Raw genomic sequence first — 85,802 nt, 5'->3', positions numbered from 1 at the left:
ACCTCCGGCCCGGAGAGCGAGGTCGTCAAGCTGCTCCCGGCACTGACCATCTCGCCCGAGGAGCTGGACGAGGGCCTGCGGATCCTGGCCCGCGCGGTCACCGAGACCCTCTGAGGGGCCCCGGTCCGGCGGTGTGCGCGGCCCGTGTTCCGCCGAGCACCGCCTCTCCCACCTCCCGCCTCCCCGCTCTTCCCGCCGAGCCCCGACGGAGTCCCACCGGGACTCGGCGGAGGGGACGGGCCTTCCTCCACGAGGGCGGACCACACCGATTCGCCCCACCGGTAATCCACCGATCCCACGGGTGCCGCGCGGCACCCACCGGAAGTCGGCCACGGGACGGTCCACGTCCCGGCCGACGACGAACGGAGTTCGACCATGCGTATTCGACACCATGTCTCCATCGCCGTGGCGGCGCTGACCGCCGTGGGCGCCTCCGTCGCCCCGGCCGTCGCGGTCGAGCAGATCGGCGAGCAGGACAGCACCTTCCTGAAGGCCGCCCACCAGGGCAACCTCGCGGAGATCGCCGCCGGGCAGGACGCGCTGCGCAACGCCCGCACCGCCTGCGTGCGGAACGTGGGCTCCATCCTGATCCGTGACCACACGCGGCTGGACGCGCAGGGCAAGGCACAGGCGGACAAGTTCGGCGTCTCCCTGCCGACCGCCCCCGACCCCGAGCAACAGCGGCAGTTGGCGGACGTCCGTGCCAAGGCCGGCACGGACGCATACGACAGGGCCTGGCTGCGGGTGCAGGCCGCCTCCCACGAGAAGACCCTGGCCCTGATCGACCAGGAGATCCGGGCCGGGCAGAACCCCGAGGTCAAGGCGGTCGCCCGAGCCGCCCGGCCGGTCGTCGCCATGCACCTGGAGATGGTGCGCGGGGGTACCTGCCGCGAACACGCCACCACCACCTCCGTCCCCGCCGGCGACGGAGGCCAGGCGGCCCGGGCCCAGGCACCGGCCCCGCGCGGAACCGCCCAAGCGGTCGCCCTGGGCGGTGGGTTCCTCCTCACCGCGGCCGGTGCCGTGTGGATCGTCCACGCCCGCCGTGCCTCGGCAGACCGCTGACCGCCCCTCCACCGTGCGCGGCCGGCCGCGACGGTGGCGCGGCCCGGGGCCGGTCACGGCCGGCCCCGGGTTCGCGGTCGTCCTCGCGGGGTTGACGGTGGCCGTCGCCGGCGTCCTGCTGCCGGTCGCTCCCGCCCCGCCGGCGGGGAACGCCGGAACCGTGCCCGGAACCGGCCGCGCGGCGGTGCCGGCCGCTTCTCCGCCGGCCTCGACGGCACCGGCGACCCCGACGGCACCGCCGTTGGCCCTCACCGTTCCCGGTCGTTTCACCGCTCCGGTGGAGGCCGTGGCGGCCGACGCCGACGGGGCTCTCCGCCTTCCCGAGTCACCGCACCGGCTGGGCTGGTGGGCGCTCGGGGGCACGCCCGGTTCCGGGCGGGGCACCGTACTGGTGGCCGGGCACGTCGACCTCCGGCACAAGGGCCCGGGGGTGTTCGCCGCCCTGCGCGAGGTGCCCCTCGGCGCGCGCGTCGAGCTCGTGACGGCGGACGGCGAACGTCACCGCTACCTGATCACAGCGCGCCGCGTCCACCGCAAGGAGGCGCTGCCCCGGGACCTCTTCGACGCCGAGGGCGCCGCCAGGCTGGCCCTGGTCACCTGTACGGGCCGCTGGCGACCGGAGGCGGGAGGCTACGAGGAGAACCTCGTGCTGTACGGCGTTCCGGTCGCGTCCCGCGCGGAGCCGGACCGGCTCCGGTCCGGCTCCGCCCGGTAGGCGCGGCAGCGGTTGTGGTCAGCGCAGGAGGCCCAGGGGGACGGCGTTCGCCATCGCCTCGGCTCCGGCGTCGTTGGGGTGCAGGTGGTCGCCGCTGTCGTAGCGGGGGTTCAGCCGCCCCGGGTCGGCGGGGTCGCGCAGGGCCTTGTCGAAGTCGATCACCCCGTCGAACTCTCCGCTGGTGCGGATCCAGCGGTTGACGGCCTGGCGCGCGGCCTCGTTCTCCTCGCTGTGGAAGCCGAGGGTGTCGTTCTCGAACGGCAGGATGGTGCCGCCGTGGATTTTCAGTCCGCGCTCGTGGGCGCGGGCGATGAGCTGTCGGTGGGCGTCGATGATGTCCCGGGCGGTGACCTTCTCGGACGCGGGGGCGGTGGTGCCCGGGTGCCCCAGGTCGTTGACGCCGAGCAGGACGATGACGTGTTCGACGCCGGGCTGGGCCGACACGTCGCGGTCGAAGCGGCGCAGCGCGCTCGGTCCGAAGTAGGCCGCGTACGCCTCGGCGTCGGAGCCGGCCGGCGGGTTGGGGTCGTGCAGGAGGCGGTTGCCGCTGACGCCCTGGTTGAGCACCCCTTGGGCGTGGGGGCCGGGGGCGGAGCGCAGGCGCCGGGCGAGGAAGTCGGGCCAGCGGTGGTTGGCGTTCACCTCGGTGTCGGAGCCGTCGGTGATGGAGTCGCCGAGGACGACGACGGCCGAGGTCGGGGCCTTCGAGGGACGGTCGGCGCTCACGCTCACGCCGGTCAGGAAGTACCAGCGGTCGAAGGTGGCGGTCGGTTCGATGTCCGTCTCGGCGGTGACGTTGCCGGCGGCGACGTGGTTGTGCTGGAAGGCGAAGGCGTGGACGGTCGAGCCCGGGGTGCGCTCGGGCAGGTGGATGCTGATCACCAGGTCGGATCCCGCGGGCACCTTCAGGGAGACGGGGTCGCTGAGCACGGGCGCGCCCGCGGGGACGGTGACGGAGGCGCGTCCGCCGAAGGTGAGGGCGCGGTCGGTGCGGGGGTCGACGCGGGTGGTCGACGTGCCGTGGGCCCGGCGGGCGACGCGGGCCTCGCCGATGACCAGGGGCCGGTCGCCGAACTCGTTCGACAGTCGGATGCGGACCTTGTCCCCGCCGACGCTGGTGTGGACGGTCTGGCGGATGGTCTGGTTCTCGAAGACGGTGGTGTCCGAGGCGGGGACGGCCGTGGGCGTGGTGGCCCAGGTGCCGACCCAGGCGCGGCCGGGGTTCTTGCCGGGCGCCGTGGACCTCGCGGGCGCGGCGGTCGGACCGGGCACGGCGGGGGTGGCCTGGACCGTGGTCAGGAGCAGGGCGCCGGTGAGCAGGGCCACGGCCCAGCCCCGGGCGCGCCCGGCGCGGCGGGTGCGCCGGGCGGTGGTGAAGCGTGTGGTGTGCGGTCTCACGTGGGGTCTCCTCCGGGCGTCGGGTCGGGGTCAGCCGCGGCGGGCGGGCCGGTCGAAGCGCCAGCCGTCGGCCCGCAGCAGCGGGACGATCCGGTCGACGGCCTCGACGGTCTGGCTCCGGTCGCCGCCGCCGTCGTGCATCAGCACCACGGCGCCGGGCGTCACGCCCTCCACGACACGGCGGACCAACTCGTCGGTGCCCGGGGGCTCCCAGTCGCCGATGGCCAGTCGCCAACCCAGCGGCTGCATCCCCATTTCGGCCGCGACCTCGGGGGTGGCGCCCCAACTGCCGTAGGGGGCGCGGAAGTAGCGGATCGGCACGCCGGGGACGACCTTGCGGATCTCGGCGTTGGTCGCCTCCAGGTCCGCGCGGATGTCCTCGGGCGACCAAGTGCTCATGTCGTCGTGGCGCATGGTGTGGTTGCACAGGGTGTGGCCGCCCTTGACGATGGCGCGCACGAGTTCGGGGTGCCGTCTGACGTGGTCGCCCCACAGGCAGAAGACCGCCTTGACGCGGTGCTCGCGCAGCACCTTCAGCAGGCGCGGGGTGTCGGTGGGGTTGGGGCCGTCGTCGAAGGTGAGGGCGAGGGTGCGGCCACCGTGCCGGGTGGAGTCGACGACGGTGGCGTTCGGCTGTCCCGCCTGTGCCGGTCCCGCCGCGGTCAGGGCACTCAGGCACAGTCCGGTGGTGAGCAGCAGGGGCATCGCGAGGCGGCGCAGCCTGCTCGGGCGTCGGGTGCGCGTTCCGGTCCGGGCCGCCCGTCCGGTGGTCCCGGTGGTCTTTCCTGCGGTGTCTGTGATGCCTGTGGTGCTTGTGGTCTCGGTCAACGATGGTCCCTTCCGGTGCGTCGTCGGGCCGGCGCTCCACCGGGGCGCTTCCGCGTGTCCGTACGGGCCGAACGACAGGGGCCGAAACCTTTCGGAAAACTTCCGGTCGAGCGGGGAGACCATAGAGAGGCCCCGAAGCGGCGTCAAGAGCGGTCCGCTTTCCGCTCGTGACCGCGTTTTCGCAGCTCAGGGTGGGTTTCAAGCCCGTTCCGGGGGCGTTCGCGCCGGGAAACGCCCCCAAGACCGCACGGGTGTCGGACCGGGACCGCCATTGTCCCGACACCCGTCTGATGACCTGGGAGGATTCCCGATGTCACCGTCTCACCACGGCGTCCCCGATGTCGCCGACATCCCTGACGTCCCCGCACGTCCCGTCACCCCCCACACCGACGACCGCGACCGGAGGACGGACATGCGCCACCGGTTCGACCCCGAACTGGCCGCGGCGCTCCCGCTGATGCCCGAGGTCGACATCACCGACGTCGAGGCGGCACGGATCTCGCAGGCGGGGCAACTGGCCGCGCGGGTCGCCGCGGCGGACACCACGGGGGTGGACGTCACCGAGGTCCGCGTGCCCGGACCGGAGGGCGCCCCCGACGTCCCGCTGCGGCTCTACCGGCCGCTTCGGGCCAAGGGGCCGCTGCCGGCCGTCTACGGCATCCACGGCGGCGGCTTCGTGCTGGGTTCGCCGGACGTCGACCACGACTGGAACCTGATGCTGTGCCGGGAGCTGGAGGCGCTGGTGGTCTCGGTCGACTACCGCCTGGCGCCCGAGCACCCCTTCCCCGCGCCCTTGGAGGACTGTTACGCCGGGCTGTGCCGGCTGGCGGGGAACGCCGCCGAGTGGGGCGTCCGGCCCGACCGGATCGCCGTGTGGGGCGACAGCGCCGGGGGCGCTCTGGCCACCGGGACCGCCCTGCTCGCCCGCGATCGGGGCGGACCCGCGATCCGCTTCCAGCACCTGTGCAGCCCGGCGCTCGACGACCGGCTCCGCACCCCCAGCGCACGGCTGTTCACCGACACCCCCGTGTGGAACCGGCGCAACGCCCGGCTGAGTTGGGATGCCTACCTGGGACGCGGGGTGCGAGGCACCGCCGGGGTCTCCCCGTACGCCGCCCCCGCCCGCGCCGGGGTCCTCGAACTGTCGGGGCTGCCGCCCGCCTACGTCTCGGTGATGGAGTTCGACCCGCTGCGGGACGAGGGCGTCGCCTACGCCCACGCCCTGCGGGCCGCGGGCGTGCCCGTCGAGCTGCGCCTGTTCCCCGGCACCTTCCACGGCGCCTGGGCGGTGGAGCACGCCTCCGTCATACGGCGCGCGACGGCCGAGGCCGTCGCGGTGCTGCGCGGGGCGCTGGGACGGTGAGGGGGGCGCGACGGTGAACGCTCAGTCGACGTCGGGCTTGCCGGCCAGCCGCAGGGCGTACAGCGCCAGTTGGGCGCGGAACCGGTCCCGCGGGTCGCGCAGGCGCCACCCCAGTTCCCTCTCGACGTGCGTCAGGCGCGCGGCCACCGAGCTGTGGTGCAGGTGGAGTTCGGCGGCGGCCTGCCGGAGCGAGCCCGTGCGGCAGAACGCGGCCAGGGCGGCCAGCGGGTCCGTGCCCTGCCCGCCCCGCTCGCGGTCGGCCAGTTCCGCCAGTCGCCGCACGTCCGCCTGCTCGCGCAGCCGTTCCACCGGGATGTCCGCCAGCAGCGCGACGGGGCCGAGTTCGTCGTGGTCGGCGACCGCCTCCTCCGGGGCGCCGGGCACCGTGAACCGCAGGGCCGCGCGGGCCTGTTCCCAGGAGGTCCGGGCGTCCAGGGGGTCGGCGGCGCCGCCGACCCCGACCCGTATCCCGCGCGCCGGAGCACGGTCCGCGCTCCGGTCGCGGGCCCGGTCGCGGACGGCCGCCCGCAGCTCCGCGGCCGGCGAGCCGGTGCCGCCGTGCGGGCCGCCGGGGCGCTGCACCAGCACCGCCCCCAGGGAGCCGACCCGCGCGACCCGCACGGAGCCCGGCAGCGCCCCGCGTCCCAGCAGCGCCACCGCCTCCACGCCCACGTCCGTCTCCCGGCCGCCGGCCACCGCGACCACCCGCAGCGGCGTCTCGGGGGCCAGGCCCAGCAGGCGCAGCGCGCGGGCGCGGTCGGGGGCGTCCTCGCGCCCGGAGAGCACCAGCTCGACCAGCGCCGGGTCGGCGGCGCGGGGCGGACGGGTCTGCCGGGGACGGCCGGCCAGCACCCGCGCGGCGATGGCCATCCACTCCAGGACCAGTTCGTCGAAGGGGCCCGGTGCGCCGGGCCGCTCCAACCAGACCCGCCCGGCCGGTTCCAGCTCCACCCGGCCGGAGACGTGTCCGGGCGCGCCCGCGAGGGCGACGCCGCCCGGTCCGTACCGCGCGGCGCGGCCGTCGGGCAGTTCGAGGCCGGCCGGGCACCCGGCGAGTCCGGCGGTGGACCGGGCCAGGGTGGCCGGGTCGAGGCCGCCGCCGAGCAGCGCCTCGAAGTGGGCGATCACGCGCACGGCGGTGGCCGCGTCCGGGTCCAGCTCCGACAGCCGCAGCAGCAGTCCCTTCACAGTCCGCAGTCTAGGAAGGACCACACCACGACCGACAGGTCCGCGCAGCCGACGGAGTCCGCGGGGAGGAGGCGAGCGGGATCCCGCCTGGCGGCGCTCCTGCGGCCGGACGCCCCCTGACGGGGACACCTTCGGGCGTGCGTGGGGATTCATGGCTCGGGCCGCCTTCGGGAGCGGCGCTCCCGGAGGACTTCCACCCTCGGCACCATCCGGGTTCCAACCCGCCCGGACAACCACCACCTTCGCGCTGTTCTCGTCCCGTGGTGTCACGGTTCCGCACCCGGTGCAGGTGTATTCGCGGGCGTACCGCACTCCTGCTTCTCCACCACCGACGGTTCCGGTCGGAACAGCTCCCGCGCCAACGGGACCCGGAACCACGCGCAGCGGCAGTGGGGCGACACGGTCGGAGCGCGTACCCGGGGTACAGCGGCCCCCGGCCGCGCATCCGGATCCGGCACGGCACCGACGACGACACCATCCGCTGCCCGAACTTCACCGAGCAGATCGAGCGGTGGACCGATGTCCACGGCCTGAGCCGGACGCCCTCGGCCACCGACTCCCCGCAGCCGGGCTGGACCCGCTCCCGCCACGGCGGCACCGGCGACCGGGCCCCGACCCCGTCCCGGGAGCCTGCCGGGTCGCCTACACCGCCAACGCCTGGAACACCGGGCCGACCGCGACCGTCACCATCACCAACACCGGGAAGCCCGCCTCCTTCACCCTGAACGGGAGCGCCCCCTCCACCGCCTGACGGGATTCCGGTTCCGGCACGGCCCGGCACGACACGGCACGGTCCGGCCCCGGCGGGGAGCTTCCCGCCGGGGCCGGACCGTCCTCGGCTTCCGGACGGCCTCCGGATCAGCGGACGGCCGGCTGGTCGAACGTGTAGCCCTGGGACCTGAGCTGGGGGATGGTCTGGTCGACGGCCGAGACCGTCTGGCTCCGGTCGCCGCCGCCGTCGTGCATCAGCACCACGGCGCCGGGCGTCACGCCCTGCGTGATCCGGCGGACCAGCTCGCTCGTGCCCGGGGGCTGCCAGTCGTTGATCGCCAGCCGCCAGCCCAGCGGCTGCATGCCCATCGACGCCGCCACCTGCGGGCTCTGTCCCCAACTGCCGTACGGGGCGCGGAAGTAGGTGATCTGCGCGCCGGGCGCGGCCTGGCGGATCAGGGCGTTGGTCTGCTCCAGGTTCTGGCGGATCTGCTGCTGTGACCAGCTCCCCAGGTCCTGGTGGGACATGGTGTGGTTGCACAGTCGGTGACCGTCGGCGGCGATCTGCCGCACCAGGTGGGGGTACTGCCGCACGTGGTCGCCCCACAGGCAGAAGGTCGCCTTGACGCCGTGCCTGCGCAGCACCTCCAGCAGACGCGGGGTGTGGGTGGGGTCCGGGCCGTCGTCGAAGGTGAACGAGACGGTCCGGCCGCCGCTCTGGGTGGAGGTGACCACGGTGCCGTCGACGGCCTGGGCCGATCCCGTCGCGGTCAGGGCGCCCAGGCACAGTCCGACGGAGAGCAGCGCGGACATCGCCAGGCGGCGCGGGCGGCGGGAGGAGCGCGAGCGGCTCCGGAGGGGTCCGTCGGTGGTCCTCGATGTCATGATCAACTCTGGTTCCTTTCCGGTGCGGCGTCGGTCCGGCGCTCCTCGCCTCGGAGCGCGCCGACCCGATCCGCGCCGATGGGGGGTGAAAGTTTTCGGAACCTTTCCGGTCGAGCGGGGAGACAGTAGGAAGCCCCCGCTGTGGCGTCAAGCCTGGGGGCTCGGAGCCTTCGACGTGACGTTTCCGCTGGTCGGAGCGGTATTGGTGGAGCCGCCACGGCTCGTCGGCGGCCCGAAGAGCGAGCGGTTGTCGGTCCCCGGACGCCGTCCCTCCGCCAGTCGTCTGGCACCTCCGGCCCACTCGCGTGGCACCGCCACCGATTCTATAAATTGCAAAATTTTGCAATTCGGCAGATGCTGTAGTGGAGAAGCCGTCCCGCCAGGACGGCCCCCAAGGGCCCGCCACAGGGCCGCGAGAGCGCAAGAGACCGAGGATTTCCGTGCCGGTTCCGCTGTACCAGGCCAAGGCCGACTTCTTCCGCATGCTGGGACATCCGGTCCGCATCCGCGTGCTGGAACTGCTCCAGGACGGGCCGATGCCGGTGCGCGACCTCCTCACCGCGCTCGAGATCGAGCCACCCAGCCTCTCCCAGCAACTGGCGGTGCTGCGCCGCTCGGGCATCGTCACCGCCACCCGCGAGGGCTCCACCGTGGTGTACGAACTCGCCGGCGGGGACGTCGCCGATCTGATGCGGGCCGCCCGCCGCATCCTGACCGAGATGCTCGCCGGGCAGAAGGAACTCCTTGAGGAGCTGCGCGCGTCCGCGGGGGCCGAACCGGCGGAGGACCGGACGGCGGAAGCCGGGGTGACGGCGGAAGCCGAGGTCGTCGCGGAGTGAACACCGTCCTCGACCGGGTGTGGGCCCCGGTGCGTTCCCTGCTGCCCACCCGTGCCGACCTGGCCGCGATGGTCGCCCGTCCGCGCCAGGACCTCCTGGCCGGTCTGACCGTGGCGATCGTGGCGCTGCCCCTCGCCCTGGGCTTCGGCGTCTCCTCCGGGCTCGGCGCGGAGGCCGGGCTGGCCACCGCGGTGGTCGCGGGCGCCCTGGCCGCCCTCTTCGGCGGCTCCAACCTCCAGGTCTCCGGCCCCACCGGCGCGATGACCGTCGTGCTGGTCCCGATCGTCGCCGCCCACGGCCCTTCCGGGGTGCTGACCGTGGGTCTGCTCGCGGGCCTGATGCTGGTCGCGCTCGCCTTCGCGCGCGCGGGCCGCTGGATGCGGTACGTCCCCGCGCCCGTGGTCGAGGGCTTCACCCTCGGCATCGCCTGCGTGATAGCCCTCCAACAGGTGCCCAACGCCCTGGGCGTGCCCGTCCCGGAGGGCGATCGGGTCCTGGTCGTCGCCTGGCGGGCCGTGGAAGAGTTCGCCCACCGGCCGAACTGGACGGCCGTGGCGCTGGCGCTCGGCGTCGCCGCCGTGATGCTGCTGGGCGCCCGGTGGCGTCCGACCGTCCCGTTCTCCATCCTCGCGGTGATCGCCGCGACGGTGGTCGTCGAGGTCCTCCGCCCGGACGGCGCCACCCCGATCGGCGACCTGCCCTCCGGCCTGCCCGCGCCCTCCTTGGGCTTCCTCGACCTCTCGGAGCTGTCCTCGCTGCTCGCCCCGGCGGTGGCGGTGGCGGCGCTGGCCGCCCTGGAGTCGCTGCTGTCGGCGTCGGTGGCGGACGGCATGACGGTCGGCCAGCGGCACGATCCCGACCGGGAGCTGTTCGGACAGGGGCTGGCGAACATCGCCTCCCCGCTGTTCGGCGGCGTCCCCGCCACCGGCGCCATAGCCCGCACCGCCGTCAACGTCCGCACCGGCGCCCGCTCCCGGCTGGCGTCGCTCTCGCACGCCGCCGTCCTCGCCGTCGTCGTCTTCGCCGCCGCGCCGCTGGTCTCCCGCATCCCGCTGGCCGCGCTGGCCGGTGTGCTGCTGGCCACCGCCGTGCGCATGGTGGAGGTCGGCTCGCTGCGCGCGATGGTCCGCGCCACCCGCTCCGACGCGATCGTCCTGGTGTTGACGGCCGTGACGACCCTGGTGCTGGACCTGGTGTACGCGGTGATCGCCGGCCTGGTCGTCGCGGGCACGCTCGCCCTGCGGGCGGTGGCCCGGCAGGCCCGCCTGGACCAGGTGGACGTCACCCCGGACCTGCCCGGCGAGCACGGCGACGAGGAACGCGCCCTGCTGTCCGAGCACATCGTCGCCTACCGGATCGACGGACCGCTGTTCTTCGCCGCCGCCCACCGCTTCCTGCTGGAGCTGTCCGAGGTCGCCGACGTGCGCGTGGTGATCCTGCGCATGTCGCGCGTGACGACGGTGGACGCCACCGGCGCGCTCGTCCTCAAGGACGCGATCGAGAAGCTGAGCGGGCGCGGCATCACCGTGCTGGTCTCCGGCGTACGGCCCGGCCAGCGGCACGTCCTGGAGTCCGTCGGCGCGCTGGACGCCGTGCGCCCGGAGGACCGCGCGTACGCCGACACACCCGAGGCGATCCGGGGCGCCCGCGCGTACCTGCGCGGCGCCGGGATCCTGCCCGGCCCCGTCGGGGAGCCCGCGCCGGCCCACGCCGTCTCCGGCCCCGCCTCCACCCCTGCCACAGCCTCCGCCGAGGAGTCCGTCCCATGAGCAACACCCCCACACGGCTGGTCGCGATCTCCGGTGAGGAGGCCCTGTACCTCCTCTCCGGAGCCCCCGCGGGGCGCCTGGTGTACCGGTGGCGGCAGGGCACCGCCGTACGGCCCGCGACCCACGTCCTGGAGTACGGACGGCTGGTCGTCCGCGCCCCGGTCCCGGACACCGTCCTGACCGGAGGGGACGCGCTCGCCTACCACGCCGACGCGATCGACGCGGCCTCCCACACCGGCTGGTCGGTGACCGTCGAGGGCCCGGTCTCTGCCGTCACCGACCCGGACGAGGCCGCCCACCACCTCCGCACCCTGCCCGGTCGGCCGCACGGCCGGCACGACCTGCTGTTCCACCTCGACCCCCGGTCCGTCCACGGCCACCGCCTCGTCCCGGCCGATCCCTCGGCGCGGCCAAGGCCGGCACGGCTACCGTGAGCCCATGGAGATCTGGATCAATCCCGCCTGCTCGAAGTGCCGCAGCGCGGTGAACCTGCTGGACGCCGAGGGCGCCGAGTACACCGTCCGCCGCTATCTGGAGGACCCGCCGAGCGAGCGGGAGCTGCGGGAGGTGCTGGAGCGGCTCGGGCTGGAGCCGTGGGACATCACCCGGACGCAGGAGGCCGAGGCCAAGGAGCTGGGCCTGAAGTCCTGGCCGAGGGAGCCCGCCGAGCGGGACCGGTGGATCGAGGCGCTGGCGAGGCACCCGCGGCTGATCCAGCGGCCGATCATCACCGCCGACGACGGCTCGGCCGTCGTGGCGCGCTCCGAGGACGCCGTGCGCGACGCGCTGTCCCGCTAGGGCCCCACCCGCACGGTGCGGTGGGCGCGCGGTTCACCCCGTGGGGTGCTGGCGCCCCGGTCCGGCCGCGTCCCCCGGTCGCACCAGGCGCCGCCACCGGCGGGGCGGCCTCTGGCGGGGCGCCGGCGCCGTGTCGCCCGCCGACGCCGGCGCCGCACCGGCCGCCGTCGCTCCCGCCGCCGTCACGCCCGTCGCCGTCACCGTGTCCGACCGCGGGGCGGGCGGGGGCGCGAACGGGTTGCGGGCGTGGCGCGGGGTGAAACGGACGGGCAGGGCGTCCAGGCGGCGGGACCAGGAGGTGGCGGTCCAGGTCAACTCGTCCTCGGGGACGGCCAGTCGCAGGTCCGGCAGCCTGGCGAGCAGGGTCTCGATGCCGGAGCCGGTGACGGCCCGCCCGATGTCCTGCCCCGGGCACTCGTGCGGCCCGCTGTTGAACGCCAGGTGCGAACGGTTGCCGTACATCTCCTCGCCGGCCGTCCGGCCGATCGCCGGGTCGACGTTCCCGGCGGCCACACAGAGCAGCAGCAGGTCCCCCTCGCGGACCTCCCGTCCGGCGATCTCCATGTCGTGGGTGGGGAACCGTCCCGGAAGCACCATCAGCGGCGGCTCGTCCCACAGGATCTGCTCGACGGCGGCCTGGAGCGTCATCCGGCCGCCGTCGAGAGTGCCGCGGAAGCGCGGGTCGGTGAGGACCATCCGCAGCGTGTTGACCATCAGGTTGGTGGTGGTCTCGTTGGCCAGGACCAGAACCAGCCGCAGGTGCTGTCGGACCTCCTCGTCGTCGAGGTTCGCCTCGTGCGCGATCAGCCAGGAGGCGAGGTCGGGCCCGGGCGCGCGGTGCTTCTCCACCACCAACCGGCCCAGGATCTCGTGGATGTGGCGGTCGGCCTCCAGCGCCTTCTCGGTGCCCTTGACGAGCTGTCGGCTGGCTTCGACCAGCCGGGCCCCCTCGTCGTCGGGGAGGCCGAAGAGGTCGGTCAGCACCATCATCGGCAGCAGCTCGGCGAACCGGCCGACCAACTCGACGTGTCCGGCCCCGGCGAACCCGTCGACGAGTTGGTGGGAGCGTCGGTGGACGTGGCGGCGGATGGCGCGGCGGTCGAAGCTCTCCAGGCTGTCCTTGACCGCGCCGCGCAGCCGCTTGTGCTCGTGCCCGTCCTGGGAGATGCAGTCGGGTCGCCAGGCCAGCACCGGCATCAGCGGGGAGTCGTCGGGGACCCTCCCCTCCGCCCGGTCGCGCCAGTGCCGGGTGTCGCGGGCGAAACGGCGCGGGTTGCGGGCGATCCGGAGGATCTCGTCGTAGCCGAGGACGAGCCAGGCGGGGACGTCGCCCTCCAGCAGGACGGGGCGATGGCGCCGTGTTCGGCGCGCAGCCGTTCGTAGACCCCCATGGGGTCGGCCGTGGCGGTGGGTCCGTACAGCCGGACGACGCCGCCGGGCCCCCGGTCCGGGTCGGAGGGCGCTCGGGAGGAAGCGTGGGCGGGGGCGTGGGCGGGGCAGCCCGGCGGGGGCGCCGCGGCACCGAAGAGGGGTCCGGTGTGCGCCCCGGTCGGTGCGGAGTCGGGGGATGGCGTGGTCACGGGGCCTCCGAGGTGGCGGTGGCGGAGTCGTAGAGGTGGCGCATCAGCGTCAGCAGGACGTCGCGGCCGGAGTCGAGCCTGCGGGCGTCGCAGTCGACCAGGGGGACGTGGTCGGGCAGGTCGAGCGCCGCTCTCAGGTCCGACGCCGGGTACACCGGGGCATCGGGGAAGTTGTTGACGGCGACGACGAAGGGGACACCGCCCTGTTCCAGGCGGTCCATGGCCGGGAAGCCGTCCTCCAGACGGCGGGTGTCCACCAGCACCACCGCGCCGAGCGCGCCCGCGATCACGCCGTTCCACAGGAACCAGAAGCGCTGCTGGCCAGGGGTGCCGAACAGGTAGAGGACGAGCCGGTCGTCGAGCGTGATCCGTCCGAAGTCCATGGCCACGGTCGTCTCGGTCTTGCGCTCCACCCCGAAGAGGTCGTCCACGCCGACACCGGCCTGGGTCATCGTCTCCTCGGTGGTCAGGGGACGGATCTCGCTGACCGAGCGCACCATGGTCGTCTTGCCCACGCCGAAGCCCCCGACCACCACCACCTTGACCGACCTCTCGGTCGAGGTCGGCAGCAGATCCTCGCGCCGCGGTCCCAGGGGGAGTTCAGAGTCGTTGTAATCCATCGATCAGCGCTTTCAGGATCTCGACGTCGGGTTCCACGGCGGCCGTGACGTGTGCCGTGCGGGTCTGCCGCGCCTCCACCAGGGACTCGGCGAGCAGGTCCGCCAGCAGCACGTGGACGGCGCTGAACGGCAGGTCCAGGTACGCCGACACCTCGGCCACGGAGAGCGGGTTGGCGCACATGCGCAGGATGGAGACGTGTTCGGGGCGCATGCCGGGTCGCGGTTCGGAGCGGGCCACGATCAGGGTGACCAGGTCCAGCACCTGTGCGTCCTCGGCCTCGGTGCGCCCGCCGGTGACGACGTACAGGGGAACGGGGGTGCCCTCCTCCCAGTCCCGTTCCCCCTTCCGGTCGCCCCCGCTCACCGCGCCTGCTCGGGGGCGCGGGGCGGGCTGGCGAGGTGGTCGCCGATGCGGATCACCAAGTCCCTCATGCGCCGGCTCATCAGTCCGGCGTCCACGCCCTCGTCGGCGGTCACCGCGAGGTAGGAGTTGGCGGCGGCGGCCATGAGGTAGAAGAAGCCGCCGTCGACCTCCAGGACGACCATGCGCACCTCGCCCTCGCCGTGCGGGAGCTCCGCGGCCACCGACTGCGCCAGGCTCTTGAGTCCGGAGGACGCGGCGGCCAGCCGGTCGGCGGTGTCCTTGTCGGCGCCGAACCGGGCCATGCACAGCCCGTCGGCGGACAGCAGCACGATGTGCCGGGTGTGGGGGACGGTGGCGGCCAGGTCCTTGAGCATCCAGTCCATGTTCTTGAGCCGCTGCCGCGTCACGTGCTACTCACCTGATTCCACTACTGGGTCCGCGACTCGTCGCCGGTCGCCGGGGTTGTTCGGGGTCTGGGGGGTGCGGGGGATGCGGGGGGCGTTCGGGGAGCGGTGCCCCTCCCGTCGCCCGCGTCCCTCTCGTCGGGCCCGGCGAAGAAGGCGCCCATCCACAGTCCCGTGTCGGGGTGGACCTCCAGGGGCGGTCGGCCGTCCGCCCGCCGCGCGGCGGGGACGGCGGACGGGGCTCCCGGCGCCCCGCCCGTGGCCCGGACGGCGTGCCGGCGGCGGCGCTGGGGCAGCCCGTTGGCGTTCCGTTCGACGGCGACCGTCTCCTCCACCGCGTCCGGGCGCGGGTCGGTCGCCCTCGGCCGTCGGGGCACGGGGCCGGGGGGACGGCCGCCGACGCGGAGCAGGCCGTCCTTGGGCAGTGCGGTGAGCAGGGAGTGCGGGACGAAGACGACCGCGCGGACACCGTCGCAGGTGGAGGGGCGCAGGGAGATCCGCAGGTTGAGCCGGCCCGCCATGATGCCCGCGACGCGCAGGCCCATGCGGGCCGTCTCGCCGAGGTCCTCCAGGTCCAGGCCGTCGGCCGCCTGGGTGAGCAGGAACTCGGCGTGTTCGCGAGTCTCCTCGGTGAGGCCGACGCCCTTGTCCTCGATGGAGACCTCGATCCCGGAGGCCACCTCCTCGGTGTTGACGATCACCTTGGTGCTGGGCGGGGAGTAGCGGGTGGCGTTGTCCATCAGTTCGCTGAAGACCAGGCTCAGCGGCTCGACGACCGGGCCGTGCACCGCGACCTCGGCGACGCGGTGGAGTTCGATGCGCAGGTACTCGGCGATGGGGGCGCTGCCCGCGCGCAGCACGTCGTAGAGCGAGACCGGCTTCTGCCACTGGCGCGCCGGGCTGCCGCCGCCGAGGACGGCCAGGCTGGTGGCGACGCGGCCGGCGACGTTGACGCCGTGCTCCAGGTGCATCAGATCGCCCAGGATCTCCGGGCCGGGGTGTTTGAACTGCATCCTGCGCAGGTCGGCCTGGAGGCGGTGGATCTCGGCCTGGATGCGGCAGGCGATGTTGACGATCGCGCGGCGGGCGGAGTCGCGCTGGTACTCGCGGTCCTGGACCGCCTGCACCACCACGCGGGTCAACTCCCGGTGGGCGGCGACCAGTCGCGGGTCGGAGTCGGCCGGGTGCAGGGAGGCGGGCACCACGTCGGCGGGCGCCTCGCCGCGCTGGACGGCCGCGACGATGGGGGGCATGACCTTGTGGCAGTACCGTTCGAGGTCCGCGAGTTGACGTTCGGCGCGCTGTTCCAGGGCGGTGATCGCGCGTCCTCGGCGCACCGCCTCGTAGGCGGCCACGGCGACCGCGAGCACCGCCGCGGCCCCGCACCAGGCGACCGCGGCCCGGGCCTCGTCGGCGACGGCGAACAGGGCTGCGACCGCGCAGGCGGTGACCAGTACAGGGGGGACGAGCCACACGCCCCCGCGGGCGGGGCGTCGGCCTCCCGTCGACGAGCCGGCAGGCTCCATGGGCATCCTCGGACTTCGGGGTGGACGGTGGACGGGGGAACGGGTCGGAGGGTGGACGGGACGGTGGTGCGGGGCGGCGGGTGCGGTGGGGAGGCGGCACGTCGGGGAATGCGCCGGTGGCACGGACCCCTGGCATACGCCCGCCCCAGGGGAGGCCCTCGGAGGCGGACTGCTCCCCTGGGCGTCCCCGCTGTCGGGGCGTGCGGGCGTCAGGACATCACGCACGGCGACGACAAGCCGTGACGGGGACGACTCGCTGCGTGACAGGGAGCATAGGGGGATCCGGCGGGCCGTCGCAGAGACTTGACAAATACGATCCGAATATGCGGTCACGCGGACGGTTCGCGGGCGAGCGTCAGCACCCGGTACAGCGCGTTCGTCCCTCTTTGCCGGGGTTTACGCTCCGGAAATGCATGGCCAAAGCCGGACACATGTTCCATCACTCGAACGGGTGACATCCCGCTCCCGTCCCGTTCCCCGGGGACCTCGGGAGGCGTGGCGTGTTCCCGCCGCCACGAACTCCGCGCACCCCGTCGCCGGGTGGCGGCCGGCGGACGCGGCGGCGGACGTGCGTCCCGTCGGGGTCAGCCGGCGAGCCGGGCCTCCGCCGCCGCCAGGATCTCCGTCACCCGCACCCCGAACCGTATGTCGCACGGGTGCGGTTCACCGGTGCGGGCCGAGGCGAGCAGCGCGTCCACGGCGTGCCCCAGGGCGGCGACCGCGTCCGTCTCCCCCTCGGGCAGCGTCACCGCGCCCGAGGCGCCGCGCAGTTCCACCCGGGTCACGGACGCCGCCGGGGCCACGGCGAGACCGAGCGCGCAGGTGCTGGAGGCGCCCGAGGCGTGCCGCAGGGCGAGCTGGACGACCTCCCCGGCGCCGGAGACGGCGGCCACCGAACCGTCCAGGTCGGCCACGTCGCCGAGCACCGGCAGCAGCACGGACAGGGCGTGCGGGCCGACGTCCCACAGCCCGCCCTTCTCCCGCCGCCAGGGCGAGGCCGCGAACGGGCTGTGCTCGGCGCCCTCGCCGAAGATCCCTCCGAGCCAGTCGGCGCGGCCGAGCTGCCAACCCCCCGTCTCCCGCTGCTCCTCGATCCACGCCGCCGTCTCGGGGCGGAACCGCAGGGTGAAGAAGACGACCGAGGCCACGCCCGCCGCCTCCACCGCGTCGGCGATCTCGCGGGCGCCGGCCACGGTGGTGGCCGGCGGCTTGTCCAGCAGCAGATGGCGCCCGGCCTTGGCCGCCCGTACGGCCAGGGGCGCCTGTATGTCCGGCGGCAGCGCCACCGCGACCGCGTCACAGTCGGCGATCAGGGCGTCCACGTCGTCGTAGGGCCGGCCGCCGAAGCGTTCGGCGATGTCCGCCGCCGCTTCCGGGCGACGACCCCACACCCCCGCCAACTCGACATCGGGATGGGCTCGCAGTGCGGGACCGTGGGCGAGTTCCGCCCAGGGGCCGGTACCGAGCAGGCCGAATCTCATGTCGCGGCGCCTCCTTGGCCGTACCGGTCAAGACGGGTGGGGCGTCGCCCACTATGCCGGACGCCCACCGGGCCGCGACATCCCCCTCCCCGTCGGTCGGGGGCGGGGTCCGGGGCGGGTTCGGGACCGGCCGGGGACGAGTACGGGCTCGCCGGTGAGGAGACTCGCCCATCCGAAGGGGCCGCGCCCGCTCCGGGCGGTGCATCGCGGAAAAGCGGGTACGCGCCCGGCATGGCTGTGCGACACGTATGGGTGAACAGGAAGCCCGACAGGGTGTGGAGCGTGCTCGGCGACGCCGACCAGTACCAGAAGTGGGTCGTGGGCACCCGCGAGACCCACGAGTCCGAGGGCCACTGGCCCGAGGTCGGCACCACCCTGCGCTACGCGATCGGCAGGGGACCGCTGACCGTGCAGGGCCACACCATCGTCCGCGTCCACGAGCCGCCCGAGCGGCTGGAGTTGGAGGCGTCGGCGGGACGACTGGGCACCGCCCGCATCGCCATCCGCGTCACCCCCTGGGGCGAGGGCACGCTGATCACCATGGACGAGCACCCCCTGCGCGGCGCCGTCGCCCGACTCCACACCGCTCCCCTGGACGTGGCGCTGCAACTGCGGCACCGACTGATGCTGTCGCGGCTGAGGAGCGTGGTGGAGGAAGGCCGCTCGCGACAGGACAAGGAAGCGGGACAGCACGTATGACGCACACCGACGACCGACCCGCCGGGGACCGCCCCGACCGGGCCCACCGCCGGCCACCGGGTGTGGACGACGCCACCGTCGAGGCCGTCGGCAAGGTCTCCGAGGCCCTGGAGGCCACCGAACGGGCCCGTGGACACCTGTACTCCTTCCACCAGACGACCGGCCGGGCCGACCTGCTGCTGGGCGAGGCCGTGGAGCTGCTCCGCGCCGCCGGGCACGGCCGGGAGGCGGACCTGCTGGAGACCGAGATCCTCGGCCGCAACGTGATTCCCGGCCACTGGACGTTCCAGATCGTCGAGGGCTACGACGACCACTACTACCGGCCGTTCGTCGCCGCCGAGGAGCGGGTGCGCGATCTGGTGGGGGGCCTGCGCCACCTGTACGAGGCGGAGATGAAGGAGGCCCGGCGCACCCACGGCCACGCCGCCCACACCGCCCACCCCGACACCCCCCGCGCCTGACCCGGCCCCGACCGGTCCGTCCCGCCACACCACTTCCCGTCCCGTCCGCAGGAACCACCAGGAGTCACCGATGACCGACGCGCCCGACGCCGTCGTGGTGGGAGCCGGCCCCAACGGGCTGGTCGCCGCGAACATGCTGGCGGACGCCGGTTGGCGGGTGCTGGTCCTGGAGGCCCAGCCCGAACCCGGCGGCGCCGTCCGCAGCGACCGCGGCGTCCACCCCGACTACGTCAACGACCTGTTCAGCTCCTTCTATCCGCTGGCCGCCGCCTCCCCCACCATCCGCGCCCTGGAGCTGGAGCGCTGGGGCCTGACGTGGAGCCACGCGCCGGCCGTCGTCGCCAACCCCTTCCCCGACGGGAGTTGCGCCGTCCTGCACCGGAACAGGGAGGACACCGCCCGCAACCTGGAGACCTTCGCGCCCGGCGACGGGGACGCCTATCTGCGGCTGACGGATCTGTGGGACCGGCTCGGCCCCGACCTGCTGCGGGCGTTCCTCACCCCCTTCCCCCCGGTGCGTCCCGCGCTCTCCATGGCGGCCAAGCTGCGGGCGGCCGGCGGACTGCGGCTGCTGCGCATGCTGATGCTGCCCGTACGGCGCCTGGGCGAGGAGGAGTTCGACGGGCCCGGCGCCCCGACGCTGCTGGCCGGGTGCGCGCTGCACGCGGACATCTTCCCCGAGTCCACGGCCGGGACGATCTACGGCTGGCTGCTGGCGATGATGGGCCAGGAGGTCGGCTGGCCGGTGCCGACCGGCGGCGCGGGCATGCTCACCGCGGCCCTGGTCCGCCGTCTGGAATCGCTCGGCGGGACGGTCCGCTGCCAGGCCCGCGTGTCGAAGGTGGTCGTCGCGGACGGGCGCGCGCTCGGCGTGGTCACCGACGACGGGGACGCCGTGCGCGCCCGCCGCGCGGTCCTGGCGGACGTCTCCGCCCCCGCCCTGTACGGCGGGCTGGTCGACGGGGAGCACCTTCCGGCCCGGTTGCGGGACGACATCCGCCGCTTCCAGTGGGACGCCTCGACGTTCAAGGTGGACTGGGCGCTGTCCGGGCCCATCCCCTGGACCGCCCCCGAGGCGGCCGGGGCCGGCACCGTCCACCTGGCCGACGGCATGGACCACCTCACCCGCCACAGTGCCCAGTTGGCCACCGGCGCCGTCCCGGACCGGCCGTTCTGCCTGCTCGGCCAGATGACCGTCTCCGACCCGACCCGCTCCCCCGCCGGCACCGAGTCGGCCTGGGCCTACACCCACCTGCCGCAACGCGTCCGCGAGGACGCGGGCGACGGGAGCGTCACGGGCGCCTGGGGACCGGGCGAGCGGGAGGCCATGGCCGACCGGGTGGAGGCGGAGGTCGAACGCCGCGCTCCGGGCTTCCGCGACCGCGTCGTCGCCCGTCGGATCCTGGCCCCGCCGGATCTGAACGCCCTCGACGAGAACCTGGTCGGCGGCGCCCTCAACGGCGGCACCGCCGCCGTCCACCAGCAGCTCTTCTTCCGTCCCGTCCCCGGCGCGGGCCGGGCCACCACTCCCGTCCGGGACCTCTACCTCGCCTCGTCCTCCGCCCATCCGGGCGGCGGCGTCCACGGCGCCTGCGGCGCCAACGCGGCCCGCGCGGCCCTCGCCGCCGAACGCCCCCTCGACCACTACCTGCTGGCCCCGGCCCGGGACGCGATCCACCGCGCGACGACGGCGGGGCGCCGGTCGCGGTAGGCGCCGCCCCGGACCGCCCGCCACCAGCTCACGGCGTGCGCGGCGCGCGGGACGGACGGTGCGCGGCCGGGCGCAGGAACCGGCGGTCGGGCGGAGAGACCCGCTCCCGTGGACCCGCCGCGCGCGGGACGACGTCGAGGACGACCGCGCCGGGCGGAGGGACCGGCGTCTCCCACGGGTGCCGTTCCTCCCTTCGACCGCTTTGACGGACGGTCGCCGTGGCGGTCCCCGTCGTGTCGGGGACGTCAGTTCCGGTGTGCGCGGTGGAGGTCGCGGAGGAGGGCGATCTCGGCGCCGTGGTGGAGCAGTTCCTGGTTGACCCACCAGACGATGTCGATCATGGGATCGTCCGGGTCGCTGCCGTGCGGGTAGGTGCAGTGGCCCACGGTGTCGAGCGCGGTGTCGTCGAGGCCGAGCAGCGCCTCCCGCCACGCCGCGGCGGCGGCGTCGAAGGCCGTGACGGCCTCGGCCGCGCTCGCGGCGGCGCGGTGGTCGTCGCGGGTGAGCGTGTGGGTTCCCGCCGTGTGGTCGGCGCGGAGGGTCATCATCTCGGTGAGGTGGTCCAGGCGCCAGGCGATGGTGGTGAACGGCGGCGGCTCGGGGTGCGGGGAGAGGGCGAAGTCGCGTCCCCACTCGCCCGTGCCGACCAGGAGGGTCGCCCGAGGGCCCGGTCCGGCCGTGCGGCGGCGGACGGACCAGCAGTCGGGCACCGGTTCCCAGAAGTACTCCTCGTCGGTCATCGGGCCGACCCGCACATCCGTGCCGTTGCCGCTGTCCACGGTCGGGCCCGCCATGCGGTCGACGAGGCGCCGGTGCGCGAAGTCGAACTGCTCCGGCAACGGGGTCGAACGCGGGGATGACGCCATCGGGTTCTCCTGCCGAACGGGTGGGCCGGTGTGGGGTGGTCTCGCCCTGCCGGTCCGCACCCTGTCACAGCCGCGGCGGTCTCGCGTTTCGTTTTCCCGAGCGGATCGCCCGGCGACCGACCGGAGTCCGGGCGGAGCCCCGTGTCCGGGGCACCCGGTCCGTGCTCGGGTTCCCTGTCGGACCTTCTCCGCCTTCACCGGCCGTCCGGCCGGCGACCTTTCCGGGCGGCCGACGGCCGAGGCGAACACGGTCCCCCTGTTCGCCTCGACCCGAGGCCGTTCGAGCCACGCCGCCAGGGCCGCGTCGACGGCGCGCCTGTGTTCGTGCGGCGGGTGTCAGTCCGCCTTCTCCCACAGCAGCGTGATGTCGTTGCGCGCGATCCGCCAACCGGCGGGGGTGCGCGCGGCGGTGAGGGTGTGGCGGAGACCGGCGGTGCGGTGGGGCGGCTTGCCGGGGCGGAAGAAGTACACCAGTTGGTTGGCGGTGACGCGGGCCCGATCGCCGTCGAGGTCGACCAGGACGTCGGTGTCGAAGTGCTGGGCGTGTTCGTCGCCGGGGTCGGCTCGGCGTACGCGCTCCACGATCGCGTCGATGCCGCGCACGGTGCCGCGCGGACTGTGGACGACGGCGTCCTCGGTGTAGACGGCGCGCAGGTCCCTTCCGTCGGGTGACGGATCGTCCAGGCAACGGGTCAGGCGTGCCACCAGGTCGGTCACCTCGGCGCGGTCCGGCCGGGTCGTCGGTTGCCGCATCGCTCCTCCATGCATGTTGGTTGGGCCAATATTGGATGCGCCAACATTAACAGGATCCATTGGGCGCGCCAACGTTTTTCCGAATCGATTCCGGGGACGGACGAGGCGCCCTCGACGGAGGAGCCGTACGCCGACCGTTCCCCTTCCCGTCGCGTCCACACCCTCCCCGGCGTACCTCAACTCCCCTACGGTGAACGGGTTTTGACCCCCCACACCGAAGGCGGCGCAGATGGGACAGCGGAAGAGAACAGTGGTGTCGACGGTGGCGTCCGGCGTGGGCCTGGCGCTGTTGACCATGGCGGCGGGCGCGCCACCGGCCGGCGCGGCGGACCCCGGGTCGCTGCCGTACTCGGCCACCACCGGCGTGGGCGTGCACAACGCCTACGAGAAGAGCAGGTACACCCACTTCGCCGACGCCCTGGACTCCGGCGCCGCGCTGCTGGAGCTGGACGTGTGGACGAACTTCTCCGGCAGCACCTGGCGCGTGGCGCACAACAACCCGCTCGGCAACGACAACAACTGCGTCAACGCCTCCACCGCCGCCGAGCTGCGCTCCAAGCCCCGCAACCAGAGCCTGGCCGGGTGCCTGGCCGACCTGCGGGCCTGGCACGACGCCAACCCCGGGCACCGGCCGATCCTGATCAAGATCGAGATGAAGGACGGGTTCGCGGCCAACCTCGGGCGCGGACCGGCGCAGTTCGACGCGTTGGTCGCCGACAAGCTCGGCGACGCCCTCTACCGACCCGGTGAACTGGCCGCCGGGTACGCCACGCTGGACGAGGCCGTACGGGCGAGGGGCTGGCCGACGCGGGACGCGCTGGCGGGGAGGTTCCTGATCCACCTCATCCCCGGCACGGTCGAGGAGTCCAACCCCTTCGACTCGCTGTGGACCGACCGCGAGTACGCGACCCACCTGCGCGACCTGGCCGCCTCCGGGCGGCTGGGCAACGCCGTCGCCTTCCCGGCCGTGCACCGGGCCGAGGCCGGCGACCCGCGCACCACCCGCTACGCGGACGCCTCGATCCGGCCGTGGTTCGTCGTCTTCGACGGCGACGCCTCGGCGTACGTGTCCGGCGGCATCGACACCGACTGGTACGCCGCGCGGAACTACCTGCTGGTGATGACCGACGCCCACAACGTGGCGCCCGCCATCAGCGCGACCCGCCCCACCGAGAGGAAGGCGCTCGATCGGGTGGCCCTGTTGGCGGCCGAACGGGCGAGCGTCCTCACCTCCGACTGGTCCTCGCTGCCGTCGGTGCTCTCCACGGTCGTTCCACGGGGCTGACACGGGCCGACACGGGTCGACACAGACCGACAAGCGGCCGAAAAGGCGGGGTTGACGGGCCGTCGGCGATCCGATGGTGTGGACGGCGGTCCTCCGTCCGGGCGCCGCCCGACCGACCCCGGGGAGCCTCCGTGCGTGTTGTTCCGGCCGAGGACCTGTTTCCGCCGCGAGACGGCCTGGTACGGCTGCTGGAGGCGTACGACTTCGAGATCGCGGCGGCCGTGGAGAGCGGGCCGGAGCCGAACCGGGCCCCCGGCCGAGAACGGCCCGGTCCGTCGGCGCCGGTTCTCTCCCCACACGTCGAGCAGCTCCACGCGCGTGAGCTGCTCGCCGACGGGACCGGCGGAGTCGGCCACCCGCCCGAGGACCGGGGCTGCGACGCGGAGCGCGTCGCAGCCGTGTGCCGGGTCGCCGCGGGCGGCACGGCCATGGGTCCGCGGGTGATCCGACAACTGTTGACACGGCGCGAGACGGACCGGCCGGTGGGTCGGCCGGCTCCGCGTGAGAGGGAGGTCATGGAACTGATGGCTCAGGGCAGGTCGAACGCGGCCGTCGCGGCGCGGCTCGTGGTCACCGAGCGGGCGGTCGCCCAGCACACCTCCGACGTCTTCTCCGACATCTTCGCCGACATCCCCGCCGAGTTCGGGCCGCCACCGCCCGACGACGGCCTCCGCCGGGTCCCGACCGTCCTCGCCCACCTGGACCGGGGATGAGCCGCCGGGTGTCCCTCCCCTCCCCCACGCCGGAGGGGACGGGGGGCAGAGGCCCGTCCCGGCGCACCGTGCTCGGCGCCGGAACGGTGGCGGCGGGTCTGGTCGCCGCGATCGGCCCCGGCCCGGTGGTGGGCGGGGGGAGCGCCGCCGCGGCCCCGCGCCCCTTCGGGACCGAGCCCGCCCGGGCGGCGCTGGGGCGTCTGCTGCCGGACCACGTCGACCAGTTCCACCTGACGCCGCTGAGCGCGACGGACGGCGCGGAGCGTTTCCGGGTGACGGGCACGGCGGGCCGGATCGAGGTGGCCGGGACCAGTCCGGCCGTGCTGCTCACCGGTGTCCACTGGTACCTGAAGGAGGTCTGCTCCGCGCACATCTCCTGGGCGGGGAGCCAACTGAACCTGCCCACGACCCTGCCCGCACCCGCGCGCCCCCTGGAGCGTTCCACCACCCTGCCCAACCGGTTCGCGCTCAACGACACCAACGACGGCTACACCAACCCGTACGCCGACTGGGCGTACTGGGAGCGCCTGATCGACGTGTTGGCCCTCAACGGCTGCAACCAGGTGTTGGTCATCGCCGGGCACGAGGCCGTCTACCAGCGGGTGCTGCGGGAGTTCGGCTACTCGGACGCCGAGGCGCGCCGCTGGTTGCCCGCGCCGTCCCACCAGCCGTGGTGGCTGTTGCAGAACCTCAGCGACTACGGCGGGCCGCTCGGTCAGGCGCTGATCGACAAGCGGGTGGAGCTGGGGCGGCGGATCACCGCCCGGCTGCGGGAGTTGGGCATGCACCCGGTGCTGCCCGGCTACTACGGGACGGTGCCCAGGGACTTCGCCACGCGCAACCCCGGGGCCCACACCGTCCCCCAGGGCACCTGGCACGGCTTCGCCCGGCCCGACTGGCTGGACCCGCGCACCGCCGTCTTCCACGGTGTCGCCGCCTCCTTCTACCGGCACCAGAAGGAGCTGTTCGGCGACGCCGGGCACTTCAAGATGGACCTGCTCCACGAGGGCGGCAGCGCCGGGGACGTGCCGGTGGCGGACGCCGCGCGGGGCGTGGAGACGGCCCTGCGGAAGGCCCATCCGGACGCGGTCTGGGTGATCCTGGGCTGGCAGGAGAACCCGCGGCGCGAGCTGGTGGACGCCGTGGACAAGCGGCGGATGCTCATCGTCGACGGCATCTCCGAGCGGACCGAGACCGTCTTCGACCGCGAGGCCGACTGGAACGGCACCCCCTACTGCTTCGGTTCCATCCCCAACTTCGGCGGGCGCACCCTGCTGGGCGCCAAGACCCATGTGTGGAACGAGCGGTTCCACGCCTGGCGCGACAAGCCCGGCAGCGCCCTGGTGGGCACCGCGTACCTGCCGGAGGCCGCCGACCGCGATCCGGCCGCGTTCGACTTCTTCTCCGAGCTGGCCTGGCGCACCGAGCCGGTGGACCTGCCGGCGTGGTTCGAGCGGTTCGCCGGGTACCGCTACGGCGGCGCCGACTCCGCCGCGAAGGACGCCTGGCTGGCACTGCACGACACCGCCTACCGGCACTCCGCGAAGCTGTACGGCTTCACCCACGACAGCCTCTTCGCCGCCCGTCCCGATCTGAACGCCACCCGGGCCGGGCAGTACGGTCCCACCGAGCTCTCCTACGATCCGGCGCGGTTCGACGCCGCGTTGGACGGGCTGCTGGCGGTCGGCGCGGCCCTGCGCGGCAGTGACGCCTACCGGCACGACCTGGTGGACGTCGCCCGGCAGGCCCTGGCCAACCGCAGCCGGCAGTTCCTGCCCCGGCTCCGCGACGCCTACACGCGCGGCGACCGGAGCGCCTTCCGGGAGCTGTCGACGCTGTGGCTGCGGCTGATGGCGCTGACCGACGAGGTGGCCGGCACCCACCGGCTGTTCCTGCTGGGACCGTGGACGGACGCGGCCCGCCGCATGGCGACCTCCCCCGCGGAGGCGGCGGAGCTGGAACGCACCGCCCGCGTGTTGCTGACGGTGTGGGACGGGCGTGCCGCCTCCGAGGGGGGCAGGCTGCACGACTACGCCAACCGCGACTGGCACGGGCTGATGGGCGACTTCTACCTGTCGCGCTGGCGGAGGTGGTTGGACGAGTTGGACGCCGCCCTGGCCGCCGGGCGGGCGCCGGAGCCGGTCGACTGGTACGCGGTCGAGGAGTCCTGGACCAGGGAGCGGAAGGAGTATCCGCTGCGTCCGGTGGGCGACCCGTACGCCACCGCCCGCAAGGTCCGCGACGCGCTGGCCCGCGCGCCCTGGCAGGGCGGGGTGGAGACGGCCCTGGAGCCGGAGGCGCTGGCGCCGGGCGGGCGCGGGCTGCTGACCGCGACCTTCGTCAACACCAACGGGCTGCGGGCCGCGGGTCCGGTGGAGCTGGCCCTGTCCGGCCCGTCCGGTGTCGCCGCCGAACCGCTGGACCCCACCACCGTGGCGCGCGTCCCGGCCGGTGGCCGGGCGCGGGTCCGCTGGCGGGTGACCGCGCCCGACCGGCCCCTGACCGATCCGCTGCGGCGGCTGCCCTACACCGTGACGGCGCGGTACGGGCCCGAGGGCGGCGACCGGGTGCGGGCGGTGCACGACGGCGGGCTGTTCCTGGCCGGGCCGCTGCCGGCGGAGTGGCGCACGGTCAACGGCAACGGGGCGGTCTTCGGCCGGTTGGGCGAGCGGTACGCGATCGACGGCGGGGGCGCGGACCTGTGGAGGGCCACCGCGGAATTCGGCGCCCTGTACCGGCCGGGCGCCCTGGGCGAGCGGGGCACGGTGACCGTGCGGGTGGACTCCCAGGCGGCGACCGGGCCGTGGGCGCGGGCGGGGATCTTCGTCCGTGACGACCTGGCGGAGGAGGGCGCGCCCGGCTTCCTCAACCTGTCGGTGACCCCGGCCAACGGCGTGGTGCTGTCGTACGACTCCGACGGCGACGGGCAGTTGGACACCTACCGGCGGATCACCGGGGTGAAGGCGCCGGTGCTGCTGCGGCTGCGGCGGGCCGGCCGGGACCACACCGGCGAGCTGTCCACGGACGGCGGGACGACCTGGCGGACGGTGGCGACCGTGCGGCTGCCGGCCGCGGCGGCGCGGCAGGACGTCGGGCTGGGGATGACGGCGGCGAGCGGCACCGCGCGCGGCACGGTGGAGTTCTCCGGGTGGCGCCTGGGGTGATCGGCCGCCCGGCGCGCGCCGGGGGCGCCCGCCGGCGGGCGGGAGGTGACCAACGGGGGTTCCACTCGTTCAGCTCGACGTGGCCCTGAAGGACGTGACCTCCCCCCGCCGGACGCCCCGCCCCTCCCCGCCCGGCTCCGTCGACGCCGAGCAGGCCGAGGCCGCTCTCGTCGAGCACTATCCGCGCCTGGTGCGTCTGGCGTACCTGGTGCTGCCGACTTTCGCGGGGCGGCACCGTCGGGTGCTCGCGGCGCACGCCGTGGCGCAGCGCTCGCTGCCGAGAGGGCGCGGGACACGGAGCGCTCCCGTGTCGGGGGGCGCGCCTGATCCGGCGTACGCCCTGTTGCGGCTGCGGGTGCTGCGGGCCGCGTTGGCGGCGGGCCGGCCGCGGGGGCGTCTGTCGAGGTTCGTGCGTCCGGTCGTTCCCGCGCCGCTGCCGTTGGTGCTGGGTCTGCGGCTGTTCCCCCGGCCCGCCGGCGTCGACGCCCCCGCCCTGGAGCGGTCCCTGTCCGAGGTGTCGGCGCCGGCGCGGGCGGCGTACGCCCTGCGCCGTCTGGAGGGACTGGCGGACGGTGACGCGGCGCGGCTGCTGACGGAGGCGGGGGTGGCGGACCCGGGGGCGGCGCTGGCGGAGGCGGACGGAGTGCGGGCCCCGGCCGGGAGCCGGGACCGCGCGCTGCCGGCGTCGGCGGAGTTCGACCCGTGTTCGCTGCGGGCCCGCCCCACCGATCTGGTGCGGCGCCGGCAGAACGCGCGGGCCGCGGCCGTGGCCGGGTGCGCGGTGGCGGTGTGCGGGCTGCTGTTGGGAGTGCCGGGCGACGGCTGGGGTCCGGACGGCGCGGCGGCCCCGGTGTACGCCCGCAATCCGGCGGCGGAGCGGGCCCTGGAGCCGGAGCGGTTGACGAGGACGAGCGCGGAGCGGTGGCGGCGGGCGGCGCGCACCGACTTCTCGGTCTGGCCCGCCCGGGGCGGGCTCGTCGACGACACCGGGCTGCTGCGGCGGGCGTTGGCGGTGTGGGCGCGGCCGGGGCGGACCGTGCGGGTCACCGCGACGCCCGGCACCCCGTCCGGTCCGGCCCCGGGTCCCGCGCGGCTGTTGTACGCGGACGAGGTGGACGGCTCCTCGGTGGTGGTGCTGTACGACGGGCTGCGGGTGGTGCGCTACGCCGAGCCGGCGGGTGGACGGCAGGGGCCGGTCGCGCTGGACTTCGCGCGGGTGGACGGCGCGGACGCGGCGTCCGCCGCGGCGCTGGTGGTCACCCGTGGCGCCGGCGGCGCCCGTTACCTGCTGGCTCCGTGGATCACGGACGCCTCGGTCGTCGACCTGCTCGATCCCGCCGACGAGGGGCGGCCGGTGGGGCGTTCCCCGGACGGGCTGACCGCCACGGTGGCCGGACCGCCGTTGGACGGCGCCTCGTGCGGCGTCTGGCCCGCGCTGCGGCTGACGGCGGACGGCGACACCGGCGGGCGCGGCGGCTCCCCGGGCGTCGGCCCGTACCTGATGACCGACCTCGGTGAGCTGAACCCCGTGCGGTTGACGTTCGGCGCGCCGGGCGGGGCCGTGGACGCCGGGGTCGCCGGGACCGCGGCGCGCACCGTGCTGGCCCGTACCGCCTGTCGGCTGCCGGTGTCGGCGGGACGGGGCGTGCGGACGGTGAACGTCTGGCCGTTCGCCGTGCAGCGGTTGCCGGAGGGCGCGGGTCGGGCCCGGTGGGTGTGCGTCCGGGCGGACACCTGGCGGGGCACGGGGTCGCGGGTGCTGGCCCAGTTCCTGCCTCCGGCCGGGGAGCCTCACGCGCCGGGGGCGGTGGCGGCGCGGGCCGAGGACGGTCCGGCGTGCGGGGTGCGGGAGGAGCGGGTGTTGAGCGGGGTGCTGTGGAAGGCGCCGTCCGACACCTGGTACCTGCTCGCCGCGGGCAGCGACGAGGTGGCGTCGATCTCCGTGACCGGCGGGGTGACGCACGACGCGGTGGGCCGCACCCTCGCCGTGGCGGTGGAGAGGGGCGTCCGGGCCGAGCTCTCCGCCTCCCTGGTGGACGGCGGGCGACTGGCGGCCCTCCACTGAGCCTCTCCCCCGGCACCGGGCCCGGTGCCGTGTCCGGGGCCGGGTCGGCTCCGTCCCGGCACCGGGCCCGGGGCCGGGTCGGCCGCGCGCGGCGCGTTCACGCCGTCCGGCGGGCCCCGGCTCTCGATAGGGTGTTCCCATGACCACCGGGGTACGCCGCAGGATGGGTGTCGAGGAACGTCGACAGCAACTGATCGACGTGGCACTGAAGTTGTTCAGCGACCGTTCTCCCCAGGACGTGTCGATCGACGACATCGCCACGGCGGCCGGGATATCCAGGCCGCTGGTCTACCACTACTTCCCCGGCAAGCACAGTCTCTACGAGGCGGCCGTGCGGCGGGCCGCCGACGAGCTCTCCGCCCGTTTCGTCGTCCCGCCCGAGGGGCCGTTCAGTTCGCGTCTGTTACTGGTGATGGGCCGTTACTTCGACTTCGTCGAGGAGCACGCCCCCGGTTTCTCGGCCCTGCTGCGCGGCGGTTCGGCCGCCGGTTCGGCGCGGACCGACGCCGTGATCGACGAGGTGCGCCGGGCCGCCTACGAGCAGCTCCTGATCCATCTGGGACACCCCGATCCCGGGCCGCGGCTGGCCCTGGTGATCCGGTCCTGGGTGGGCGTCGCCGAGACGACGGCGCTGAACTGGCTGGAGGAGCGTTCGATACCGCGGGAGGAGTTGGAGCTCCGACTCGTCCACGACCTGCTGGCCCTGGCGGCGGTGACGGCCGCGTTCGACGAGGAGACGGCACGGGTGTTCCTCCGCGTCGTCGAACGGGAGCCCGCCGACGGCCCGTTCGCGGAGTTGGCGGGGCGGCTGAGGGTGTTGGTTCCCGGTGTGTTCGACGCCCCGGACGGGGGTACTGACGGGGACGTCGAATCCGACGGCGCCGTCGAAGGCGCCCCGTAGCGTCGAAGGAGCCGATGGCCGAAGTCCGGGGACTGCGCTCGCTGGTGGGTTCGGCGGATCTGCCGCCGGGCACGCTGATCGATCGCACGGTGCTCGGCGTCCGGTCCGAACCGCTGTTGTGGCGTGCCGACTTCCCCGCCGGGCCGGACGGTTGGCGGCGGATGCTGCCGGTGCGGGACGCTACCGGGTTGTGGCCCGTGCTGCTGGGCCGGCACGGACGCGGCACGGCCGTGGAGGACGACCTGTTGCCGGTGCCCGGTGGCGGGCTCAACGGCGGGATCGACGCCGGCGACACGCTGGCCCGCTGGTGGGAGGAGCACGCCGCACGGGAGCCGGACGCACGGGCCCTGCGGCCGTACGGCAGGCGGTGGCCCGGACTCGCGCCGCCCGTCGCGGCGGTGGGCGACCCCGACGGGGCGGCGGCCGAGGTGGCCCGTTCGCTGGTGGCCAACGGCATCCTGCTCGATCCGCGGATCGCCCTGGTCCCGGTCCGTCGCGGCGCCGACGTGCCCGAGGCGATCGGCTGGACGGGCACGCTGGCGTCCGGTGAGGGCGCGGCGCCGTTCGGGGCCGTCCTGCGTTCCTGGGAGGAGCGGTTCGGGGCGCGGGTGGTGGCGTTGGAGCCGGAGGTGCTGCACCTGTCGGTGGCGTCGCCGCCGGGGACGGTCTCGGAGGCGCTCGCGGTGGCGGCCGAGCACTTCGCGTTCTGCCCCGCCGTGATCGGTCAGGGGGCGGGGAGTCTGGTGCGCTACGCGGAGAAGTGGCTCGTCCCCGGCGCCCACGGCGGTGGGAGGCACTGGTCGTTCTGGTGGGACTGACGGTCCCCCGTGGAGGGCGGGACCCGACGAGGGACCCGAGGGTCCGAGGCGCCCGGTGAAAGGACCACGGGGCGGTACCGGTCGCCCGGTACCGCCCCGCCCCCCGTCAGGGTTCCCACTCCGCCCCTACCGTGCGGTGAACACCGCCACCGTGCGCGGCGGGACGGTGAAGGTGCCCGTCGCGGCGTCGAAGGAGGAGGTCTTCACGACCTCGTCGGCGCCGGACGCCTGCACCGGGTGCAGGGTGTGGGAGCCGCCCTTGAGCGCTTCCACGGTCTGCGTCCGCCGCTCGGGCGTGGCGTTGAAGACGACCACGAGGTCGTCCCCGCCGTCCGTCAGCCGCATGGTGATCACGCCCGGGGTCTCGTCCCTGCCCGACAGCGGGAAGGACAGGGCCCGTTGGACGTCGGCCGCCGTGGCCTGGTCGAAGACCCGCTCGGTGGAGCGGATCGTCAGCAGGTCCCGGTAGGCGGCGGACGTCCCCTCGATCTCCCGGCAGGACGGGGTGAGGGTGGCGGAGGTCAGCAGCGGCTTGGCGTAGGACCACTTGTCCTGGTTGTCCCAGGACGGGGGCAGACCGCGGCCGAAGCCGTTGCCGTTCCGGCAGTCCCAGTGGATGGCGTTGTACCAGTCGCCGGAGTCGTAGGAGTTGCGGTCCAGCGACTTCGAGCGCAGCAGGTCGGTGCCCGCCTGGCTGAGGGACGGCCCCTGGGAGAGGGCGGCGGTGGCCATGGCGACGACCTGCGTCCGGGCGCGGTCGGCGGCCGGGGTGTCCTTCGGCAGCTTGAACGCCAGGGCGTCGTAGAGGGTCTCGTTGTCGTGGGCGTCGACGTAGGCGAGCGCGTCGTCGGGCGCCTCCGCGTAGCCGGCCGGCGAGCCGTTGTAGTCGACCTGCGAGCCCTTGACCCGCTTCCCGGAGCTGTCGGTGAAGGTGTAGTCGGCGAGGTTGCCGGACAACCCGACCTTGATCAGGTCCTGGTGGCGCAGCAGTCGCTCGCGCTGCTCCTCGCGGCTGCCGTTGGCGGGCGAGGAGTTGGGGTCGGTGTACAGGCCGCTGGCGAATCCCTGGACGCCGGGGTCGGCGTCGAAGGGTCCGCCGCCGCGGACCGCGTCGCGGGCCCGGTCGGAGAAGGTGGCGATGCCGGTGCCGGCCATGTTCTTCTGCGTGGCCTGGACGAAGCGGGCGTCGTCGGCGACCTCGCCGAAGTTCCAGCCCTCGCCGTAGAGGACGATGCTCTTCCCGTCGACGCCGTCCTTCTCCACCGTGAGGGAGTCCAGCGCCTTCCGGACGGCCAGGATGTTCTCCTTGGGGTGGTGGCCCATCAGGTCGAAGCGGAAGCCGTCCACCTTGTACTGCTTGGCCCAGGTGACGATGGAGTCCACCGTGAGCTTGCCCATCATGGTGTTCTCGGGCGCGGTGTTGGCGCAGCAGGTGGAGGTGGCGACGGTGCCGTCCTCGGTCAGCCGGTGGTAGTAGCCGGGCACGATCCTGTCCAGGACGGACTTCTCGTCCTGTCCGGCGGCCATGGTGTGGTTGTAGACCACGTCGAGGACGACCCGCAGTCCGGCCGCGTTGAGGCTCTGGACCATCTTCCGGTACTCGACGGTGCGGGTGGTGCCGTCGGGGTCGGTGGCGTACGAGCCTTCGGGCACGGTGTAGTGCAGCGGGTCGTATCCCCAGTTGTAGGCGTCCTTGTCGCGGACCTTGCCGACGCACTCCTGCTGCTTGTCGGAGTCGGCGGGCAGGGCCGCCAGGTCGCAGTCGGGCTCGGCGCGGTCGGCGGCGCGTTCGGGGATGGAGGCGATGTCGAAGGAGGGCAGCAGGTGGACGTGGGTGGTGCCCGCGTCCGCCAGCTTCCTCAGGTGCTCCATGCCCTTCGAGGAGTTCTCGGTGAAGGCCAGGTAGCCGCCGCGGTGCTTCTCGCTCACCGTGGGGTCGGCGACGGAGAAGTCACGGATGTGCAGCTCCTGGATGCGGGCGTCGCGCAGCGGCACCGCCGCCGGCTTCTCCAGGGCCTTCCAGCCCTTGGGGGCGAGCCGGGGGTCGTCCAGGTCCACCACCAGGCTCTGCTTCGAGTCGGCGGTCAGGGCGGTGGAGTAGGGGTCGGTGACCTTGTTGACGACCGGCTTCCGCACCGAGGGCGCCCAGACGGTGACCTGGTAGCGGTAGGGCTTGCCCGTCCAGCTCCGGTTGCCCCTGACGCTCCAGACGCCGGTGGCCGTATCGCGGCGCATCGCCACGGTGCGGCCGTCGAGTTCGAGGGCGACGTTCCGCGCGGTGGGCGCCCAGACCGAGAGGGTGGGACGGCCCTGGCGGTCGAAGACCGGGCCGAGGTCGGCCTTGGCGGCCTCGGCGCCGTAGAGGTCGTCGAGGACGCCGGCGATCTGGACGCCGGTCGCCGCCGTCAGGGCCCCTTCGCCGTTGCGCTGGGTGGCGAGGAGTTGGCCGCGCAGGGCGGTGCGGACCCGGTCGCGGTCGCGCGGGTCGACGGTGAAGGCGGCGTACTCGCTCAGGTGCGGGAACCTCTTCCGCTGCTCCTCGGTGAGCCCGCCGGGGACGGGGGTCAGCCGCAGCCAGTGGCCCTCGTGGGACAGGGCGCCGTCCTCGACGGCGATGGTGCCCTCGGGGTCGTACACGAGCTGCTCGCTGCCGGCGTTCGCGGCCTTGATCCTCCAGGCGACGGTGTTCCGGTCGATCCACTGCGCCTCGGCCTTGGTCGGGTCGAGGTCGGGGGCGCTGCCGGTGGTGGGCAGCAGGAAGCCGGGCGTGCCCGACAGCTTCCACACCTCGCGGCCGTGGGTGGCGAAGTCCAGCGACTGGTCGGCGTTCTCGTCCTTGGTGTCACCCTTGTGGATGATGTAGCTCAGTGACGTGGCGCCCTCGGCCAGCGGCACCTCGAAGGTGACGCCGAAGGAGTCCCTGCCGGTGGGCATCAGCGGCCTGGACCAGTCGGTGGGCTCGGCGGCGCCGGTCCAGGTGTGGAGGCCCCAGCCGTCGTAGTCGCCGTCCGCGCGGTGGTAGTGGAGGACGACCTTCTTCTCGTCCTGCGGCGGGTAGACGCCGTCGGGCCGCTCGTCCAGGACCTCGTCCTCGCCCTGCTCGATCCACACCTCGCCGGTCCTCGCCAGGTCGATGGTGCGCTCGGGGCCGTCCGCGGTCCCGTTCCTGGTGACGGTGAACGTCAGCCCGGACTGTCCGTCGGCGACCTTCACCCAGGCGAAGGCGCCGTAGGCGTCGCGGCCGGTGAAGGCGGCGGTCTGCTCGCCGGAGGTCAGCGTCCAGCCGTCGTAGTCGCCGTCCGCGCGGTGGTAGTGGACGACGGCCCAGTCCCTCTCGACCGCCGAGGGCTTCCGCTCCGGCGGGGCCTGGCCGGCGGTGGAGGTCGCCCGGTCGCTCGCGGTGCGTCCCGTGCCGTCGACCACGACGGCCTTGTAGCGCAGCGGCGTGCCGGCCTTCACGTCCTCGCCCAGGTACTGGGTGACCTTGTAGGGGGCGTGGTCGGCGGTGCCGAGGGTGTGCCACTTCCCGTCGCCGGTCTGGGCGGCGAAGACGACGCGGTTCAGGCCGTCCCCGCCCGTGACGTCGGCGGTGATCTCGACGGTGCCGGTGGCGCCCGCGGCGGGGGCCTTCAGGGCGACGGTGGGCTTGGCGTCCGGTGCGGGAAGCGGCTTGCCCGCCCTGAGGACGACGGTGGACAGGGCGGGGACGGTGACGGTCAGCGTGGTGTCGCCGCCGGTGCGGATCGTGCCGTCGGCGCCGGGGTCGCCGTGGAGGGCGCGGAAGGCGGTGTTCGGCGAGCCGGTGGGGATCTTCACCGTGCGGGCCTTCTCGCTGTTGTTGGCGGCGACGAGGTACTCGGTGCGCCGCTTGGCGTCGATGCGGGAGAAGGCGTACACGCCCGGGCCGTCGCCGGTCGCCCCCGCCTTTTCGACGTACCGCTCGATCTGGGCGCCGTCGCGCAGGGCGGGGTGTTCGCGGGTCAGCTTCGACAGCGCGGCGATGGACCGGTAGAGGGGGTGGTCGGTGTCGTAGGCGTCCTGGGCGTGGGTGCGGTCGGTGCCGATCCGGTCGTTCTTCTCCGCGTCGAGGTAGGCGGCGGTCTTGGACGCGAAGAGGGGCTGGCGGGCGTCCTGGTCGCCGCCGGCGCCGGTGAAGCCCTGCTCGTCGCCGTAGTAGATCACCGGGTTGCCGCGGGTGAGGAACATCAGCTCGTTGGCGAGTTCCGCTCGGCGCAGCAGTTCGGCGTCGTCGGCGTCGGGGTTGTCCTGGCGGAGGAAGGCGCCGATGCGTCCCATGTCGTGGTTGCCGGTGAAGGTGACCTGTTCGTAGGCGTTGGACCGGCCGGTGGTGTAGCGGTGGTCCTGGGCGAACAGGTCGGAGAGCTTGGCGGCCGGTCCGCTCTGGGAGGCGTAGGAGCGGGCCGCTTCCTGGAAGCCGAAGTCGAGGGTGGCGTCGAGGTTGCCCCGGGTGACGTAGGGGGCCATCTGGGCGGGGTCGGAGCTGTAGACCTCGCCGAACATGAAGAAGTCGTCGCGGCCCCGCTTCGCGGCGTACTCGTCCAGCGCCGCGGCCCACTGGGTCCAGAACTCCAGGTTGACGTGCTTGACCGTGTCGATGCGGAAGCCGTCGATCCGGAAGTCCTTCACCCACCGCTGGTAGATCTTCTTCATGCCCTCGACGACCTCGGGACGCTCGGTCCACAGGTCGTCCAGGCCGTGGAAGTCGCCGTTGAGCGAGCTCTCGCCGGCGAAGGTGGAGTCGCCGCGGTTGTGGTACATCGTCGGGTCGTTGAGCCAGGACGGGACCTTGACGTCCTTCTCGTCCTCGGCGACCACGGGGGTGCGGGGGAAGGAGGTCCGGTCGACCGCGGGGAACTTCTTCCCGGCGGCACGGTCGGCGTAGTCGGTGTCGTCGAAGGGCTTCCCGTCCTTGGTGAGGTAGGGGAAGGCGCCCTCGGAGAGGTAGGAGGAGGACTTCTCCTCGTAGCCCACCACGTCGGCGGTGTGGTTGGTGATGACGTCGAAGAAGACCTTCATGCCCTTGCCGTGGGCCTTGTCAATCAGCTCGCGCAGTTCGGCGTTGGTGCCGAAGTGCGGGTCGACGCGGGTGAAGTCGGTGATCCAGTAGCCGTGGTATCCGGCCGAGGCGTTCTCGCCCTCGCCCTGGACGGGCTTGTTCTTGAAGATGGGCGCCATCCAGATGGCGGTGGTGCCCAGGCCCTTGATGTAGTCGAGCCTCTCGATCAGGCCCCGGAGGTCGCCGCCGTGGTAGAAGCCCTTGTGGGTGGGGTCGTGGCCGGTCGTCAGGCGGTCGCCCTTCAGGCCACCGCGGTCGTTGGAGGGGTCGCCGTTGGCGAAACGATCCGGCAGGACGAAGTAGAACTGCTCCCGCGTCAGGTCGTGCCGGGTGGGCTCGGCCGCCAGTTTCGCGTCGGACGGTGGCGCGGGCGGTGCGGCCTGGGCGGGCGCCGCCGCGGTGATGAGCGTCGCCAGGAGTGCGGCCGCGATGCTCGCGGCCCCTCCTCTGCGCGCCAGGGGACCTGTCACGGGTCGCTCTCCTCGGGTGCGGTGATCGGTGCGGATGCGTGGGGGGTGACCTGTGGGGGTGGCCGGTGAGGGTGGTCTGCGGGGGGGCTGTGGGGAGGGGAGTGCGGTCGGGGCCTTGGGGCCGCCCGGCCCGGCGGGGAAGTGGGTGGGGGCCGGGCGGCCCGGTTCGAGGGGCCGGTTCGAGGGGCTGGTTCGAGGTTTTGGTTCGAGGTTTTGGAGTCAGGAGCGCCAGGTGTCGTTCAGGACGACCTTGCCGTCGGCCGGGACGGTGGCGGTGCGGTTGCCGCCGCTTTCCCAGGTGACGTTGCCGCCGCCGTCCTTGCGGAGGTACTTGTACTCGAAGGTGGTGCCGGGGGGCAGGGAGACGTCCAGCTTCCACACCGGGTAGGCCGACGGGTCCAGCTTGAGCGCCCGGCCGGTGTTCCAGCCGCCCAGCTCGGCGCGGTCGCCGGTGACGTATATGTTCTCGCCCATCACCGTGCCGGCGGTGACGTTGAACGAGGCGCCGCCGACCGTGTCGCCCGATCCGCCGTTCCCGCTCCCGGAGCAGGTGCGGGCTCCGGTGTGGAGGGCCAGGGCGGTGTTGGCGCCGAGGGTGGCGGTGAACCGGCCGGAGCCGTCCACGGTCACCCTCCTCCCGCTCTGCACGTCGCAGTAGTCGCCGGCCGGCAGGGAGGTGGTGAAGGTGCGGTTCAGCGACGAGGACTCGTGGTTGATCACGACGTACGCCTTGGAGCCGCGGCCGAAGGCGATGGCGTCGCCTCCGTTGTCCCACCAGTCGGTGACGGCCTGCCCGCGGGCGGTGTTGCGGAAGGCGACCATGGAGGAGATCTCGGGCCAGGCGTGCTGGCACTTCCAGCCGTCGCGGTAACAGGCGTTCACCGTGCCGCCGTTGGGGGGACCGGCGTCCTTGTCGGTCCACTCGTAGCCGGAGTGGACGTCCGGGGCGCCGTAGGGCCAGGCCAGCATGAAGACGCTCGCCAGGGTGTACTCGGCGCCGTCCTTGTAGCTGAGGGTGTCGCCGCCGCGCTCGGTGTCGTGGTTGTCGACGAAGACCCCGGACTGGCCGGAGGGCATGTGGCCCCAGCCCTCGCCGAAGTTCTTCAGGTAGGCGAGCTTCTCGCTCTTGAAGACCCGCTTGAGGTCGCGGGCGTAGCGGAACTCCTGGACGTCGCCGTTGCCGAGGTACTCGCTGGGCGAGACGGCCTCGCCGGCGCCGTGAATGGCCTCCTGCTTCCAGTAGGCGTTCGGGTTGGTCAGCCGGGACTTGATGGCCGCCAGGTCGGCCGCGGGCATGTGCTTGGCCGCGTCGATCCGGAAGCCGTCCACGCCGAGGGAGAGCAGGTCGTTCATGTACGCCGCGATCCGGTCGCGCACGTAGGGCTCGCCGGTGTCGAGGTCGGCGAGGCCGACCAGCTCGCAGTTCTGGACGTTGGCCCGGTTCCGGTAGTCGGTGATCTCGGACCGGCAGTCGTCCATGTCCTGGCCCTGGTAGATGCCGGGGTAGTCGTACTTGGTGTACGCCGATCCGCCGGTTCCGGTCCCGCTGCCGGCGGACATGTGGTTGATCACCGTGTCCACGACGACCTTGACGCCCGCCGCGTGGCAGGTGTTCACCATGTTCCGGAACTGATCCCGGTTGCCGAGGCGTCCGGCGATCTTGTAGCTGACGGGCTGGTACGAGGTCCACCACTGACTGCCCTGGATGTGCTCCTGGGGCGGGGAGACCTGGACGTAGCCGTAGCCGGCCGGACCGAGCCGGTCGACGCACTCCCGCGCGATCGAGTCGAACTTCCACTCGAACAGGACGGCGGTGACGTCCTTGGTTCCGGGCGGGGCGGCCTGGGCCTGCCCCGGAACGGCGACGAGCGAGCCTGCCATGCCCGCGACAAGCGCGAGCGCGGCGGCCGTGGATCTTCTGGCCACGTTTCCTCCTGTGGGGGAAGCAGATGCGAGTACCTGCCTGGGGGCAACGCGCCGCGCCCTTAAGGCCGTGGAGACGAAGGACCTTTCTGCAAGAAGACTGAAAGGAGGTGAAAACCTTCGCGCAGGAGACCGTAGGTCGGTCCCCGATGACCGTCAAGACCTTGGGACACTTCCCCGAAACATCGCCGTTTCTTCTGCGCAACCTCTTTCGCAAGAAGTTGCACGGTGCTACGTTCGACCACCATCCCGGTCCGGTCGGTCGGGGGTTCCTTGTGATGGACCCCACGCGCCCGACCGGCCGGGCCGGGCCCCGGGAACGCCTCCGGAACGGCTCGCGGGACGGCTCTCGCGACGTCTCGCGAAAACGGCCTACCGCGTGTTCGACGGCGGAGCCGTCGAGCCCCGCACCACCAGCTCCGGCTGGAAGACGAACTCCGTGTGCTGGACCGGGTTCCCCCCGATCTCCTCCAACAGCGCGTTCACCGCCGCGTTCGCCATGGCCTTGACCGGCTGCCGCACGGTCGTCAACGGCGGGTCGGTGAAGGCGATCAGCTCGGAGTCGTCGTAGCCGACCACCGACAGCTCGCCGGGCACGTCCAGCCCGCGCTGACGGGCCGCCCGGACCACGCCGAGCGCCATCATGTCGCTGCCGCAGACCACGCCCGTGCAGCCCTCGTCGATCAGGCCGCCCGCGGCGGCGTGGCCGCCCTCCAGCGTGAACAGCGTGTGCCGGACCAGCCTCCGCACCTCGGTGTCGGACACGCCCCGCTCGGCCAGCGCCGCCGCGAAGCCCTCCACCTTCCGCCGCACGGGGACGTACCGGATGGGTCCGACCGCCAGGCCGATGCGCCGCGGGTCGTGCCCGAGATCCGTCAGATGGCGGACGGCCATCCGTGCCGCGGCACGGTCGTCGGGCGAGACGAAGGCCGCGCCGATGCGCTCGTTGAACCCGTTGACGAGCACGAACGGCACGCCGCGGCCGGCGAGCCGGGCGTAGCGGTCGGTGTCGGCGGTGGTGTCGGCGTGCAGCCCGGAGAGGAAGACGATCCCGTTGACGCCGCGCTCGACGAGCTGGTCGACCAGCTCGTCCTCGGTGGCGCCGCCGGGCATCTGGGTGCACAGCACGGGGGTGTAGCCGTGCCCGGCCAGGGCCTGCTCGATGACCTGGGCGAACGCCGGGAAGATCGGGTTGGTCAACTCGGGGATGACCAACCCGATCAGCCCGGCGCTGCGCTGCCGCAGCCGCACGGGACGCTCGTACCCCAGGACGTCCAGCGCGGCCAGCACCCTCTGCCGGGTGCCGGCCGCCACGCCCGCCTTGCCGTTGAGCACCCTGCTGACCGTGGCCTCGCTGACCCGTGCCTGGGCCGCTATGTCGGCGAGACGGGCGGTGCCCGGGGCGGTTCCCCCGACGGCGCCGCCGACCGGGGGAACCGTGCCCGTCTCCGTCATGCCTCCCACCAGACGGTGGTGTCCGCCGGGAGGGCCCCGCCGTCGTACTCGCCGCTGGCCAGCAGCACCCGGCCGGGGACGGTGGGCAGCTCCACGGGGGTGCCGGTGGTGTTGACCGTGCAGACGAAGTCCCGGCCGGAGCCGTCGGCGGCGCGGCGGCGGAAGGCGAGCACCCCGGCGGGGAAGTCGTCCAGCCACTCCACGGCGTCGCCCGCGCCGAGCGCCGGGTGCTCACGGCGCACGGCGAGCGCGCTGCGGTACATCTCCAGCGTGGAGGTGGGGTCGCCGGTCTGCTCCTCGACCGACAGCTTCGCCCACTCCTCCGGCTGGGGCAGCCAGCTCCCGCCGGAGCCGAAGCCGTAGCTGGGGCCGGTGGACGTCCACGGGATGGGGACGCGGCAGCCGTCGCGCAGGCCGTCCTGGCCGTTGTCGCGGAAGAACGACGGGTCCTGGCGTACCTCGTCCGGCAGGTCCGTGACCTCCGGCAGGCCCAACTCCTCGCCCTGGTAGACGTACGCCGAGCCGGGCAGCGCCAGCATCAGCAGCGAGGCCGCGCGGGCGCGGCCCAGGCCGCCGCCGAGCCGGGTGCGGTGGCGCACCACGTCGTGGTTGGACAGCACCCAGGTGGTGGGGGCGCCGACCGGACGCATGGAGTCCAGCGACTCGTCGATGACGGCGCGCAGCGCCTCGGCGTTCCACCCGGTGTCCAGGTAGTGGAAGTTGAACGCCTGGTGCAGCTCGTCGGGCCGCAGGTAGAGGGCGGTGCGCTCGGGGCTGGGCGTCCACGCCTCGGCGACGCCGATGCGCTCGCCGGGGTACTCGTCGAGGATGCGCCGCCAGGAGCGGTAGATCTCGTGGACGCCGTCCTGGTCGAAGAACGGCAGCGCCTGGTTGCCCAGCAGCTTGAGCTGTTCGGTCCGTCCCATGTCGGGCAGGCCGGGGGCCTTGACCAGGCCGTGGGCGACGTCGATGCGGAAACCGTCCACGCCCATGTCGAGCCAGAAGCGCAGCACCGAGCGGAACTCGTCCCGCACGGCCTCGTTCTCCCAGTTGAAGTCGGGCTGTTCGGGGGCGAACAGGTGCAGGTACCACTCCCCCGGGGTGCCGTCGGGGTTCTTGGTGCGGGTCCAGGCCGGGCCGCCGAAGATGGACTCCCAGTCGTTCGGCGGCTCCTCCCCGTTCCGGCCGCGGCCGGGCCGGAAGTGGTAGCGGTCGCGCAGGGGCGAGCCGGGGCCCTCGCGCAGGGCCCGCTGGAACCACTCGTGCCGGTCGGAGGAGTGGTTGGGCACCACGTCCACGATGACGCGCAGGCCCAGTTCGTGGGCGTCGCGGATCAGGGCGTCGGCGTCGTGCAGGTCGCCGAACATCGGGTCGATGGCGCGGTAGTCCGCGACGTCGTACCCGGCGTCGGCCTGCGGGGAGGCGTAGAAGGGGCTGAGCCAGACGGCGTCGACGCCCAGGTCTGCCAGGTAGGGCAGCCGCGCGCGGATGCCCGGCAGGTCGCCCATGCCGTCGCCGTTGCCGTCGGCGAAGGAGCGGGGGTAGACCTGGTAGATCACCGCTTCGCGCCACCAGCCGGTGGGCTCGCCCGTGGCGTCCGTACGGATGGCCGGAGCCGTATCGGTGGCGGGGGCTGAGGAGTGCTGGGTCATGTCATCCCTGGTGGTCGTGAGTGGGGGGACGCGAGGTGCCGCCCGGACGGGGCGCCGTCCGGACGGGGATCGGATCAGGACTTGACGGCTCCGGAGGTCAGTCCGGCGACGAGGTGGCGCTGGGCGAATCCGAAGACGATCGCGGCCGGCACGGCGATGATCACCGCGGCGGCGGTCATGGACCCCCAGTCGCCGGTGTACTGGTTGACGAAGGTCTGCAGGCCGCCGGCGAGGGTGAGGTTCTCCTCGCCGGTCATGAAGGCCGACGCGTAGGCGACCTCCGCCCAGGCGGTCACGAAGCTGTAGAAGCCGGTGACGGCCAGGCCGGGCTTGGCCAGCGGAAGGATCAGTCGCCAGAAGGTGCCGAAGGGGTTGAGGCCGTCCACCCGCCCGGACTCGTCGATGGAGACGGGGATGGTGTCGAAGAAGCCCTTCATCATCCAGGCGCAGAACGGGACCGCGATGGTGAGGTAGGTGATGATCAGGCCGACGGGCTGGTTGAGGAGCCCCAACTGCGCCATCAGGTTGTACAGCGGCACGATCAGGATCGCCATCGGGAACATCTGCGTGATCAGCAGGGTCCACATCAGCGGGCGCATTCCGGGGAAGCGGAAGCGGCTGACGGCGTATCCGGTGGTGGCGGAGATGAAGACGCCCAGCAGCGTGGTGACGGCCACGACCAGCACCGAGTTCCCGAACCAGGTCAGGAAGTAGGTGTCGTTGAGGACGTGGTCGTAGTTCTCGAAGGTGAAGTTCTCCACCAGCGAGGTGGTGAAGGCGTCGCTCTTGGGCTTGAACGACGTCACCAGCAGCCACAGCGGCGGGAACACCGCGGCCACTGCGGCCAGCAGCAGGCCCGCGTGCAGCCCGAACGAGGCCAGGGGGCCGCGCTCGCCGCGCCCGCGGACACGGCGGGGACGCGCGGGGGCGGCCGGGACCGAGGCGGTCGTGGTGGGGTCGGGCGTCGTGGTCGCGGTGGTGGCTCCCGTGGAGTTCATCGTCGTCACCACACCTCTCCCTGCTTGCGGAGCGAACGGCGGTAGACCACCGCGAAGGCCATCAGGAGCAGCAGGATCAGCACGCCCCAGGCCGCGGAGGTGGCGAAGTCGCGCGGGCTGTTGAGGAAGGACAGCCGGTAGGCGTAGGTCACCAGGATCTCGGTGGAGTCGCCGGGGCCGCCGCGGGTGAGCAGGTAGATCACCGGGAACATGTTGAACGTCCAGATGGTGCTCAGCAGGACGACGGTGCTGCTGACCGAGCGGATGCCCGGCAGGGTCACGTTGCGGAAGCGCTGCCAGGCGTTCGCGCCGTCCACCTCGGCGGCCTCCAGCAGTTCGGAGGGGATGGCCTGGAGGGCGCCCAGCAGGGCGACGAGCATGAAGGGCACGCCCAGCCAGACGTTCACCACGATGACGGAGATCTTCGCCCAGGTGGGGTCGCCCAGCCAGGGGACCCCGTCGATGCCGCCGCCGCTCAGCACCGCGTTGAGGATGCCGTTCTTCTCGTTGAAGAGCATCTTCCAGGCGAAGACGGAGACGAAGGCGGGGATGCCCCAGGGCAGGATGATGGCGATGCGGTACAAGGTCCGGCCGCGCAGCTTCCGGTTGAGCATCACGGCCAGCATCAGGCCGAGCAGGAAGGTGACGGAGACACAGCCCACCGTCCACAGGACCGTCCAGCCGAGCCGGTCCCAGAAGACGCTGTCGGTGAGGATCGCCGTGTAGTTCTCCAGACCGACGAACTCGTACGTCGCCTCGATCTCGTTGACGCCGATGGTGCGGGCGACGTTGGCCTCGTCCGCGTTGGTCAGGGACAGCCAGACGCCCCGGAGCAGCGGGTACCCGATGATCACCGCGATGACGATCACCACGGGGGCCACCATCGCCCAGGCGTACCAGTGGGTGGCCAGGGCGCGGCGCAGGGGTCCGGGCGCCTTCTCGGGCGTTCTGCCGGTCCTGCGGCCGTGGCCGCGGGCGTCTCCGCCCGCGGCCTGTGCCACCGACCGGCCGGTCTCGACAGCCATGTCGTCGGTCAGCCTCTCCTTGGGAGTCCTACCGGCTCCTACTTGTAGTCCTCGTCCTTGAGGAGCTTGGCGTACTCCTCACCGGCCTTCTTCGCCGCGTCCTTCGGCTCGGTCTTGCCGCTCACCACGTCGGCGAGCTGGACGCGCAGGGGCTCGAAGAGGGAGTTGCCCTGGGCGATCCACGGACGCTCGACGGCCTTGTCCACGGCGGGCTTGAAGAACTGGACCATCCGGTTGTCCTTGACGGTCTGCTCCTCGTACACCGAGGCGCGCGTCGGCAGCAGGCTCAGCTCCTCGGTGACGCGCTTCTGGACCTCGGCGGAGGACATGTACTTCACGAACTCGTAGGAGGCGTCCAGGTTGTCGGAGCCCGCGTAGACCGAGAGGTTGTGGCCGCCCTGCGGGGCGCCCTGGCCCGCGCTGCCGGCCGGGACGGCGGCGACGCCGAGGTTGTCCTCCTTGCCCTTGAACTGCTTGCCCGCGAGGGTGTCCTCGATGGCCCACGGGCCGTTGAGCATCATCGCGACCTTGCCGTCCTTGAAGGCCTTCTGCATGTTCTCCCAGCCGTCGGTCACGTCCGTGAGCGCGGCCTTGGAGTCCACCAGGTCCTTGATCGTCTCGAACGCCTTCGCGCCGGCCGGGTCGTCGATGGTGATCTTCTTGGCGTCGGCGTCGACCATGTCGCCGCCCTCGCCGTAGAGGAAGGGCAGGACGAAGTAGGCGTCGTCACCCCGCAGGTAGAAGGGGGTGACGCCCTCCTTCTCGAACTTCTCGGTGGAGTTCTTGATGTCGGCGAAGGACTCGGGGACCTCGACGCCGGCCTTCTCCATCAGCTCCTTGTTGTAGAAGAGGGCCAGGGTGTCGATGACCTGCGGCACGCCGTAGGTCTTGCCCTCGAACTGGGTGCTGCCCCAGGCCTGCTCCAGGAAGTCGTCCTTGTCCTCGACGGCGCTGGTGTCGTCCAGCGGGGCCAGGTAGCCGAGGTTGGCGAAGTCCGCCACCCAGGCGACCTCGGTGCGGATCACGTCGGGAGCCCCGGAGCCACCGCCGGCGGCGTTCTTGAACTTGTTGCTCGCCTCGCCGAAGGGGACGTTGACGTACTTGACCTGGACCTTCGGGTGCTTCTTCTCGAAGTCCTCGGCGACCTTCTTGAAGAAGGCCTTCTCGGCGTCGTTCGACGTGTCCCAGAACTCGACGGTGCCCGAGAGCTCGCCGTTCGAGCCCTTCTTGCCGTCGTCGCCGCCGTCACTGCCGCCGCAGGCGGTGGCCGCCAGCGCGAGAGCCGCGACCAGTGCGGTGGTCCCTATGCCACGCCGCATGTGAACTCCTCCATGTTCCAGTGCCCGTCTCGCGGGGGCACGGGCGTACTCCGCGCGGGCCGCGTGGTCGCGGCTCCGGGCTGACGAGGAACGTAACAGCGCGGCAATCTTTTAGAAAGACCTTGCGGCAACTTTCTGCAAACGAGTCTGCAACGACTTCCGCAAAAACTTGCACGCCTGCTACCTTCCTCCGCGTTCCAGCGGATCCCCCGATTGAAGAAAGACGGGTAGTGGGGCATGGAAAGTCGCATACGCTCCGGGTTGTCCGTGTTCAGACGTTCGTGTGGCCCGCGCGGACGCCTGCGTCGCGCCGTGGCCGCCGTCGCCTGCCTGACGCTCACGACCGGCGCCTGTGGACTCGTCGGCGGCTCCGATGACGGCCCCGCCGCGGTGTCCGGCACCATCACCTGGTGGGACACCTCGAACGAGGTCGAGTCCCCCCACTTCGAGAAGCTCGTCGCCGAGTTCGAGAAGAAGCACCCGACCATCGACGTCGAGTACGTCAACGTCCCCTTCGACCAGGCCCAGCGGAAGTACCTCGACGCCGTGGAGTCCGGCGAGGACGTCCCGGACGTGCTGCGCGCGGACGTCGGCTGGACGGCCGGCTTCATGGCCGAGGGACACCTCGCCGACCTCACCGGCACCCCCGCCCTGGACGGCGACGCCTCCGACTTCCTGCCCAACGTCACCGACAGCGTCACCTACGAGGACGGCGGCGTGTACGGCGTTCCCCAGGTGACCGACACCCTCGCCCTCCTCTACAACCGGCGGATCCTCGCGGAGGCGGGCGTCACCCGTCCCCCCTCCACCTGGAAGGAGCTGAAGGAGACCGCCCTGCGGATCAAGGAGCGGACCGGAGTCGACGGCATCGTCCTCAACCCCGACCCCTTCTTCGCCCTGCCCTTCCTCTACGGCGAGGAGAGCGACCTGGTGGACGTCGGCGCCCGGAAGATCACCGTCGCCGACTCCGCCTCGGTCCGCGGTGTCTCCACCGCCGCCGACCTGGTCTCCTCCGGCGCCGCCCCCAAGCCCCCGGAGCAGGACGCCTACGGCGCGATGCAGAACGCCTTCAAAAACGGCGAGGCGGCCATGATGATCAACGGCCCCTGGTCGACCGCCGACCTCTTCGCGAGCGAGGAGTTCGAGGACCGCGGGAACCTGGGCATCGCCACCGTCCCGGCCGGCTCCACCGGCACCGCCGGCAGCCCGCTCGGCGGCCACAACCTCGTCGTCTCCGCGGAGTCGGACGACCTCGAGGCCGCCTACCTCTTCGTGCGGCACATGACGTCGGCCAAGCAGCAGGAGCGCACCGCCCTCGCCCTCGGACTGCTGCCGACCCGCACGGCCGCCTACACCGCCAAGGTGCTCTCCGACCCCGTCCGCGACTCCTTCTACCGCGCGCTGACCAAGGCCGTCGCCCGCCCCTCCCTCCCCGAGGGCGGCGACCTCCTCGGCGCCTTCCAACCCCACTACACCGCCGTCCTCCGCGGCGAGAAGACACCGCGGAAGGGACTGACCGACACGGCCGAGGAGTGGCAGGACGAGCTGCTGCCCGGCTACCGGATCGCGAGCTGAGCCCACGCCGGAGCGCCGCCGTCCCACCGAAGGCGGGACGGCGGCGACACCGTGAGGAATCCGGCGAACTCCCGGGTACGGTGGGCAGTCCGACACATGGCGGGTACAGTCCCCTTCTGTGACCGCACGGCTTGCCGACATCGCAGCCCAGGCGGGGGTCAGCGAAGCGACGGTCAGCCGCGTCCTCAACGGCAAACCGGGCGTTTCCCCGGCCACCCGCGAGTCCGTCCTCGCCGCTCTCGATCTGCTCGGGTACGAGCGGCCGGTACGACTGCGCCAACGCAGCGCGGGCCTGGTCGGGCTGATCACGCCGGAGCTGGAGAACCCGATCTTCCCGGCGTTCGCCCAGGTCATCGGGCAGGCGCTGACCCGTCAGGGCTACACGCCCATCCTGGCCACCCAGACCCCGGGGGGTTCGACCGAGGACGAGCTGACCGAGATGCTGGTGGACCGGGGCGTGGCGGGGATCATCTTCGTCTCCGGGCTGCACGCCGACACCACCGCCGACCCGCAGCGCTACGAGCAGTTGCGGGCCAAGGGCGTGCCGTTCGTGATGATCAACGGCTTCTCCCCCCGGGTCCGGGCGCCCTTCGTCTCCCCGGACGACCGCGCGGCGATGCGGCTCGCCGTCACGCACCTGGTCTCGCTCGGGCACGAGCGGATCGGGTTGGCCCTGGGACCGGCCCGGTTCGTGCCCGTCCAGCGCAAGACGGAGGGCTTCCTCGGCAGCCTTCAGGAGCAGTTGGGGATGGACCGCGGCGAGGCCGAGGAGCTGGTCCAGCACTCGCTCTACACCCTGGAGGGCGGTCAGGCCGCCGCCGGCGCCCTGATCGACCGGGGCTGCACGGCCGTGGTGTGCGCCAGCGACATGATGGCGCTCGGCGCGATCCGGGCGGCCCGGCAGCGCGGACTGTCGGTGCCCGACGACGTCTCGGTGATCGGCTTCGACGACTCCCCGCTGATCGCCTTCACCGACCCGCCCCTGACCACCATCCGGCAGCCGGTGACCGCGATGGGGCAGGCGGCCGTACGGGCCCTGCTGGAGGAGATCGCCGGCACCCCGGCGCCGCACAGCGAGTTCGTCTTCCTCCCCGAACTGGTCGTCCGCGGCTCCACCGCCTCCGCCCCTCGGGGTCGGGCCTCCGTCTCACGGAGGAGCCGGGAGGGTCGGGACCGAACCAGGGGATGATCGGTCGGAGACCGGATTCTGGCAGACTGTCGCCCCATGGGGGCTCCGATTGCGAGGACGACAGAGGAAGACCGGGTGACCGTGGTCACTCCGGCAGGTGAACACCGGGAAGACGCCCGTGTTCCGGCACCACGTCGTACCGTCGTCCGACGCGTCCGCGCCCCCCGCAGACCCCGGATCTGGTTCGAGATCCTGCTGATCGCGGTCAGCTACTGGACGTACTCCATGATCCGCAACGCCGTGCCCGAGCAGGAGGCGCAGGCCATGCGGAACGCCGAGTGGATCTGGGAGGTCGAGCGCGCCCTCGGCATCGCCGTCGAGCAGTCCCTCAACCACGCGGTGAACGGCGTCACCTGGCTCATCGTGACGATGAACTACTACTACGCGACGCTGCACTTCATCGTGACCATAGGCGTGCTCGTCTGGCTCTACCGCAGACATCCGGGCCGCTACGCCGCGACGCGCACGGTGCTGTTCGCCACCACGGCCATCGCCCTGCTCGGCTACTACTTCTTCCCGCTGGCCCCGCCGCGGCTGATGGAGGGCGTCCACTTCATCGACACCGTGCAGGTCCACGACACCTGGGGCTCGATGGCCTCGGGCAACATGGCCAACGTCTCCAACCAGTACGCGGCCATGCCGTCGATGCACATCGGCTGGTCGGTGTGGTGCGGCATCACCATCGCCGTCCTGGCGGCTCCCCTGTGGGTGAAGGTCCTGGGCTGGATCTACCCCGCGGCCACCCTGCTGGTCATCGTCTGCACCGCCAACCACTTCTGGCTGGACGCGGTGGGCGGGGTGCTCTGCCTGGGCATGGGCTTCGCCGTCTCCTACCTCTGGTACGGCGGGCCGGCCCACCGCATGCCCCGCCTGGTGCCGGCCCACGCCGTGGGCTCCGGCGGCCCGGCTCAGACGTCCCCGTAGAACAGTCGCTCCACCACGCCCCGCGCCAGTCGGGTGGTGCGGCGGTAGTCCTCCAGCATCTCCCCCACGTGCCCCGGCTCGTGGCCGAGGTAGCGGGCGACCGCCGCCAACTCGCGCGGCTCGGAGGGGAAGGTGTCGCCGGGCCGGCCGCGCACCAGCATCACGGCGTTGCGCACCCGCGTGGCCAGCACCCACGCCTCGTCCAGCGTCCGGGCGTCCTCCTCGTCGATCAGCCCGGCGTCCCGCGCGGCGGCCAGGGCCGGGCGGGTGCGGGTGGTGCGCAGTTCGGGCCGCTCCGCGCCGTGACAAAGCTGCATGAGCTGGACGGTCCACTCGACGTCCGACAGCCCGCCCCGGCCGAGCTTGGTGTGGGTGGTGCGGTCGGCGCCGCGCGGCAGCCGCTCGGTCTCCATCCGGGCCTTGAGGCGGCGGATCTCCCGCACCGCGTCCTCCCCCGGCCCTCCCTCGGGGTAACGCAGGGGGTCGATCAGCTCGACGAAACGGCGGCCCAGCTCCGCGTCGCCCGCCACGGGTTCGGCGCGCAGCAGCGCGTGTCGCTCCCACGCCTGCGCCCAGCGGCGGTAGTAGGCCGCGTAGGAGGCCAGGGAACGCACCAGGGGGCCGCTCCGGCCCTCGGGCCGCAGGTCGGCGTCGACGACCAGGGGCGGGTCGGCGCTGGGGAACTGGAGCAACCGGCGCATCTCGTTGGCGACGGCGAAGGCGACCTCGGCCGCCTCCCGCTCGTCCGCGCCCTCGCGCGGCTCGTGGACGAACAGCACGTCCGCGTCGGAGCCGTAGTTCAGTTCACGGCCGCCGAAGCGCCCCATGCCGATGACGGCGAACCGGGTGGGCAGGGTGTCGCCCCACCGGCCGCTCACGGCGGCCCGCAGGGCCCCGGCGATCGCCGCGGCGTTGAGGTCGGACAGGGCCTCGCCCACCCGGTCCACCGCGGCGGCGGCGCCGTCGCCGGCCTCGGCGCCGCCCACCCGGTAGGCGCCGATGACGTCGGCGGCGGCCGTGCGGAACATCTCCCGGCGCCGCACCCCGCGGGCCGCCGCGACGGCCTGCTCGGGACTCTCGGCGCGGCCCACGGCCGCCAGCACCTCCTGGGTCAGCGCCTGCCGGCCGCGCGGCCTCAGCCCCTCCGGGTCGCCGAGCAGGGCGACGGCCTCGGGCGCGCGCAGCAGCAGGTCGGGGGCGAGGCGTCCGGCGGACAGCACCCGGGCCAGGTTCTCCGCCGCGGCCCCCTCGTCCCGCAGCAGCCGCAGGTACCAGGGCGTCTGGCCGAGCGCGTCGGAGACCTTGCGGAAGCCCAGCAGTCCGGCGTCCGGGTCGGCGGAGTCGGCGAACCAGCCCAGCAGCACCGGCAGCAGGGTGCGCTGGATGGCGGCCTTGCGGCTGACCCCGGAGGTCAGCGCCTCCAGATGGCGCAGGGCGGCGGCCGGGTCGGCGTAGCCCAGGGCCTCCAGCCGCTGTCGGGCCGCGTCCGTCGAGAGCCGGATCTCACCGGGGGCGAGCTGGGCGACGGCGTCCAGCAGCGGCCGGTAGAAGAGCTTCTCGTGCAGCCGTCGCACGACCGCGGTGTGCCGCTTCCAGGCGCGGGTCAGCTCCGCCACGGGCTCCTGGCGGAATCCCAGGGAGCGTCCCAGGCGGCGCAGTTCGTCCTCGCCTTGGGGCATCAGGTGGGTGCGGCGCAGTCGGTGGAGCTGGATGCGGTGCTCCAGGGTGCGCAGGAAGCGGTACGCCTCGCCGAGCGAGGCGGCGTCCTGGCGTCCGACGTACCCGCCGACGGCGAGGTCGTCGAGCGCCGTCAGGGTGGTGGGGCTGCGCAGGGTGGTGTCGCTGCGCCCGTGGACGAGTTGGAGGAGCTGGACGGCGAACTCCACGTCGCGCAGGCCGCCGGGGCCGAGCTTGAGTTCCCGGTCGACCTGGGAGGCGGGGATGTTGGCCACCACGCGGCGACGCATCTGCTGGACGTCGGTGACGAAGTTCTCCCGCTCGGCGGCCTGCCACACCAGGGGGGCGACGGCGTCGCGGTACTCGCGGCCCAGCTCCGCGTCCCCGGCGATCGGCCGGGCCTTGAGCAGCGCCTGGAACTCCCAGGTCTTGGCCCAGCGCTGGTAGTACGCCAGGTGGCTGGCCAGGGTGCGCACCAGCGGGCCGTTGCGTCCCTCCGGTCGGAGGTTGGCGTCCACCGACCAGATGGTGCCCTCGGCGGTGTTGTCGGAGCAGATCCGCATCATGCGGGAGGCGAGCCGGGTCGCGGCCCGCAGGGCCTTGCTCTCCTCTCCGCCCCCGTTGCCGCCTCCGTTGCCGCCGCCCGCGCCACCGGTCGGCTCGGCGACGAAGACGACGTCCACGTCCGAGACGTAGTTCAGCTCGTGGCCGCCGCACTTGCCCATCCCGATCACGGCCAGCCGGCACAGCGCCGCGTCCTCGGGCGCCTCCCGCTCGGCGATGGCCAAGGCCGCGCGCAGGGTGGCGGTGGCCAGGTCGGCCAGTTCGGCGGCGGTCTCGTCGACGGTGGTGGTGCCGCAGATGTCGCGGGCGGCGATGGCGAGCAGGGCACGGCGGTAGGCGACGCGCAGCTCGTCGGGGTCGCCGGCGGGGGCGATCGCCGACTCGAACTCCGCTATCCCCGGATGGAGGTCGCCGGTCTCGTACTCCTGGAGGACGTGCCAGTCGCCCGGGTGCCGGACGAGGTGGTCGCCGAGCGCCTCGGAGGCTCCGAGCACGCCCAGCAGCCGGTCGCGCAGCGGTTTGGCGGCCCGCAGGGTGCCGATCAGGGCCTGCCGCTCGCCCTCGTCCGGCTGGGCCTCCACCAGTCGGACGAGGGAGCGCAGCGCCAGGTCGGGATCGGCGGTGGCGCCGAGCGCGTCCAGCAGGACCGCGTCGTCCCTCAGCGGGGTGAGGGCGGGAGCGTCCAGGAGGCGGCCGGCCGCCTCCGGGTCGGTGAACCCGCGCCGTACGAAGCGTCCGAACCGGCTGTCCCGCCGACCGCCCTGCGCCACCGTGTTTCGTCCTCTCGCCGCGTCGGTCCCGTTCGGCAGGTTACCGGCCGCCCGCTTCCGGACCCCGCCACGGCACCCGCTACAGCACCGGCAGGCTCTTGCGCAGCTCGAAGGCGGTGACCTCGGAGCGGTACTCCTCCCACTCCTGCTTCTTGTTGCGGAGGAAGAAGTCGAAGACGTGCTCGCCCAGGGTCCCGGCGACCAGTTCGCTCCGCTCCATCAGCGCGATCGCCTCGCCCAGGTTCTGCGGCAGCGGCTCGATGCCCATCGCGCGCCGCTCGGCGTCCGACAGCGCCCACACGTCGTCCTCGGCGCCGGCCGGGAGCTCGTAGCCCTCCTCGACGCCCTTGAGGCCGGCCGCGAGCAGCACCGCGTAGGCCAGGTAGGGGTTGGCCCCGGAGTCCAGCGAGCGCACCTCGATGCGGGTGGAGCCGGTCTTGCCCGGCTTGTACATCGGCACGCGGATGAGCGCGGAGCGGTTGTTGTGTCCCCAGCAGATGTACGAGGGGGCCTCGCCGCCGGCGCCCGCGGTGCGGTTGGTGCCGCCCCAGATGCGCTTGTAGGAGTTGACCCACTGGTTGGTGACGGCGGAGATCTCCGCGGCGTACTTCAGCAGGCCGGCGATGAAGGAGCGGCCGACCTTGGAGAGCTGGTACTCGGCGCCGGACTCGTGGAAGGCGTTGCGGTCGCCCTCGAAGAGGGACAGGTGGGTGTGCATGCCGGAGCCCGGGTGTTCGGAGAACGGCTTGGGCATGAACGTCGCCTGCACGCCCTGCTCCAGCGCGACCTGCTTCATGATCTGGCGGAAGGTCATGATGTTGTCGGCCGTGGAGAGCGCGTCGGCGTACCGCAGGTCGATCTCCTGCTGGCCGGGGGCTCCCTCGTGGTGGGAGAACTCCACCGAGATGCCCATCGACTCCAGCATGGTGATCGCCTGGCGGCGGAAGTCCTGGCCGACGTGCTGCGGGGTGTGGTCGAAGTAGCCCGAGGAGTCGGCGGGGGTCGGCCGGGAGCCGTCCACCGGCTTGTCCTTGAGCAGGAAGAACTCGATCTCGGGGTGGGTGTAGAAGGTGAAGCCGAGGTCGGACGCCTTGTTCAGGGCGCGCTTGAGGACGTAGCGCGGGTCGGCGAAGGACGGGGAGCCGTCGGGCATCAGGATGTCGCAGAACATCCGTGCCGTCCCGGGGGCCTCGGCCCGCCAGGGGAGGATCTGGAAGGTGCCGGGATCCGGCTTGGCCAGCATGTCGGACTCGTAGACCCGGGCGAAGCCCTCGATGGCGGAGCCGTCGAAGCCCATCCCCTCCTCGAAGGCCTGCTCGAGTTCGGCGGGAGCGACGGCGACGGACTTGAGGAAGCCCAGCACGTCGGTGAACCACAGCCGGACGAACCGGATGTCGCGCTCTTCGAGCGTCCTGAGCACGAATTCCTGCTGTTTGTCCATGGTCACCCATCCTCGCTGGTCAGACAGCCTCTCCCCGCACCGCCCGGGGATGTGCGGCGGCCGGCACACCAGTATCACGGTGAGGGGTTACCGCCACATTACGCCGCCCCGGCAGCCGGGCGGTTCCGGCCGCCGCACAGCGCCCCCGTGGCCCTGCCAGGGCGGGTGGGGAGGATGTCGACGCGGAGGTGCGCCGGATGGTCGGCTGGTCGGCGAGTTCGGGCAGGGCCATCCGCTCGGAGGTGTGGGGCAGGTCGACCGTGTGGTCGTCCGGGGTGCTCGGGGATCTCCGCCCGGGGGTATCGCCCACCTTCAGCGGAGCGCCCTCGGAAGCGGCGGCGCCCATCGGCGGCGCTCCCTCTCCACCGGGTCAGCCCAGACCGAGCACCCGGTCCACCTCCAGCGTCACCTCGGCCCCGACGGACGCGGGCAGGGTGAAGGACTCCCCCGGCGGATGCACGGCGTGCACCCGGTACTCCCCGTACTCGGGCTCGGTGAGCACGTGGACGCGTCGGTTGCGGCGGTCGGCGATGACATAGACCGGGATACCGGCGATCGCATAGGCGGTGACCTTCTTCTTCAGGTCGTTGCCGTAGTTGGAGGAGGTGACCTCCAGGACCAGCCGGAAGACCGCCGGGTCGTGGCAGTTGTGCTCGGCACGGTGGTCGTCGAAGTCGGCGTCGACCACGGCCAGGTCGGGAACCGCGTAGTCGAAGGGACCGTCGGGCAACCAGACGCCCACGGCTTGGACCACCCACGTCTCCTGAGTGTGCAGACCCGCGAAAGCGAAGGTCAGCTCGGTCAGTGCCCTCGCGTGGCGCATGTCGGCGGGTGGCGTCACGGTGATTTCTCCCCCGATGATCTCGACGCGGTAGCCGGGCAGCTTCCGGGAGAGCTCCTCGGCTTCCTCCAGCAGATTCGGCGCGTCGTCGCAGGGGTGCTCGACTGCTGCGGCGGACATGGCGTTCCTCCTGACGGCCGGTGGTCGAGGCCATCATCGTAGGGCGGTGCCGCGTGCCGTGCCCCGTTCCGAGGCATTCACTCGAACGGGGCGAACACGGTTCCGCGGAAGGGCGGTCCACCGCTTCCCGGTATCGCGTCAGTCAGACGATTAGACTGACCGTGTGCCTCAGCTACGACTCGCCCTGAACCAGATCGACTCCACCGTCGGCGACCTCGCCGGGAACGCGGACGCGGTCGTCCGCTGGACGCGGCACTCCGCCGAGCAGGGGGCGCACCTCGTGGCGTTCCCCGAGATGGTGCTCACCGGCTACCCCGTGGAGGATCTGGCCCTGCGGCCGTCCTTCGTCCACGCGAGCCGGGCCGCGCTCACCGCCCTGGCCGGACGCCTGGCGGACGAGGGCCTGGGCGAACTGCCCGTGGTGGTCGGCTACCTCGACCGGGCGGAGGAGGACCGGCCCCGCTACGGCCGGCCCGCCGGCGCCCCGCGGAACGCGGGGGCCGTGCTGCACCGCGGCGAGGTCGTGCTGACGTACGCCAAGCACCACCTCCCCAACTACGGGGTCTTCGACGAGTTCCGCTACTTCGTCCCCGGCGAGACGCTGCCCGTGATCCGGGTGCACGGGGTGGACGTGGCGCTGGCGATCTGCGAGGACCTGTGGCAGGACGGCGGTCGGGTGCCCGCGACCCGCGCCGCCGGGGCGGGTCTGCTGCTGTCGATCAACGCCTCCCCCTACGAGCGGAACAAGGACGACGTCCGCCTCGACCTGGTGCGTCGCCGTGCCCGGGAGGCGGGCTGCACCACCGCCTACCTGGCGATGGTCGGCGGTCAGGACGACCTGGTCTTCGACGGCGACTCGATCGTCGTGGACCGCGACGGCGAGGTGATCGCGCGGGCCCCGCAGTTCGAGGAGGGCTGCGTCGTCCTCGACCTCGACCTGCCCGCCGCCGCGGCCACGCCGCCGTCGGGGAACGTCGCCGACGGTCTGCGCGTCGACCACCGGATCATCTCGGCCGATCCGCTGCCCCCGTACGAGCAGCGGGTCACCGGTGCGGAGGCGCCGCGCATGGACGACGACGAGGAGGTCTACACCGCCCTGGTCACCGGCCTGCGCGCGTATGTGGTGAAGAACGGCTTCCGCTCGGTGCTCGTCGGTCTCTCCGGCGGCATCGACTCCGCTCTCGTGGCGGCCATCGCCTGCGACGCGATCGGGCCGGAGAACGTGTACGGCGTCTCCATGCCCTCGCGCTACTCCTCGGAGCACTCCAAGGACGACGCCGCGGACCTGGCGCGGCGCACCGGCCTCAACTTCCGGACCGTGCCGATCGGTCCGATGTTCGACGCCTACATGGACGCGCTGCGCCTCACCGGGCTCGCCGAGGAGAACCTCCAGGCCCGGCTGCGCGGCACGCTGTTGATGGCCATCTCCAACCAGGAGGGCCACATCGTCCTCGCGCCGGGCAACAAGTCCGAGCTCGCCTGCGGCTACTCCACCCTCTACGGCGATTCGGTGGGCGCGTACGGCCCGATCAAGGACGTCTACAAGACGACCGTCTACAGCATCGCCCGCTGGCGGAACAAGGCGGCGGCCGAGCGTGGCGAGACCCCGCCCATCCCGGAGAACTCCATCACCAAGCCGCCGAGCGCCGAGCTCCGTCCCGGCCAGGTGGACGCCGACTCCCTCCCCGACTACGACGTGCTGGACCGGATTCTGGAGCTGTACGTCGACCGGGACCTGGGGCGCGAGGAGATCATCGCCCGGGGCTTCGACGCGGAGACCGTCACCCGGGTCCTGCGGATGACGGACACCGCCGAGTACAAGCGGCGGCAGTACCCGCCGGGCACGAAGATCTCGGCCAAGGGCTTCGGCAAGGACCGGCGCCTGCCGATCACCAACCGCTGGCGCGAGACCGGCTGACACCGGCTTGCCCACGACGGCGGGCGCCCCCACGCGGGGGCGCCCGCCGTCGCCGCTGCCGGCACCGTCCGCGACGGACGCCGGCGCACGCGCCCGCCCGACTCGGCTCGCGGGCGGCCGACCTCAGCCGACGCCGACCCCGTCCCGGGCGCCCACCCCGCGGGCGACCACCCGGGACCGCCGCACCGACGCCCCACGGCCGCCCCGGCCGTCCAGCGCTCCGGCCACCACCGCGATCGCCAGGCCCACCGCCGCCAGCGCCGCGCCCACCAGCGTCGGGGACGTCCAGCCCCAGCCCGCCGCGATGGCCGTGCCGCCGGCCCACGCGCCGCCCGCGTTCGCCAGGTTGAACGCGGAGTGGTTGGAGGCCGCGGCGAGCGTGGGCGCGTGGCGGGCCTTCTCCATCACGAGCATCTGCAACGGTGTGGTGGTCATGAATCCCACCGCGCCGATCACCACCACGGTCGCCAGGGCCGCCCACGGCACGTGCACCGTGAAGCGGAAGGCCACCAGCACGAGTGCCAGGGCTCCCAGCGCGCCGTAGAGCGTGGGCCTCGGCGCCCGGTCGGTCAGCGGCCCGGCGGCCAGCGCGCCCAGCGTCATGCCCACGCCGAAGAGGGCCAGGACGACCGTCACCGACGCCTCGGTCAGGCCCGTGACCTCGGTGACCATCGACGCGAGGTAGCTGTAGAGGGCGAAGACGCCCGCGAATCCGAAGACGGCCGTCAGCAGGCCCAGCAGCACCTGACGGTCTCCCAAGGCCCTTATTTCCCGGCGCAGTTCGCGGCTCACGCCGCCGCCTCGCCGCTCCAGCGGCAGGTGCGGCACCAGCGTCGCCAGCGCGCCCATGGCGGCCAGGCCGATCGCCGTGACGACCAGGAAGGTGGCGCGCCAGCCCAGTTGCTGTCCGAGCGCCGTGCCCAGGGGGACGCCGACGATGTTGGCGACGGTCAGGCCGAGGAACATCGTGGCCACGGCCCGCGCCTGCCGTCCCTCCCGGACCAGGCGGGCGGCGACGACCGCGCCGACACCGAAGAACGCGCCGTGCGGCAGTCCGGACAGCACCCGCCCGGCCAGCAGCGTGCCGTAGTCGGGGGCGAGGGCGGAGGCGAGGTTGCCGAGGGTGAACAGGCCCATCAGCGCGATCAACATGCGCCGGCGCGGGACGCGGACGCCGACGGCGGCCAGGAGGGGGGCGCCGACGACGACCCCGAGGGCGTAGGCGGAGACGAGGTGACCGGCGGTGGGCACGGAGACGCCCAAGTCGTCGGCGACGTTGGGCAGCAGGCCCATCATCACGAACTCGGTGGTGCCGATCCCGAAGGCCGCGACTGCCAGTGCGAGCAGGGCCAAGGGCATGGATGGGCCTTTCGATGCGAAGAGGTGGTGGCCGAGGGAGAGGGACGGAGCCGGTGCGCTCCGAACGGCCTCCAGTCTCGCAGCCTTTTTGTTCCTGCACAAAACAAAAAGGTGACAGCCGTGCTACAACCAGCAGAAGACAGAGGGGATTCGTGAAACTCCAATGAAACAGAGGACGACCCACCCTCGTCGGGCAGGTCGTCCTCTCGACGTCGAAGAGTTCGGTTCTCCAGAACCTCGCGCTACCAACTCACCGACGCCGCGAGCGGCAGGTGGTCGCTCCCGGTCGGCGGCAGCGTCCACGACGACACCGGCTCGACCCCCTTGACCATGATCTGGTCGATCCGGGTCATCGGGAACGACGCGGGCCAACTGAAGCCGAAGCCGTTGCCCGCCGCGCCCTGTGTGGAGCGCATCTGGGAGGTGACGGACGCCAGCGCCCGGTCGTTCATCGTCCCGTTGAGGTCGCCCAGCAGCACGACCCGGTCGATCGGTTCCCGTGCGATGGCCTCGCCCAACAGGTCGGCGGCCATGTCCCGCTGACGGGCGGTGAACCCGGCCTCGAACCTCACCCGCACCGACGGCAGGTGCGCGCCGTAGACGGCGACGTCCCCGCGCGGCGTGGTCACGGTGGCGCGCATCGCCCGGGTCCAGCCGATCCCGATGTCCACCGGCTCGGCGTCGTCGAGCGGGTACTTGCTCCACAGGCCGACCGTGCCCTGCACGGTGTGGTGGGGATAGGCGTCCTCCAACGCCTCCTCGTACTCCGCCACCGACCGACCGGGCAGTTCCTGCAGGGCCACCACCTCGGCGCCGGACTCCGCCAACCGGCGTGCCGTGCCCGCGGGGTCGGGGTTGCCGGCGCTGACGTTGTGGGTGACGACCGTCAGATCGCCGCCCGTGCCCCGCTTGTCGGTGATCAGACCGCCGAACATGTCCACCCAGACCAGCACGGGCAGCAGCAGCGCGACGAGCCCGGTGGCCGAGCGGCGCAGCACGGCGGCCAGGAGCAGCACCGGAATCGCCAGTCCCACCCACGGCAGGAAGGTCTCCAGCAGACTGCCCAGGTTGCCGATCCGGTTGGGCACCCGCGCGTGCAGGGCCATCACCAGGGCGAGCGCCACGGCGAGCAGTGCGATGAGCCGGCCGCGCCGCCACCACCCGTCGCCGTTCAGGCGGGCGATCGCGCGCCGGGCCCGGGCGACGGCGGGGGATGTGGAACCGGACCGCCGGTCCGTCCCGTTCCGCCCCGGCTCCGTGTCCGCCTCCGTCGTGTACGCCCGTGCCATCCGCCGTCCTCACTTGCCATCGCCACGGCCCGCCGCCCGGCTCGGCGTTCCGGACGGCGACCGGTCCTGCCCTTCGAGGCGTGCCGACCGCGCCGAGCGGCCCGCACGCCGGTACGTCTGCCAGGACGAATACGGTCGGGCGGCGGGTTCCTGACCCCCGGCGGCACCCCGCCACTGTAACGAAACGCGCACATTCCGGCGTCCGCACCACGGGCACAACGGGTGAACCGGACACCATCGGCGCGTCGGGGGCGGATCGGCGCCCATGGTCGGGCGACGCCTTTTCGCCGCGTCGTCCCACCGTGTCGTCCCACCGCGTTCCGGCCGTCTCCGGTTCACTCGCGCGGACGCGCCCCTTCCAGCACGCCGTCCACGATCCGTTCCGCCAACCCCTCGGGCAACTCCGCCCATGCGCGCAGCAGCGCCCGTGACAGCATCGGCCCGATGAACAGCTCGCCCAGCAGTTCCACGTCCAGGTCGGCGCGGATCTCGCCGCGGGCCATGCCGCGCCGCAGCACCGAGTGCAGCAGGTCGCGCCGCGCGCGGATCACGGTGTCGTGGTACTCCTGCCACAGCCTGGGGTGACTGTGGAAATGGCTGGTCATGGCCCGCAGGATCGCGGAGTTCCGTTTGGCCAGGCCCCGTTGTCGCAGTCGCTCCAGAATGTCCACCAGATCGTCGCGGACGGATTCGCCGCGCACCTCGTCCGGGGGTTCCTCCAGGGTGCGCATGACGTCCAGCAGCAGGGCGTCCTTGCCGGACCAACGGCGGTAGACGGTCGCCTTGCCGACCCCCGCCTCCCGGGCTATGCCCTCCATGGACAGCGCGTCGACGCCGACGCCCCGCTCCAGCAGGCGCAGGACGGCCTCGACGATCGCCCGGTCCGCAGCGGCGCTGCGCGGCCTGCCGCGGGCGGCAGGCCGCGCGCCGCGGGCCTCCGCCTCGGATTCGGTCACCGTTCCGCCTCCACGGGCTCCACGGGGTTCCGTTCCCGACCGGCCTCCTCGGCGCCCTCCTCGGACTCCTCGGACTCCTCGGCGCCCTCCGCGTCCTTCCGGCTCTCCGCGTCCTCCGTCTCCCCCGCGTCCTTCGTCTCCTCCGTGTCCCGTTCCCTCTCCTCGCCGGCCCGCTCCCCGGGCGCCCGTCGGCCGGGCAGGAAGAGCGCGACGACGACCGCGCCGAGCAGGGCGATCGAGGCGGAGCCGATGACCGTGACGTGCATGGCGTGGACGAACGCCTCGCCGGCCCGTTCGGCCAGGGACCGGCCCGCCGGGCCCAACCGGTCCGCCGCCGCCAGGGTGGCCTCGATGGACTCGCCCGCCGCGTGGCGCGCGCCCTCCGTCAGGCCGGGGACGGCGGCCACGTCCTCGTCGATCCGCCGGCGGTAGGCCGCGGAGAGCAGCGAGCCGAGCAGCGCGACGCCCAGCGCGCCGCCGACCTGCCGGAAGATGTTGTTGACCGCCGACCCGGAGCCCGCCTTCCGCCGGGGCAGCGACTGCATGACCGCGACGGTGGCGGGCGTCATGATGTGCGCCATCCCGGCGGCCTGGAGGAAGAAGACCACCGTCAGGAGCCAGATCGGGGTGTCGGCGTCGAACAGCAGGAACGACGCCATGGTGGCGGCGATGACCAGCATGCCGCCGGTGCACGTCGCCCGGATGCCGAAGCGCTCCACGACCAGCCGGGCCCGGGGCGAGAAGAACAACTGCGACGCGGCGAGCGGCAGCATCAGCAGGCCGGTCTGGAGCGGGCTGTAGCCGCGCACGCTCTGGGTGTAGAAGACCATGAAGAACGTCACGCCCATCAGCGCGAAGAAGGCCAGCGCGATGGCGGCGACGGCCGCCGAGAAGGCGGGGTCGCGGAAGTGCCGGACGTCGAGGGCCGGGTGGTCGCTGCGCCTCTCGTGGAACACGAAGCCGACCAGGACGACGAGGCCGCCGCCCACCGTGAGCAGCACCTCGGGATCGGTGAAGTCGGCGAGTTGGCCGCCCTTGATGATGCCGTACACCAGCAGCACCAGGCCGACGATCGTCAGCAGGACGCCGAGGGGGTCCAGCCGGCCGGGCGCGGGGTCCCTCGACTCGGGGACCAGCAGCGCCATGGCGATCAGGGCGACGATCACGATGGGGACGTTGACCAGGAAGACCGACCCCCACCAGAAGTGCTCCAGGAGCACGCCGCCGGTGATCGGGCCGATGGCGATGGCCAGGCCGACGCCGCCCGACCAGACGCCGATGGCCTTGGGCTGCTCCTCGCGGTCGAAGACGTTCATCAGGACGGCGAGGGTGGAGGGCATCACGAAGGCGCCGCCGAAGCCCATCAGCGCACGGTAGGCGATCAGCTCGCCGGGCGTGTCGGAGAGTCCGGCCAGCACCGAGGCCACGCCGAACACGGCCAAGCCGAACAGCAGCACCCTCTTGCGCCCGTACCGGTCGCCCAGCAGGCCCGAGGTGAACAGCAGGCCCGCGAAGACGAGCGTGTAGGAGTTGATCGCCCACTCCAACTGGCTCTGGGTGGCGCCCAGGCCGGTGGGGGCCGGGGTCGCGATGGTCTTCATCGCGACGTTGAGGATCGAGTTGTCCAGCACGACGATCAGCAGGCTGAGCATCAACACGGCCAGGATCGCCCAGCGCCGGCGGCGGACGGACTCGGGTACGGGTGCCTGCGCGGACCCGACACTCATTTCGGTCATAAAGGACAGAGTAGAACTTTCCGATACGGAACCGTCTCGTATCACCTCCGTGCCTCGCGTCCGGCCGAATCCCGCCGGCCGAACCCTGTGAGCCGTGCCCGTCCCCCTTCCCCCCTCCCCGACGGGGATGCCACCATGGACGTGATCCGGGGACGCCGTGAGGGCGCCTCGAGACGACCACACGGGAGCCAGCGCAATGACGCATGCCCAGCAGGCCACCGACAGCAGCCGGAGCAAGGCGCTGTACGGCGGAACGCAGCAGCGACGCATCACCGTCCGGGACCTGGCCGCCGCCAAGGGGCGCGGCGAGAAATGGCCCATGCTCACCGCCTACGACGCGATGACCGCGTCCGTCTTCGACGAGGCGGGCATCCCCGTCCTGCTGGTCGGGGACTCGGCGGGCAACTGCCACCTCGGCTACGACAGCACCGTCCCGGTCACCATGGACGAGATGGCCGTGCTCTCCGCCGCCGTCGTCCGCGGCACCAAGCGGGCGCTGGTCGTCGCCGACCTGCCCTTCGGCGCCTACCAGGAGGGCCCCGTCCAGGCCCTGCGCAACGCCACCCGCCTGGTGAAGGAGGCGGGCGTGGGCGCGATCAAGCTGGAGGGCGGCGAGCGGTCCCTGCCCCAGACCGAGCTGCTGGTGCAGTCCGGCATCCCGGTGATGGCCCACCTGGGCCTGACCCCGCAGTCGGTCAACGCGCTGGGCGGCTACTACGTCCAGGGCCGCGACGAGGAGGCGGCGCAGCAGTTGCTGCGCGACGCCAAGGCCGCTCAGGAGGCGGGCGCCTTCGCGGTCGTCCTGGAGCTGGTCCCGGCCGAGCTGGCCGCCGAGGTCACCCGCTCCCTGCACATCCCGACCGTCGGCATCGGCGCCGGCGCCGGGTGCGACGCGCAGGTCCTGGTCTGGACGGACATGGCGGGCCTGACCTCGGGCCGCGTGCCGCGCTTCGTCAAGCAGTACGCGAAGCTGCGCGAGGCGCTGGGCGAGGCCGCCAGGGAGTACGCGCAGGACGTGGTCGGCGGCACGTTCCCGGCCGAGGAGCACTCCTTCCACTGATCACGTTCCGCTGATCCCGGGCCTCCGCCGCCCTCCGCGACCACCCTCCCCTGACCGGCTTCCCCCACCGGTCACCCGCCGACGGCCCGTCGACAGAACTCCCCCAGCCCCTGTCGGCGGGCCGTCGGCCGTCCGTCGGCGCCCCGCACGGTCCACCATGGCCCAGTCCACGGCCACGGCGCCCCGGCCGCGCGGCCCATTGGACGCGCTCGGACGGTTTGGGCATGTTCGGGAGCGCTTGGGGGTGTTCGACCGAGAATGAGTCGGTTCATCACGGATACCCGCGTGGCGCGACACCGGTGGAGGGCGTCCGTCCGACAGCCCCTCGTACGGGCGGCCGGGCGCCCTCCGCGACCGAAGACGGCGCCGGGAGGAACGAACAGTGGTGAAGATGCCAGTACGGCGTGGAGAGAACGCCCCGGGTCCGACGCGGCACCAGCCGGGCTGGGGCCGGCGGGACCCGCTCAGCGAGTTCGAGAACCTCTGGGGGGAGATGAATCGCTTCTTCCGCCAGGGCACCATGCCCACCGGCGAACGGCCGTGGGTGCCCATGGTCGAGGAGGAGGAAGCCGAGGACGCCTACGTGGTGCGGGCCGAGCTGCCCGGCATCCCCCGAGACAACGTGATGGTGGAACTGGACGGCAACGAACTGCACATCACCGGCCAACTCGACGAGGAGCAGCAGGGGAAGGTGCTCAGCCGCCGGACCGGCCGCTTCTCCTACCGCACCATCGTCCCGAACGACATCGACGGCGACAAGGTGGCGGCCGAGATGGCCGACGGGGTGCTCACCGTGCGCATCCCCAAGTCACCGCGGGGCAAGCGCCGCACGATCCGCATCGGCGGGACGTGACCCCTCCCGCCTCCGCGGGGCGGCCCCCTCGGGAGCGGCCCCGCGGAGGCGGTCTCCCGGGGCGCGGGCACCGGCGGCGACCGGGTTCGCGCCCCGAACCGCGCGCCGGGTACGGTCGGGGCCCATGAGCGTGTCCGGCACCCGCAGCGACAGACGGATCAGCCCCGTGTTCCTGGGTCTCCTCGCCGTGATGGGCGTGTCGGCCTGGGGGGTGTGGACGGACTTCGCGTCGAACGCCGGCTTCGCGGTGTTCCTCTTCGTCGTCTCGGCGTGGATCGTCTCGCTCTGCCTCCACGAGTACGCGCACGCGCGCACCGCGCTGCACGGGGGCGACATATCCATCGGCGCCAAGGGCTATCTCACCCTCAACCCCTTCAAGTACACCCATGCGCTGCTGAGCGTCGTCCTGCCCGTGCTCTTCGTCGTGATGGGCGGGATCGGACTGCCCGGCGGCGCGGTGTTCATCGAGCGCCACCGCATCCGGGGCCGGCTGCGGCACAGCCTGATCTCGGCCGCCGGCCCGCTGGTCAACGCGGCCCTGGCCGTGGCCCTGACCGCGCCGTTCTGGCTGGGTCTGGTGGACGACGTGCCGGTCGCGTTCCGCTGCGCGCTGGCCTTCCTGGCGATGCTCCAGGTGACGGCCGCGATCCTGAACTTCCTGCCCGTGCCCGGCCTGGACGGATACGGCGTCCTGGAGCCGTGGCTCTCCCCCGCGATCCGCCGCCAGGTGGAGCCCTTCGCGCCCTTCGGCCTGATCGCGGTCTTCGCCTGCCTGTGGATTCCGGAGGTCAACGCCGTCTTCTGGGAGGGCGTCGACTCCCTCATGACGGCCCTGGGCATCTCCTGGCAGGAGACCGCCTACGGATTGCAGTACTTCCGGTTCTGGGAGGGCGAGCCCCAGAACGTCGTCATTCCCCGTTGACCCCGGCGCCGTTCGCCTCCGCCGTGGCCCGCGCCAGCCGGTCGCGGCGGACGTAGTACCAGGCCATGTTGGACGACAGCCCGGCCATGAGGACCCAGACGACCCCCACCAGCCAGGCACCCTTCACGAAGGACACCACCGCCGCGACGACGGCGAGGCCGCAGACGACCAGGGCGAAGACGGACAGTCGCCGGGACGGGCCGGACGGGGACGAGGGGGCCATGGGGGCGGGCTCCATACGTGCGGACGGTGGTACGACACGCCCATTGTCCCCCATCCCCGGTGCCGTCCCGCTCCGGGGAGGCCGTGTCCTGGGCGCGCCCCCGGAGCGTCCCGCGCGTCCGGCGCCGCCCGTCCGGCACGGCCCCGGTCCGGGCGGCGAACCCCTCGCCGCCCGTCCGGAACGGCTCAGATGTCCGTGAGCCGGATGCCCGCGTGCGCCTTGTACCGGCGGTTGACCGAGATCAGGTTGGCGACCAGCGACTCCACCTGGTGGGCGTTGCGCAGCCGGCCCGCGAAGACGCCGCGCATGCCCGGGATGCGGCTCGCGAGCGCCTGCACGATCTCGCAGTCGGCCCGCACCTCCCCCAGCACCATCACGTCGGTCTCGATCTCCTCGATCTCCGGGTTCTGGAGCAGGACGGCCGACAGGTGGTGGAAGGCCGCGGTCACCCGCGAGTCGGGCAGCAGCGCGGCGGCCTGCTCGGCCGCGCTGCCCTCCTCGGGCTTCAGCGCGTAGGCGCCCTTCTTGTCAAAGCCGAGCGGGTTGACGCAGTCCACCACCAGCTTGCCCGCCAGCTCCTCCCGCAGGCTCTCCAACGTCGCGGCGTGGCCCTCCCACGGCACCGCGACGATCACGATGTCGCTGCGGCGCGCGCACTCGGCGTTGTCCGCGCCCTCCACGCCGTGGCCCAGTTCCTCGGCGGCGGCCCGTGCCCGGTCCGCCGCCCGTGAGCCGATGATCACCTTCTGTCCGGCCTTGGCCAACCGGTACGCCAGGCCGCGTCCCTGGTCGCCGGTGCCGCCGAGGACGCCGACCACCAGGCCGGAGACGTCCGGCAGCTCCCAGGGGTCCTTCGCGGGGGCCTTCTTCGGCGCCTCCTGGGCGGCGCCTGCGGTCTGTGCGGATGCGTCGTTCGAAGTCATGCCCGCATCCTGCCGGCCCTCCGCCGCGCACTCGCTACCAGGTGGTAACAAACGTCCGGGTGCCGCGCCGGGCCACCCGTACGAGGGCAGGTCGGGCCGAGCGGGCGGCAGCGACCGGACGCGGCGGGACGCCGCCGGTGCTCCCGCCGGCGCTTCCGCGACCGTCCGGTGCGGCGGCCCGCGCGCAAACCCGTTGCGGCGGCGGGAGCGCCCGCCCACGATGGGCCCTCGTGTCCTTCAAGCCGAGCGCCCTGCTGCCCGACCTCTCCCCCTGGCGCTCCTCGCGGGATTTCCGACTGCTGTGGTGTTCGGGCGCGGTCACCGTCTTCGGCACCTTCCTCACGTTCGTGGCCCTGCCCCTCCAACTCAAGGAACTGACCGGCTCGACGGTCGCCGTCGGCGCGCTCGGCGTGGCGGAGTTGGTGCCGCTGGTGGTCTTCGGCCTGTACGGCGGGGCGCTCGCGGACGCCGTGGACCGGCGCAGGCTGCTGCTGTGGACCGAGGGCGCCCTCGGGGCGACGGCCCTGATGCTGTTGGCCAACAGTCTGCTGCCCGAGCCGATGGTCTGGCCGCTGTACGCGGCGGCTGCCCTGAACAGCGCGCTCGGCGGCCTCCAGCGTCCGGCGTTGGAGGCGATCGTGCCGCGCGTCGTCCCGCACGAGCAGCTCCCGGCGGCCGTCGCGCTCAACTCCGTGCGTTGGCAGATCGGCGGGGTGGCCGCACCGTCCCTGAGCGGTGTGCTGATCACCTTCGCCGGACTGGAGTGGGCGTACGCGATCAACACCGTGACCTTCGCGATCTCCGTCGCCCTGGCCCGCGGTCTGCGCCCCTCCCCTCCCTCCCACGGGGCCGCGCGGCCGTCGCTGCGCGGCATCGCCGAGGGCGCGCGCTACGCGTGGAGCCGCAAGGACCTGCTGGGCACCTACGCCGTCGACCTGGCGGCCACGGTCCTGTCCTTCCCCATCGCGCTCTTCACCTTCCTCGCGGACGACCTGGACGCGCCGTGGTCGGTGGGGCTGATGTTCGCCGCCTTCCCGCTGGGGGCCGCGGTCGTCAGCGCGACGAGCGGCTGGGTCCGGCGCGTCCACCGGCACGGCCGGGCGGTGGTCCTCGCGGCGGCCGGCTGGGGGGCGTCGATGGTGGCGGCCGGGCTGGCCGGGAACGTCTGGTCGGTACTGCTGTTCCTCACGGTGGGCGGCGGGTGCAACGCGGTGAGCGGGATCTTCCGCCGCACGATCTGGAACCAGACGATCCCCGACGAGCTGCGGGGGCGGCTGGCCGGGATCGAGATGCTGTCGTACGCGGCGGGTCCGCAGCTCGGGCAGATCCGCGCGGGCGGGATGGCCGCCCTCACCTCGGTGCGCTTCTCGGTCTGGGGCGGTGGGCTGGCGTGTGTGGTGGCGGTGGGGCTGCTGGCACTGACCCTGCCGAGGCTGATGGCGTACGACGTGCGCACGAGTCCGCACGCGGCGGCGGTGCGAAGGGCCGCCTCGCCGGACGGCGAGGCCGACTCCGGGCCCGCCCCGACGACGCTCTGAGCCCCGCTCGCGGCTCGGGGGCGGGCCGGCCGCCCCTCCCCGTCCGCCGCCACGGGACCGCCCCGCCCCGCGGCGGTCCGGCGCGGGGCGATTCCGGCGGCGTCGGACGCCCCGGACGCGGAGGGACGCGCGTCAGTCCGCGGGCTTCCGGGGGGAGTCGGGGGTTTCGTCGTCGTCGTTCCAGCGGGCGTCGTTCTCCCACTGGGCGTTCCGTTCGTGGGCGGTCTCCATCGCGCGTTCCGCCTCCGCGCGGGTCGGGTAGGGCCCCAGACGGTTCCTGGCCGGGCACTGTGGACCCTCCTCGACCGTGCGGTGTTCGAGGCAGTAGAACCACTCGCCGGGCCTGCCGGTGTTCCTGCGTTTGAAGAGTGCCATGGGGTCATGCTGCCCCCTGGTGGCGTCACCTATCGCGACTAGACTCGCGCACATGTCTGGCCAGTCGCTTCTTGTTCCCGGCACCCTCTCCCCGAGGCGCACGGTGCCCGCCTCGATCGCCCGTCCGGAGTACGTCGGGAAGGACGCTCCGACGCCGTACACCGGGCCGGAGGTGCAGGACGCCGAGACCGTCGAGAGGATGCGGATCGCGGGCGGGATCGCGGCCCGCGCGATGGAGGAGGCCGCCAAGCACATCGCGCCCGGTGTGACCACCGACAAGCTGGACGAGGTGGCGCACGAGTACCTGTGCGACCACGGGGCGTACCCCTCCACCCTGGGGTACCGGAACTTCCCCAAGTCGCTGTGCTCCTCGATCAACGAGGTGATCTGCCACGGCATCCCGGACTCGACCGTGCTGCGCGACGGCGACATCGTGAACCTGGACGTGACCGCCTACATCGGCGGCGTGCACGGCGACACCAACGCCACCTACCTGTGCGGGGACGTGGACGAGGAGTCGCGGCTGCTGGTGGAGCGGACGCGCGAGTCGCTGAACCGCGCGATCAAGGCGGTGAAGCCGGGCCGGCAGATCAACGTCATCGGCCGGGTCATCGAGTCGTACGCCAAGCGCTTCGGTTACGGGGTGGTGCGCGACTTCACCGGCCACGGGATCAACACCTCGTTCCACTCGGGGCTGATCATCCCCCACTACGACGACCCGCGCGCGACGACCGTGATGAAGCCGGGCATGACGTTCACCATCGAGCCGATGCTGACGCTGGGCACCCACGAGTGGGAGATGTGGCAGGACGGCTGGACGGTCGTCACCAAGGACCGCAAGCGGACGGCCCAGTTCGAGCACACGCTGGTGGTCACCGAGACGGGGGCGGAGATCCTGACACTGCCCTGAGTTTTTCCGACAAGGTGTCGGCAACACATTGACTTAGGCATACCTAACCAATGAGAATCATGGCGCGGCGGCGCCACCACGGTGGCGTTCCGCCCCTTCCGTCGCCTTTCCCCGGAGGCCCGCCATGACTCCGTTCTCCACCCTCATCCGCACCGCCTCGCAGCAGCAGCACACGGAGGCCGAGACCTCCGCCTTCATGAGCGACCTCCTGGGCGGGCGGTTGGGGGTGGAGGCGTACGTCCGCTACACGGAACAGTTGTGGTTCGTCTACCGCGCCCTGGAGGGCGAGGCGGACCGACTCGCGAACGATCCGGTCGCCGGACCGTTCCTCCGGCCCGAACTGGCCCGCACCGCCGCGTTGGAGCGGGACCTGACGCACCTGCACGGCGGCGACGGTTGGCGCGGGACGCTCGCCCCGCTGCCGGCCACGGCCGCGTACGCCGACCGGATCGCCCGCGTGGCGCGGGACTGGCCGGGCGGCTACGTCGCCCACCACTACACCCGCTACCTCGGCGACCTCTCCGGCGGACAGATCATCCGGGACCGGGCCGAGCGGACCTGGGGCTTCGCGCGCAAGGGCGACGGCGTGCGCTTCTACGTCTTCGACGGCATCCCCAACCCGGCGGCGTTCAAGCGGGAGTACCGCGAGTCGCTGGACGCGCTGCCGGTCGACGACCTGGAGAGGCAGCGCGTCGTCGAGGAGTGCCGGCGCGCCTTCGCCCTGAACACCGCCGTCTTCCGCGAGTTGGGCGAGCTGTTCCCGCTCAGCGCCTGAATCCGGCGCTTGAACCCGGCCCCTGAATCGCGGGGACGTTCCCGGCGTGCCCGACGGGGACGTCCCCGCGGCGCTCGCCCGGCGGCGACGCGGCGCCGGGCCGCAACCGGAATCGATCATTGTCGCACCCCTTGACGCGACATCAGGTGCGGATGTTCATTGGGAGCGCTCCCGGAGTCACTGCCGCAACACCACCACCGCACGGTTCGACATCGTTGTCACAGCACACGGTCTGGAGTGACGGATGAGACCACGCACCCCCCGCACCACGGCCGCGGCCGGAGGAGTTCTCCTCGGCCTCGCGTTATCGCTGTTCGGCCTCGGCCAGCCCGGTCATGCCGCCGGCCACGCCGCCGAGGAGGACACGGCCGCCACCGGCCTCCACGTCCGAGGCGGACGGCTGCTGGAGGGGAACGGAAACGACTTCGTGATGCGGGGCGTCAACCACGCCCACACCTGGTACACCCACGAGTTCGACTCCTTCTCCCACATCAAGGCCAAGGGCGCCAACACCGTCCGGGTCGTCCTCAGCAGCGGCGACCGCTGGACCCGCAACGACGCCTCGGACGTGGCGAGGGTCGTCTCCGAGTGCAAGGCCAACCGCCTCATCTGCGTCCTGGAGGTGCACGACACCACCGGCTACGGCGAGCAGAGCGGGGCGGTGTCCCTGGACCGCGCGGCCGACTACTGGATCAGTGTCAAGAGCGCGCTGGAGGGCCAAGAGGACCACGTCATCGTCAACATCGGCAACGAGCCGCACGGCAACAGCGGTTACCAGAACTGGACCGCCGACACCCGGGGCGCCATCCAGAAACTGCGGAACGCCGGGTTCGACCACGCGCTGATGGTGGACGCCCCCAACTGGGGCCAGGACTGGTCGGGCACCATGCGCGCCAACGCCGCGTCGGTCTTCGCCGCCGACCCCGACCGCAACACGCTCTTCTCGATCCACATGTACGGGGTCTACGACACCGCCGCCGAGGTCCAGGACTACCTGAACCACTTCGTCGACGCCGGACTGCCCATCCTGGTGGGCGAGTTCGGGCACGACCACTCCGACGGCAACCCCGACGAGGACGCGATCCTGGCCACCGCCCAGCGGCTCGGCCTGGGCTACCTGGGCTGGTCCTGGAGCGGCAACAGCAGCGACGTCGGCTACCTGGACATGGTCGACGGCTTCGACCCCGACTCCCTGACGAGCTGGGGCGAGCGGATCTTCAACGGCCCCAACGGCATCGCCTCGACCTCCAAGGAGGCCACCGTCTACGGCGGCGGCTCGGGCGGCGACACCACCGCGCCGACCCGGCCCGGCGCCCCCACCGCCTCCGGCGTGACCTCCACCGGCGTCACCCTGTCCTGGGCGGCCTCCTCCGACGACGTCGGGGTCACCGGGTACGACGTGGTCCGGGTGAACGGCGCCTCCGAGACCACCGTCCGGACCACCACGGGCACCTCGGCCACCGTCACCGGCCTGACGCCGGGCACCTCCTACACCTTCGCCGTGTACGCGCGGGACGCCGCCGGCAACCGCTCCCAGCGCTCGGCCACGGTCACCGTCACCACGAGCGGGGGCGGCGAGCCCACCGCTGCCTGCTCGGTCGCCTACAAGATCGTCGGCCAGTGGCAGGGCGGCTTCCAGGGCGAGGTCACCGTCCGCAACACCGGCACCTCCGCGATCCGCGACTGGACGCTCGGCTGGCGGTTCGCCGACGGGCAGACGATCACCAACATGTGGGGCGGCACCCCGAGCCAGAGCGGCGCCACCGTCACCGTCCGGCCCGCCTCGTACACCTCCACCATCCCCGCGGGCGGCTCGGTGACCGTCGGCTTCACCGGCACCTGGAACGGCGGCAACGCCAGCCCGAGCGCCTTCACGCTCGACGGCGGTGCCTGCTCGGTCTCCTGACGGCCGGCCCCGGACGCCCGGCCCCGCCCTTGACCTGGCCCGGGGCGGGACCGGGTACGACCCCGTGTCCGCCGGTGGGACGCCACCGGCGGACACGGTTCGGCGCGGGGCTCGACATGGGCACGGGCCACCGGCTCTCCGCGTCTCGACGGCGGGCTTCGACGACGGACGGCCCTCCCCTCCCCCTCTCCCCCGCGCCGCCGTGGCAGGCAGCGCCGGCCCCGCGTCCGGGCCGGGTCGGACACCGGTAGGGTTCGGCCCGGAAAAGCCTGTCCGGGAGGGGTCGAGGAGAGTGCGGACCAAGGCACGTGGGTTGAGGGCCGTGGCGGTGCTGGTGGCGGTGCTGACGGGGCTGACGGGGGTGTCGGGCTGCCTCACGGTGCACGGCGAGAAGGCCGTGGTGCCGGCGACGACCGAGGCGGAGGCCGCCAAGGTCCTGAAGGAGTTCGTCACGACCGGCAACAAGGCCAACCGCACCCACGACCCCAAGCTCAACACCACCGTCGAGACGGGCGCGCTGGGCGCCATCGACCAGGCGGGGCTGCGGGCCAAGCAGGCCGTCCACCCCGACGGCAACCCCGACCACAAGCCGCTGGAGCTGACCGACGCCCGCTTCCTGATCCCCAAGCAGGCGGGCTGGCCGAAGTTCTTCGTCGCCGACACCGCCAGCAACCGCAGCCGGGGCGCGCGCTGGCTGCTGGTCTTCACGCGGAACGGCATCGAGGAGAAGTGGAAGGCGTCGTACCTGGCGGTGCTGCCCGAGGACTCCGTCCCGGAGTTCGCCGAGGACGGCGAGGGCCACGTCGAGGCCGTTCCCACCGACGAGACGGCCCGCCTGGCCGTCGCCCCGAAGGACCTGAGCCGCGCCTACACCGACTACCTGCGCGAGGGCGGCGGCACCTTCGCCGACGGGCCGCTGACCAACCGGGTCCGCGAGGAGCGGAGGAAGTCGGCGACCAGTCCCGGCGCTCGCACCGAGTGGGCCGACCTGCCCGCCGAGGACGCGCGGTTCGGTCCGCTGGGGCTGCGCACCGAGGACGGCGGTGCGCTGGTCTTCTTCACCACGCACCACCAGATGAAGCAGACGGTGGCCAAGGGCTACCGGCCGGAGGTCAAGGACCCCTACATCAAGGCGCTGTTGGAGGGGACGCCCAAGCAGTCCGTGACGTACGTCCGGGTCGCCCTCCAGGTCGCGTCCGTTCCCGCCGCCGACGCCGCCGAACCCCACGTCGGGGTGGTGTACCGCCTCCAGGGCCTGACGAGCGCCAAGGGCGAGTGACGCGAGTGACCACGGCACGCGGACGGCGCCGGCGACACGGGCGGCGCCGTGCGGGCACGTTTCAACGCACCGGCCACGGGGCCGGCTGCTCCGGCTGCTCCTCGGCGTGCGCGGCGCAGGCGTCCGTCAGGGCCTCCAGCAGCGTCAGCGGATCGGGCAGCGGACGTTCGGGGGCGCGCAGCCAGCCGACCGCGGGGCCGTGATCGTCGCCGGGCAGCCGCGACGGCGGTACGAGCACGTAGCTGCCGCGGCAGTGCCAGCGCAGCCCGGGGTGGTCGTCCAGCGTCTCGGGATGGCAGTCCAGCTCGCACGGCCACCACTCGTCCTCGTCGTCGGGCGTGCCGCGGGTGGCCGTGAAGAACAGCATCCGGCCCGACCACGGGTCGTTGCCGCACACGGCCACCGGCCCGACCTCCACGTCCTCGGCCTCCAGCCGCTCCAGCGCGGCCCGTCCGGCCCCCACGGGAACGTCCAGCACGTCGTGGGTGCGGCCGGTGGCCGTGACGAAGTTCGCCAGGGGCTGGTTGCTCGCCCAGCGGGCGATCTGCTCGGGGTCGGTGGTGGCCTGCGTCTGCCAGGCGAAGGAGACGGGGTGGCGTCCGGGGGTCGGACAGCCGATCCGGTCGCAGGAGCAGCCGTACCCCTCGGGGTGCGCGGCGGGCGCCAGCGGGAAGCCCGCCGCCGCGGCCGTCAGCAGCAGATCCTCGCGGAGGCGGGCCGCCTCCTGCGCGGCAATCGTGCGCGCGGTGCTCCGGGAGCGTCGCCGCAGCCACCGGGAGAATCTGCTTTCGCGTTCCATGTACCGCCTCACTCGCGACCGGGACCGTGTGTTTTCCGAGGGTACGGAACCGAGCGCCCGTTGCCGGGCGGAATCCACGGATCTCGGATGACCGTTTGTCCATCCTGCTCCCTCCCCGAGACCGTTCGGCAACCGGGGGGTCCTTGTATGCGCCAACTTGGCCGGATAAGGCTCCTCCGCCCGTATGACGCCGGGCCTCGCCGTCGAGGAAACGCCTTCCGGGCGGTGCCGTTCCGGGGCTCCGGGTGGACCATTGCTCACACAGCGCACATCTCCCACCACACAGCGATCCTGTGAGGAGTCCCACGTGTACGCACCCCGCCGCTATCTGATGTGTCCACCGACACACTTCCGGGTCACCTACTCCATCAACCCCTGGATGGACCCCGCCAAGCCCGTGGACCTCCGGCTGGCCGTCACCCAGTGGGAACACCTGCGCGACCTGTACCGCTCGCTGGGCCACACCGTCGAGGAGCTCGTCCCCGACCCGGAGCTGCCCGACATGGTGTACGCCGCCAACGGCGCGCTCGTCGTCGACGGCCGGGTGCTCGGCGCCCGGTTCGCGCACCCGGAGCGGGCCGGGGAGGCCGCCGCGCACCGTCGGTGGTACCGCGCGCACGGCTTCGCCGAGGTGCGTGAGCCGGAGCACATCAACGAGGGCGAGGGCGACTTCGCCGTCACCGCCTCGTGGCTGCTGGCGGGGCGCGGCTTCCGCAGCAGCCCGCTCTCCCACCCCGAGGCGCAGGAGTTCTTCGGCCGCCCGGTGATCGGCCTGGACCTGGTCGATCCGCGCTTCTACCACCTGGACACGGCGCTGTGCGTCCTGGACGACTCCCGCGACGACGCGGTGATGTACTTCCCCGACGCGTTCTCGCCCGGCAGCCGAGCGGTGCTGGCCCGGCTCTTCCCCGACGCGATCGTCGCCGGGGAGGCCGACGCCCGCGCCTTTGGTCTCAACGCGGTCGGCGACGGGCACCATGTGCTGCTGCCGCAGGCGGCGGTGGGGCTGTTCGAGCCACTGCGCGAACGCGGCTACGAGCCGATCGGCGTCGACCTGAGCGAGCTGCTCAAGGGCGGCGGCAGCGTGAAGTGCTGCACGGCGGAGCTGCGCGCCTGACACCGGCCCCGGCGCGGGTCGGGGCGGCGCTCACGCCTCGTCCCGGCCCGCGTCCCGCTCCCCGTCCCGCCCGTCGTCCCGTCCGCCGTCCCACTCCTCGCCCCAGTCCGCGTCCCGCGCGGCCCGGTAGGCGGGGCCGTGGCGTTTGGTGACGGTCTCGCGCCGCAGCCCGCCGCGCCGGGCGTCCGGTCCGGCGCACAGATCGAGGAGGACCTGGCCCTTGCGGATCTGCGGCCGGCGCACGATCCGCGCCCCGGCGGCCGTGCCGGCCACCTCGGGACGGACGGCCGCCACGTAGGAGAACTTCTCGTCCTCGTACGCCAGCGAGCCTCCCTTCACCCGCCGGTGGAGGGAGGAGCGGCCGACGCGGGCGGCGAAGTGGCACCAGTCCGAGCCGGGCTCTATCGGGCACGTGTCGCCGTGCGGGCAGGGGGCCATGACGCGCAGCCCGGCGTCGATCAGCCGCCCGCGCGCCTCGATGATCCGCTCGTAGCCCGCCGGCGTGCCCGGTTCGACGATCACCACGGCGCGTCCCGAGGCCGCGGCGGCGTCGACCAGACCGTGCCGGGCGTCCTCGGTCAGCTCGTTCAGCACGTAGGAGACGGTGATCAGCTCGGCGGCGGGCAGCTCCCCGCCGGGCGCGATCCGCGCGCGCCGCCACTCGACGGCGCGCAGCGCGGCCGAGCGGGACGTCCCGGCCAGCTCGCGGCCCAGCGCGAGGGCGGGCTCGGCCCAGTCCAGGACGGTGGTCGCCCTGGTGCGCTCCCCTCCGTCGCCCCAGATCCCGGCGGCGGCCCACACCGCCGCGCCCGTCCCCCCGCCCACGTCCAGGTGGTCGGCCGGGTCGAACCCGGGCGCCCGGTCGGCGAGGGCGCCCAGCGCGGCACGGACGGCCTCGAAAGTGGCGGGCATCCGGTACGCGGCGTACGCCACCACGTCCGCCCGGTCCCGCAGCACGGGCGCGCCGGTGGGGACCTTTCCCCGGTAGTGGGTGATCAGTCGCTCGACGGCGCCGGCGGCCTGCCGCGGCGGCAGCCCGTCGAGCAGACCGGCGAGGGCGCCGCGCAGTTCCTCGTCGGCGTGGGGTGCGGTGTGGAAGGGGATTGGCACCCGGAAAGCTTAGGACCCCGGTGGCCGCGCCCCGCCCCGGAGGCCAGGGCGCCTTCCGTTCCCCGCCGCCTCCCTCCCGCAGCACGGCACCGATGTGCGCGCCGGCCTCGGCGTCACATCAGGCCGCGCGCTTCGAGCACGCCCAGGCACTCCTCCGGCACCACCATCATCGTGGCGAAGGCCCTGTCCCGGACCACGGGGTCCGCGGACGGGTCGAGCGCTTCCCGCCGCTCCCGCTCGGCCTCGGCTCGGGACCGCGCGACGTGGTCGGCGATCTCCTCACAGTCGACGGCGTCCGTGGCCGTCGGAGTGGGCTCCCCGGTGGGAGAGGCCGGCGGGCCCGTGTCCGGCTCGGCGTCGAGGGCGGAGGCGGCGACCACCCCGGCCAGGCACAGCCCCGCCCAGACGGCGACGATCCGCCGGCGGGCGCTCACGCGCCGGCCGTTCCGACGGCGCGGCCGACGACAGCGAGCGCGGTGACGGCGGGCGACGTGGTGCGCGCGGGTCTCATCGAAGTTCCTTCCCCCGGTGGGCCGGTGCCGCCGCATCCTCCCAACCCGCCCACTCCTCAGTGCGGTTGGCCCCCACCGGGCTCGACGGAGCGACACGGCGGCCCACGCGAGGAGAAAACCCGAGAACCGAGAAAACCGAGAAACCGAGAAAGAGGACGGAAAGGCCGCCCCTCTGCTTCTTCACCCCCGTGCGTCCCCTCTTGCCAGGACATGTCCCTGTGGCGTCTCCACACCTCCCCGGGATTCGACTGGTTGACGAGTCAATGCGCGTAGAAAAATTCACCGGCAGTACTACCGGAGGCCCTTCGTTTCCGGAATGATCGCCGCTGCGTCCGGCGGCGGAGAAAGCCCGCCGCTTTCCCGTACCCGTCAACTCCCCGCCGTGGAACGGCTCGCATGTCCCCGGGAGAAGACGGGGCATCACCGAAGGAAGGTCATGCGCATCCCCCTCACGCGCCTGTCCGCACGGGCCGTCGCGGTCGTCGCGACGACCGCCGTCGCCCTCGGTCTGGCCGGCACCGCCCCGGCCCAGGCCGCCTATCCGAGCAGTTACAGCGTCAAGGGCATCGACACCAGCCGCTGGAACCACGGTTCGGCGATCAACTGGAACAGCGTCGCCGCCTCGGGGCAGAAGTTCGTCTTCCACAAGGCGACCCAGAGCACCGGCTGGGTGGACCCCTACTTCGTCCAGGACTTCAAGGCGTCCGCCGCGGCCGGGCTGATGAACTCCGGCTACCACTTCTACGCGGAGGGCACCGGCAGCGCCCAGGCCGACCACTTCATCGCCACCCTGCGCGGCGCCGGTTACACCGGCAAGGCCGCCGGCCAACTGCCCCCGGTCATCGACCTGGAGCACCACAACGGCGCGTGCCCCGCCTACGCCACCACCACGCACATCGGCACCTTCATCAACAAGATCAAGTCCGCCTTCGGGGTCACCCCGATCGTCTACACCTCCAAGTGGTTCGTGGACGACTGCCTGGGCGGCAACGGCGGTGTCTTCGCCACGACCCCGCTGTGGCAGCCGCGTTACCAGAGCGGTTCCAACGAGCCGGCGGCCATCCCCGGCGCGAACCGTTCCTGGTCCTTCTGGCAGTACAGCGACACCGGCTCGGTCTCCGGCATCAGCGGCAACGTGGACCTCAACGTCTTCCGCGGTTCGCTCTCCGAGCTGCGCGCCATGGCCAACCTGGGCAGCGGCGGCGGTGGCGGCACCCAACTCCCGGCCTGGCCGGTGCTGAAGTCCGGCAGCACCGGCGTGGACGTCCGGGCGCTCCAGTACCTGCTCAACGCCCGGGGCTACGCCACCACCGTGGACGGCAGCTACGGACCGGCCACGACCTCGCAGGTCACCGCCTTCCAGCGGGCCAACGGGCTGGTCGCCGACGGCATCACGGGGCCGGCCACCTGGTCGAAGGTGATCGTCACCGTGCAGTCCGGCGCCACCGGCAGCGCGGTGAAGGCCGTCCAGACCCAGCTCAACTCCAAGGGCTACTCGCTGGCCGTCGACGGCAGCTTCGGCCCGGCGACCCTCTCCGCGGTGAAGTCGTTCCAGTCCTCCAAGGGCCTCGCCGTCGACGGCAGTGTCGGCCCGATGACCTGGCAGGCCCTGATCGGCAGTTGACCGCCGCGCGTGCGCGGGGACGCCTCCCGCGCGCTCCCGGCCTCGCACCGACGGCCCGCGCCTCTCTTCGGCGCGGGCCGTCGCGCGTCACCTCCCGCGTGGCGCCTCTCGCGGGGGCCGCTCCTCCGTGGCCGGCGGCGTCTCCTCACCGGTGGTGGCTCGCTCGGGCTCGCCGTCCCGTACGGTCAGCGGTTCGGCGGCGTCCACGCGCAGCGGCGGACCGTCGTCCAAGCCCAGCACCATGACGAGTCCGCCCAGGGGCGACCGCTCACCACGGGCGCTGCGGACCGTCTGCCACAGCCCCCACAACTTGACCTGCTGGCCGGGTTGGATCGTCACCGCCGCGATCTCCCGTTCGACGGGTTCGGCGGTCAGGTCCGGGGCTTTCAGTTCGGCCCACACCGTCTTCCCGATCCCGTGGGGGCGCACCTCCACGCCCCAGCGGTGGGCCAGCGATTCCACGAGGAGCAATCCGCGCCCGCCCGTCTCGTCCACGGCGGGCCTGCGCACCTCGGGCCGGCCCGCCCCGGCGTCGCTCACTTCCAGTCGCAGGAGACCGTCCTCCCGTGAGTGCGCGATCCGCACGCCCACCTGTCGGTCACGCGGCACACGCACCCGCAGGGCGTTGGTCACCAGCTCCGACAGCACCAGCTCCGCCGTGCCGACGACGTCCTGATCGATGCGCCACTCCCCCAACGCTGCGTGCAACATCGCCCGTGCTCTGGGAGCGCTGCTCCGACGGCGAGGAAGGCGGAAAGCGACTTGTTTCGGTTCGGCCACGACAGCCCCCAGGAATCGACGCTCAACCGGAGTTCCGCACGGAGAAGGCACGTTGGTCAGCGGGACGCCGGCGTCCAAGGCCCGCAGCATGTACGCGCACCACGCCAGCTTGCAACGTTTCCAATGCAGATGGTGTCGATGTTCCCTCTTTCGGATTAATGCTGTTACGCGAGACTCGTTGCTCTGCTAAACGTGTCGACATGCTTACGAAGAGCAACACCGCGAACCCATCCACCGTTCTCGGCCGCCAGCTCGGAGACGAGTTGCGCCGGTTGAGAGAAGCAGCGGGGTTGACCACCGTCCAGGCGGCCGAAGCCCTCGACTGCACCAAGGGCAAGATCAGCCGCATCGAGAACGGTCGGGTGGCAGTTCGACTCCCCGACCTGACGGCCATGTTGCACGCCTACCAGGTGTCGGACGCCGAACTGCGCGATCGCCTGGCCGCGTTGGCTCGCAAGGCCAACCGCCGTCGCAGGCAGGGGTGGTGGAACCAGTACAGCTCTGTCCTCGCGGACACCTACCGCGACTACATCGCCTTGGAGACGATGGCGGAATCCATCCGCACCTTCCAGGCGCAACTTGTGCCCGGACTGCTCCAGACACCGGAGTACATCCGAGCCGTGACCGTCGCTTCACGGCAGTGGCAGACAGCAGACGAGATCGAGAAGTTCGTGCAGGTGCGTATCGCCCGCCAGGAGCGGTTGAGCGGCGACTCCCCGCTGCGTCTCTGGGCTGTGCTCTCGGAAGCCGTACTCCTCCAACAGGTCGGCGGACCACAGGTGATGAAGGCGCAGCTACAGCACCTTCTGGACGTATCCGAGCGCCCCAACGTAACCGTCCAGGTCATGCCGTTCTCCCGTGGCGCCCATGCGAGTATGTTCGGCCCATACGTAGTGCTGGGTTTTCCCGAAGAGGGAGCGCTCGACGTGGTGTTGGCCGACAACCCGACCGGCTCCATGTGGCTTGAGCGTGAGGCGGAGGTCGCCCGATACCGGGACCTGTTCGACGCCGCACGCACATCCGCGCTCTCTCCGGTGGAGTCCCGTGCCGTCATCCACCGCAGGGCCAAGGAGCACAGACCATGAAGAGCACACGCCACAGCACGCCGGACCTGTCGGGTGCGGAGTGGCGCAGCAGCACGTACAGCGGCGGCAACAACGAGTGCGTCGAAGTGGCCGACAACGTCCCCGGCGTGGTTCCCGTGCGCGACAGCAAGCGGCCCTCCGGGCCGGTGCTCGGGATCGGTCCGGAGGCATGGAGGGCGTTCCTCGACCACCTGCGCTGAGCCGGCCGTCCGGCCGTGTCCACGTGGTGGGTGGCCCCGCCGCGTCGGTCTCCGGACGGTGACACGCTCCGCAGGCGTCGGACACGGTTCGGAACCCCCTCGCTCACCCGCGCGCCCGTGCGCACCCGGCCGGCGCGACAGCGGTTGGGAGGCGGTCCCGGCCGGTGTGGCGGCGATCTTTTCCCTCCCGGCACGCACGCATTTCCCTCCTCGCGGGCCCATGGCGTCCGCTCTCTTTCCCCGATCCCTTCTCCCGCGCCCTTCGAGGGGTGTCCTGCGGCGCTCCCCGTGGGAACGTCGCATTCTCGCCGGCGCTTCCGGCGAAGGAAACAACCGCGTCCGGTCGCGTTCGGCCCCGGCCCGAGAGGGCAGACGGAACACGAGGTTCGGAAGAGACAGGAGGACCGATGCGTGGAGGAAGGGACCGGTCTCGAGAACGGTTGTCGATCCGTCCCCCGCAGTCCGGAGAACGGGCGCGGGACATCACGCGCGGGTTCCTGCGGGCGAAGAAACCGGGTGCCTATCAGGCGGACGTGGACGCCGTACTGCTGGGCGTCTCGGAGTTGGTGACCAACGCGATACGTCACGCCGGAGGAGTCACGGGCTTCCGTCTGGAGGCGGAGCACGAGGGCGTCGCGGTGGAGGTCTCGGACGCCAGTGTCCGGCGGCCCAGGACGGTGGAGATCAATCCGTCCGTGCCCGGCGGGTTCGGCTGGCTGCTGGTGCGCGAGTTGGCCTCCGAGGTGACCGTCGCCCTCCGTCCGGGCAAGGGCAAGACGATTCGTGCCGCCTTCCCGGTGCGGACATGACGTACCGAAAAGCAGATCGGCCTCAGGAGGGAATTCCCCTGGTCCGCTTCCACGATTCCGGAGGATTTCCCGCCGGCGTTTCCGGTACCACACGAGCACGAACGGATTCCCGACGAAGAAGAGGGCCCCTTCGCCGTAGGGGGTGACCACCTCGTGCCGAGGTCGGCCGCTCCTTCGACGGCCGGCACGACGGCGCGGAGAAGCGACCACGGAAAAGCGGTCACGAGAAAACGACAAGGAGCCCCCACCAGGGCGTTCGCTCTTTCCATCGCTCTACCGGCACCCTCCGCTCCGCCTTCCCACCCGGCGCCGGGAAACCCGTCGGGCCGCCTTCGCGTCGCACCGGGGCAAACCCGTCCCGGAAGGCGCAGAGCCGCGCTGCCGTCGACGCCGACGATCCGGGCCGCGCCGCGCCGGCGCAGTTCGGCGGCGTGGTGCCCCGCCCCGCAGCCGAGGTCCAGTACCCGTGCTCCGGTCACGTCACCGGCCGGTTTCGGCATGGCCGGCCGGTCGATGTGGGCGTTGTAAACGCTCTCCGCGGCGTGGGCGGCGAATCGCTCGCCCGTCTCCCCGTGGCAGGCGGTCCCGGCTCCCATCCGGGCACCCTCCCCCCGCTCCACGCCCTTCGCACCGGTGTCGTCGCACCGGGGCGGGCGTGCCGGTGCCGTCGTGCCGGGGCGGGGCGTCTGGCAGACTGGCCGTGCTCACCAGGCGGCGATGGACAGGAAACCGGTGCGAATCCGGTACGGTCCCGCCACTGTGACCGCACGCCCCGCGCGGGCGTACGGGAGTCAGACACTGACGCGCCGCCTTCCGCTTCGACCAGGGGACGAGGAAATCCCCCGGAGAGGTACGGCCATGGCCAGATCCCGCGCCGCCCTGCGCACCCTCATAGCCTCCGCCTTGCTGGTCCCGCTCGCCGCCTGCGGCTCGGCCGACGGCGGCGAGAACGGGAAGGACCGGGGTGCCGCCCCGGTGGAGGGCTTCCCCCTCACGGTGACCAACTGCGGTGTGGAGACGGTCTTCGACGCTCCCCCCGAGCGCGCCGTCACCATGAACCAGCACACCACCGAGATCCTGCTCGCCCTCGGTCTGCGGGAGCGCATGGCCGGCACCGCCTACCTCGACGACGCGATCTCCCCGAAGTACCGGGAGGACTACGAGGAGGTGACGGTGCTCGCCGAGGAGTACCCGTCCAAGGAGGTGCTGCTCGGCGCGAATCCCGACTTCGTCTACGGCGGCTACGCCAGCGCCTTCGACAAGGCCGCCGGCCGCGACCGCGCCTTCCTGGAGGGGGCCGGGATCGGCACCCGCCTCAACGTCGAGTCCTGCGCCGACGGGCCCGTCGGGCTGGACGAGTTGGAGACCGAGATCACCGAGGTGGCCCGCGTCTTCGGCGTGCCCGAGCGCGGCGCGGCGCTCCTGGAAGAACAGCGGAGGCGGATCGAGCGGGTCGAGAAGCGGCTGGCGGACGTGGCGAAGCCGACGGTGTTCGTCTACGACTCCGGCGACTCCTCCGCCTTCACCGCGGGCGGCCACGGCATCGGCAACCAGATCATCTCGGCGGCCGGCGGCGAGAACGTCTTCGCCGACCTGGCCGACGACTTCGGCGACGTCTCCTGGGAACAGGTCATCAAGCGCGCGCCCGAGGTGATCGTGATCCACGACTACGGCGGCACCACCGTCGAGGCCAAGAAGAAGCGGCTGCTCGGCGATCCCGCGCTGGCGGACGTGCCGGCGATCCGCGACGAGCGGTTCGCGGTGCTGCCCCTGTCCTCGGCCGTCCTGGGCGTCCGCGTGGCCGATGCCGTGGAGAGCCTGGCCGAACAGCTCCACCCCGCGGCGGGGTGAGGGGCGTGAGGGGGCTCCCGGGCTCCTCCGCCGTCCGCTGCTCCGCCCTGCTGGTCGTGCTGGCCGTGCTGTTGGCGGCGGTGGCGGTGGCGAGTCTGGCGCTGGGGTCGGTGCGCATCCCGCCCGGCGAGGTGGTGCGGATCGTCCTCGACGGGGAGCGGAGCGGGGCGTTCGCCTCGATCGTGTGGGACGTGCGGGCGCCGCGGATGGTGCTCGGGGCGCTGGTGGGGGCCGGGCTCGCGGTCGCGGGAACGGTTCTGCAGGCGCTGGTCCGCAATCCGTTGGCCGATCCGTTCCTGCTGGGCGCCTCCTCGGGCGCCTCGGCGGGCGCGGTCGTGGTGATCGCGCTGGGGGCGGGGGCGGGCACGGCCACCACCGTGATGCTGCCCGTCGCCGCGTTCGTCGGGTCGCTCGGGGCGCTGGTGGTGGTCTGGGCGCTGGCGCGGCGCGGCGGCGCCATGACGACCGGACGGCTGGTGCTGTCCGGGGTGGCGGTCCAGTACGTGCTGTCGGCGTTCACCAGTCTGGTGTTGGTGCTCTCCGCGCGGGCCGAGCACGTGAGGTCGGTGATGTTCTGGACCCTGGGCGGCCTCGGCGGCGCCCGGTGGAGCGAACTGCTGGTGCCGACGGTCGCGTTGACGCTCGGCACCGGGCTGCTGCTCGCCCTCGCCCGCCCCCTGGACACGATGCTCGCCGGCGAGGAGGACGCGCGGGGCCTGGGGCTGGATCCGGGCCGGTTCCGGGCCTGGGCGTTCGTGCTGACCTCGCTGGTGGTGGGCGTGCTGGTGGCCCACAGCGGCGCGATCGGCTTCGTCGGCCTGATGGTGCCGCACGCGGCCCGGATGGTCGTCGGCGCCTCCCACCGCCGGCTGCTGCCGGTGGCCGCGCTGGGCGGGGCGGTGTTCCTGCTGCTGGCCGACCTGTTGGCGCGGACCGTCGCCGCGCCGCAGGAGATACCGGTCGGCGTCGTCACCGCGCTGGCCGGCGGCCCCTTCTTCCTGTGGCTGCTGCGCCGCACCACCCGTACGGAGGTGACCGGATGAGCGCCGTGCCCCGGCCGGCCGCGCTCGCCGCCGAAGGCGTCGGCTACACGGTGGAGGGCCGCGCCCTGCTCGCGGACGTGGACCTCGTGGCCCGGCCCGGCGAGACCGTCGGGCTGGTCGGCCCCAACGGGAGCGGCAAGACCACCTTCCTGCGCTGCGTCCACGGAGCGCTCCGTCCCACCGCGGGCCGCGTCCTGGTGGACGGCGCCGACACCGCGGGGCTGCGGGTCAAGGAGCGCGCCCGGCGGATCGCCGTCGTCCCCCAGGACGCCGTCGGGATCACCGGCCTGACCGTGGACGAGGTCGTCGCGATGGGGCGCGGGCCGCACAAGCGGTTCTGGGAGCAGGACGGCCCCGACGACGCCCGGCTCGTCGCCGAGGCGCTGCGCCGGGTGGGCTCCGCCGACCTGGCCCGCCGTCGCTTCGAAGGCCTCTCGGGCGGCGAACGGCAGCGGGTGCTGATCGCCCGCGCGCTCGTCCAGGAGCCCGGTCTGCTGGTGCTGGACGAGCCCACCAACCATCTGGACATCCGCTTCCAGTTGGAGGTGCTGGCCCTGGTGAGGTCGCTGGGCACCACCAACCTGCTGGTGCTCCACGACCTCAACCTGGCCGCCTGGTGCTGCGACCGGCTGTACGTGCTGCGGGACGGCCGGGTCGCCGCCTCCGGCACCCCGGTGGAGGTGCTGACCGAGGAGCTGATCGCCGACGTGTACGGGGTGCGGGCCCGCGTCGCCGTCCACCCGGACACAGGAGCGCCCACCATCGTCTACCTGCCCGGCTCCGTGCCCGTCCCGGCCGGCCCGGCCGCCTCGACCGTCCCCGCGGTGTCGTCGTGAGCGGGCCGTGGACGCCCGTGCCGTACGGGCCGCGGTGGCACGTCGCGGTGGGCGGGCCGGACGCCGCCGAGGCGGGGCGGTGGCTCGCGGCGTCCTCGCTCGCCGACCCGGCGGGCGAGGCGCTGGGCACGCTGATCGAGCACGAGTACCACGGCAGCGGTCACCGCACCGCGCACGCCGCCGCGCTGACGGTGATGGCGGTCTACGCGGGCCGGGTCACCGCCGCGGCCGTCCTCCACTGGGCCCTGACCGACCGGGTGCCGGACCTGTCGGCGGGCAACGTCCTGGTGCGTCCGCACGCCCACGGCATCGCGGGAGTGCGGGTGCGCGAGGCTCGGTTCGCGGCGGCCCGCCCCGGCGAGGAGTCCGTGGCGGTGCTGCGCCGGACGGTGCTGGAGGAGCACCTGCTGCCCGTCGCCGACGCCCTCCACCGACGGACCCGCGCGGGCCTGCGGCAGTTGCGCGGCGGCATCGCGCACGGCTGCGCCGTCGCCCTGTGCGCCTTCGACGGCGGTTCGGACGGCGGTTTCGGCGATCTCGACGGCGCTCACGACGGCCGTCTCGACCTGTTGGAGCGGCGGTGGGAGCGGTTCGTCGCGGGCGCGCCCGGCGGCCTGGCCGCGCTGGGCGAGACGGCGCGGGTGCGTCGGGTCTCGGACGGTCGGGAGCGCCTGGTGTACCTGCGCCGCACCTGCTGCCTCTTCCACACCTCCGCCGAGGCGGTGCGCTGCGCGAGTTGCTGCCTGACCGATCGCGGGGAACGGTTGCGCGCCTACGCCCGGAAGCGCTGAACCGGGCCGCCGCCGCTCCCCGGGCGGGGAACGGCGGCGGCCCGGTGCGAGGGTTCTCAGCCCACCGGGGCCTCGACACGGACCTCTTCGAGCCGTTCCGTCCTCAGATCCAGCACGAAGCCGCGCACGGACTCCTTGTGGGGGATGAAGGGGCTGGCGTGCACCCGGGCCAGGGAGGCCCGGACGTTCTCCACGGGGTCGGTGAAGCTCCCGGGCACCCAGTCGGGCCGGACGCCGGCGTCCTCCTCCAGGGAGGCGAGGAAGTCCCCGTCGGCGAAGGTGGCCATGCCGCAGTCGGTGTGGTGGACGAGGATGATCTCCCGGGTGTTCAGCAGCCGCTGACTGACGGCCAGGGAGCGGATGACGTCGTCGGTGACGATGCCTCCGGCGTTGCGGAAGACGTGCGAGTCGCCCACGGAGAGGCCGAGGAGGGCGTAGACGTCCAGTCGCGCGTCCATGCAGGTGACGACGGCGGTGCGGCGGGCGGGGGGCATGGGGAGCGGTTCCCGGGGCCCCGTGGCGCGGGCGAGGTTGTGGGCCAGGTAGGCGTCGGTCGCGGTCCGGTCCGTCTGCATGTGGTCACCGTTCTCCGGTTCGGGGGGACGTGGTGAGCGCCGAGGCGTCGCCGTTCCGCAGCGCGGCGTTCTCGCGCTCGAGGTCTTCCAGGCGCCGGCGCAGTGGCGCCACGGCCCGCTCGACCTCCTCGGCGGTGTAGCGGGGGGTGATGTGCTGGGGGCAGTTCCAGTCGTACGCCTCCACGTCGATGACGATCAGGCGCTCGGCCGGGCTGCGGACGCCGGCCGGGTACAGCCGGGCGATGAGGTCCCCCGCCTCCGGCGGGTCCACGGCGCGGGCCCGTCCGTAGACCTTCAGGCGGGCCCGCGCGGGGTAGTCCATCAACAGCAGGGAGACCCGGTTGTCGTGGTCGAGGTTGCCGACGGTGATGTACTGGCGGTTGCCCCGGTAGTCGACGAAGGCGAGGGTGCCGGGGTCGAGGGCGTGGAGGAACCCCGGCGGGCCGCCCCGGTGTTGGACGTAGGGCCAGCCGGTCTCGCCGACGCTGGCCAGGTAGAAGCTGTCGCGCCCGGCGATGAAGTCGATCTCGTCGGGGCCCAGCAGGTCGGCCTCCGCCGGTCCCTGTTCCATGCGCGCGTAGGCCCTGCGACTGCTGTGCGCCTCCTGGTGGCGCCGGACGTTCCGGGTGAAGGCGACCTGGGCGTAGCGGCTGGTCAT

General features: G+C 72.9%; 71 protein-coding genes, 2 pseudogenes and 1 riboswitch. Of the genes and pseudogenes, 38 read left to right on the top strand and 35 right to left on the bottom strand.

Annotation, left to right across the window (positions count from 1 at the left end; all coding sequences use genetic code 11):
* Nucleotides 1-375: 375 nt before the first annotated feature.
* Both IF47_RS0111490 and IF47_RS31045 read left to right on the top strand, forming a co-directional pair.
* Nucleotides 376-1,065 carry a DUF4142 domain-containing protein gene (locus IF47_RS0111490; protein ID WP_078591737.1) on the top strand — a complete coding sequence of 230 codons (690 nt, stop codon included), beginning with the start codon at nucleotides 376-378 and terminating at the stop codon, nucleotides 1,063-1,065.
* Nucleotides 1,046-1,780, top strand: a complete 735-nt coding sequence (locus tag IF47_RS31045; protein WP_051717458.1) for a class F sortase — start codon at nucleotides 1,046-1,048, stop codon at nucleotides 1,778-1,780. Before IF47_RS0111490 ends, IF47_RS31045 begins: the two co-directional genes overlap by 20 nt.
* A gap of 18 nt (nucleotides 1,781-1,798) precedes the next feature.
* Here the strand turns inward: IF47_RS31045 and IF47_RS0111480 are convergent, their stop codons facing one another.
* Both IF47_RS0111480 and IF47_RS0111475 read right to left on the bottom strand, forming a co-directional pair.
* Nucleotides 1,799-3,178 carry an SGNH/GDSL hydrolase family protein gene (locus IF47_RS0111480; RefSeq protein ID WP_031508565.1) on the bottom strand — a complete coding sequence of 460 codons (1,380 nt, stop codon included), beginning with the start codon at nucleotides 3,176-3,178 and terminating at the stop codon, nucleotides 1,799-1,801.
* A 30-nt stretch (nucleotides 3,179-3,208) separates the two neighbouring features.
* A complete protein-coding gene (locus tag IF47_RS0111475; RefSeq protein WP_211257189.1) occupies nucleotides 3,209-4,006 on the bottom strand; it encodes a polysaccharide deacetylase family protein in 798 nt (265 codons plus the stop codon).
* Nucleotides 4,007-4,418: 412 nt separating this feature from the next.
* Between IF47_RS0111475 and IF47_RS0111470 the strand changes: the two genes are divergently transcribed.
* Nucleotides 4,419-5,369 (top strand): alpha/beta hydrolase, encoded by a 951-nt coding sequence (locus IF47_RS0111470; protein ID WP_031508562.1) that lies wholly within the window; start codon nucleotides 4,419-4,421, stop codon nucleotides 5,367-5,369.
* 21 nt (nucleotides 5,370-5,390) lie between these two features.
* Here IF47_RS0111470 and IF47_RS0111465 read toward each other — a convergent pair whose 3' ends face one another.
* On the bottom strand, nucleotides 5,391-6,557 hold the full coding sequence (locus IF47_RS0111465) for a PucR family transcriptional regulator (protein WP_031508561.1): 1,167 nt from the start codon (nucleotides 6,555-6,557) through the stop codon (nucleotides 5,391-5,393).
* 276 nt (nucleotides 6,558-6,833) lie between these two features.
* Between IF47_RS0111465 and IF47_RS31465 the strand changes: the two are divergent.
* Nucleotides 6,834-7,308: pseudogene (locus tag IF47_RS31465) on the top strand (extracellular catalytic domain type 1 short-chain-length polyhydroxyalkanoate depolymerase); the annotation flags it as partial.
* Nucleotides 7,309-7,415: 107 nt separating this feature from the next.
* Here IF47_RS31465 and IF47_RS0111455 read toward each other — a convergent pair.
* Nucleotides 7,416-8,153, bottom strand: a complete 738-nt coding sequence (locus IF47_RS0111455; RefSeq protein WP_211257188.1) for a polysaccharide deacetylase family protein — start codon at nucleotides 8,151-8,153, stop codon at nucleotides 7,416-7,418.
* A 440-nt stretch (nucleotides 8,154-8,593) separates the two neighbouring features.
* Here IF47_RS0111455 and IF47_RS0111450 point away from each other — a divergent pair.
* The 4 genes and pseudogenes from IF47_RS0111450 to IF47_RS0111435 all read left to right on the top strand — a co-directional run.
* Nucleotides 8,594-8,911: pseudogene (locus tag IF47_RS0111450) on the top strand (ArsR/SmtB family transcription factor); the annotation flags it as partial.
* 149 nt (nucleotides 8,912-9,060) lie between these two features.
* On the top strand, nucleotides 9,061-10,761 hold the full coding sequence (locus IF47_RS0111445; RefSeq protein ID WP_425423578.1) for a SulP family inorganic anion transporter: 1,701 nt from the start codon (nucleotides 9,061-9,063) through the stop codon (nucleotides 10,759-10,761).
* Nucleotides 10,758-11,195 carry a pyridoxamine 5'-phosphate oxidase family protein gene (locus IF47_RS0111440; RefSeq protein ID WP_037732389.1) on the top strand — a complete coding sequence of 146 codons (438 nt, stop codon included), beginning with the start codon at nucleotides 10,758-10,760 and terminating at the stop codon, nucleotides 11,193-11,195. Before IF47_RS0111445 ends, IF47_RS0111440 begins: the two co-directional genes overlap by 4 nt.
* Before the next feature lie 4 nt (nucleotides 11,196-11,199).
* Nucleotides 11,200-11,559, top strand: coding sequence for an arsenate reductase family protein (locus IF47_RS0111435; protein ID WP_031508553.1), 360 nt, complete (start codon nucleotides 11,200-11,202; stop codon nucleotides 11,557-11,559).
* A gap of 33 nt (nucleotides 11,560-11,592) precedes the next feature.
* On the opposite strand, the gene IF47_RS27710 is transcribed toward IF47_RS0111435, so the two are convergent.
* The 6 genes from IF47_RS27710 to IF47_RS0111405 form a co-directional block, all read right to left on the bottom strand.
* Nucleotides 11,593-12,756: a cytochrome P450 family protein gene (locus IF47_RS27710; protein WP_051717450.1), complete on the bottom strand. Its 1,164-nt coding sequence runs from the start codon at nucleotides 12,754-12,756 to the stop codon at nucleotides 11,593-11,595.
* 379 nt (nucleotides 12,757-13,135) lie between these two features.
* A complete protein-coding gene (locus IF47_RS0111425; RefSeq protein WP_031508551.1) occupies nucleotides 13,136-13,759 on the bottom strand; it encodes a GTP-binding protein in 624 nt (207 codons plus the stop codon).
* Complete coding sequence (locus IF47_RS0111420) at nucleotides 13,740-14,123, bottom strand: DUF742 domain-containing protein (protein WP_031508550.1); 384 nt, start codon at nucleotides 14,121-14,123, stop codon at nucleotides 13,740-13,742. The genes IF47_RS0111425 and IF47_RS0111420 overlap by 20 nt, the downstream gene beginning before the upstream one ends.
* Entirely contained in the window at nucleotides 14,120-14,506 is a 387-nt protein-coding gene (locus IF47_RS0111415) for a roadblock/LC7 domain-containing protein (RefSeq protein WP_031508548.1), read from the bottom strand. The genes IF47_RS0111420 and IF47_RS0111415 overlap by 4 nt, the downstream gene beginning before the upstream one ends.
* 44 nt (nucleotides 14,507-14,550) lie before the next feature.
* The gene (locus tag IF47_RS0111410; protein ID WP_157839947.1) at nucleotides 14,551-16,053 is read right to left on the bottom strand and encodes an ATP-binding protein; all 1,503 of its coding nucleotides are present in this window, start codon (nucleotides 16,051-16,053) and stop codon (nucleotides 14,551-14,553) included.
* Between the two features lie 584 nt (nucleotides 16,054-16,637).
* Complete coding sequence (locus tag IF47_RS0111405; RefSeq protein ID WP_031508546.1) at nucleotides 16,638-17,534, bottom strand: Gfo/Idh/MocA family protein; 897 nt, start codon at nucleotides 17,532-17,534, stop codon at nucleotides 16,638-16,640.
* A gap of 231 nt (nucleotides 17,535-17,765) precedes the next feature.
* On the opposite strand from IF47_RS0111405, the gene IF47_RS0111400 reads away from it, so the two are divergent.
* The 3 genes from IF47_RS0111400 (at nucleotide 17,766) to IF47_RS0111390 (ending at nucleotide 20,405) form a co-directional block, all read left to right on the top strand.
* Nucleotides 17,766-18,233: an SRPBCC family protein gene (locus IF47_RS0111400; RefSeq protein ID WP_031508545.1), complete on the top strand. Its 468-nt coding sequence runs from the start codon at nucleotides 17,766-17,768 to the stop codon at nucleotides 18,231-18,233.
* Nucleotides 18,230-18,694: a hypothetical protein gene (locus tag IF47_RS0111395; RefSeq protein ID WP_031508544.1), complete on the top strand. Its 465-nt coding sequence runs from the start codon at nucleotides 18,230-18,232 to the stop codon at nucleotides 18,692-18,694. The genes IF47_RS0111400 and IF47_RS0111395 overlap by 4 nt, the downstream gene beginning before the upstream one ends.
* A gap of 70 nt (nucleotides 18,695-18,764) precedes the next feature.
* Nucleotides 18,765-20,405, top strand: a complete 1,641-nt coding sequence (locus tag IF47_RS0111390) for a phytoene desaturase family protein (protein ID WP_031508542.1) — start codon at nucleotides 18,765-18,767, stop codon at nucleotides 20,403-20,405.
* Between the two features lie 245 nt (nucleotides 20,406-20,650).
* Here IF47_RS0111390 and IF47_RS0111385 read toward each other — a convergent pair whose 3' ends face one another.
* A complete protein-coding gene (locus tag IF47_RS0111385) occupies nucleotides 20,651-21,271 on the bottom strand; it encodes a DinB family protein (RefSeq protein WP_031508541.1) in 621 nt (206 codons plus the stop codon).
* A gap of 336 nt (nucleotides 21,272-21,607) precedes the next feature.
* On the bottom strand, nucleotides 21,608-22,024 hold the full coding sequence (locus tag IF47_RS0111380; protein WP_031508540.1) for a nuclear transport factor 2 family protein: 417 nt from the start codon (nucleotides 22,022-22,024) through the stop codon (nucleotides 21,608-21,610).
* Nucleotides 22,025-22,253: 229 nt separating this feature from the next.
* Here IF47_RS0111380 and IF47_RS0111375 point away from each other — a divergent pair, with 229 nt between their 5' ends.
* The 6 genes from IF47_RS0111375 to IF47_RS0111350 all read left to right on the top strand — a co-directional run bounded on the left by IF47_RS0111375 (nucleotide 22,254) and on the right by IF47_RS0111350 (nucleotide 30,970).
* Nucleotides 22,254-23,309 (top strand): phosphatidylinositol-specific phospholipase C domain-containing protein, encoded by a 1,056-nt coding sequence (locus tag IF47_RS0111375; RefSeq protein ID WP_031508539.1) that lies wholly within the window; start codon nucleotides 22,254-22,256, stop codon nucleotides 23,307-23,309.
* Between the two features lie 131 nt (nucleotides 23,310-23,440).
* Nucleotides 23,441-24,022, top strand: a complete 582-nt coding sequence (locus tag IF47_RS0111370) for a response regulator transcription factor (protein WP_031508538.1) — start codon at nucleotides 23,441-23,443, stop codon at nucleotides 24,020-24,022.
* 8 nt (nucleotides 24,023-24,030) lie between these two features.
* On the top strand, nucleotides 24,031-27,186 hold the full coding sequence (locus IF47_RS0111365; RefSeq protein WP_425423577.1) for an alpha-N-acetylglucosaminidase: 3,156 nt from the start codon (nucleotides 24,031-24,033) through the stop codon (nucleotides 27,184-27,186).
* A 79-nt stretch (nucleotides 27,187-27,265) separates the two neighbouring features.
* Nucleotides 27,266-29,251, top strand: coding sequence for a hypothetical protein (locus IF47_RS0111360; RefSeq protein WP_425423576.1), 1,986 nt, complete (start codon nucleotides 27,266-27,268; stop codon nucleotides 29,249-29,251).
* A 139-nt stretch (nucleotides 29,252-29,390) separates the two neighbouring features.
* The gene (locus IF47_RS0111355; RefSeq protein WP_051717446.1) at nucleotides 29,391-30,152 is read left to right on the top strand and encodes a TetR/AcrR family transcriptional regulator; all 762 of its coding nucleotides are present in this window, start codon (nucleotides 29,391-29,393) and stop codon (nucleotides 30,150-30,152) included.
* A gap of 14 nt (nucleotides 30,153-30,166) precedes the next feature.
* The gene (locus tag IF47_RS0111350; protein WP_051717445.1) at nucleotides 30,167-30,970 is read left to right on the top strand and encodes a DUF4253 domain-containing protein; all 804 of its coding nucleotides are present in this window, start codon (nucleotides 30,167-30,169) and stop codon (nucleotides 30,968-30,970) included.
* Between the two features lie 126 nt (nucleotides 30,971-31,096).
* On the opposite strand, the gene pulA is transcribed toward IF47_RS0111350, so the two are convergent.
* The 7 genes from pulA to IF47_RS0111315 form a co-directional block, all read right to left on the bottom strand.
* Nucleotides 31,097-36,517 carry a pullulanase-type alpha-1,6-glucosidase gene (gene pulA, locus IF47_RS0111345; protein WP_031508529.1) on the bottom strand — a complete coding sequence of 1,807 codons (5,421 nt, stop codon included), beginning with the start codon at nucleotides 36,515-36,517 and terminating at the stop codon, nucleotides 31,097-31,099.
* A 219-nt stretch (nucleotides 36,518-36,736) separates the two neighbouring features.
* Nucleotides 36,737-38,443 (bottom strand): carbohydrate-binding module family 20 domain-containing protein, encoded by a 1,707-nt coding sequence (locus tag IF47_RS0111340; protein WP_031508528.1) that lies wholly within the window; start codon nucleotides 38,441-38,443, stop codon nucleotides 36,737-36,739.
* A 369-nt stretch (nucleotides 38,444-38,812) separates the two neighbouring features.
* On the bottom strand, nucleotides 38,813-39,895 hold the full coding sequence (locus tag IF47_RS0111335; protein WP_031508527.1) for a LacI family DNA-binding transcriptional regulator: 1,083 nt from the start codon (nucleotides 39,893-39,895) through the stop codon (nucleotides 38,813-38,815).
* A complete protein-coding gene (locus IF47_RS0111330) occupies nucleotides 39,892-41,547 on the bottom strand; it encodes a glycoside hydrolase family 13 protein (RefSeq protein WP_031508526.1) in 1,656 nt (551 codons plus the stop codon). Before IF47_RS0111330 ends, IF47_RS0111335 begins: the two co-directional genes overlap by 4 nt.
* Before the next feature lie 74 nt (nucleotides 41,548-41,621).
* Entirely contained in the window at nucleotides 41,622-42,545 is a 924-nt protein-coding gene (locus IF47_RS0111325; RefSeq protein ID WP_078591741.1) for a sugar ABC transporter permease, read from the bottom strand.
* 5 nt (nucleotides 42,546-42,550) lie between these two features.
* Entirely contained in the window at nucleotides 42,551-43,570 is a 1,020-nt protein-coding gene (locus IF47_RS0111320) for a carbohydrate ABC transporter permease (protein ID WP_031508523.1), read from the bottom strand.
* Nucleotides 43,571-43,608: 38 nt separating this feature from the next.
* Entirely contained in the window at nucleotides 43,609-44,889 is a 1,281-nt protein-coding gene (locus IF47_RS0111315) for an extracellular solute-binding protein (RefSeq protein ID WP_031508522.1), read from the bottom strand.
* A gap of 267 nt (nucleotides 44,890-45,156) precedes the next feature.
* Here IF47_RS0111315 and IF47_RS0111310 point away from each other — a divergent pair, with 267 nt between their 5' ends.
* From IF47_RS0111310 to IF47_RS0111300, 3 genes are all read left to right on the top strand, one after another.
* Nucleotides 45,157-46,464 carry an extracellular solute-binding protein gene (locus IF47_RS0111310; protein ID WP_245641082.1) on the top strand — a complete coding sequence of 436 codons (1,308 nt, stop codon included), beginning with the start codon at nucleotides 45,157-45,159 and terminating at the stop codon, nucleotides 46,462-46,464.
* 118 nt (nucleotides 46,465-46,582) lie between these two features.
* Nucleotides 46,583-47,653: a LacI family DNA-binding transcriptional regulator gene (locus IF47_RS0111305; RefSeq protein WP_031508520.1), complete on the top strand. Its 1,071-nt coding sequence runs from the start codon at nucleotides 46,583-46,585 to the stop codon at nucleotides 47,651-47,653.
* Between the two features lie 36 nt (nucleotides 47,654-47,689).
* Entirely contained in the window at nucleotides 47,690-48,577 is an 888-nt protein-coding gene (locus IF47_RS0111300) for a phosphatase PAP2 family protein (protein WP_051717444.1), read from the top strand.
* On the opposite strand, the gene IF47_RS0111295 is transcribed toward IF47_RS0111300, so the two are convergent.
* From IF47_RS0111295 to IF47_RS0111285, 3 genes are all read right to left on the bottom strand, one after another.
* Complete coding sequence (locus tag IF47_RS0111295) at nucleotides 48,562-51,588, bottom strand: bifunctional [glutamine synthetase] adenylyltransferase/[glutamine synthetase]-adenylyl-L-tyrosine phosphorylase (protein WP_031508516.1); 3,027 nt, start codon at nucleotides 51,586-51,588, stop codon at nucleotides 48,562-48,564. The two genes, IF47_RS0111300 and IF47_RS0111295, sit on opposite strands and share 16 nt — an antisense overlap.
* Before the next feature lie 79 nt (nucleotides 51,589-51,667).
* A complete protein-coding gene (locus IF47_RS0111290; RefSeq protein WP_031508515.1) occupies nucleotides 51,668-53,029 on the bottom strand; it encodes a glutamine synthetase family protein in 1,362 nt (453 codons plus the stop codon).
* 370 nt (nucleotides 53,030-53,399) lie between these two features.
* Entirely contained in the window at nucleotides 53,400-53,990 is a 591-nt protein-coding gene (locus IF47_RS0111285; protein WP_031508514.1) for a Uma2 family endonuclease, read from the bottom strand.
* A gap of 163 nt (nucleotides 53,991-54,153) precedes the next feature.
* On the opposite strand from IF47_RS0111285, the gene IF47_RS0111280 reads away from it, so the two are divergent.
* Nucleotides 54,154-55,908, top strand: coding sequence for an NAD+ synthase (locus IF47_RS0111280; RefSeq protein WP_031508512.1), 1,755 nt, complete (start codon nucleotides 54,154-54,156; stop codon nucleotides 55,906-55,908).
* Between the two features lie 123 nt (nucleotides 55,909-56,031).
* Here IF47_RS0111280 and IF47_RS0111275 read toward each other — a convergent pair whose 3' ends face one another.
* From IF47_RS0111275 to IF47_RS0111260, 4 genes are all read right to left on the bottom strand, one after another.
* The gene (locus IF47_RS0111275; protein WP_031508511.1) at nucleotides 56,032-57,267 is read right to left on the bottom strand and encodes an MFS transporter; all 1,236 of its coding nucleotides are present in this window, start codon (nucleotides 57,265-57,267) and stop codon (nucleotides 56,032-56,034) included.
* 242 nt (nucleotides 57,268-57,509) lie between these two features.
* A complete protein-coding gene (locus tag IF47_RS0111270; protein ID WP_031508510.1) occupies nucleotides 57,510-58,556 on the bottom strand; it encodes an endonuclease/exonuclease/phosphatase family protein in 1,047 nt (348 codons plus the stop codon).
* A gap of 335 nt (nucleotides 58,557-58,891) precedes the next feature.
* A complete protein-coding gene (locus tag IF47_RS0111265) occupies nucleotides 58,892-59,512 on the bottom strand; it encodes a TetR/AcrR family transcriptional regulator (protein WP_031508508.1) in 621 nt (206 codons plus the stop codon).
* Nucleotides 59,509-61,248: an MFS transporter gene (locus tag IF47_RS0111260; protein ID WP_245641081.1), complete on the bottom strand. Its 1,740-nt coding sequence runs from the start codon at nucleotides 61,246-61,248 to the stop codon at nucleotides 59,509-59,511. Before IF47_RS0111260 ends, IF47_RS0111265 begins: the two co-directional genes overlap by 4 nt.
* A gap of 196 nt (nucleotides 61,249-61,444) precedes the next feature.
* On the opposite strand from IF47_RS0111260, the gene panB reads away from it, so the two are divergent.
* From panB to IF47_RS0111245, 3 genes are all read left to right on the top strand, one after another.
* A complete protein-coding gene (gene panB / locus IF47_RS0111255) occupies nucleotides 61,445-62,308 on the top strand; it encodes a 3-methyl-2-oxobutanoate hydroxymethyltransferase (protein WP_031508506.1) in 864 nt (287 codons plus the stop codon).
* Between the two features lie 391 nt (nucleotides 62,309-62,699).
* Nucleotides 62,700-63,161, top strand: coding sequence for an Hsp20/alpha crystallin family protein (locus tag IF47_RS0111250; RefSeq protein ID WP_037732405.1), 462 nt, complete (start codon nucleotides 62,700-62,702; stop codon nucleotides 63,159-63,161).
* Nucleotides 63,162-63,285: 124 nt separating this feature from the next.
* Nucleotides 63,286-64,083: a site-2 protease family protein gene (locus tag IF47_RS0111245; protein WP_031508503.1), complete on the top strand. Its 798-nt coding sequence runs from the start codon at nucleotides 63,286-63,288 to the stop codon at nucleotides 64,081-64,083.
* On the opposite strand, the gene IF47_RS0111240 is transcribed toward IF47_RS0111245, so the two are convergent.
* Both IF47_RS0111240 and npdG read right to left on the bottom strand, forming a co-directional pair.
* Nucleotides 64,070-64,306, bottom strand: a complete 237-nt coding sequence (locus IF47_RS0111240) for a hypothetical protein (RefSeq protein ID WP_037732385.1) — start codon at nucleotides 64,304-64,306, stop codon at nucleotides 64,070-64,072. The two genes, IF47_RS0111245 and IF47_RS0111240, sit on opposite strands and share 14 nt — an antisense overlap.
* A 185-nt stretch (nucleotides 64,307-64,491) precedes the next feature.
* Nucleotides 64,492-65,229, bottom strand: coding sequence for an NADPH-dependent F420 reductase (npdG, locus tag IF47_RS0111235; protein WP_031508499.1), 738 nt, complete (start codon nucleotides 65,227-65,229; stop codon nucleotides 64,492-64,494).
* A gap of 230 nt (nucleotides 65,230-65,459) precedes the next feature.
* Here npdG and IF47_RS0111230 point away from each other — a divergent pair, with 230 nt between their 5' ends.
* Complete coding sequence (locus IF47_RS0111230) at nucleotides 65,460-66,767, top strand: MFS transporter (protein ID WP_037732384.1); 1,308 nt, start codon at nucleotides 65,460-65,462, stop codon at nucleotides 66,765-66,767.
* Between the two features lie 132 nt (nucleotides 66,768-66,899).
* Here IF47_RS0111230 and IF47_RS0111225 read toward each other — a convergent pair whose 3' ends face one another.
* A complete protein-coding gene (locus tag IF47_RS0111225; protein WP_031508497.1) occupies nucleotides 66,900-67,142 on the bottom strand; it encodes a hypothetical protein in 243 nt (80 codons plus the stop codon).
* Between the two features lie 52 nt (nucleotides 67,143-67,194).
* Here IF47_RS0111225 and map point away from each other — a divergent pair, with 52 nt between their 5' ends.
* The 4 genes from map (at nucleotide 67,195) to IF47_RS0111205 (ending at nucleotide 72,012) form a co-directional block, all read left to right on the top strand.
* Nucleotides 67,195-68,052, top strand: a complete 858-nt coding sequence (gene map / locus IF47_RS0111220; RefSeq protein ID WP_031508496.1) for a type I methionyl aminopeptidase — start codon at nucleotides 67,195-67,197, stop codon at nucleotides 68,050-68,052.
* Nucleotides 68,053-68,176: 124 nt separating this feature from the next.
* On the top strand, nucleotides 68,177-68,827 hold the full coding sequence (locus IF47_RS0111215; RefSeq protein WP_031508494.1) for a biliverdin-producing heme oxygenase: 651 nt from the start codon (nucleotides 68,177-68,179) through the stop codon (nucleotides 68,825-68,827).
* A 244-nt stretch (nucleotides 68,828-69,071) separates the two neighbouring features.
* Entirely contained in the window at nucleotides 69,072-70,733 is a 1,662-nt protein-coding gene (locus tag IF47_RS0111210; protein ID WP_031508493.1) for a cellulase family glycosylhydrolase, read from the top strand.
* Between the two features lie 292 nt (nucleotides 70,734-71,025).
* Nucleotides 71,026-72,012: an SCO2278 family lipoprotein gene (locus IF47_RS0111205; protein ID WP_031508492.1), complete on the top strand. Its 987-nt coding sequence runs from the start codon at nucleotides 71,026-71,028 to the stop codon at nucleotides 72,010-72,012.
* A gap of 61 nt (nucleotides 72,013-72,073) precedes the next feature.
* On the opposite strand, the gene IF47_RS0111200 is transcribed toward IF47_RS0111205, so the two are convergent.
* Nucleotides 72,074-72,811, bottom strand: coding sequence for a bifunctional DNA primase/polymerase (locus tag IF47_RS0111200; protein WP_031508490.1), 738 nt, complete (start codon nucleotides 72,809-72,811; stop codon nucleotides 72,074-72,076).
* A 184-nt stretch (nucleotides 72,812-72,995) separates the two neighbouring features.
* On the opposite strand from IF47_RS0111200, the gene ddaH reads away from it, so the two are divergent.
* The gene (ddaH, locus tag IF47_RS0111195; RefSeq protein WP_425423575.1) at nucleotides 72,996-73,928 is read left to right on the top strand and encodes a dimethylargininase; all 933 of its coding nucleotides are present in this window, start codon (nucleotides 72,996-72,998) and stop codon (nucleotides 73,926-73,928) included.
* Nucleotides 73,929-73,958: 30 nt separating this feature from the next.
* Here ddaH and IF47_RS0111190 read toward each other — a convergent pair whose 3' ends face one another.
* Nucleotides 73,959-75,038 (bottom strand): small ribosomal subunit Rsm22 family protein, encoded by a 1,080-nt coding sequence (locus IF47_RS0111190; RefSeq protein WP_245641080.1) that lies wholly within the window; start codon nucleotides 75,036-75,038, stop codon nucleotides 73,959-73,961.
* A gap of 113 nt (nucleotides 75,039-75,151) precedes the next feature.
* Entirely contained in the window at nucleotides 75,152-75,472 is a 321-nt protein-coding gene (locus IF47_RS0111185) for a hypothetical protein (protein ID WP_031508486.1), read from the bottom strand.
* Nucleotides 75,473-75,986: 514 nt separating this feature from the next.
* Here IF47_RS0111185 and IF47_RS31460 point away from each other — a divergent pair.
* Nucleotides 75,987-77,174 (top strand): GH25 family lysozyme, encoded by a 1,188-nt coding sequence (locus tag IF47_RS31460; protein WP_051717440.1) that lies wholly within the window; start codon nucleotides 75,987-75,989, stop codon nucleotides 77,172-77,174.
* Nucleotides 77,175-77,261: 87 nt separating this feature from the next.
* Here the strand turns inward: IF47_RS31460 and IF47_RS29330 are convergent, their stop codons facing one another.
* Nucleotides 77,262-77,954 (bottom strand): ATP-binding protein, encoded by a 693-nt coding sequence (locus IF47_RS29330; RefSeq protein WP_281179460.1) that lies wholly within the window; start codon nucleotides 77,952-77,954, stop codon nucleotides 77,262-77,264.
* Nucleotides 77,955-78,154: 200 nt separating this feature from the next.
* Between IF47_RS29330 and IF47_RS0111160 the strand changes: the two genes are divergently transcribed.
* The 7 genes from IF47_RS0111160 (at nucleotide 78,155) to IF47_RS0111130 (ending at nucleotide 84,569) form a co-directional block, all read left to right on the top strand.
* Nucleotides 78,155-79,039 (top strand): helix-turn-helix domain-containing protein, encoded by an 885-nt coding sequence (locus IF47_RS0111160; RefSeq protein ID WP_031508484.1) that lies wholly within the window; start codon nucleotides 78,155-78,157, stop codon nucleotides 79,037-79,039.
* Complete coding sequence (locus IF47_RS0111155) at nucleotides 79,036-79,239, top strand: DUF397 domain-containing protein (protein WP_031508482.1); 204 nt, start codon at nucleotides 79,036-79,038, stop codon at nucleotides 79,237-79,239. The genes IF47_RS0111160 and IF47_RS0111155 overlap by 4 nt, the downstream gene beginning before the upstream one ends.
* A 407-nt stretch (nucleotides 79,240-79,646) precedes the next feature.
* Nucleotides 79,647-80,048 carry an ATP-binding protein gene (locus tag IF47_RS0111150; protein WP_078591733.1) on the top strand — a complete coding sequence of 134 codons (402 nt, stop codon included), beginning with the start codon at nucleotides 79,647-79,649 and terminating at the stop codon, nucleotides 80,046-80,048.
* A gap of 681 nt (nucleotides 80,049-80,729) precedes the next feature.
* Nucleotides 80,730-80,869: riboswitch (cobalamin riboswitch) on the top strand.
* A 37-nt stretch (nucleotides 80,870-80,906) separates the two neighbouring features.
* Nucleotides 80,907-81,899, top strand: a complete 993-nt coding sequence (locus tag IF47_RS0111145; protein ID WP_031508480.1) for an ABC transporter substrate-binding protein — start codon at nucleotides 80,907-80,909, stop codon at nucleotides 81,897-81,899.
* Nucleotides 81,900-81,904: 5 nt separating this feature from the next.
* A complete protein-coding gene (locus tag IF47_RS0111140; RefSeq protein WP_031508478.1) occupies nucleotides 81,905-82,942 on the top strand; it encodes a FecCD family ABC transporter permease in 1,038 nt (345 codons plus the stop codon).
* Complete coding sequence (locus IF47_RS0111135; RefSeq protein WP_051717436.1) at nucleotides 82,939-83,778, top strand: ABC transporter ATP-binding protein; 840 nt, start codon at nucleotides 82,939-82,941, stop codon at nucleotides 83,776-83,778. The genes IF47_RS0111140 and IF47_RS0111135 overlap by 4 nt, the downstream gene beginning before the upstream one ends.
* Nucleotides 83,775-84,569 carry a (2Fe-2S)-binding protein gene (locus IF47_RS0111130; RefSeq protein ID WP_037732382.1) on the top strand — a complete coding sequence of 265 codons (795 nt, stop codon included), beginning with the start codon at nucleotides 83,775-83,777 and terminating at the stop codon, nucleotides 84,567-84,569. The genes IF47_RS0111135 and IF47_RS0111130 overlap by 4 nt, the downstream gene beginning before the upstream one ends.
* Nucleotides 84,570-84,625: 56 nt before the next feature.
* Here the strand turns inward: IF47_RS0111130 and IF47_RS0111125 are convergent, their stop codons facing one another.
* Complete coding sequence (locus tag IF47_RS0111125) at nucleotides 84,626-85,144, bottom strand: beta-class carbonic anhydrase (protein WP_031508474.1); 519 nt, start codon at nucleotides 85,142-85,144, stop codon at nucleotides 84,626-84,628.
* Nucleotides 85,145-85,148: 4 nt separating this feature from the next.
* Nucleotides 85,149-85,802: a pyridoxamine 5'-phosphate oxidase family protein gene (locus IF47_RS0111120; RefSeq protein WP_031508473.1), complete on the bottom strand. Its 654-nt coding sequence runs from the start codon at nucleotides 85,800-85,802 to the stop codon at nucleotides 85,149-85,151.

Source organism: Streptomyces megasporus (assembly GCF_000718985.1).
Lineage (GTDB): Bacteria > Actinomycetota > Actinomycetes > Streptomycetales > Streptomycetaceae > Streptomyces > Streptomyces megasporus.
The sequence above is the reverse complement of the archived record's forward strand: the minus strand, read 5'-3'. Positions and strand labels throughout refer to the sequence as shown.

Bases quoted from the DNA above. Each gene is read 5' to 3' on its own strand.
- IF47_RS0111275 (WP_031508511.1), bottom strand. From the start codon at position 57,267: ATGCCCTTGGCCCTGCTCGCACTGGCAGTCGCGGCCTTCGGGATCGGC.
- IF47_RS0111385 (WP_031508541.1), bottom strand. From the start codon at position 21,271: ATGGCGTCATCCCCGCGTTCGACCCCGTTGCCGGAGCAGTTCGACTTC.
- IF47_RS0111200 (WP_031508490.1), bottom strand. From the start codon at position 72,811: ATGGAACGCGAAAGCAGATTCTCCCGGTGGCTGCGGCGACGCTCCCGG.
- IF47_RS0111330 (WP_031508526.1), bottom strand. From the start codon at position 41,547: ATGACCCAGCACTCCTCAGCCCCCGCCACCGATACGGCTCCGGCCATC.
- IF47_RS0111215 (WP_031508494.1), top strand. From the start codon at position 68,177: ATGACTCCGTTCTCCACCCTCATCCGCACCGCCTCGCAGCAGCAGCAC.
- IF47_RS0111285 (WP_031508514.1), bottom strand. From the start codon at position 53,990: ATGTCCGCCGCAGCAGTCGAGCACCCCTGCGACGACGCGCCGAATCTG.
- IF47_RS0111355 (WP_051717446.1), top strand. From the start codon at position 29,391: ATGACCACCGGGGTACGCCGCAGGATGGGTGTCGAGGAACGTCGACAG.
- IF47_RS0111375 (WP_031508539.1), top strand. From the start codon at position 22,254: ATGGGACAGCGGAAGAGAACAGTGGTGTCGACGGTGGCGTCCGGCGTG.
- IF47_RS0111145 (WP_031508480.1), top strand. From the start codon at position 80,907: ATGGCCAGATCCCGCGCCGCCCTGCGCACCCTCATAGCCTCCGCCTTG.
- IF47_RS0111250 (WP_037732405.1), top strand. From the start codon at position 62,700: ATGCCAGTACGGCGTGGAGAGAACGCCCCGGGTCCGACGCGGCACCAG.
- IF47_RS0111410 (WP_157839947.1), bottom strand. From the start codon at position 16,053: ATGGAGCCTGCCGGCTCGTCGACGGGAGGCCGACGCCCCGCCCGCGGG.
- IF47_RS0111400 (WP_031508545.1), top strand. From the start codon at position 17,766: ATGGCTGTGCGACACGTATGGGTGAACAGGAAGCCCGACAGGGTGTGG.
- IF47_RS0111240 (WP_037732385.1), bottom strand. From the start codon at position 64,306: ATGGCCCCCTCGTCCCCGTCCGGCCCGTCCCGGCGACTGTCCGTCTTC.
- IF47_RS0111300 (WP_051717444.1), top strand. From the start codon at position 47,690: ATGGGGGCTCCGATTGCGAGGACGACAGAGGAAGACCGGGTGACCGTG.
- IF47_RS0111325 (WP_078591741.1), bottom strand. From the start codon at position 42,545: ATGAACTCCACGGGAGCCACCACCGCGACCACGACGCCCGACCCCACC.
- npdG (WP_031508499.1), bottom strand. From the start codon at position 65,229: ATGACTTCGAACGACGCATCCGCACAGACCGCAGGCGCCGCCCAGGAG.
- IF47_RS0111260 (WP_245641081.1), bottom strand. From the start codon at position 61,248: ATGACCGAAATGAGTGTCGGGTCCGCGCAGGCACCCGTACCCGAGTCC.
- IF47_RS0111245 (WP_031508503.1), top strand. From the start codon at position 63,286: ATGAGCGTGTCCGGCACCCGCAGCGACAGACGGATCAGCCCCGTGTTC.
- ddaH (WP_425423575.1), top strand. From the start codon at position 72,996: ATGACGCCGGGCCTCGCCGTCGAGGAAACGCCTTCCGGGCGGTGCCGT.
- IF47_RS0111135 (WP_051717436.1), top strand. From the start codon at position 82,939: ATGAGCGCCGTGCCCCGGCCGGCCGCGCTCGCCGCCGAAGGCGTCGGC.
- IF47_RS0111210 (WP_031508493.1), top strand. From the start codon at position 69,072: ATGAGACCACGCACCCCCCGCACCACGGCCGCGGCCGGAGGAGTTCTC.
- IF47_RS0111380 (WP_031508540.1), bottom strand. From the start codon at position 22,024: ATGCGGCAACCGACGACCCGGCCGGACCGCGCCGAGGTGACCGACCTG.
- IF47_RS27710 (WP_051717450.1), bottom strand. From the start codon at position 12,756: ATGCCGGTGCTGGCCTGGCGACCCGACTGCATCTCCCAGGACGGGCAC.
- IF47_RS0111335 (WP_031508527.1), bottom strand. From the start codon at position 39,895: ATGACGGAGACGGGCACGGTTCCCCCGGTCGGCGGCGCCGTCGGGGGA.
- map (WP_031508496.1), top strand. From the start codon at position 67,195: ATGTCTGGCCAGTCGCTTCTTGTTCCCGGCACCCTCTCCCCGAGGCGC.
- IF47_RS0111225 (WP_031508497.1), bottom strand. From the start codon at position 67,142: ATGGCACTCTTCAAACGCAGGAACACCGGCAGGCCCGGCGAGTGGTTC.
- IF47_RS0111320 (WP_031508523.1), bottom strand. From the start codon at position 43,570: ATGGCTGTCGAGACCGGCCGGTCGGTGGCACAGGCCGCGGGCGGAGAC.
- IF47_RS0111415 (WP_031508548.1), bottom strand. From the start codon at position 14,506: ATGGACTGGATGCTCAAGGACCTGGCCGCCACCGTCCCCCACACCCGG.
- IF47_RS0111455 (WP_211257188.1), bottom strand. From the start codon at position 8,153: ATGACATCGAGGACCACCGACGGACCCCTCCGGAGCCGCTCGCGCTCC.
- IF47_RS0111405 (WP_031508546.1), bottom strand. From the start codon at position 17,534: ATGAGATTCGGCCTGCTCGGTACCGGCCCCTGGGCGGAACTCGCCCAC.
- IF47_RS0111270 (WP_031508510.1), bottom strand. From the start codon at position 58,556: ATGGCACGGGCGTACACGACGGAGGCGGACACGGAGCCGGGGCGGAAC.
- IF47_RS0111470 (WP_031508562.1), top strand. From the start codon at position 4,419: ATGCGCCACCGGTTCGACCCCGAACTGGCCGCGGCGCTCCCGCTGATG.
- IF47_RS0111425 (WP_031508551.1), bottom strand. From the start codon at position 13,759: ATGGATTACAACGACTCTGAACTCCCCCTGGGACCGCGGCGCGAGGAT.
- IF47_RS0111120 (WP_031508473.1), bottom strand. From the start codon at position 85,802: ATGACCAGCCGCTACGCCCAGGTCGCCTTCACCCGGAACGTCCGGCGC.
- IF47_RS0111290 (WP_031508515.1), bottom strand. From the start codon at position 53,029: ATGGACAAACAGCAGGAATTCGTGCTCAGGACGCTCGAAGAGCGCGAC.
- IF47_RS31460 (WP_051717440.1), top strand. From the start codon at position 75,987: ATGCGCATCCCCCTCACGCGCCTGTCCGCACGGGCCGTCGCGGTCGTC.
- IF47_RS0111125 (WP_031508474.1), bottom strand. From the start codon at position 85,144: ATGCAGACGGACCGGACCGCGACCGACGCCTACCTGGCCCACAACCTC.
- IF47_RS0111155 (WP_031508482.1), top strand. From the start codon at position 79,036: ATGAAGAGCACACGCCACAGCACGCCGGACCTGTCGGGTGCGGAGTGG.
- IF47_RS0111395 (WP_031508544.1), top strand. From the start codon at position 18,230: ATGACGCACACCGACGACCGACCCGCCGGGGACCGCCCCGACCGGGCC.
- IF47_RS0111440 (WP_037732389.1), top strand. From the start codon at position 10,758: ATGAGCAACACCCCCACACGGCTGGTCGCGATCTCCGGTGAGGAGGCC.
- IF47_RS0111160 (WP_031508484.1), top strand. From the start codon at position 78,155: ATGCTTACGAAGAGCAACACCGCGAACCCATCCACCGTTCTCGGCCGC.
- IF47_RS0111445 (WP_425423578.1), top strand. From the start codon at position 9,061: ATGGTCGCCCGTCCGCGCCAGGACCTCCTGGCCGGTCTGACCGTGGCG.
- IF47_RS0111435 (WP_031508553.1), top strand. From the start codon at position 11,200: ATGGAGATCTGGATCAATCCCGCCTGCTCGAAGTGCCGCAGCGCGGTG.
- IF47_RS0111490 (WP_078591737.1), top strand. From the start codon at position 376: ATGCGTATTCGACACCATGTCTCCATCGCCGTGGCGGCGCTGACCGCC.
- IF47_RS0111390 (WP_031508542.1), top strand. From the start codon at position 18,765: ATGACCGACGCGCCCGACGCCGTCGTGGTGGGAGCCGGCCCCAACGGG.
- IF47_RS0111350 (WP_051717445.1), top strand. From the start codon at position 30,167: ATGGCCGAAGTCCGGGGACTGCGCTCGCTGGTGGGTTCGGCGGATCTG.
- panB (WP_031508506.1), top strand. From the start codon at position 61,445: ATGACGCATGCCCAGCAGGCCACCGACAGCAGCCGGAGCAAGGCGCTG.
- IF47_RS0111315 (WP_031508522.1), bottom strand. From the start codon at position 44,889: ATGCGGCGTGGCATAGGGACCACCGCACTGGTCGCGGCTCTCGCGCTG.
- IF47_RS0111150 (WP_078591733.1), top strand. From the start codon at position 79,647: ATGCGTGGAGGAAGGGACCGGTCTCGAGAACGGTTGTCGATCCGTCCC.